This is a genomic window from Leisingera sp. MMG026 (assembly GCF_021654205.1).
Taxonomy (GTDB): domain Bacteria; phylum Pseudomonadota; class Alphaproteobacteria; order Rhodobacterales; family Rhodobacteraceae; genus Leisingera.
This window is the reverse complement of sequence record NZ_JAKFZM010000005.1, coordinates 1-113251: the sequence shown is the minus strand read 5'-3', so window position 1 is coordinate 113251 and position 113251 is coordinate 1. Positions and strand designations below refer to the sequence as shown.

110 protein-coding genes, 5 tRNA genes and 1 pseudogene (1 of these 116 cut by a window edge) are annotated in these 113251 nt (G+C 61.9%); 57 read left to right on the top strand and 59 right to left on the bottom strand.

Annotated features, from left to right (window positions below; genetic code table 11):
- The 14 genes from nuoG to L1069_RS04170 all read left to right on the top strand — a co-directional run.
- Window positions 1–1892: the 3' portion of an NADH-quinone oxidoreductase subunit NuoG gene (gene nuoG, locus L1069_RS04235; protein ID WP_237454883.1), read on the top strand. 139 nt of this gene lie to the left of the window's left edge; the window shows 1892 of its 2031 coding nt (coding positions 140–2031); its start codon lies off the left edge, out of view; its stop codon occupies window positions 1890–1892.
- Window positions 1889–2275 (top strand): hypothetical protein, encoded by a 387-nt coding sequence (locus tag L1069_RS04230; protein ID WP_129371393.1) that lies wholly within the window; start codon window positions 1889–1891, stop codon window positions 2273–2275. Before nuoG ends, L1069_RS04230 begins: the two co-directional genes overlap by 4 nt.
- Window positions 2276–2281: 6 nt before the next feature.
- Entirely contained in the window at window positions 2282–3319 is a 1038-nt protein-coding gene (nuoH, locus tag L1069_RS04225) for an NADH-quinone oxidoreductase subunit NuoH (protein ID WP_129371392.1), read from the top strand.
- A 6-nt stretch (window positions 3320–3325) separates the two neighbouring features.
- On the top strand, window positions 3326–4099 hold the full coding sequence (locus L1069_RS04220; protein WP_129371391.1) for a methyltransferase domain-containing protein: 774 nt from the start codon (window positions 3326–3328) through the stop codon (window positions 4097–4099).
- Entirely contained in the window at window positions 4096–4590 is a 495-nt protein-coding gene (gene nuoI / locus L1069_RS04215) for an NADH-quinone oxidoreductase subunit NuoI (RefSeq protein WP_129371390.1), read from the top strand. The genes L1069_RS04220 and nuoI overlap by 4 nt, the downstream gene beginning before the upstream one ends.
- A gap of 70 nt (window positions 4591–4660) precedes the next feature.
- The gene (locus L1069_RS04210) at window positions 4661–5095 is read left to right on the top strand and encodes a carboxymuconolactone decarboxylase family protein (RefSeq protein ID WP_237454882.1); all 435 of its coding nucleotides are present in this window, start codon (window positions 4661–4663) and stop codon (window positions 5093–5095) included.
- Window positions 5092–5694, top strand: coding sequence for an NADH-quinone oxidoreductase subunit J (locus tag L1069_RS04205; protein WP_237454881.1), 603 nt, complete (start codon window positions 5092–5094; stop codon window positions 5692–5694). Before L1069_RS04210 ends, L1069_RS04205 begins: the two co-directional genes overlap by 4 nt.
- Window positions 5695–5698: 4 nt before the next feature.
- A complete protein-coding gene (gene nuoK, locus L1069_RS04200) occupies window positions 5699–6004 on the top strand; it encodes an NADH-quinone oxidoreductase subunit NuoK (protein WP_008553673.1) in 306 nt (101 codons plus the stop codon).
- 6 nt (window positions 6005–6010) lie between these two features.
- Window positions 6011–8140, top strand: a complete 2130-nt coding sequence (gene nuoL, locus L1069_RS04195) for an NADH-quinone oxidoreductase subunit L (RefSeq protein ID WP_237454880.1) — start codon at window positions 6011–6013, stop codon at window positions 8138–8140.
- Window positions 8140–9687: an NADH-quinone oxidoreductase subunit M gene (locus tag L1069_RS04190; protein WP_134829543.1), complete on the top strand. Its 1548-nt coding sequence runs from the start codon at window positions 8140–8142 to the stop codon at window positions 9685–9687. The genes nuoL and L1069_RS04190 overlap by 1 nt, the downstream gene beginning before the upstream one ends.
- Before the next feature lie 15 nt (window positions 9688–9702).
- The gene (gene nuoN / locus L1069_RS04185; protein WP_129371385.1) at window positions 9703–11142 is read left to right on the top strand and encodes an NADH-quinone oxidoreductase subunit NuoN; all 1440 of its coding nucleotides are present in this window, start codon (window positions 9703–9705) and stop codon (window positions 11140–11142) included.
- A 68-nt stretch (window positions 11143–11210) separates the two neighbouring features.
- Window positions 11211–11957 carry a biotin--[acetyl-CoA-carboxylase] ligase gene (locus tag L1069_RS04180; RefSeq protein WP_134829544.1) on the top strand — a complete coding sequence of 249 codons (747 nt, stop codon included), beginning with the start codon at window positions 11211–11213 and terminating at the stop codon, window positions 11955–11957.
- Between the two features lie 12 nt (window positions 11958–11969).
- On the top strand, window positions 11970–12752 hold the full coding sequence (locus tag L1069_RS04175) for a type III pantothenate kinase (RefSeq protein ID WP_129371383.1): 783 nt from the start codon (window positions 11970–11972) through the stop codon (window positions 12750–12752).
- Window positions 12749–14416 carry a ribonuclease J gene (locus L1069_RS04170; protein ID WP_237454879.1) on the top strand — a complete coding sequence of 556 codons (1668 nt, stop codon included), beginning with the start codon at window positions 12749–12751 and terminating at the stop codon, window positions 14414–14416. The genes L1069_RS04175 and L1069_RS04170 overlap by 4 nt, the downstream gene beginning before the upstream one ends.
- 201 nt (window positions 14417–14617) lie before the next feature.
- On the opposite strand, the gene L1069_RS04165 is transcribed toward L1069_RS04170, so the two are convergent.
- From L1069_RS04165 to L1069_RS04145, 5 genes are all read right to left on the bottom strand, one after another.
- Window positions 14618–14797, bottom strand: a complete 180-nt coding sequence (locus tag L1069_RS04165; protein ID WP_129371381.1) for a hypothetical protein — start codon at window positions 14795–14797, stop codon at window positions 14618–14620.
- Window positions 14798–15009: 212 nt separating this feature from the next.
- A complete protein-coding gene (locus L1069_RS04160; protein ID WP_237454878.1) occupies window positions 15010–16422 on the bottom strand; it encodes a DEAD/DEAH box helicase in 1413 nt (470 codons plus the stop codon).
- A 182-nt stretch (window positions 16423–16604) separates the two neighbouring features.
- A complete protein-coding gene (locus L1069_RS04155) occupies window positions 16605–17549 on the bottom strand; it encodes a glycosyltransferase family 2 protein (protein WP_237454877.1) in 945 nt (314 codons plus the stop codon).
- Window positions 17539–18294: a hypothetical protein gene (locus L1069_RS04150; protein WP_237454876.1), complete on the bottom strand. Its 756-nt coding sequence runs from the start codon at window positions 18292–18294 to the stop codon at window positions 17539–17541. Before L1069_RS04150 ends, L1069_RS04155 begins: the two co-directional genes overlap by 11 nt.
- Window positions 18295–18336: 42 nt before the next feature.
- On the bottom strand, window positions 18337–19944 hold the full coding sequence (locus L1069_RS04145) for a peptide chain release factor 3 (protein WP_237454875.1): 1608 nt from the start codon (window positions 19942–19944) through the stop codon (window positions 18337–18339).
- Between the two features lie 197 nt (window positions 19945–20141).
- Between L1069_RS04145 and L1069_RS04140 the strand changes: the two genes are divergently transcribed.
- Window positions 20142–21749 (top strand): ATP-binding protein, encoded by a 1608-nt coding sequence (locus L1069_RS04140; RefSeq protein WP_237454874.1) that lies wholly within the window; start codon window positions 20142–20144, stop codon window positions 21747–21749.
- 267 nt (window positions 21750–22016) lie between these two features.
- On the opposite strand, the gene L1069_RS04135 is transcribed toward L1069_RS04140, so the two are convergent.
- The 3 genes from L1069_RS04135 to L1069_RS04125 all read right to left on the bottom strand — a co-directional run bounded on the left by L1069_RS04135 (window position 22017) and on the right by L1069_RS04125 (window position 25418).
- A complete protein-coding gene (locus tag L1069_RS04135; protein ID WP_237454873.1) occupies window positions 22017–22427 on the bottom strand; it encodes a response regulator in 411 nt (136 codons plus the stop codon).
- A gap of 27 nt (window positions 22428–22454) precedes the next feature.
- Window positions 22455–24257, bottom strand: coding sequence for a CHASE domain-containing protein (locus L1069_RS04130; RefSeq protein WP_237454872.1), 1803 nt, complete (start codon window positions 24255–24257; stop codon window positions 22455–22457).
- A 147-nt stretch (window positions 24258–24404) separates the two neighbouring features.
- Complete coding sequence (locus tag L1069_RS04125) at window positions 24405–25418, bottom strand: Hint domain-containing protein (protein WP_129371374.1); 1014 nt, start codon at window positions 25416–25418, stop codon at window positions 24405–24407.
- A gap of 216 nt (window positions 25419–25634) precedes the next feature.
- On the opposite strand from L1069_RS04125, the gene L1069_RS04120 reads away from it, so the two are divergent.
- The 5 genes from L1069_RS04120 (at window position 25635) to L1069_RS04100 (ending at window position 30830) form a co-directional block, all read left to right on the top strand.
- Window positions 25635–26414 (top strand): SDR family oxidoreductase, encoded by a 780-nt coding sequence (locus tag L1069_RS04120; RefSeq protein WP_237454871.1) that lies wholly within the window; start codon window positions 25635–25637, stop codon window positions 26412–26414.
- 11 nt (window positions 26415–26425) lie between these two features.
- Window positions 26426–27547: a hypothetical protein gene (locus L1069_RS04115; RefSeq protein ID WP_237454870.1), complete on the top strand. Its 1122-nt coding sequence runs from the start codon at window positions 26426–26428 to the stop codon at window positions 27545–27547.
- A gap of 152 nt (window positions 27548–27699) precedes the next feature.
- Window positions 27700–28749, top strand: a complete 1050-nt coding sequence (locus tag L1069_RS04110) for a methyltransferase domain-containing protein (protein WP_237454869.1) — start codon at window positions 27700–27702, stop codon at window positions 28747–28749.
- A gap of 79 nt (window positions 28750–28828) precedes the next feature.
- Window positions 28829–29935, top strand: a complete 1107-nt coding sequence (locus L1069_RS04105) for an ABC transporter ATP-binding protein (protein ID WP_211037671.1) — start codon at window positions 28829–28831, stop codon at window positions 29933–29935.
- A gap of 43 nt (window positions 29936–29978) precedes the next feature.
- Window positions 29979–30830 (top strand): GNAT family N-acetyltransferase, encoded by an 852-nt coding sequence (locus L1069_RS04100; RefSeq protein WP_237454868.1) that lies wholly within the window; start codon window positions 29979–29981, stop codon window positions 30828–30830.
- Between the two features lie 64 nt (window positions 30831–30894).
- Here L1069_RS04100 and L1069_RS04095 read toward each other — a convergent pair whose 3' ends face one another.
- Both L1069_RS04095 and L1069_RS04090 read right to left on the bottom strand, forming a co-directional pair.
- Window positions 30895–31569, bottom strand: coding sequence for a YafY family protein (locus L1069_RS04095; RefSeq protein WP_237454867.1), 675 nt, complete (start codon window positions 31567–31569; stop codon window positions 30895–30897).
- A gap of 80 nt (window positions 31570–31649) precedes the next feature.
- Entirely contained in the window at window positions 31650–31958 is a 309-nt protein-coding gene (locus L1069_RS04090; RefSeq protein ID WP_129371367.1) for a hypothetical protein, read from the bottom strand.
- Between the two features lie 226 nt (window positions 31959–32184).
- Here L1069_RS04090 and L1069_RS04085 point away from each other — a divergent pair, with 226 nt between their 5' ends.
- From L1069_RS04085 to tatC, 3 genes are read left to right on the top strand one after another with little or no spacing between them, the layout of a single operon-like run.
- Window positions 32185–32400: a twin-arginine translocase TatA/TatE family subunit gene (locus L1069_RS04085; protein ID WP_129371366.1), complete on the top strand. Its 216-nt coding sequence runs from the start codon at window positions 32185–32187 to the stop codon at window positions 32398–32400.
- A gap of 6 nt (window positions 32401–32406) precedes the next feature.
- A complete protein-coding gene (gene tatB / locus L1069_RS04080; RefSeq protein WP_134829554.1) occupies window positions 32407–32886 on the top strand; it encodes a Sec-independent protein translocase protein TatB in 480 nt (159 codons plus the stop codon).
- Entirely contained in the window at window positions 32883–33797 is a 915-nt protein-coding gene (gene tatC / locus L1069_RS04075; protein WP_237454866.1) for a twin-arginine translocase subunit TatC, read from the top strand. The genes tatB and tatC overlap by 4 nt, the downstream gene beginning before the upstream one ends.
- A 111-nt stretch (window positions 33798–33908) precedes the next feature.
- Here the strand turns inward: tatC and L1069_RS04070 are convergent, their stop codons facing one another.
- A complete protein-coding gene (locus L1069_RS04070) occupies window positions 33909–34340 on the bottom strand; it encodes a MarR family winged helix-turn-helix transcriptional regulator (protein WP_134829555.1) in 432 nt (143 codons plus the stop codon).
- 74 nt (window positions 34341–34414) lie between these two features.
- Here L1069_RS04070 and L1069_RS04065 point away from each other — a divergent pair, with 74 nt between their 5' ends.
- The 3 genes from L1069_RS04065 (at window position 34415) to L1069_RS04055 (ending at window position 36180) form a co-directional block, all read left to right on the top strand.
- Complete coding sequence (locus L1069_RS04065) at window positions 34415–34783, top strand: antibiotic biosynthesis monooxygenase family protein (RefSeq protein ID WP_129371362.1); 369 nt, start codon at window positions 34415–34417, stop codon at window positions 34781–34783.
- Window positions 34784–34804: 21 nt separating this feature from the next.
- Window positions 34805–35248 (top strand): hypothetical protein, encoded by a 444-nt coding sequence (locus L1069_RS04060; RefSeq protein ID WP_129371361.1) that lies wholly within the window; start codon window positions 34805–34807, stop codon window positions 35246–35248.
- A gap of 89 nt (window positions 35249–35337) precedes the next feature.
- The gene (locus L1069_RS04055) at window positions 35338–36180 is read left to right on the top strand and encodes an ATP-binding protein (protein WP_237454865.1); all 843 of its coding nucleotides are present in this window, start codon (window positions 35338–35340) and stop codon (window positions 36178–36180) included.
- Between the two features lie 85 nt (window positions 36181–36265).
- Here the strand turns inward: L1069_RS04055 and L1069_RS04050 are convergent, their stop codons facing one another.
- The 26 genes from L1069_RS04050 to L1069_RS03920 form a co-directional block, all read right to left on the bottom strand.
- The gene (locus tag L1069_RS04050) at window positions 36266–37507 is read right to left on the bottom strand and encodes a peptidoglycan DD-metalloendopeptidase family protein (protein ID WP_211037669.1); all 1242 of its coding nucleotides are present in this window, start codon (window positions 37505–37507) and stop codon (window positions 36266–36268) included.
- 102 nt (window positions 37508–37609) lie between these two features.
- Window positions 37610–38257 carry a protein-L-isoaspartate(D-aspartate) O-methyltransferase gene (locus tag L1069_RS04045; protein WP_129371358.1) on the bottom strand — a complete coding sequence of 216 codons (648 nt, stop codon included), beginning with the start codon at window positions 38255–38257 and terminating at the stop codon, window positions 37610–37612.
- Window positions 38254–39036 (bottom strand): 5'/3'-nucleotidase SurE, encoded by a 783-nt coding sequence (surE, locus tag L1069_RS04040; RefSeq protein WP_237454864.1) that lies wholly within the window; start codon window positions 39034–39036, stop codon window positions 38254–38256. The genes L1069_RS04045 and surE overlap by 4 nt, the downstream gene beginning before the upstream one ends.
- A gap of 222 nt (window positions 39037–39258) precedes the next feature.
- Complete coding sequence (locus tag L1069_RS04035; RefSeq protein WP_129371356.1) at window positions 39259–39906, bottom strand: SDR family NAD(P)-dependent oxidoreductase; 648 nt, start codon at window positions 39904–39906, stop codon at window positions 39259–39261.
- Between the two features lie 118 nt (window positions 39907–40024).
- A complete protein-coding gene (locus L1069_RS04030) occupies window positions 40025–40297 on the bottom strand; it encodes a hypothetical protein (protein WP_129371355.1) in 273 nt (90 codons plus the stop codon).
- 143 nt (window positions 40298–40440) lie between these two features.
- Complete coding sequence (locus tag L1069_RS04025; RefSeq protein WP_129372927.1) at window positions 40441–40983, bottom strand: DUF2199 domain-containing protein; 543 nt, start codon at window positions 40981–40983, stop codon at window positions 40441–40443.
- A gap of 157 nt (window positions 40984–41140) precedes the next feature.
- Window positions 41141–42661, bottom strand: coding sequence for an amidophosphoribosyltransferase (purF, locus tag L1069_RS04020; RefSeq protein WP_129371354.1), 1521 nt, complete (start codon window positions 42659–42661; stop codon window positions 41141–41143).
- Between the two features lie 370 nt (window positions 42662–43031).
- Window positions 43032–43688, bottom strand: coding sequence for a hypothetical protein (locus L1069_RS04015; RefSeq protein ID WP_237454863.1), 657 nt, complete (start codon window positions 43686–43688; stop codon window positions 43032–43034).
- Between the two features lie 3 nt (window positions 43689–43691).
- The gene (locus tag L1069_RS04010; RefSeq protein WP_237454862.1) at window positions 43692–45092 is read right to left on the bottom strand and encodes a selenium-binding family protein; all 1401 of its coding nucleotides are present in this window, start codon (window positions 45090–45092) and stop codon (window positions 43692–43694) included.
- A gap of 285 nt (window positions 45093–45377) precedes the next feature.
- Window positions 45378–46064, bottom strand: a complete 687-nt coding sequence (locus L1069_RS04005) for a Hint domain-containing protein (RefSeq protein WP_237454861.1) — start codon at window positions 46062–46064, stop codon at window positions 45378–45380.
- Between the two features lie 386 nt (window positions 46065–46450).
- Complete coding sequence (locus L1069_RS04000) at window positions 46451–47005, bottom strand: CvpA family protein (protein WP_237454860.1); 555 nt, start codon at window positions 47003–47005, stop codon at window positions 46451–46453.
- Between the two features lie 39 nt (window positions 47006–47044).
- Window positions 47045–48406: a DNA repair protein RadA gene (gene radA, locus L1069_RS03995; protein ID WP_237454859.1), complete on the bottom strand. Its 1362-nt coding sequence runs from the start codon at window positions 48404–48406 to the stop codon at window positions 47045–47047.
- 223 nt (window positions 48407–48629) lie between these two features.
- Entirely contained in the window at window positions 48630–49412 is a 783-nt protein-coding gene (locus L1069_RS03990; RefSeq protein ID WP_134829562.1) for a DNA repair protein, read from the bottom strand.
- A gap of 143 nt (window positions 49413–49555) precedes the next feature.
- Window positions 49556–50008 (bottom strand): paraquat-inducible protein A, encoded by a 453-nt coding sequence (locus L1069_RS03985; protein WP_237454858.1) that lies wholly within the window; start codon window positions 50006–50008, stop codon window positions 49556–49558.
- 210 nt (window positions 50009–50218) lie between these two features.
- Window positions 50219–50842, bottom strand: a complete 624-nt coding sequence (locus L1069_RS03980; RefSeq protein WP_237454857.1) for a hypothetical protein — start codon at window positions 50840–50842, stop codon at window positions 50219–50221.
- Window positions 50843–50860: 18 nt separating this feature from the next.
- A complete protein-coding gene (locus L1069_RS03975; RefSeq protein WP_237454856.1) occupies window positions 50861–51607 on the bottom strand; it encodes an ATP-binding cassette domain-containing protein in 747 nt (248 codons plus the stop codon).
- Window positions 51600–51947: a hypothetical protein gene (locus tag L1069_RS03970; protein WP_237454855.1), complete on the bottom strand. Its 348-nt coding sequence runs from the start codon at window positions 51945–51947 to the stop codon at window positions 51600–51602. Before L1069_RS03970 ends, L1069_RS03975 begins: the two co-directional genes overlap by 8 nt.
- Before the next feature lie 107 nt (window positions 51948–52054).
- Window positions 52055–52837, bottom strand: coding sequence for an ABC transporter permease (locus L1069_RS03965; protein ID WP_134829566.1), 783 nt, complete (start codon window positions 52835–52837; stop codon window positions 52055–52057).
- Entirely contained in the window at window positions 52834–53871 is a 1038-nt protein-coding gene (gene alr / locus L1069_RS03960; RefSeq protein ID WP_129371343.1) for an alanine racemase, read from the bottom strand. The genes L1069_RS03965 and alr overlap by 4 nt, the downstream gene beginning before the upstream one ends.
- Window positions 53872–54064: 193 nt before the next feature.
- Complete coding sequence (locus L1069_RS03955; protein ID WP_237454854.1) at window positions 54065–55585, bottom strand: replicative DNA helicase; 1521 nt, start codon at window positions 55583–55585, stop codon at window positions 54065–54067.
- A gap of 254 nt (window positions 55586–55839) precedes the next feature.
- Window positions 55840–56520, bottom strand: a complete 681-nt coding sequence (locus L1069_RS03950) for an orotate phosphoribosyltransferase (protein ID WP_129371342.1) — start codon at window positions 56518–56520, stop codon at window positions 55840–55842.
- A 222-nt stretch (window positions 56521–56742) separates the two neighbouring features.
- Window positions 56743–57834, bottom strand: a complete 1092-nt coding sequence (locus L1069_RS24125; protein ID WP_275423048.1) for a calcium-binding protein — start codon at window positions 57832–57834, stop codon at window positions 56743–56745.
- A gap of 178 nt (window positions 57835–58012) precedes the next feature.
- Window positions 58013–59371, bottom strand: a complete 1359-nt coding sequence (locus tag L1069_RS03935; protein ID WP_237454853.1) for a calcium-binding protein — start codon at window positions 59369–59371, stop codon at window positions 58013–58015.
- A 132-nt stretch (window positions 59372–59503) separates the two neighbouring features.
- Window positions 59504–60544, bottom strand: coding sequence for a dihydroorotase (pyrC, locus tag L1069_RS03930; protein WP_237454852.1), 1041 nt, complete (start codon window positions 60542–60544; stop codon window positions 59504–59506).
- Window positions 60545–60609: 65 nt separating this feature from the next.
- A complete protein-coding gene (locus L1069_RS03925; protein ID WP_134829572.1) occupies window positions 60610–61566 on the bottom strand; it encodes a phosphoadenosine phosphosulfate reductase in 957 nt (318 codons plus the stop codon).
- Between the two features lie 151 nt (window positions 61567–61717).
- Entirely contained in the window at window positions 61718–62782 is a 1065-nt protein-coding gene (locus tag L1069_RS03920; RefSeq protein WP_237454851.1) for a glycosyltransferase family 2 protein, read from the bottom strand.
- Between the two features lie 228 nt (window positions 62783–63010).
- On the opposite strand from L1069_RS03920, the gene L1069_RS03915 reads away from it, so the two are divergent.
- The 9 genes from L1069_RS03915 to L1069_RS03875 all read left to right on the top strand — a co-directional run bounded on the left by L1069_RS03915 (window position 63011) and on the right by L1069_RS03875 (window position 72601).
- Window positions 63011–63919, top strand: a complete 909-nt coding sequence (locus L1069_RS03915) for a MoxR family ATPase (RefSeq protein WP_237454850.1) — start codon at window positions 63011–63013, stop codon at window positions 63917–63919.
- Between the two features lie 61 nt (window positions 63920–63980).
- A complete protein-coding gene (locus L1069_RS03910) occupies window positions 63981–65234 on the top strand; it encodes a VWA domain-containing protein (RefSeq protein WP_237454849.1) in 1254 nt (417 codons plus the stop codon).
- 99 nt (window positions 65235–65333) lie between these two features.
- Window positions 65334–65885 carry a YeeE/YedE thiosulfate transporter family protein gene (locus tag L1069_RS03905; protein ID WP_237454848.1) on the top strand — a complete coding sequence of 184 codons (552 nt, stop codon included), beginning with the start codon at window positions 65334–65336 and terminating at the stop codon, window positions 65883–65885.
- Window positions 65886–65888: 3 nt separating this feature from the next.
- Window positions 65889–66479 (top strand): YeeE/YedE thiosulfate transporter family protein, encoded by a 591-nt coding sequence (locus tag L1069_RS03900; RefSeq protein ID WP_134829577.1) that lies wholly within the window; start codon window positions 65889–65891, stop codon window positions 66477–66479.
- 145 nt (window positions 66480–66624) lie between these two features.
- The gene (locus L1069_RS03895; protein ID WP_237454847.1) at window positions 66625–67605 is read left to right on the top strand and encodes an XdhC family protein; all 981 of its coding nucleotides are present in this window, start codon (window positions 66625–66627) and stop codon (window positions 67603–67605) included.
- Window positions 67602–68603, top strand: coding sequence for a molybdopterin-binding protein (locus tag L1069_RS03890; RefSeq protein WP_134829579.1), 1002 nt, complete (start codon window positions 67602–67604; stop codon window positions 68601–68603). Before L1069_RS03895 ends, L1069_RS03890 begins: the two co-directional genes overlap by 4 nt.
- Window positions 68604–68767: 164 nt before the next feature.
- Window positions 68768–69253: a (2Fe-2S)-binding protein gene (locus L1069_RS03885; RefSeq protein WP_129371331.1), complete on the top strand. Its 486-nt coding sequence runs from the start codon at window positions 68768–68770 to the stop codon at window positions 69251–69253.
- 102 nt (window positions 69254–69355) lie between these two features.
- Window positions 69356–71725 (top strand): xanthine dehydrogenase family protein molybdopterin-binding subunit, encoded by a 2370-nt coding sequence (locus L1069_RS03880; RefSeq protein ID WP_237454846.1) that lies wholly within the window; start codon window positions 69356–69358, stop codon window positions 71723–71725.
- An 87-nt stretch (window positions 71726–71812) separates the two neighbouring features.
- Complete coding sequence (locus L1069_RS03875) at window positions 71813–72601, top strand: FAD binding domain-containing protein (RefSeq protein WP_237454845.1); 789 nt, start codon at window positions 71813–71815, stop codon at window positions 72599–72601.
- 51 nt (window positions 72602–72652) lie between these two features.
- Here L1069_RS03875 and L1069_RS24120 read toward each other — a convergent pair whose 3' ends face one another.
- Entirely contained in the window at window positions 72653–73291 is a 639-nt protein-coding gene (locus tag L1069_RS24120) for a methyl-accepting chemotaxis protein (protein WP_129371328.1), read from the bottom strand.
- A gap of 134 nt (window positions 73292–73425) precedes the next feature.
- Window positions 73426–73974, bottom strand: a complete 549-nt coding sequence (gene infC / locus L1069_RS03865) for a translation initiation factor IF-3 (RefSeq protein WP_027258497.1) — start codon at window positions 73972–73974, stop codon at window positions 73426–73428.
- Window positions 73975–74341: 367 nt separating this feature from the next.
- Here infC and L1069_RS03860 point away from each other — a divergent pair, with 367 nt between their 5' ends.
- Window positions 74342–74944 (top strand): translation initiation factor 3, encoded by a 603-nt coding sequence (locus L1069_RS03860; RefSeq protein WP_237454844.1) that lies wholly within the window; start codon window positions 74342–74344, stop codon window positions 74942–74944.
- A 119-nt stretch (window positions 74945–75063) separates the two neighbouring features.
- Here L1069_RS03860 and L1069_RS03855 read toward each other — a convergent pair whose 3' ends face one another.
- From L1069_RS03855 to cobA, 7 genes are all read right to left on the bottom strand, one after another.
- A complete protein-coding gene (locus L1069_RS03855; RefSeq protein WP_237454843.1) occupies window positions 75064–75567 on the bottom strand; it encodes a hypothetical protein in 504 nt (167 codons plus the stop codon).
- A 134-nt stretch (window positions 75568–75701) separates the two neighbouring features.
- The gene (locus L1069_RS03850; RefSeq protein WP_129371325.1) at window positions 75702–76568 is read right to left on the bottom strand and encodes a ferredoxin--NADP reductase; all 867 of its coding nucleotides are present in this window, start codon (window positions 76566–76568) and stop codon (window positions 75702–75704) included.
- A 145-nt stretch (window positions 76569–76713) separates the two neighbouring features.
- Window positions 76714–77109 (bottom strand): DUF934 domain-containing protein, encoded by a 396-nt coding sequence (locus L1069_RS03845; RefSeq protein WP_134829584.1) that lies wholly within the window; start codon window positions 77107–77109, stop codon window positions 76714–76716.
- 5 nt (window positions 77110–77114) lie between these two features.
- Window positions 77115–77876, bottom strand: a complete 762-nt coding sequence (locus L1069_RS03840) for a phosphoadenylyl-sulfate reductase (protein ID WP_129371324.1) — start codon at window positions 77874–77876, stop codon at window positions 77115–77117.
- A 3-nt stretch (window positions 77877–77879) separates the two neighbouring features.
- Window positions 77880–79544, bottom strand: a complete 1665-nt coding sequence (locus L1069_RS03835) for a nitrite/sulfite reductase (RefSeq protein ID WP_237454842.1) — start codon at window positions 79542–79544, stop codon at window positions 77880–77882.
- On the bottom strand, window positions 79537–79845 hold the full coding sequence (locus L1069_RS03830; protein ID WP_129371322.1) for a DUF2849 domain-containing protein: 309 nt from the start codon (window positions 79843–79845) through the stop codon (window positions 79537–79539). The genes L1069_RS03835 and L1069_RS03830 overlap by 8 nt, the downstream gene beginning before the upstream one ends.
- Complete coding sequence (cobA, locus tag L1069_RS03825; RefSeq protein WP_129372924.1) at window positions 79845–80600, bottom strand: uroporphyrinogen-III C-methyltransferase; 756 nt, start codon at window positions 80598–80600, stop codon at window positions 79845–79847. The genes L1069_RS03830 and cobA overlap by 1 nt, the downstream gene beginning before the upstream one ends.
- A 210-nt stretch (window positions 80601–80810) precedes the next feature.
- On the opposite strand from cobA, the gene L1069_RS03820 reads away from it, so the two are divergent.
- Window positions 80811–81278: an Lrp/AsnC family transcriptional regulator gene (locus L1069_RS03820; RefSeq protein ID WP_129371321.1), complete on the top strand. Its 468-nt coding sequence runs from the start codon at window positions 80811–80813 to the stop codon at window positions 81276–81278.
- A 153-nt stretch (window positions 81279–81431) separates the two neighbouring features.
- Here the strand turns inward: L1069_RS03820 and L1069_RS03815 are convergent, their stop codons facing one another.
- Window positions 81432–82613 (bottom strand): cytochrome P450, encoded by a 1182-nt coding sequence (locus tag L1069_RS03815; protein WP_237454841.1) that lies wholly within the window; start codon window positions 82611–82613, stop codon window positions 81432–81434.
- A gap of 59 nt (window positions 82614–82672) precedes the next feature.
- Between L1069_RS03815 and L1069_RS03810 the strand changes: the two genes are divergently transcribed.
- The 5 genes from L1069_RS03810 to L1069_RS03790 all read left to right on the top strand — a co-directional run bounded on the left by L1069_RS03810 (window position 82673) and on the right by L1069_RS03790 (window position 89456).
- Window positions 82673–84415, top strand: coding sequence for an ATP-binding protein (locus tag L1069_RS03810; RefSeq protein ID WP_237454840.1), 1743 nt, complete (start codon window positions 82673–82675; stop codon window positions 84413–84415).
- Entirely contained in the window at window positions 84412–85641 is a 1230-nt protein-coding gene (locus tag L1069_RS03805) for a sigma-54 dependent transcriptional regulator (protein ID WP_237454839.1), read from the top strand. The genes L1069_RS03810 and L1069_RS03805 overlap by 4 nt, the downstream gene beginning before the upstream one ends.
- 658 nt (window positions 85642–86299) lie before the next feature.
- Window positions 86300–87301: a DctP family TRAP transporter solute-binding subunit gene (locus L1069_RS03800; protein WP_134829588.1), complete on the top strand. Its 1002-nt coding sequence runs from the start codon at window positions 86300–86302 to the stop codon at window positions 87299–87301.
- Between the two features lie 101 nt (window positions 87302–87402).
- Window positions 87403–88080: a TRAP transporter small permease gene (locus L1069_RS03795; RefSeq protein ID WP_134829589.1), complete on the top strand. Its 678-nt coding sequence runs from the start codon at window positions 87403–87405 to the stop codon at window positions 88078–88080.
- Window positions 88080–89456, top strand: coding sequence for a TRAP transporter large permease (locus L1069_RS03790; RefSeq protein ID WP_129371315.1), 1377 nt, complete (start codon window positions 88080–88082; stop codon window positions 89454–89456). Before L1069_RS03795 ends, L1069_RS03790 begins: the two co-directional genes overlap by 1 nt.
- A 105-nt stretch (window positions 89457–89561) precedes the next feature.
- Here the strand turns inward: L1069_RS03790 and tpiA are convergent, their stop codons facing one another.
- The 4 genes from tpiA to L1069_RS03770 all read right to left on the bottom strand — a co-directional run bounded on the left by tpiA (window position 89562) and on the right by L1069_RS03770 (window position 92658).
- Window positions 89562–90311 (bottom strand): triose-phosphate isomerase, encoded by a 750-nt coding sequence (gene tpiA / locus L1069_RS03785; RefSeq protein WP_237454838.1) that lies wholly within the window; start codon window positions 90309–90311, stop codon window positions 89562–89564.
- Window positions 90312–90450: 139 nt separating this feature from the next.
- A complete protein-coding gene (locus L1069_RS03780) occupies window positions 90451–90810 on the bottom strand; it encodes an iron-sulfur cluster assembly accessory protein (protein WP_129371313.1) in 360 nt (119 codons plus the stop codon).
- 156 nt (window positions 90811–90966) lie between these two features.
- Complete coding sequence (locus L1069_RS03775; RefSeq protein WP_237454837.1) at window positions 90967–92190, bottom strand: glycerophosphodiester phosphodiesterase family protein; 1224 nt, start codon at window positions 92188–92190, stop codon at window positions 90967–90969.
- Between the two features lie 105 nt (window positions 92191–92295).
- Window positions 92296–92658, bottom strand: a complete 363-nt coding sequence (locus L1069_RS03770; RefSeq protein ID WP_129371311.1) for an SUF system Fe-S cluster assembly protein — start codon at window positions 92656–92658, stop codon at window positions 92296–92298.
- Between the two features lie 246 nt (window positions 92659–92904).
- On the opposite strand from L1069_RS03770, the gene L1069_RS03765 reads away from it, so the two are divergent.
- Window positions 92905–93675, top strand: coding sequence for a hypothetical protein (locus L1069_RS03765; RefSeq protein WP_237454836.1), 771 nt, complete (start codon window positions 92905–92907; stop codon window positions 93673–93675).
- Window positions 93676–93794: 119 nt separating this feature from the next.
- On the opposite strand, the gene L1069_RS03760 is transcribed toward L1069_RS03765, so the two are convergent.
- The 3 genes from L1069_RS03760 to rimK form a co-directional block, all read right to left on the bottom strand.
- Window positions 93795–94070 carry a hypothetical protein gene (locus tag L1069_RS03760; protein WP_129371309.1) on the bottom strand — a complete coding sequence of 92 codons (276 nt, stop codon included), beginning with the start codon at window positions 94068–94070 and terminating at the stop codon, window positions 93795–93797.
- Window positions 94070–94960, bottom strand: coding sequence for an SPFH domain-containing protein (locus L1069_RS03755; RefSeq protein ID WP_129371308.1), 891 nt, complete (start codon window positions 94958–94960; stop codon window positions 94070–94072). The genes L1069_RS03760 and L1069_RS03755 overlap by 1 nt, the downstream gene beginning before the upstream one ends.
- Window positions 94961–95034: 74 nt before the next feature.
- The gene (gene rimK / locus L1069_RS03750; RefSeq protein WP_129371307.1) at window positions 95035–96441 is read right to left on the bottom strand and encodes a 30S ribosomal protein S6--L-glutamate ligase; all 1407 of its coding nucleotides are present in this window, start codon (window positions 96439–96441) and stop codon (window positions 95035–95037) included.
- A gap of 70 nt (window positions 96442–96511) precedes the next feature.
- On the opposite strand from rimK, the gene tgt reads away from it, so the two are divergent.
- Entirely contained in the window at window positions 96512–97642 is a 1131-nt protein-coding gene (gene tgt, locus L1069_RS03745) for a tRNA guanosine(34) transglycosylase Tgt (protein ID WP_237454835.1), read from the top strand.
- A gap of 57 nt (window positions 97643–97699) precedes the next feature.
- On the opposite strand, the gene rsgA is transcribed toward tgt, so the two are convergent.
- Window positions 97700–98767 (bottom strand): ribosome small subunit-dependent GTPase A, encoded by a 1068-nt coding sequence (rsgA, locus tag L1069_RS03740; RefSeq protein ID WP_237454834.1) that lies wholly within the window; start codon window positions 98765–98767, stop codon window positions 97700–97702.
- 521 nt (window positions 98768–99288) lie between these two features.
- Between rsgA and lon the strand changes: the two genes are divergently transcribed.
- On the top strand, window positions 99289–101700 hold the full coding sequence (gene lon / locus L1069_RS03735) for an endopeptidase La (protein ID WP_237454833.1): 2412 nt from the start codon (window positions 99289–99291) through the stop codon (window positions 101698–101700).
- A gap of 336 nt (window positions 101701–102036) precedes the next feature.
- Here the strand turns inward: lon and L1069_RS03730 are convergent, their stop codons facing one another.
- Window positions 102037–103092 (bottom strand): Glu/Leu/Phe/Val dehydrogenase dimerization domain-containing protein, encoded by a 1056-nt coding sequence (locus L1069_RS03730; RefSeq protein WP_237454832.1) that lies wholly within the window; start codon window positions 103090–103092, stop codon window positions 102037–102039.
- Between the two features lie 132 nt (window positions 103093–103224).
- On the opposite strand from L1069_RS03730, the gene L1069_RS03725 reads away from it, so the two are divergent.
- From L1069_RS03725 to L1069_RS03690, 8 genes are all read left to right on the top strand, one after another.
- On the top strand, window positions 103225–103680 hold the full coding sequence (locus tag L1069_RS03725) for an Lrp/AsnC family transcriptional regulator (RefSeq protein ID WP_129371302.1): 456 nt from the start codon (window positions 103225–103227) through the stop codon (window positions 103678–103680).
- A gap of 132 nt (window positions 103681–103812) precedes the next feature.
- Complete coding sequence (locus L1069_RS03720; protein WP_237454831.1) at window positions 103813–104370, top strand: HU family DNA-binding protein; 558 nt, start codon at window positions 103813–103815, stop codon at window positions 104368–104370.
- Between the two features lie 13 nt (window positions 104371–104383).
- Window positions 104384–104458, top strand: a tRNA-Val gene (locus L1069_RS03715).
- Window positions 104459–104573: 115 nt separating this feature from the next.
- Window positions 104574–105143 carry a histidine phosphatase family protein gene (locus L1069_RS03710; RefSeq protein WP_237454830.1) on the top strand — a complete coding sequence of 190 codons (570 nt, stop codon included), beginning with the start codon at window positions 104574–104576 and terminating at the stop codon, window positions 105141–105143.
- A 75-nt stretch (window positions 105144–105218) separates the two neighbouring features.
- A tRNA-Val gene (locus tag L1069_RS03705) sits at window positions 105219–105294 on the top strand.
- Window positions 105295–105494: 200 nt separating this feature from the next.
- Window positions 105495–105571: transfer RNA gene (locus L1069_RS03700), tRNA-Asp, on the top strand.
- A gap of 82 nt (window positions 105572–105653) precedes the next feature.
- Window positions 105654–105730 (top strand) — tRNA-Asp (locus L1069_RS03695).
- 82 nt (window positions 105731–105812) lie between these two features.
- A tRNA-Asp gene (locus L1069_RS03690) sits at window positions 105813–105889 on the top strand.
- A gap of 41 nt (window positions 105890–105930) precedes the next feature.
- Here the strand turns inward: L1069_RS03690 and L1069_RS03685 are convergent.
- The 3 genes from L1069_RS03685 to L1069_RS03675 all read right to left on the bottom strand — a co-directional run bounded on the left by L1069_RS03685 (window position 105931) and on the right by L1069_RS03675 (window position 108455).
- Window positions 105931–106320 (bottom strand): nuclear transport factor 2 family protein, encoded by a 390-nt coding sequence (locus L1069_RS03685; protein WP_237454829.1) that lies wholly within the window; start codon window positions 106318–106320, stop codon window positions 105931–105933.
- A 54-nt stretch (window positions 106321–106374) separates the two neighbouring features.
- On the bottom strand, window positions 106375–106596 hold the full coding sequence (locus L1069_RS03680; protein WP_129371299.1) for a hypothetical protein: 222 nt from the start codon (window positions 106594–106596) through the stop codon (window positions 106375–106377).
- Window positions 106597–107063: 467 nt separating this feature from the next.
- Window positions 107064–108455: a M20/M25/M40 family metallo-hydrolase gene (locus L1069_RS03675; protein WP_237454828.1), complete on the bottom strand. Its 1392-nt coding sequence runs from the start codon at window positions 108453–108455 to the stop codon at window positions 107064–107066.
- A 374-nt stretch (window positions 108456–108829) separates the two neighbouring features.
- Here L1069_RS03675 and hemA point away from each other — a divergent pair, with 374 nt between their 5' ends.
- From hemA to L1069_RS03655, 4 genes and pseudogenes are all read left to right on the top strand, one after another.
- Window positions 108830–110065, top strand: a complete 1236-nt coding sequence (gene hemA, locus L1069_RS03670; protein ID WP_237454908.1) for a 5-aminolevulinate synthase — start codon at window positions 108830–108832, stop codon at window positions 110063–110065.
- Between the two features lie 129 nt (window positions 110066–110194).
- Window positions 110195–111400, top strand: coding sequence for a helix-turn-helix domain-containing protein (locus L1069_RS03665; RefSeq protein WP_237454827.1), 1206 nt, complete (start codon window positions 110195–110197; stop codon window positions 111398–111400).
- Window positions 111401–111514: 114 nt separating this feature from the next.
- Window positions 111515–112642 carry a flavodoxin-dependent (E)-4-hydroxy-3-methylbut-2-enyl-diphosphate synthase gene (ispG, locus tag L1069_RS03660; protein WP_237454826.1) on the top strand — a complete coding sequence of 376 codons (1128 nt, stop codon included), beginning with the start codon at window positions 111515–111517 and terminating at the stop codon, window positions 112640–112642.
- A gap of 351 nt (window positions 112643–112993) precedes the next feature.
- Window positions 112994–113128: pseudogene (locus L1069_RS03655) on the top strand (transposase); the annotation flags it as partial.
- Window positions 113129–113251 lie beyond the last annotated feature (123 nt).

Below are 113251 nucleotides of genomic sequence, written 5' to 3'. Positions count from 1 at the left end.
ACTGCCGCATGTGCCTTGTTGAAGTTGTCGGCGGCCCGCCGAAGCCGGCCGCGTCCTGCGCGATGCAGGTGCGCGATCTGCGCCCTGGGCCGGAAGGACAGGCGCCGCAGGTGAAAACCAACTCGCCGATGGTCAAGAAGGCCCGCGAAGGCGTGATGGAATTCATGCTGATCAACCACCCCCTGGACTGCCCGATCTGCGACCAGGGCGGCGAATGCGACCTGCAGGACCAGGCGATGGCCTATGGCATCTCTGCCAGCCGCTTCAAGGAAGCCAAGCGCGCGGTGGATGATCTGGACCTTGGCCCGCTGGTCGGCACCGCTATGACCCGCTGCATCAGCTGCACCCGCTGCGTGCGCTTCACCTCTGAGGTGGCCGGCATCACCCAGATGGGGCAGACCGGGCGCGGCGAGGATGCAGAGATCACCTCCTACCTGAACCAGACGCTGCAATCGAACCTGCAGGGCAATATCATTGACCTTTGCCCGGTCGGCGCGCTGACGTCGAAACCTTATGCCTTCACCGCCCGTCCGTGGGAGCTGACCAAGACCGAAACCGTCGACGTGATGGACGCATTGGGATCGAACATCCGCGTGGACACCAAGGGCCGTGAAGTGATGCGTATCCTGCCGCGCAACCACGACGGCGTGAACGAGGAATGGATCAGCGACAAGACGCGTTTTGTCTGGGACGGATTGCGCCGCCAGCGCCTTGACCGTCCTTATGTGCGTGTGGACGGCAAGCTTAAGCCTGCCTCCTGGCCGGAAGCGCTTACTGCCGCAGCCAATGCCATGAAGGGCAAGAAAGTTGCCGGTCTGATCGGCGATCTGGCACCGGTTGAGGCCGCCTTTGCCCTGAAACAGCTGGTCGAAGGCCTGGGCGGCAAAGTGGAATGCCGCACGGACAACGCCCGCCTGCCCATAGGCAACCGGGCGGGTTATGCCGGCACCGCGGCCATCGAAGACATCGATAGCGCCGAATACATTCTGTTGGTCGGCACCAACCCGCGTGATGAGGCCCCGGTGCTGAATGCGCGCATCCGCAAGGCCTGGCTGAACGGCGCGAAGATCGGCAATATCGGCCAGCCGGCGGATCTGACCTATGACGTGTTCCAGATGGGGGCAGGGCGCGACGCGCTTGCCGGTCTGGAAAAGCATGAATTTACTGACATCCTGGAGAAGCCTTCGGTAATTGTCGTGGGCGCCGGCGCTTTGCGTGAAGCGGACGGGCTTGCTGTTCTGGCTCATGCCATGCATGCGGCCGAACGCACCAACGGCAAGCTGCTGATCCTGCACACCGCTGCGTCCCGTGTGGGGGCAATGGATGTGGGGGCCGTCACCGACGGCGGCATGGAAGCAGCCATCGACGGCGCCGAGGTGATCTATAACCTTGGTGCGGATGAGGTCGAAATCGACAGGTCTGAAAGCGGGGGCGCTTTTGTGATCTACCAGGGCTCCCATGGCGACCGCGGCGCACATCGCGCTGACGTGATCCTGCCGGGCGCTGCCTATACCGAAGAAAACGGCTTGTTCGTAAACACCGAAGGCCGTCCGCAGCTTGCGATGCGTGCAGCATTCGCACCGGGTGAAGCCAAGGAAAACTGGGCCATCCTGCGCGCCCTCAGCGCCGAAGTTGATGCCAAGCTGGGCTATGACTCTCTGGCGCAGCTGCGCCAAGCGCTGGTGGCTGAGGTGCCGCATCTGGCCAGGATTGACGAAGTGGCAGAGAAAACAGGCGACGCGCTGGAGCTGGACAAGCTTGGCAAGGCTGACTTCCTGCCTGCAGTTAAGGACTTCTACCTGACCAACCCGATTGCCCGCGCCTCGCAGCTGATGGCGGAACTGTCGGCGGGTGTGAAAGCCCGCGAAACCGGGAAACTGGCTGCCGAATGATCCGCTTTGCCCTCATAACGCCCTTTCTGCTGGCCGCCTGTGCAATGGCGCCCGGCAGCGAAGGCGGGCGGCCCGCCCCGATCTATGAAGGGGTGGAAACCAGCCTGCTGGAGGGCGATCTGGTGCAATTTCACGTCTCCATGCGCGGCGCAACCGTGCAGGAAGACCTCGACAACTATGCGGAATGTGCCGCCGCGCAATATGCGCTGATCCGGGACTACGGGTTTGCACGCCATGTGCGCACAACAATGAAACAGGCAGGGGGCAGCCGGACCGCTGATGCGGTCTATCTGATTTCGCCCTCTCTGCCGCGCGGGCTGCGCACCATAGACGCTGAAGTCGTGGTTGCGGATTGCGCGGCAAACGGAATACCGACGGTGTGAGGACCTATGGCTGATTTCTTTAACACTCCAGGCGGCATCGCTGTTCTGATCCTGGCGCAAGTGCTTGCAGTTGTTGCCTTTGTGATGATCTCGCTGCTGTTCCTTGTCTACGGGGACCGCAAGATCTGGGCCGCGGTCCAGATGCGCCGGGGACCGAACGTGGTGGGCGTCTTCGGCCTGCTGCAATCGGTGGCCGACGCGCTGAAATATGTGGTCAAGGAAGTGGTGATCCCGGCCGGCGCCGACCGCCCGGTCTTTATCCTGGCGCCGCTGACGTCTTTTGTGCTGGCGATGATCGCCTGGGCGGTGATCCCGTTCAACGACGGCTGGGTGCTGTCGGACATCAACGTCGCCATTCTTTATGTCTTTGCGGTCTCCAGCCTTGAGGTCTACGGCGTGATCATGGGCGGCTGGGCCTCGAACTCGAAATACCCGTTCCTGGGCAGCCTGCGCTCTGCCGCACAGATGATTTCTTACGAAGTATCGCTGGGGCTGATCATCATCGGTATCATCATCTCCACCGGTTCGATGAACTTCGGCGACATCGTGCGGGCGCAGGACGGCGATCTGGGCCTCTTGAACTGGTACTGGATCCCGCATTTCCCGATGGTCTTCCTGTTCTTCATCTCGGCGCTGGCAGAAACCAACCGCCCGCCGTTTGACCTGCCGGAAGCGGAATCGGAGCTGGTGGCGGGTTATCAGGTGGAATATTCGGCAACGCCTTTCCTGCTGTTCATGGCCGGTGAATACATCGCCATCTTCCTGATGTGCGCACTGACGTCGCTCTTGTTCTTCGGCGGCTGGCTGTCGCCGATCCCGGGCTTGCCCGACGGCGTGCTGTGGATGGTTGCCAAGATGGCATTCTTCTTCTTCCTCTTCGCGATGGTCAAGGCGATCACCCCGCGCTACCGCTACGACCAGCTGATGCGGCTGGGCTGGAAAGTGTTCCTGCCGTTCTCGCTGGCCTGGGTGGTCTTCGTGTCCTTTGCCGCAAAATTCGACTGGTTCTGGGGCATCTTCGCCCGCTGGACCGTGGGGGGCTAAACAGCGATGGGCGTCGATATCGAGCTCTTCGAACGGCTGGCCGACTTGTCGGCCCGCTTCCAGCCGGAAGGCCGGACACTCATGCTTGGGCGCCATTCCTTCCAGGTGGAGGATCATATCAAACACAAGTTTGACCGGATCCTGCGCAAGAAGGGGCTCGATCTGACCCATACGGAACTGCTGCAGGAGGACGGTTATTGCGAAACCCTGATGCGGAAACTGGGGTTTGGCGACATGGAGACGATGGACTTTTCGGATTATGAGGGTGCGACGATCCTCCATGACCTGAACCGCCCGGTGGCTGCCGAGCTGGAAGGGCAGTTCGATCTGATCTTTGACGGCGGTACGATTGAGCATGTCTTTAATGTGCCGATGGCGCTGGAAACTGTATTCCGGATGCTGAAACCGGGCGGGCGGTTTATTTCCGCCAACGGGTTCAATGGCTGGCCCGCGCATGGCATCTACCAGTTCAATCCGGAACTGGTCTGGACGTTTTGGGGACGCAACTGCGGCTGCACGGTGCATGATTGCCGCGGCATCCACAAACGGCCGCGCGGCGGCGACTACCATATCGAATTCCAGGACCCCGCAGAGACCGGCAAACGGATGCGGCTTAAGGGCAAGATACCGGAGGGGCGCATGTACCTCTACTACGAGATCGAAAAGACCAAGGATTCAGTGATGAAAGACCTGGTTCTGCAAAGCGACTATGAAACCAAGTGGCACAGCCACGGAAACGCCGGCGCAACCCGGCTTGATGACGAAATGGCTCCGCAATGACCCAAATCGACTACACCCGCGCCGCCAAATACTTCCTGCTGCAGGATTTCTGGGTCGGCTTCAAACTGGGGATGAAGTATTTCTTCGCCCCCAAGGCCACCCTGAACTACCCGCATGAGAAGGGCCCGCTGTCACCCCGCTTCCGCGGCGAGCACGCGCTGCGCCGCTATCCGAACGGCGAAGAGCGCTGCATTGCCTGTAAGCTCTGCGAAGCGGTCTGCCCGGCGCAGGCGATCACCATCGACGCGGAACCGCGCGAGGATGGCAGCCGCCGCACCACGCGGTACGACATCGACATGACCAAATGCATCTACTGCGGCTTCTGCCAGGAAGCCTGCCCGGTGGATGCCATTGTCGAAGGCCCGAACTTTGAGTTCGCCACCGAAACCCGCGAGGAGCTGTTCTACGATAAGGACAAGCTGCTGGCCAACGGTGAACGCTGGGAAGCAGAGATTGCCCGCAACCTGGAAATCGACGCGCCGTACCGATGAGAGAGCAGCGCAAAAGTTTTCAAAAACTTTTGCCAAGAATTTTTGAAAATTCTTGGACGGAGGACAGGACATGACCAAACAGCCGCCCAATCCGTTTGAGGCCATGATGGCCCAGATGCAGACCCAGGCGCAGGAGATGGCCAAGGCCTTCAACCCGGCGCTGGAGAACTTCTCGCCCTCGGAGGCTTTCAAGGAGTTCGAAAGCTTATGGCCCACCATGCCCAAAGAGGTCATGGAAATGATGTTCGGCAACACCGTCAATAAGGACGGGCTGGATGCCAAAACCCGGCTGCTGCTGACACTGGCCGGACTGACAATGCAGGGCGCGCAGGCTGATTCAGCGGTGCGCCAGACCGTGCGCCACGCCCTGGCGGCAGGCGCAAAGAAACAAGAGATCGTGGAAACGATCGGACAGATGTCGGTGTTCGCCGGCATTCCGGCCATGAACCGGGCGCTGGATCTGGCGCAGGGTGTCATGGACGACAACAAGGACGATGAGACATGAGCGTTTTTGCCTTCTACCTCTTCGCCGTCAGCGCCATCACCGGCGGGCTGTTCACTGTGATCAGCCGCCAGCCGGTCCATTCGGTGCTGTGGCTGATCCTGGCCTTTATTTCTTCGGCCGGGCTGTTTGTGCTCTTGGGGGCGGAGTTTGTCGCCATGCTGCTGATCATCGTCTATGTAGGCGCGGTCGCGGTGCTGTTCCTGTTTGTGGTGATGATGCTCGACGTGGATTTTGCCGCGCTGAAGGCCGAGATGGCGCGGTACTTGCCGCTGGCGCTGCTGATTGGCCTGGTCATTCTGATGCAGTTCGTGATGGCCTTCGGCGATTGGGAAACTGCGGATAAGGCGCCTGAGCTGCTGGCCAATCCGGTGCCTGCCGACCTCCACAACACCGAAGCGCTCGGCCACATTATCTATGATGAATATATCCTTCTGTTCCAGCTGTCGGGCTTGATCCTGCTGGTCGCTATGATTGGCGCGATTGTGCTGACCCTGCGCCACCGCCAGGACGTCAAGCGCCAGGACGTGGTTGCCCAGATGATGCGCGACCCGGCCGTAGCGATGGAACTCAAGGACGTGAAACCGGGGCAGGGGCTGTGAGCACATGATCGGACTTGAACATTATCTGACCGTCGCGGCGACGCTGTTCGTCATCGGCATCTTCGGGCTCTTCCTGAACCGCAAGAACGTGATCATCCTGCTTATGAGCATCGAACTGATGCTGCTGGCGGTGAACATCAATCTGGTCGCTTTCTCCAGCTTCCTGGGCGATCTGGTGGGGCAGGTCTTTACCCTGTTTGTGCTGACCGTGGCCGCCGCCGAGGCCGCCATCGGCCTGGCGATCCTGGTCTGCTTCTTCCGTAACCGCGGCACCATTGCCGTCGAAGACGTCAACGTGATGAAGGGCTGAAGAAACATGGAAACCATCCTTCTCTTTGCCCCGCTGGCCGGCGCCCTTATCTGCGGCTTCGGCTGGAAATTCATCGGCGAGAAAGCCGCCACAGTCACGGCCACATCGCTGCTTTTCCTGGCGGCGCTGCTCAGCTGGATCACCTTCCTGTCGTTTGACGGGGTGACCGAAAACATCGAAATCTTCCGCTGGATCGAAAGCGGCTCGCTGTCGACCTCCTGGGCTATCCGGCTGGACCGGCTGACCGCGATCATGCTGATCGTAATCACCACGGTGTCGTCGCTCGTGCATCTGTACAGCTTCGGCTACATGTCGCATGACCCGCAGTGGAAAGACGGTGAAAGCTACAAGCCGCGCTTCTTTGCCTATCTGTCGTTTTTCACCTTTGCGATGCTGATGCTGGTGACCTCTGACAATCTGGTGCAGATGTTCTTTGGCTGGGAAGGCGTCGGCGTCGCCTCTTACCTGCTGATCGGCTTTTACTACCGCAAGCCCACCGCCAACGCGGCAGCGATGAAAGCGTTTATCGTCAACCGGGTCGGCGACTTCGGCTTTGCGCTAGGGATCTTCGGGCTGTTCTTCCTGACCGACAGCATCAACCTTGCGGACATCTTTGCCGCCGCCCCGGCGCTGGCGGAAACCCAAGTGTCGTTCCTGTGGAGCGAGTGGAATGCTGCCAACCTGATTGCTTTCCTGCTGTTTGTCGGCGCGATGGGCAAGTCGGCGCAGCTGATCCTGCACACTTGGCTGCCGGACGCGATGGAAGGCCCGACCCCGGTGTCGGCACTGATCCACGCGGCAACCATGGTGACCGCGGGCGTGTTCCTGGTCTGCCGGATGTCGCCGCTGATGGAGTTTGCGCCTGAAGCCACTGCATTCATCACCGTGATGGGCGCAGCCACGGCCTTCTTTGCGGCCACCGTCGGGCTGGTGCAGAACGACATCAAGCGGGTGATCGCCTATTCGACCTGCTCGCAGCTGGGCTATATGTTCGTGGCCGCTGGCGTCGGCATGTACTCCGCTGCCATGTTCCACCTGTTCACCCACGCCTTCTTCAAGGCGATGCTGTTCCTGGGCGCCGGTTCGGTGATCCACGCGATGCATCACGAGCAGGACATGCGCCACTATGGCAACCTGCGCAAAAAGATCCCGTGGACCTTCCGGGCGATGATGATCGGCACTCTGGCCATCACCGGTGTCGGCATCCCGCTTAGCGGCTGGATCGGCTTTGCCGGCTTTGTCTCAAAGGATGCGATTATCGAAAGCGCTTATGCGGGCGGCTCGATGTTCGGTTTCTGGGCGCTGGTGATTGCGGCCTTCATGACCTCTTTCTATTCCTGGCGCCTGATGTTCATGACCTTCTACGGCGAGGCACGCGGCGACAAACACACTCATGATCACGCCCATGAAAGCCCCTGGACCATGCTGGTGCCGCTGGGCGTGCTGGCGGTGGGTTCGGTTACCGCAGGCATGATCTGGTACAGCAGCTTCTTCGGCCACGCTGATCAGGTTGGCAAATTCTACGGCATTCCGGTTGCGGAAGCCGCAGCCGCGGCACATGGCGAAGACGCCAGCCACGGCGAGGACGCTGGACATGGGGACTCTGACGGCCACGGCGAAGAGGCTGCGCACGAAGAAGCCGCGGCTGAAGGCGCGCACCACTATGTGTTTGCCGGCAAGCCGGGTGAGGGCGGTATCTACATCGGCAAGGACAACCACATCCTGGAGGACGCCCACGCGGCCCCGAAATGGGTGAAGCTGTCCCCGTTCATGGCAATGGTTGCAGGTCTGGTCCTGGCGCTGTGGTTCTACATCTGGAACCCGTCGCTGCCGGCACGTCTGGCCGCACAGCAACGCCCGCTCTACCTGTTTCTGTTGAACAAGTGGTACTTTGACGAGATCTACAACGTGATCTTCGTCAAACCGGCCCTGGCCATTGGCCGCTTCCTGTGGAAACGCGGCGATGGGGGCACCATCGACGGCTTCCTCAATGGTCTGGCCATGGGCGTTGTGCCCTTCTTCACCCGCCTCGCCGGACGCGCACAGTCCGGGTACATCTTCACTTATGCCTTCTGGATGGTGCTGGGCATCGCAGCCCTGGTCACCTGGATGTCGATCGGCGGAGGAACGCACTGATGGACAATCTCCTTTCTATTGTCACCTTTATCCCGGCGCTGGCTGCAGGCATTCTGGCCTTGTTCCTGCGCGGCGAGGATAAGGCGGCGCAGCGCAACGCCAAGTATGTCGCGCTCTTTGCCACCACGATCACCTTCCTGGTGAGCCTTGGCATCTATTTCGAGTTCGACCCTGCCAACACCGGCTTTCAGTTTGTGGAAGACCGGGCCTGGATCCTGGGGCTGAAGTACAAGATGGGCGTCGACGGCATCTCGGTGTTGTTTGTGATGCTGACCACCTTCATCATGCCGCTGACCATTCTGGCCAGCTGGTCGGTCACGACCCGTGTGAAGGAATACATGATCGCCTTCCTGCTGCTGGAAACCCTGATGCTGGGTGTCTTCATGGCGCTGGACCTGGTGCTGTTCTACCTGTTCTTTGAGGCCGGCCTCATCCCGATGTTCCTGATCATAGGCATCTGGGGCGGCAAGGAGCGGATCTACGCCTCCTTCAAGTTCTTCCTCTACACCTTCTTCGGCTCGGTGCTGATGCTGGTGGCGATGGTGTTCATGTATGTGGATGCCGGCACCACCGATATCGAAACCCTGCTGACCCACAGCTTCTCGGCTGCGTCCTTTGATGTGCTGGGCATTCACGTCGTGGGCGGCGCCCAGACGCTGATGTTCCTGGCCTTCTTTGCCTCCTTTGCGGTGAAAATGCCGATGTGGCCGGTGCACACTTGGCTGCCGGACGCGCACGTGCAGGCACCGACTGCGGGCTCCGTGGTGCTGGCTGCGATCCTGCTGAAAATGGGTGGCTACGGCTTCCTCCGGTTCTCGCTGCCGATGTTCCCGGTGGGTGCGGATGTGATGACCGATATGGTCCTGTGGATGTCGGCCATCGCGGTGGTCTACACTTCACTGGTGGCACTGGTGCAGGAGGACATGAAAAAGCTGATCGCCTATTCGTCAGTCGCGCACATGGGCTTTGTCACAATGGGCATCTTTGCCGCCAACCAGCAGGGCATCGACGGCGCCATCTTCCAGATGCTGTCGCACGGCTTCATCTCTGCTGCGCTGTTCCTGTGCGTCGGCGTGATCTATGACCGGATGCACACCCGCGACATCGACGCCTATGGCGGCCTGGTGATCCGGATGCCGGCATACGCTTTGGTGTTTATGTTCTTCACCATGGGCAACGTCGGCCTGCCGGGCACCTCCGGCTTTGTCGGTGAATTCCTGACCCTGATGGGCGCCTTCCAAAAGAACACCTGGGTGACGGCCGTGGCCGCAACCGGGGTGATCTTCTCGGCCGGCTATGCGCTGTGGCTCTACCGCAGGGTGGTGTTCGGCGACATGATCAAGGGCAGCCTGGCCGGCATCCGTGACATGACCGCACGCGAGCGCTTTGTCTTTGCGCCGCTGGTGGTCATGACCCTGCTGCTGGGCGTCTATCCATCCCTGGTCACCGACATCATCGCGCCCTCGACCGAGGCGCTGATTGCAAACTTCAACCAGTCTCTGGCGGCTGCCGACATCTCGGCAGCCACCCGGATTGCTTCGCATTAAGGGAGCATCAGGCAGATGATCCAAGCTGATCTTACTGTAATCCTGCCAGAGATCGTTCTGGCGCTTTACGCGATGGGCGCGCTGCTTGGCGCGGTCTACACCACCAAGGACAAGCTGGCAGTGCCGCTGGTCTGGGCAACCGCCGCGCTGTTGGCGGCGGTAGCCTTCTGGATCGCGGCCAGCCCGGCCACCACCCAGACGGCCTTCAACGGCATGTTCATCAACGACGGCTTTGCCCGCTTTGCCAAGGTGGCGCTGCTGCTGGGCGCAGCGGCAGTGCTGCTGATCGGCCAGGACTATATGGCGCGCCGCGGCATGCTGCGGTTTGAATACCCGATCCTGGTGGCGCTCAGCGCTGTGGGGATGATGATGATGGTCTCCGCAGGCGACCTGATGTCCCTTTACATGGGGCTGGAGCTGCAGTCGCTGTCGCTTTATGTCGTCGCTGCAATGCGCCGCGACAGTGTGAAGTCGACCGAGGCGGGCCTCAAGTACTTCGTGCTGGGCGCGCTTTCTTCCGGCCTGCTGCTGTACGGTGCCTCGCTTGTCTACGGCTTTGCCGGCACCACCCAGTTTGCGGGCATCATCCAGGTTGCCGAACAGGGCCATATGTCCATCGGAATGCTGTTCGGGCTTGTCTTCATGATCTCGGGTCTGGCGTTCAAGGTCTCAGCCGTGCCTTTCCACATGTGGACCCCCGACGTCTACGAGGGCGCGCCGACCCCGGTCACCGCTTTCTTTGCCACCGCGCCCAAGGTTGCGGCGATGGGCCTGTTTGCCCGCGTCCTGCATGATGCCTTTGGCGGTGCAATCTCCGACTGGCAGCAGATCATCGTGGTGCTGTCGGTGCTGTCGATGTTCCTCGGCGCCATTGCCGCCATCGGCCAGCGCGACATCAAACGCCTGATGGCCTTCTCGTCGATTGCCCATATGGGCTATGCGATGATCGGTCTGGCAGCAGGCACCGAACAGGGCGTCACTGCGATGCTGGTGTATCTGGCGATCTACGTCACCATGAACATCGGTACATTCTCCTTTATCATGATGCTGGAGAAAGACGGCAAGCCCGTGACCGATATCATGGCGCTGAACCAGTTCGCCGCGCGCGAGCCGGGCAAGGCGCTGGCGGTGCTGATCCTGATGTTCTCGCTGGCCGGCGTGCCGCCGATGCTGGGCTTCTTTGCCAAGCTGGGCGTCTGGCAGGCGGGTGTTGATGCTGGGCTGATCGGGCTGGTCATTGCCTCTGCCGTGGCTTCGGTGATCGGTGCGTTTTACTACATCCGCATCGTCTTCTACATGTACTTCGGCACGGGCGATGACGATGTAGAAGCAAAGGGCTCGCCGATCCTGGGCGTGGCACTGATGGCCTCTGCAGCGCTGATGCTGGTGGGCGTGGTCTACCAGTTTGGCATCGACGGCGCCGCAGCTGCTGCCGCAGCAACGCTTGTAAATTGATCTGCTTTTCAGGCAGGCTGACAAGGCCCGGTCTTGTGACCGGGCCTTTCCGCATTTAAGGAGCGCGTATGAGCTGGCCAGCAGGATATGGAAAACGGGTGCTTGCCGAGGTCGACAGCACCCTGAACGAGGCCGCCCGCATCGCAGGCGAGCTGGCAGGCCCGGAGTGGATCCTGGCGCTGCGGCAGACCATGGGGCGGGGCCGCCGCGGGCGCGACTGGAAGGACCCCAAGGGCAATTTCGCCGCCACGCTGGTGATGCGGCCCCAAGGCGCGCCGGATCAGGCAGCGCTGCGCAGCTTTGTCGCGGCACTTGCGGTCTATGACGCCTGTGTTGCGGTTACCGGGCGCACCGAAGGCCTTTCGCTGAAATGGCCCAACGACGTGCTGCTGAAGGGCGGCAAGCTGGCGGGGATCCTGCTGGAAAGTGCCGGTAACGGGCAGGGGGTCACCCATCTGTTTGTCGGCATCGGTGTCAATCTGGTGGAAACTCCGATGAAGGAATGGCTGGAACCCGGTGCGGTCTGGCCGGTTTCGCTGTTGTCGGAAACCGGCGTTCAGGTCTCGCCTGAGGAGTTTCTGGATGCCGTGGCAGAGGCCTTTGCGCGCTATGAGCAGCAATTCAGCACCTATGGTTTTGAACCGATTCGCACCGCATGGCTGGCGCGCGCCGCCAAGCTGGGCGAAGTGATCACCGCCCGCACCGCCAGTTCCGAGACCGAAGGCACTTTTGAAACAGTGGACGCCGGCGGCAACCTTGTCCTAAACACTGCCAAGGGCCGCGTCAGCATTCCCGCGGCCGACATCTATTTCTAGGAAGGGGCAGCAATGCTTCTGGCAGTTGACTGCGGCAATACCAATACCGTCTTCTCGATCTACGACGGCGAAAAATTCGTTGGCATGTGGCGCACCGCCACCGACTGGCAGCGCACTGCCGACCAGTATTATGTCTGGCTGAACACGCTGATGCGGCTGCAGGGGATCGAGGCGGATATCACCGACATGATCATCTCCTCCACTGTGCCGCGGGTGGTGTTCAATCTGCGGGTTTTGGCGGACCGCTATTTCAGCACGCGCCCCTTGGTGGTGGGTAAGCCCGGCTGCCTGCTGCCCGTCGCGGTGCGGGTGGACGAAGGCACCGCCGTTGGCCCCGACCGGCTGGTCAACACGGTATCCGGCTTTGACCTTTATGGCGGCAATCTGATTGTGGTGGATTTTGGAACTGCAACAACCTTTGATGTAGTGGCCGAGGATGGCGCCTATGTCGGCGGGGTGATTGCGCCCGGCGTGAACCTGAGCCTGGAGGCCCTGCACCAAGCTGCCGCCGCCCTGCCGCATGTGGACATCACCAAACCCGAAAATGTCATCGGCACCAACACCGTCGCCTGTATGCAGTCCGGCGTGTTCTGGGGCTATGTCGGCCTCGTCCGCGAGATTTGCACCCAAATCAAGGCGGAACGCGGCGTGGCGATGAAAGTAATCTCGACAGGCGGGCTGGCGCCTTTGTTCCAGCAATCCGCTGATCTGTTCGACGCATTTGAGGATGACCTCACCATGCATGGCCTGCAGATCATTCATAAATACAACAAGGATAATGGTACTGACGCATGAGCAGTGAAAGATTGATCTATCTGCCCCTCGGCGGGGCGGGTGAAATTGGCATGAATGCCTATGTCTACGGCTACGGGCCGAAGAACAAGGAACGCCTGATCCTGGTCGACCTGGGCGTGACCTTCCCCGATATGGACACCACCCCCGGCGTTGATCTGATCATGCCGGACATGACCTGGCTGAAAGAGCGGGTAGACCGGCTGGAGGGGATTTTCGTCACCCACGGGCACGAGGACCACATCGGCGCCATCGCGCATATGTATTCCAGCCTGAATGTGCCGGTCTACGCCCGTGCTTTCACCGCCAATCTGGCGCGGCGCAAGATGGAGGAGGCGGGTCACGATCCGGCCAATGTGCACACGGTCGAAGCCTGGCCGGAAGTGACCAAGCTGGGTCCCTTCACCATTGGCGTCGCCCCGATGAGCCACTCAATCCCCGAAAGCGGCGCGCTGGTGATTGACAGCCCGGCAGGGCGGGTGGTGCATACTGGCGACTTCAAGCTGGATTCCAATCCGCTGGTCGGCGAACCGTTTGATCCGGAGATGTGGGCAGAGATCGCCAAGGACGGCATCCAGGCGCTGGTCTGTGATTCCACCAATGTGTTCTCCACCCATCCGGGCCGCTCGGAATCAGAGCTGCCGGATGAGATCACCCGGCTGATTTCCGAGGCCAAGGGCCTGGTTGCCGCCACCACATTTGCCTCCAACGTGGCCCGTGTGAAAACCCTGGCCGAAGCCGGGGTGCGGGCCGGGCGGTCCATTGTGCTGCTGGGCCGGGCGATGCGCCGGATGATCGAGGCGGCAACGGAAACCGGCGTTCTGACGGACTTCCCCAAGGTGATCAGCCCCGAAGACGCAAACAATGTGCCGCGCGACAATCTGATGCTGATCACAACCGGCAGCCAGGGCGAGCGCCGTGCGGCCTCCGCGCAGCTGGCGCGCGGCAAATACCGCGGGCTGGAGCTGAAGGAGGGCGACACCTTCCTGTTCTCCTCCAAGACCATCCCGGGCAATGAAAAGGGCGTGATCCGCATTATCAACCAGTTCTCTGAAATGGGTGTGGATGTGGTTGATGACAGCTCCGGCCTTTACCATGTGTCGGGGCACGCCAATGGGCCGGATCTGGAAACCATGCATACCCTGCTGAAGCCCAGAATGCTGGTGCCGATGCACGGCGAGCACCGCCATTTGCGCCAGCACGCCCGCCTGGGCGAGGCAAGGGGCATTGCCAGCGCGGTTGTGGTCAACGGTATGATGATGGACCTCAGCGGCGACGCGCCCAAGTCCGCCGGCTATGTCGATACCGGCCGCACCTATCTGGACGGTTCGGTCAAATACGGCGCAATGGACGGTGTTGTCCGCGACCGTATCCGCATGGCGCTGAACGGCCATGTTGTTGTGACAGTGCTGCTGGACGAGCAGGACGAACCGCTGGGCGAGCCCTGGTGCGACGTCAAGGGCCTGCCTGAGACCGGCAGTTCTAACGCCGCCCTGGTCGAGATAATGGAAGCGGATCTGAACCAGTTCCTGATGCGCGCCGGTGCCAAGACGCTGCGCGATGAGGAGAAGCTGGAACAGGAGCTGCGCCGTATTGCCCGCCAAAGCGCCCATAGCGAGATCGGCAAAAAACCCGAGGTGACGGTGGTCGTCAGCCGCATGCGCTGAGCCTGCGTGGGCAGGGCGGTTCTCCCGCCCGGCCCTAGCCGCATTAAAATGCAGCAGGCCCCGTTGGGCCGGGCGCCGCGCACCCTGACGGGTCCGCGGCGCTGCCGCAGAACAACAGTGCAAGAAACAACAACGCCGCGGCCTTCTTAGGCACGCGGCGTTGTCAATTCGGGTACTTGTCCGGCAGAGCCGCGAGACGTCTCAGCCGTGCAGCGGACGGGCGCAGCTGGGGCAGGAAACTACCTTGCGCGGGGCGCTGAACATAGCGCGGAACAGGCGGCGCATCACGTTGGCAAACGCCTCGGCGCGCAGCTCATGGGCGCGTGCTTCAATGGCCTGGAATTGTGCAATGGTCAGGGTGTTGGTGTCGGTGGTGTTCATGGCGAAGCCCATCTTCAATCGCGTTACAGTGTTGCCGAAGCAATACGCCTGTCTGCACGGATTGACGCCACCCAAGATCGAAGACCCGTTATGCTGCAAATGCAAAGGTCGTTATGCTGCAGTTGCGTGGTGGGTCGCCCTTCTGCAGCCGTAATCAAAAAAAAGGCCGCCCCGAGGAGGAGCGGCCTGCAAAAAATGTCTGGCGGTGCCGGTCAGCCGGCCCGGCGCTCTGCAAAGCTGAGGGCGATGAAGCTGGGCAGATGGTCGCCCATGCCGACCACGGATTTGTCGTCGCGTTTACCGTATTTACCGCGGCCCGAAGAGCGTTCGGGCTTCTGCTGCGCAGGCGTTTCGTCCTTGCGGGGGCTGCGGGGTGCCTCCTTGCGGGGCTCGCGGGCTTCCGCCTCCGGCTTGGCCGTGCGGGTGTCCGCTGCCGGCTTGGCGGCGCGCGCGGGTTTTTCCGCCTTGGGTTCCGGCTTCACCGGGTTGTCCAGACGCGGGATCTCTTTCTGAAGCAGCTTTTCCACCGCATCCAACGCCTTGTCATCGCGCGGAATACAGATGGTGATGGCCTTGCCCTCGCGGCCGGCGCGCCCTGTGCGGCCGATCCGGTGGACGTAGTCCTCGGCATGGCCGGGCACATCGAAATTGAACACATGGCTGACGCTGGGCACATCAAGGCCGCGCGCGGCCACATCGGACGCCACCAGGATGCGCAAGGCCCCTTCGCGGAAACCGTCCAAAGTTTTGGTCCGCTGGCTTTGATCCAGATCGCCATGGATCGGCGCTGCGTCATAACCATATTTCTTGAGCGATTTGGCGACGATATCCACATCCGTTTTACGGTTGCAGAAGATGATGCCATTGGTGAGCTTGTCACCCTCGCCATCAATCAGCGCGCGCAGTACCCGGCGTTTTTCCGTTGCTTCGCGGTCGCGGCGGGACGCTTTGAACTGCACGACGGTCTGTTCGATGGTTTCCGACGCAGTGGCCTGGCGGGCCACTTCAATTCGGGCCGGGCCTGACAGGAATGTGTTGGTGATCCGCTCGATCTCCGGCGCCATGGTGGCCGAAAAGAACAGCGTCTGGCGGGTGAACGGAGTCAGCGAGAAGATCCGCTCGATATCCGGGATAAAGCCCATGTCGAGCATCCGGTCGGCCTCGTCCACCACCATGATCTGCACGCCGGTGAGCAGCAGCTTGCCGCGCTCAAAATGGTCCAGCAGGCGGCCGGGGGTAGCGATCAGGACATCGACGCCTTTGTCAATCAACGCGTCCTGTTCCTTGAACGAAACCCCGCCGATCAGCAGTGCCTTGGTGAGCTTTACATGCTTGGCATAGGTGTCGAAGTTTTCCGCTACCTGGGCCGCCAGCTCGCGGGTGGGGCACAGGACCAGGCTGCGCGGCATCCGGGCGCGGGCGCGGCCGCGCGCCAGAAGGGTGATCATCGGCAGCGTGAAAGACGCAGTCTTGCCGGTGCCGGTCTGGGCGATTCCCAGAACGTCGCGTCCCTCCAGTGCGGATGGAATCGCCCCGGCCTGGATTGGAGTGGGGGTTTCATATCCAGCTTCCTCAACAGCTTTGAGGACCTTGGGATTAAGGTTCAGATCGGAGAATTTTGTCATATGTATCCGTCATTGCGGACACTGACCTGGCCCGCGCGTGTGTGTTGCAACCGGCTCCGCAAAGGTCATGCGGGATGGCAGCTGCCGGCTCGTGTGGCGGCATAGCAAAATCCCGCGTGATCGTCAATTATTGCCGGGTTTTGCTGTTCTTTTGTCCCGCCCATTTGCATCAGAGAGACAATTCAGCCGAATTCGGGAAAGTGTTTCCGCCGTTTTGTGTCCAAATCCAGTTTTCGGATCTTTAGCAGCCCCTCTGCCTGCAGGCGGTTCCGCAGGTCAGGGCTATCGGCGCAAACTTCGTCAAAAAAGACGCGCAGGCCGGCCTCTCCGTGATCCGTTTCAATCGTGCTGAGCAGCTCGTGCGCAGTGATTCCCCCGGTGTCCCGTGACCTGGAGGGGGCAAGCCCGGCCCGGTAAGAGCCTTTTTGCAGCCGGTACCGGTAATGACTGATCCAGCTTTGCCAGTCCGCGGCATGGAAATGGCACAGATCCATGCCGTCCAGTTCGGCTTGGCCGGGATTCATGCCGCCGTCCAGCAAAACATTGTGAATCCGAATCTCCAGGCCGTCGATGCCGGTGCGGGTAAACAGTTTGCCTTGGACATGGCTCAGAAAACCGCCTTTGAGATGCTTGCCGAACTGCGGGTACAGCCGCGCGGCACGGGCGTCCTGGTCAGCGACCGGGAGATATCCTTTGAAAGCCGTGCCGCCGCCGCCCGCCAGGGCTTCAACCGGGCGCACCCGGGCACAGCGGATGACAGGTGGCAGCGCCGCCAGCCGGGCGGCAACAGACCCTGCAGACCACAGGAACTCGTCCACGTCGCAGTGCAGCAGCCAGTCCACATCCCCGGCCTGGCGCTGGTAGGCGCGGCTGGCATTTGCGGATTGCCGCACCTGGTGCTTGACCGGCCGTCGGCCCATCCGCCGCCAGTAGGTCTCGTTGCACTCGGTGACCCGGATCTTCGGATGTGCTTTCAGATGCGGAAATGCGTCCGGGCAGGGGGCGTCCAGATACAGAAACAGTCTGTGCGCCCCGGCCTCAAGATAATGGGCCGCAAAGGTCAGGATATCGCCTGCGTGTGCCTTGATGGTGCTGACGACACCCCATTTGATCTGCTCACCGCTCATCAGAGGCGGGCCTGTTCTTATAGCGTTGGATCCGGGCGAAGATGCTGCGCGGATCATTCATGACCATCTGCAGCATGCGTGTTCCCAAAGGCCGAAGAACCGCGTCATTCTCGGCATAGCGCCACAGCCGGGCCAGCATGTTCTTGTCCAAATCCCCGTTTGGCAGCGAATAGGGCTCCAAGCCAAAGCCCAGATCATCCGGCTTTGAGCCGCCGCGGGTCCGGGGAAAGCCAACGCTGTTTTTCTGTCCGCTCTGACGGCGCTCACTGTCGTGAAGCTTGATCAGGTCGAACAGCAGCATCAACCCCTGTCCGCCCAAGCGCTGGTCCATGGTTTCTCCATGATCGGCAAATGTAGCCGCTGCCGATATCATCCAGCGCACTGGCAGTTCGCGGGCCAGCGCGCCGCCCTGTTCCGACCAGATCCGCAGAAACAACTGCTGCGCTTGCGGCGGGGCGGCGCGCCTGCGCAGTATGGCAATGCAAACTGCATGAAGCGCCCAAAGTTCAGACTGGCCAACAAACTCAGCGCGTATAATTGCCTGCTTGCGCAACGCATGCCTGCGGTTTTCCGGCATGCTGGTCATTTCAGGTGCGCAGGAGACCAACGCTGCCTTAAGTGCATTCAGATCAACGTCCGGGGGCGGCAGCACCGACAGCGGATCGTCGAAAGGCGCCTCGCGTGTCTCCAGCCGCCGCATCAGCGCAAAAAAACCGCCAGGGTAGTTCTGTTGCTCCAGGTCCATGACGGGTTTCAATGCGCTGTTTTTCTAAATGCGGCGTTTCTGTCAGACCATCATTTCCTTGGTCGCGGTCAGTTTCAAGTCCGGATAGTCGCGCACCACCCGGTCGATGTCCCATTGCAGCCGCGTCAGATACACAACATCGCCGTCGTGATCATGGGCGATGTGCTGCTTGTTGGCGTTGGTGAACTTGTCCACGGCTGCCCGCTCCCCGCTGACCCAGCGGGCCGAGGTGAACTGGCTGGCCTCAAACCGCACCGGCAGGCCGTATTCCATCTCGATTCTCGAGGCCAGAACCTCGAACTGCAACTGGCCGACAACGCCGACGATGAAGCCGGAGCCGATCGAGGGCTTGAACACTTTGGCAGCCCCTTCTTCGGCAAACTGCATCAGCGCCTTTTCCAGATGCTTGGCCTTCATCGGATCGCCCGCCCGCACACCTTGCAGCAGTTCCGGTGCAAACGACGGGATGCCGGTCACCCTGATCGCCTCGCCCTCGGTCAGCGTATCGCCAATACGCAGCTGGCCGTGGTTCGGTATGCCGATGATATCGCCGGCCCAGGCCTCTTCCGCCAGTTCGCGGTCCGAGGCCAGGAACAGCACCGGGTTGGAAATCGCCATCGGCTTTTTGGTGCGCACATGGGTCAGTTTCATGCCGCGTTTGAAATGCCCCGACGCCATGCGGACAAAAGCCACCCGGTCGCGGTGCTTGGGGTCCATATTGGCCTGCACCTTGAACACGAAACCCGCGACCTTTTTTTCTTCCGGCGCCACCTGGCGGGGTTGGGCGGATTGCGGCTGCGGTTCGGGGCCATAGGCGCCGATACCGTCCATCAGCTCCTTCACACCGAACGAGTTGATCGCCGAGCCGAACCAGATCGGGGTCATATGCCCCTCCAGCACCGATTGAGGGTCTAGCGCGGGCAGCAGTTCGCGGGCCATCTCGACCTCTTCCAACAGCTGTTCCAGCAGGTGTTCCGGTACATGTTCAGCCAGCCTTGGGTCATCCAAGCCGTTGATTTCAATGCTTTCTGCAACCTTGTTGCGGTCGGCGCGGTCCATCAGCTCCAGCCGGTCGCGCAGCATGTCATAACAGCCGATGAATTCGCGGCCGACGCCGATCGGCCAGCTGGCAGGTGTCACGTCAATTGCCAGATTCTGCTGGATCTCATCGATGATCTCAAAGGTGTCCCGGCTTTCCCGGTCCATTTTGTTACAGAAGGTCAGGATCGGCAGGTCGCGCAGGCGGCAGACTTCAAACAGTTTCTGGGTCTGACTTTCCACGCCCTTGGCGCCGTCGATCACCATCACTGCCGCATCCACCGCCGTCAGCGTGCGGTAAGTATCCTCGGAGAAGTCCGAGTGGCCGGGCGTATCCACCAGGTTAAAGCGGAAGCCGCTGAAATCAAAGGACATCGCCGAGGCAGAGACCGAGATTCCGCGGTCTTTTTCCATCTGCATGAAGTCCGAACGCGTGCGCCGCGCCTCACCCTTGGCGCGCACCTGGCCGGCCATCTGAATCGCACCGCCGTACAGCAGGAACTTTTCAGTCAGCGTGGTCTTGCCGGCGTCCGGGTGCGAAATGATCGCAAAGGTCCGGCGCCGAGCAATTTCGGGCGGCAGTTCGGGGTGGTTCGAAGCGGTGTCCAACATGGGGGTGGCTGTATCCAGAATCCGCAAGCGTGGCAAGGAAAACAGGGGCCGCCGCAGGGCAAGCTGCCGGCCATCAGGGGGCAACGAACAGATCCAAATTCCGGTTTGCCTATGTTTCGCTAACGAATATCTTGTAAGTCTATTTGAATGAATGCGGGCAACCGGATTTGAAAACTATGCCACTGCAGGAATAACTCGTGCAACAAGATGAATTTTCCGATCATTTTGAAGTTTTGGACTCAGTCGAAATTGCAGTGATCGTCCTGAAAGTGGGGGGCGACGGCCTGCCGCGCTATGTGGCAATGAATACAAAGGCGCGGGAATTCACCAAGCTCGGATTTGACGATTTCGCCGGCAAAACCGCGCTTGAGCTTTATGGCGGGGCGACTGGCCGCCGCGCCTTGAACCACCACCTTGACGTCATAGCTGCAGGCAGGGAAGCCACCTACGACATCGTCCTTCCGGCTGTTCAGAAAACAAAATACCTCAGCACGACGCTGCGGCCTGTCTTCAATGATAACGGCAGGCTGGTTTACCTCGTCGGCTCCTCCACCGATATCACGTCTGAGCGTGAGCGGGACGAGGCGTTGGAACTCACCCGGCTGGCCCTGGACAAGGCGGAGGAGGCAAGCCAGGCAAAAGAGCGGTTTCTGGCCAACATGAGCCACGAAATCAGAACCCCGATGAACGGCATACTCGGGATGTGTGAATTGCTGAAAGAAACAGAACTTGATGACCAGCAGGCTTTGTTTGCGGACACAATTTTCAATTCGGCCACCGCCTTGCTGAGCGTGATCAACGATGTTCTGGATTTTTCCAAAATTCAGGCTGACAAAATCTCATTGCGGGATGCTCCCTTTTCCCTGTTGGACCTTGTCCAGGATGTGGGGACCCTGCTGTGGGCAAAGGCGGCGTACAAGGGGCTCGATCTTCGCACCGATTATCCCGCTGACGCCCCGCGGGCTTTTATCGGGGACGCCAGCAAGATCCGGCAAATCCTGATGAACCTGCTGGGTAATGCGATCAAATTCACCGGCACCGGCCATGTCACTGCCAGTGTTTCCTATGACCCCGGCGCTGCGAAACTGCCGCTGCGCATCTCTGTAAGCGACACCGGCCCGGGGATCGACCAATCGCAGATTGAACAGATTTTTTCTGCGTTCGAACAGGTCAACCGCCAGACCACAAGGGTGGTGGAGGGCACCGGCCTGGGACTGGCGATCACCCGGGCGCTGGTTGAGCGGATGGGCGGCAGGATCGACGTGGCATCGGTACCGGGGCAGGGGGCGGTCTTTACGGTCCATCTGGACTTAGGGCAAGCAGATGCAGAGGATGGTGCCGCCAGCCCGGAAGGCGGCGTTTCCTGCGTTCAGGATCAAAGGCTGGCGTTAAATACTCAGGCGGCAAACACCCCGTCAGAGCTGCCGGCAGAGGCGTTGAAGGGGATGAAGATCCTTGTCGCCGAAGACAACAGGACCAACCAGCTGGTGGTCAGGAAGATGTTGAAACCTACTGGCGCAGACCTGCAGTTTGCGGCCAACGGGCAGCTTGCCTTTGAGGCATATATCTCTGCCGGCTGCGACCTGATCCTGATGGATCTGTCGATGCCGGTTCTGGGCGGGCTCGAGGCCACTCGGAAAATCCGGCAGTATGAGCAGGACGCCGCGCTGCCGGAATGCCCGATCATTGCGCTGACAGCCAATGCGCAGCCTAGCGACGTGGAGGCTTGCATGGCCGTGGGGATGAACGATTTTCTGTCCAAACCCTTCCGCAAGGCTGAGCTTTTGGCGCGTATCCTGCGGTAGACGGGGGCAATTGCGCAAAGTACCTGCAGCAGGTTTCCCGGACCGGGGCTTGCCGGCCCGGTCTACTACACCAACGCAATCCCGCGCATCTCAAGCGCGGCACACCTGTGTGTCCGCATCCAGGATCATTAAGGATATGCCGCGCGCCCGCAGCTCGCTGTGGCCGTATCAACAGCCGCTGCAGGCAGTGACGGGAAGGATAGGCCCAGAGACCGGGCGCCCGCTTCAGATGTTCAGCTGTTTTGCCCTGCGGCCGGTGTGTGCGGATTATGCGCTGCAGTAGATAGGAGGTGTGCAGATATCCCACAAATCCTGCAACGCGCCCAATACCTTCCGCGTGCCGGCTGAAGAGATCGGCTTCACAATGTAGCCACTCACATTCCGGGCGTAGGCCCGGGATATGTCTTTCGGATTTTCGGACGTCGTAAACATGAAAACGATGTTGCTGGAAATATCTTCCTTTGCCCTCAGGGCGTCCAGGAATTCATGCCCGTTCATGCGCGGCATGTTGATGTCCAGCAGAATGAAAAAGGGGTGCGGAACGTCCTGCAGCTTGTCGGTGGTCAGGATTTCCAGCGCTTCCAGCCCATCGCATGCCCGGACAATTTGTGCAGCAGGGGAGAGTTTCTTCAGAGTGCGCTCCAGAATAAGCGCATCCAGGTCATTGTCCTCGACCAAAAGGATATTCATTTCGTGCTCTCCACGTCAGGCGGCTTTCTCTTGGTTTGCAGAGGAGTGTGCAGCCCCTTTGTTCGGCCAGCTAAACCTGAAATCAGCGCCGTGTCCAACCTCGGATTTCAACTCAACCCCAAACCCATGCTGTTCGACCGTTTTTTTCACAATAGCCAAGCCAATGCCAGTGCTTTCGGGTTGGTTCGGGCGCCGCAGAGTTTGAAAGACTTCGAAAATTTTAGTATGGAATTCCGGCGCAATACCGTCGCCATCGTCCCTCACAGATATGTCATACCGGTCGCCTGCGTCCACAATGCTGACGGATATCTTGGCGGTGTCCGGCGCAGGATGGTACTTGACCGCATTGCCAACAAGGTTTTCCAGGACACGGCGGAAGTTGAAGGTATCCGTGGCAATGGTTTCCACGTTTCCCAGCCGCTCAAGCTGGCCATCGGAAAGGCTGAAATCCGATTTCAGTGTTTCAATCACCTCGCCAAGGTTGAGTATCTGTTCAGCTTCCTCATGTTTTCCAATACGCGAAAATTCCATCACACCTTGGGTCAGATCGTTCATCCGGCCCACCCGTTCAGTGATCCGCGCCAGGTTGGCAGCAACCTCGGGGTCTGCATCTGCGGATTGAAAATAGTCTTCCAGATCTTCCAGGATCATCTCGGTAAGCGTGCTTATGCCGCGAACGGGCGTCTTTAAGTCATGTGAGGTGATGTAGACAAACTGTTCCAGTTCCGCGTTGGCCTTGGCCAGCTTCGCGGTCTCCTGCTGCAGATCGGCCGTAACCCTTTCCGCATAAGCCTGGGCGCGCTGGTTTGACCGGCTCATGAAAAACAACAGCGAAATGACCAAGGCTTCGATCACCAGGCCGGCAATCAGTATTAAAGTCGGCTGAGAATAGGAGTTTGCCTGGCGGAACCCAAGATTGGTGCGGATATCAATGGTCCATTTTCTGCCGTATATTTCCAGCAGCACCTTCTCTGCAAACTTGGGAGTGGGATCAAACTGGGGATCTGCCGGGTCATGTTCATTATAGATCCGCTCTCCTTGGTCGCTGATACTGAACCGCACATTCCTCAGCTCCTTGGACAGCAGGCCGGCCATCAGTTTCCGGACCACGAACGGCGCGTAGACCATGCCGTCAAAGCGCTGCTCGCGCTCTGATTGGCTGTCAGCGTCTCCTCCGGAATAAAAGGGGGCGTAAAACAGGAAACCAGGCGTGCTGCTTTCGTCCTGAACAAGTACAATGGGGCCGGTAATCCTGGCTTCGCCACTTGAGCGGCTGTCCAATGCGGCATTCCGCCGGTTGAGTTCGTGGGCAACGTCCAGTCCCACGGCCGCTGCATTCAGATCCTCTGGCTCAATGAACGAGATCGGCAAGTGAATGCTGTTGCCATGCGCGGGATAGACTGAAAAATCCGGCCGTTCCGTCCGCCGGGTCCGCAGGTAGCTGTCAAATTGGGACGGGTCTACATGGTGAATGACGCCGATCCCGTTGATCCCCGGGTACCTTTCGTCAACCCGCAGGGAATGCGCGAAGATTTTCCACTGCTCATAGCTCATGTCGCCATCATTGGATTGGATGGCTGATACACCGGCCCATAGGGCTTCTTCGTATTTCTCCATGCGGGCTGCAATCAAGCCGACGGCCTGATCGCGGGCTGCATTAAAGGCATTTTCGACACGGTTTTGCGTCTGCGTTTCGGCGTAAAGCCAGGCGCCGATGGTCATCATCAGCGACAGGCCAATGACCAGTGCATGGATCAGCGAGAGGTGACTGTTCCTGAAGAATAAGCGCCATTTCTGAATAGGGGAAAACGTCTTCATCGGTGTGCTCACAGCCCGCTATGCGTCCAGCGCATTCTATCTTTGCAGTCCTTAATGAACAATAAATTCTCATCTGGGTTGTGGTTCGTTTGTCCGTGCAGCCCAATCCGGGATTATGTTGCCCGGAGAACACGCGGAAGCAGAAAATTAGCGCAGCGAGGCCCGCTTCAGCAGACCCACTGCATCGGGGCGGTCCAGCAGTGACCGGCTCACGTCCAGGCCATGGGCGCCGCGCTTGTGCTGCGCTGGCAGGGTGCCGGGGCGCAAAGTCCAGAAATCGTCCGGCAAAGCCGGGCTGGTCACCGGGTCAAGGAAGGTGCTCTCAGCCGCAATCCCCTCGGCATAGATGATGTGGTGACGGTCGAACAGAATCTGGAAGTAGTCGGCAAAGCCGCCGTCCAGCACCACCACGGTGCCGCCATTCACCAAGTCACGGGCGCGGACCAGGACCTCCGGCGCGCCGGCGCCGATTTCGTCGCTGCGCTGATAGACCATCAGCCGGTGGGCGGGGCTGACTATCAGGTCGTTTGCGTTGTTCAAGGCGCCCTGGCGGATCAGGATCGGGGCCAGATCCCCAACCGCGCGCAGGGTGGACTGGCCAACCCAGCGCACCTCCTGAATACCGTCATCCCGGGTCAGGACACGGTCGCCTGCGCGCATGTCTTCGATCAGGCGCTGCGCGCCGGTGGCCAGCGTGATACGGGTGCCGCGGGTAAAGGAGACGCAGGCGGATTGCGCCAGCTTGCGCCGGGCCGATTTGCGCCCGGCCTTGACCAGCGTATAGGGCATATGCGCCTGCAAAGGGGCCAGCGGCACCAGAAAAATACCGGCAATCAGCCCGTCACCGTCCACTTCGACCATTACCAGGATCTCGGTATTGGGGCCGCTATCGGGCATCAGCGTCAGCAGGCAGTCCAGATGCAGCGCCGCACCCGGGGTGCCCAGGGCGGTGTCGCCGGCGATGCGGAAACTGCCATCGTGATGGGTGGCGATGCTCAGCCGCTGCGGCGGCACCGGGTTGTTCAGCAGGTAGATGTCGTCCAGCACCAGGTCCTCGAGCACGCCTAGGGGATCGCCCATGTTGGCGCCGTATTCGACGCGGAAACGCTCGGCCGGGTAGGCCTGGACGGAGGAGAGGCTGGCGGTCAAAATCTGTCCCATGTGCGGCCGGTATTCGATTCCATATGCGGGCCCGCAGGCCGGGCCGTCAATTAGATTTGCTGTGAGAATGTGGCGGAAAGGGGGTGGGAAGGGGCAAATTTTCCGGCAGTTTCACGCTGCCGGCTGATTGCGGTCCGGCCGGCCTCGGGGCTGGCCATCCGGGTGCAGGCGGTGCAAGCTCCGCGAAACGGACAAGATTCCCGAGGGAGAACGACGATGGATCTGGGTATTTCGGGCAAGCGCGCGCTGGTCTGTGCCAGCAGCAAAGGGCTGGGTCTGGGCTGCGCCGAGGCGCTGGCAGAGGCTGGTGTGAACCTGGTGATGAACGCCCGCGGTGCGGAGGCGCTGGAGGTGTCAGCGCAGGCGGTCCGCGATAAGTACGGCGTGGATGTGGTCACCGTCGCGGCGGATGTGACCACCGAAGACGGTCGGAAACAGGTGCTGGATGCGGCTGGCGGCGTGGACATTCTGGTTACTAACGCGGGCGGCCCGCCGCCGGGCATGTGGACCGACTGGGACCGCGAGGATTTTATCAGCGCGCTGGATGCCAACATGCTGACCCCGATTGCGCTGATCAAGGCGCTGGTGCCCGGCATGATCGACCGCGGCTGGGGCCGGGTGGTCAACATCACCTCGGTTTCAGTCAAATCGCCGATCCCGGTGCTGGGGCTGTCGAATGCGGCGCGCGCGGGCCTCACCGGTTATGTTGCGGGCACCGCGCGGCAGGTGGCCGGCCAGGGCGTCATCATCAACAACCTGCAGCCCGGCATCCACGCCACTGACCGTGCCGTTTCGTTGGATGGCGGTGCGGCCAAGGCGCAGGGGATCACGGCTGAAGAAGCCAAGACACAGCGCTGCGCCACCATACCGGCGGGCCGCTATGGCACCCGGGCCGAGTTCGGCGCCACCTGCGCCTTCATGTGTTCGCAGCACGCCGGTTTCATGGTTGGTCAGAACATCCTTCTGGATGGCGGCGCCACCAACACCACGATGTAAGGAACCCAGAAATGGCCAGCGGTTTTTCCCTGAAAGACCAGCTGTTCAACCGCGACAAGGTCCGCTATCTGGCGGGCCTTTTTTCAGCGGCTGAGGCTGGATTTGATGCTGAGGCGTTTGAAGCCCAGGTGATGGCAAAACTGCCGGAGCTGGAGCTGAAGCAGCGGATCGTTTTGATTGCGCAAGTGCTGGCGGATCATCTGCCACAGGCTTTGCCCGAGGCTGCACCGATCCTGTTGAAAGCACTGCCGCCGCCATTGGATCCCGGCAAGAGCGACGATGATTTCGGCGATTTCATCTTTGCGCCCCTGGGGGAGTATGTGGCAGCCAAAGGCGCCGGGGCGCATCCCGGCCTGTCGCTTGACCTGCTGGAGCAGATCACCCAGCGGTTCTCCATGGAGTGGGCGATCCGCCCCTTTCTGAACCGCTGGCCGGATGTGGTTCTGGCGCGCTTGGGGGAATGGTCCACCCATTCCAGCTATCATGTACGGCGCCTTGTCAGCGAGGGCACCCGGCCGCGCCTGCCCTGGGGCGAGGCAGTGGGGCTGACCCTGTCGGATCCGCTGCCGCTGCTGGACCAGCTGCACGGCGACGGCACCCGCTATGTCACGCGGTCGGTCGCCAACCATCTGAACGACATTGCCAAAAAGGACCCGGACCTGGTGATGGACCGGCTGCAGGGCTGGCACGGTGCAGGGGTTCAGGACCGCAAGGAATTGGACTGGATGACCTCCCATGCCTTGCGCGGGCTGGTCAAGGCGGGCCATCCGCGGGCGATGGCGATGCTGGGCTATGACCCGGAACTGGAATTGGAAGCGCTGATTGAGGTGCCGGATAAGGTGCGTATCGGCGCGGCCTTGGATTTCACCTGCCGGCTGGAAGGCGCGGCTGGCGCGCCGGTTCTGGTGGATTATATCCTGCATTTCCAGCGCCCTGGCGGCAAGGCCTCGGCCAAGGTGTTCAAGCTGAAACAGGCAAAGATCACCAATGGCAGGCTGGAGCTGGCCAAGAAACACAGGCTGAAAGGCGATGCCACAACGTTCAAGCTGGTGCCCGGGCCGCACCGGATTGAGCTGATGGTGAACGGCAAAATACGGGCCGGAGCCGCGTTTGAGCTGCTGCCGGAAAGCTGAATCTTCTCCTTCCGCCCGGTCGATAGGCCGGGCAGCGCCGATCCCACCGCCCACGCTCCATCACAGTTGCGTCAGGCCGCCCGCTGCCAGGATTGCCGCCTATCTTGCACGCCGCTATCCCAGTGGTCCGGAACCACAGGAAAGGCGTCCCCATGAAACATGAAAACGTGCAGACCTATTACGGCGAGGTGCTGCAGGGCAGCGATGATCTCCAGACCAACGCTTGCTGCACTCCGGATGACATGCCGGACCATGTGAAGGCGGTTCTGTCGAAAATCCATGACGAGGTGCTGACCCGCTATTACGGCTGCGGGCTGATCGCGCCGGAAGCGCTGGCGGGTGCGCGGATCCTCGATCTGGGCTGCGGCGCGGGCCGCGATGTTTATGCGCTGTCTGCACTGGTGGGGGAGGCTGGCAAGGTTGTCGGTGTCGATATGACTCCGGCGCAGCTGGACGTCGCGCGCCGCCATCAGGACTACCACGCCGAGGCCTTTGGCTATGCTAAGTCGAACGTCGAATTTCATCGCGGGTTTATCGAGCAGCTGGAGGATCTGGACCTGGAGCCGGGCTCGTTTGACATCATCGTCTCCAACTGTGTGATCAACCTGGCCACCGACAAGGGCGCGGTGCTGCGCGGCGCGCATTACCTGCTGAAAGAGGGCGGCGAGATGTATTTTTCGGACGTCTATGCCGACCGCCGGGTGCCGCAGGCGATGGCGGAGGATGAGGTGCTCTATGGTGAATGCCTGTCCGGCGCGCTCTATTGGAACGACTTCCTGAGCATTGCAAAGGATTCCGGATTCAAAGACCCGCGCATGGTGGCCTCGCGGCTGCTGACGATCGAGAACCCGGCGCTGGAGGCACGTGTTCAACCGCTGAAGTTTCTCTCGGCCACCTACCGGTTGTTCAAACTGTCAGCACTTGAACCGGCCTGTGAGGATTACGGCCAGGCGGTGATCTACAAAGGCACCATCGAACACGCGCCGCATATCTTTGCGCTGGATGATCATCATGTGATCGAGGCGGGCAAGGTGTTTCCTGTCTGCGGCAATACCTGGATGATGCTGCAGGGCGGCCGTCTGGCGGCGCATTTCGACTTCATCGGCTCGTTTGACACTCACTACGGGATCTTTGCGGGCTGCGGTGGCAATTCGCCTTTCAACGGGCTGGAACAGGACGGTGCCGCACAGGGCTGCTGCTAGAGCGGCTTGCGGCCTTGCGGCAGGGTTGCTATCCCGGCGTGACCCCAGCGTTTCGCGCGGAAAACAGCCCCGAGGCCCCATGAACACTGCCCCCGCCGACCTGATCAGCACGCAAACGCCGCCGCGTCTGGAGATCCGCAGCATCAAGCGCTTCTTTGAGGGGCGCGCGGTGGTGGATGACGTTTCGCTGCAGATCCAGGCGGGGCAGGTGACCTGCCTGCTGGGGCCTTCGGGCTGCGGCAAATCCACCACGCTGCGGATGATCGCCGGGGTGGAGATGCAGGACAGCGGCGAGATTTACGTGGATGGCAGGCTGATCTGCGACACCGTGTTCCGGGTGCCGCCGGAGCGGCGAGAAATCGGGCTGATGTTCCAGGATTTCGCCCTGTTTCCGCACCTGAGCGTCGCGGACAACGTCGGTTTCGGCCTGAAGGGCAGCAAGGACGAAAAACGCGCCCGGGTTGAGGAACTCTTGAACCGGGTGGCGTTGAAACGTTTCATTGACGGCTACCCGCACCAGCTGTCGGGCGGCGAGCAGCAGCGGGTGGCGCTGGCCCGCGCGATTGCGCCGCGCCCTAGGATCATGCTGATGGATGAACCGTTCTCGGGGCTTGATAACCGTCTGCGCGACGGCATCCGGGATGAGACGCTGAGCCTGCTGAAGGAAGAAGACACCGCCGTTCTGCTGGTCACCCATGAGCCGGAAGAGGCGATGCGCATGGCCGACGAGATCGCGCTGATGCGCGGCGGGAAAATCGTGCAGCAAGGCGCGCCCTACAACGTCTATACCCATCCGGTGGACAAGGCCGCGGTTGCGTTCTTCAGCGATGTGAATGTTCTGAAGGCCGAAGTGCGCGGGGCATTGGCCGAGACCGCATTCGGCCAGTTTCTGGCCCCCGGCGTGCCGGATGGAACCGCGGTCGAGATCGTGTTCCGCCCGCAGCATCTGCGCATTGATTTCGACCGGGCTGGCAAGGGGCCGCTGCCGACCCCCAGCGACGGGGTGCCTGCGCGCGCGGTGGTGGAACGGGCGCGGTTCCTGGGCAGCGAGAGCCTGGTTGAATTCCGGATGGAGTTCGACGGCTCGATCCTGAGGGCCACGGTGCCCAATGTGTTCTTGCCGGAAAAGGGCCGGGTGATGTGGCTGACGGTGCGGCGCAACCGCTGTTTTGTCTTTCCTGCGTGATAGTTGAAGGGCATTTTTGTCTCCAAATAGACAGGAGGTGCAGTTGCAGGATAGCTATCGGATCAGGGCATTGAGCGGCGCGGAAATCCAGATTGCCGTTGACTGGGCCGCGCGTGAAGGCTGGAACCCCGGCCATCGGGACGCGGCCTGTTTCGGCTCCGCCGATCCAAAGGGGTTCTGGGGCGGTTTTCTGGACGGGCAGATGATTGCTTGCATCTCGGTGGTGAATTACGGGCAGGCGTTTGCCTTCCTCGGGTTCTACATCGTTGCATCACAGCATCGCGGGCAGGGGTATGGCTATGCCTTGTGGCAAAAGGCGCTGGAACACGCCGGGAGCAGGGTTGTTGGCCTGGACGGTGTGGTGGATCAGCAGGGGAACTACCGCCGCTCCGGCTTTGAACTGGCCTATCGCAACATCCGCTTTGGCGGGGTGCTGTCCGGCGGCGTGGCGGTTTCGCAGGATTATGAGGTGACACCGCTGACAGAACCAGGGGCAGAGCTGGAGGCGCTGGATGCCCGCGTCTTCCCAGCGCCGCGCCGGGGGTTCTGGCAGCATTGGCTGGGGGCTGAGGGGCATGTGTCCTGCGCCGCGCATCAGCATGGCGGCCTTGCTGCTTTTGGCACCCTGCGGCGCTGTGCCAGCGGCTGCAAGATCGGGCCGCTTGTTGCCACGTCGCGTCCGGCGGCAGAAGCGGTGCTGGCGCGGCTGCTGCAAGAACTTCCGGAAGGGCAGGCGGTGTTTCTGGATGTGCCGGAACCTCATGCTGCTGCGGTGGATCTGGCGCGCTCCCTGGGATTGGCGCCGGTTTTTGAAACCGCCCGGATGTATCGCGGTGCGGCGCCGCAGCTGGAAACGGATCTGATCTACGGTGTCACCAGTTTTGAGCTGGGATAGGGGGCGCTGCCCCCGGCCCTGCGGGCCTCCCCCGGAGTATTTTTGCAAAGGTGAATACCGGAACTCAGGAGCCGTATGGGTCGTAGTCCTGCAGCCGCTTGCCGGGTTCGTCGACGAAGAGTTCCGGCAGGGCGGAGGCGTCCTCGATCAGGTCGACGCGGAACACCCGGAAGGCATTACGGGTCTCGCACCAGGCGGTCAGGGTCCAGACCCGGCCCCAGTATTCCATGTGCAGAGGGCGGATCCTGCGGTCTGTCAGGGTGCCGTCGATGCGGCGGTAGCTGAGCTGCAGTTTCTGGCGGGCTTTGATGGCGGCGCGCAGGGCCGGCATATGGGCAAGGGCGCGCGCTGCGTCCGAGAAGGGGTAGACCGCGAATTTCCAGGCGTCGGCTTCGGCGATGGTCTGTTCCGGCAGCACTGCGTCCACCTTGGCCGCCAATGACTGGGCTGCGGATTTGAGGTCCGGGTCGGCGGCCTCGGCCACGATTGCCATGCCGAGATTCAGCGCTTCCAGTTCTTCCGGCGTCAGCGTCAGCGGTGGCAGGCTGATCTGCTCGCGCACCATATAGCCGACACCGCGCTCTCCTTCGACCGGCACGCCGGAAGCCGCCAGCGTATCCATGTCGCGGTAGATGGTGCGGGTCGAGACCTCCAGCCGTTCGGCAATGTCCAGGGCGCGGTGCAGCTTCCCGTCGCGCAGGATCTGGATGATTTCAAAAAGGCGGTCGGTGCGGCGCATGGGAACAACCCTTGGCGCGGGACAGGGTGCAAGGTCAAGAGCAGCGCCCGGCAGGACTGCCGGACGCCGCCGGGTTCAGATCAGGACGCCATGTCCCACAGCACGGTTTCATGGCGCATATTGGCGGTATCCGGCGCAATTGCTGCCATCAGATCGCCGCAAAAATCCTGATTGTGGAATTCCGCCGCGACCTTGCGGGCCGTTTCCATATCCCTCCAGATCACATAGTCGGTCCAGCTGCCGTCCTCTCCCTGGCTCAGCTGCCGGTGGACAAACCCTGCCTGGGCACGGACAAAAGCCTCGGTTGCCTGACTGAGAGAGACAAATTTCTCGGGACTCACGCCTGCGGCCAGTTTGAAAGTCACGATTTCGGCGACATGTTTGCTCATCACGTTTCTCCTTTGGTGTTTGTGATGGGGTGGATTTACCGGACTGCAACTGACATAAACCTGTCAGTTGACTGCTGGTTGCCTGCAAAAAACGCGGAATCCGAGGTTTGCGGGTGCATTGCGCGCGCAGAGTTGCTTTCGCTCAACGCGCAGCCCGCGCTAAACCCGTAGCGAATAATTCCACCGGCGCCGCTGATCCGCGCTGGAACAAGAAGGAGAGACTCTCATGCTCAACAACATCGGCCTGCCTGGCATTCTGCTTATCGCTGTCGTGGTTCTGGTCCTGTTCGGCCGCGGCAAGATTTCCTCGCTGATGGGCGAAGTCGGCAAAGGCATCACCTCGTTCAAGAAGGGCATCAGCGAAGGCAGCAAGGAGCTGGAAGAAGATACCGCCGCCGAAGCGAAAGACGTCACGCCCGAGACCGAAAAAGACAAGGCATAACCGTCTATGTTTGATCTTGGGTGGACCGAACTGCTGGTCATTGGCGTGGTCGCGCTGATCGTCGTCGGCCCCAAGGACCTGCCGGTGCTGTTCCGAAATGTGGGGCGGTTCGTGGGCAAGGCCAAGGGGATGGCGCGCGAATTCAGCCGGGCGATGCATGACGCGGCGGATGAGGCCGGGGTCAACGATATGGCCAAGGGCCTCAAGGCTGCATCGAACCCCATGGGCTCTGCCATGGACGGGGTGAAACAGGCAGCGCAGGAAATGGCTAAATCGATCGACCCGACCAAATTCGACCCCGAAAGCGAAACCGGCAAGCTGGCTGCTGAGCGGGCTGAGGACGCCAAGAAGATTCAGGCGTCTACTGCGCGTGCCGCAGCTGAACGCAAGGCGCGCGAGGCCGAAGCGGCGCTGGCCAAGGCCGAGGAAGCCGAGGCGGCGCTGAAGCCTGCGGCGCCGAAAACGGAAGAAGAGGCCAAATCATGAGCAACACGGATGAGATCGACGACTCAACCGCGCCGCTGATCGAGCATCTGGCTGAACTGCGCAACCGGCTGATTCATTCGGTTGCGGCCTTTATCGTCGGTATGGTGATCTGTTTTACCGTTGCGACGCCGGTGTTCAACTTTCTCACTGCGCCCCTGTGCCAGGTGCTGGCCGAGGGCGGACAGGACTGTGCGCTGATCTTCATCAGCCCGCAGGAGGGTTTCTTTGTCGCGATCAAGATCTCCTTCCTGGGCGGCTTTATCCTGGCATTTCCCTATATCGGCTTCCAGATGTGGCGCTTTGTGGCGCCGGGGCTTTACAAGAATGAAAAGGGCGCGTTCCTGCCCTTCATGATTGCCTCGCCCTTTATGTTCATCCTGGGCGCCAGCTTTGCCTTCTACGTGGTGACACCGCTGGCCTATGACTTCTTCCTTGGGTTCCAGCAGTTCGGCACCAGCGGCGAAGCTGTCACCGGCGAGGAAGTGAACCAGGGCCTTAGCGTGGTCTTCCAGGGCTCGGCGCAGGAATATCTGAACCTGACCATCAAGTTCATCGTGGCCTTTGGCCTGTGCTTCCAGCTGCCGGTGCTGCTGACGCTGATGGGCAAGGCCGGGCTGGTCAGCGCCGACGGCCTGGGCGCCGTCCGCAAATATGCGGTGGTGGCGATTCTGGTGCTGGCAGCATTGGTGACGCCGCCGGATGTGATCACGCAAGTGATCCTGTTTGTGGTGGTCTACGGCCTCTACGAGATCTCGATCTTCCTGGTCCGCCGGGTTGAGGTCAAGCGTGAAGCCAAGCTGCGCGCTGAGGGGTACTATGACGATGAGGATGATGGCGCGGACGAGATGGACGCCCATCCCGACGATCCGATGATGGCTGAATTCGAAGCTGAAGACGGCAAAGACAAGTAGGCCGGCGATGGCATGAAACAGAAAGGCGCGCTGGCAACGGTGCGCCTTTTTCCTTTCTGCGAGAATTGATCTATGGCAGTGAAATCAGGTCTCCGGCCTTGACGTCCGCAGTCAGCCCTTGTTCGCAGCGCTGATTATCTTGCGCATCAGCCCCTTGAACTGTTCTCTCTCCTCCTTTGACAAAGGGGCAAGGGATTGCTCGTTCTGTGCGTTGGCGGCCTGATATGCGCTGTCCCGCGGAGCCTGTCCTGCTGCAGTCAGCCAGATTTGCTGTGACCGCGCGTCCGACGGGTGTTTCTTCCTGACGATCAGCCCGTCTCTTTCCATGCGGTTCAGCGTGTTTGCAAGGGTCGCCTGTTCCAACGCCAGTTTTTCAAGCAGCTCGCGCTGGGTCACCCCGTCTTTGACCCAGAGTTCCAGCAGAATCGGGAATTGCCCAATGGTAATCCCAAGCGGGGTAATACGTTCCTGCAAACCGGCGGCAAACAGGCGGGCGGTGTGATTCACCAGATAACCCGCAGAGGTTTGTTTTTCGAATTTCATGTGTCAGATCTGCACTTGAATAGCATGCTATGCAATGATACATAGCATGCTATGTTAATGTGAAAGGAGCCAGCATGCCTGGAATTGCAGAACTTGACGCCGCCGTCACACTTGCCGAACAGATGGATGCCGAAGAAGGCCCGGTTGTTCTGATGAACCTGTTCACCATCGACCCGGCTGACGAGCAAGCCCTGTTGGATGCCTGGGCGCATGACGCTGATTTCATGAAGGCGCAGCCCGGGTACATTTCGACACAGATGCACAAGGGTATCGCTGGCAGCGCGACCTATGTGAACTATGCTGTCTGGCAGGACGTGCAAAGCTTTCGCGCGGCATTCATGCACCCCGAATTCCAACGCCGCATTGCACAGTACCCGGAAAGCGCAACCGCCAAGCCGCATCTCTTCAAAAAATTGGCTGTCGCCAATCATTGTGTCGCTTGATTTATTCCGGATCAGATTGAAATGAAACAGAAAATCCATGCAGCCGCTGGTGTTGCCGCCTTCCTGATTATCCTGACGTTCTGGACGTCCACAGTGCTCAGCGAGATTTTGGGAACACCGGAAACCATTGCTCTGGTCAAATCCAGAATCCTAATGGGAATGTTTGCGCTGATCCCGGCGATGGTCCTTGCCGGGGGCTCTGGCATGGCGATCGGACGCCGGCGCAAGGATGCCCCGGCCCGTGCAAAAATGAAGCGCATGCCCCTTATTGCCGCAAATGGAGTGCTGGTTCTCCTGCCGGCAGCATTCTTTCTTGAGGCACGGGCAAGCGCCGGAAATTTTGACGTTGCCTTCATCGTCGTGCAGGGCATTGAGTTGTTAGCCGGTGCGCTGAACCTTGCAATGATGGGCTTGAACATCCGGGATGGCCGCAGAATGGCCGCACGCAGAAAAAGCATGGCCTAGGCTTGCGGCCATGCTCCCTGTCTCTCCGCTCTTGCCGCCCCGCCTGGAACATGCTTTGAAATCCGGCAACTGACGGACGGAGGCACCCCATGGACCAGATCGCATTGACCCGTATCGCCGAGGCGCTGGAGCGGATGGCGCCGGCACCTTTGGATACACCTGATTTCGACGCGGCCCGCGCCTTTGTCTGGCATGTTGGGCCGGAGCGTCTGGAAGCGGTGGAACAGGTCAACCGGGTTGATCTGGATCTGCTGGTCGGCATCAACCGCTCCCGCGATACGCTGCTGGAAAACACCCGCCGGTTTGCCCAAGGGTCCGCCGCTAACAACGCGTTGTTGTGGGGCGCGCGGGGGATGGGGAAATCCAGCCTTGTCAAAGCCGTGCATGGCGCGCTGGCGGCCGATCACCCGAAGCTGAAACTGGTGGAGCTCCAGCGCGAGGATCTGCCCTCGGTGGCGCGTCTGTTGAACCACCTGCGCGGTTCGGAGAACCGGTTTATCCTGTTTTGCGACGACCTGTCGTTCAGCCATGACGACCAGCATTACAAAAGCCTCAAGGCGGTGCTGGACGGCGGTATCGAGGGTCGGCCGGAAAATGTGGTGTTCTACGCCACCTCGAACCGGCGCCACCTGATGCCGCGGGACATGATTGAGAACGAACGCTCCAGCGCCATCAACCCGTCGGAAGCGGTGGAGGAGAAGGTGTCGCTGTCGGACCGGTTCGGCCTGTGGCTGGGTTTCCATCCGTGTGATCAGGACGAATATCTGGCGATGATTGCGGGCTATTGCGCAGCTTACGGCGTCCAGGCGGATGCAGAGGAGCTGCGGGCGGCGGCGATTGAATGGCAGGCGACCCGCGGCGCGCGGTCGGGCCGGGTGGCCTGGCAGTTCTTTACCGACTTGGCCGGGCGGCACGGGGTGGCGCTGCGATAGGCCGCAACGAGCCCCGCAAAACCCGAAACAAGAAAAGCCCGGCGATTTTGCCGGGCTTTCGTTTGTTCGCAGGTCCTTACCGCCGTCAGTTCAAGTAGCTCAGCGGGTCGATACTCTCAAATCCGTCGCGCACTTCGAAATGCACATAGGCATCGTCGCCGCCGCGCAGCGACGCGATGCGCTGGCCGCGGACCACGCTTTCGCCCTTCTTCACGGTGATATTGCCAACGTTCTGATAGACCGTCAGCAGTTTCTGGCTGTGGCGGATCACCACAATCGGCACATTATTGGAATCCTTAGTGATCGCAGCCACAGTTCCGGCCTCGGCGGCATTCACCGGCGCACCGGCAGCGGCAGCGATGTCGATACCGTCATTACGCCCCTTGGAGTAGGTTTTGACGATCTTGCCCTGCACCGGATAGGCCATGGCAGCACTGCTGGCGCGGGTGGGTTTGGGCAGCTCCGGCTTGGGCAGGGTTTCCGCCGCAGGTTTGACAGCGGCGGGCTCGACCTTTTCCTCCGGCAACGGCTGGCTGGCGCTTGGCGGCACCGGCGTTTCGGAACCGGCCCCCGGTTCGGTGACTGCCACGGCAGCAGCGGCTGGGGCCGGCCGGGGTGCGGGCTCTTCTTTCAAGGGGATCAGCAGGAACTGGCCTTCGCGCACCGCAAAATCGCTGCCCAGGCCGTTCCATTCCGCCAGCGATTTCACCGGCACCTGGTAAAGCCTTGAGATGGTATAGGCGGTCTCGCCGCGTTTCACCTTGTGGCGCACCGGCTCGGGGCCGGCCTGCACCTTGGGCGGCTGCGGCTTGGGCACCGGCTGGATTGCAGTAGGGGTGACGGAACCGGGGTTGGGCGAGGTCAGCGGCGCGGTGTCAATGGCCTGGCCCGCCAGCGTTGCAATATCGACGGATCCCGCAGTGGCGCTGCCAGGCAGGCTGTCCGGCGCGCGGCGCGGCAGCGCCAGCACTTCGCCCTGGCGCATCTTGTCACCGGTTTCCATGCCGTTGAACCGGGCCACTTCCGCAGGCGGCAGGCCGATGCGGGCCGCGACGTCCGAAACCGTATCGCCGCGCTGCGCCACCGCCACCTGATAAGAGGGGTAGGAGATCAGGCCGCGGGCATCCGGCGAAGGCCGGTTCGCGGTTGCAGACTGCGCCGCGCCTGCCGTGTTAAAGGCGCCCAACTGGCCGCGCAGATCGTAGTCCAGCGGGCCCTGGCAGGCGGCCAGCACCCCGGTTAGCATCCCGGCCAGCGGCAATGCGGCCAGCAGCCTTGCACGGGGCAGGCCGCGGAATGCGGTCCGGTTGGGGGGGGTCCGGGTCATTTTGCTCTCCTCAAAACACGCTTCCCCTTTTTCGCGGGGGTTCGCTCGCGTCAATCACTATAGCCCATGCCGTCCGGGGGGCGGCTGAAATCCGCCGGTAGTTTACGTGTCCTTGCCCAATCCCTCAAGCAGCGGCACAAAGCGCACCGGGCGCAACTCGTCATAGTCCAGCCCGTCTTCGGTTTTGCGCACCCGGATCAGGGTCTGCACATGGTCGGATTGCCCCACCGGCAGCACCATGATGCCGCCGGTCTTGAGCTGCGCCAGCAGGGGGCTTGGCGGATCTTCGGCGGCGGCGGTCACGATGATACGGTCAAACGGCGCCTGTTCGCTCAGGCCGTGGCTGCCGTCGCCGACCAGCGAGGTCACATTGGCAAGCTGCAGCTGCTCGAACACGGCCCGCGCCTCGCGCACCAGCCTTGCGTGGCGGTCGATGGTATAGACCCGGCGTGCCAGCTTTGACAGGATCGCCGCCTGATAGCCGGAACCGGTGCCGACCTCCAGCACCGTGTCGCGCGGAGAGATCTGCAGCGCCTGGGTCATCATGCCCACGATAGAAGGCTGCGAGATGGTCTGGCCGCAGGCAATCGGCAGCGGCACGTCCTCATAGGCGCGTTCAGCAAAGATGCCGCGCACAAACATGCCGCGGTCGATCGCTTCGATGGCTTCCAGCACCCGCTGCTCCGTCACCCCGCGCGAACGCACAGAGAACAGGAATTGCATCTTGGTTTCGGGATCGGGGCCGCTCATTCAATTGCCTTCAGCGCGTTCAATGCATCGCGCGCGGTCAGGTCGGCACGCATCGGAGTGACAGAGATATAACCGTCGAGGTTGACCGCGGCGTCCGAACCGGCGGCGGTCTCGACCTGCTGGTTGCCGCCGCGGATCCACAGGCAGCGGCGCCCGGTGGGCGACAGCTGTTCTTCCGCGGAAAAATGGCTGCCGCGGCGGAACCCTTGGGTGGCCACGCGGGCCCCCTTCACCTCTGCGGCCGGGACCGGCGGGAAGTTGATATTGTAAAACAGCATATAGTCCTGCCCGTCCTGCGGCTGGGCGGCCAGGATCTTTTTCACCAGCGCAGCCCCATGCGCGGCGGCGGCCTCAAACGGATTGTCCGTCTCGCGGTTGGCAGGGCCGTAATACTGCGACAGCGCCATCGCCGGGATGCCCTGCAGTGCGGCTTCCATGGCGCCCCCAAGGGTGCCGGAATAGAGCGCGTTTTCAGCCGAGTTGTTGCCGCGGTTCACACCGGACAGCACCAGGTCGGGTTTTTCGCCCTGCATCACCACATGAACGCCCGCCAGCACACAATCGGCAGGCGAGCCTTCGGCGGCAAAGCGGTGCTCGCCCAGCTGGCTGAGCATGGTGGGGCGGGTGTAGCTGATGCAATGGCCGACGCCGGATTGTTCAAACGCCGGGGCCACGGTCCAGACCTCGCCGTCCGGGCCTGCGACCTCATGGGCGATGGCGTCCAGGACCTTCAGCCCTTCGGCGCTGATGCCGTCGTCATTGGTGATCAGTATGCGCATGGGGTGTCTGCCTGCCGTGTTCAACCGGGTTTTCGATTGAATAGGACCTGTGCCGGAACGGGGCAAGGGTTTCGCAGAGTGAAGCCGGATCAGCCGCAAAGCGGGGCAGGGAGGCAACAGACCGGACAGGGCGCTCCCGCCCCCTGGGCCTGCATCAAAGATGCCGTCCCGGGCGTTGGGCCGGGCGCCGCGCTGGCGCGCGGCGCGGGCTGACAGTCAGCGTCAGTCTGCCAGGATCTGCGGCAGCAGGCGCGCGGCCTCGACCTGGATCGGGGTCAGTGCATCGCGGTTCTCGCCCGGGTGGAAACGGGCGCGCAGGGCTGTGGCCATCGGCTGCGGCTCCAGGATCCGCACCTGCGGGCCGGTGCGGCCGGTTTCCGCCTGCCAGCTGCGGGCCAGCGCCATCTGCGCCGCCTTGGTGGCGCCATAGGTGCCATAAAACTTCTCGCCCGCGCGTGCGTCATCAAAGAACACTGCGCGGCCCGATTGGCCCAAAAGCGGCGCGACATAGGGGATCAGCACCGAGGTCGCAGTGGCGTTGACAGCCACGGCCTTGGTCCAGTCCTTGGCAGCCACAGAAGGCGCCGGGCAAAGCGCGGTTGCGTGGATCGCGGTGTGCAGCCACAGGTCCAGCTTGCCCCAGCGGTCGTGGATGCCACGGCAGAGCGTTGCCATCGCCTCGGGCACGGTGATGTCCATCGGCGCCAGGGTGGCAGAGCCACCTGCGGCCTTGATGCGGTCATCCAGCTCTTCCAGCGCGCCGGTGGTGCGGGCCACGGCAACAATGTGATGGGTGGGCGCAAGCGCCTCGGCCAGGGCGTTGCCAAGGCCGCGCGACGCGCCGGTGATGAGAGCGATTTTATCTGTCATGGCACGTCTTGTGGGCTGCGCGCTCGGGCAGGTCAAGGGGCGGCGGACCAGGCCAGGAATTTTGGAAAAATCCCGGCAAATTTCTTCGAAGAAATTTGTGTTGCGGAACCGGGCTGCTTCAGCCGCCAGGCATGGAAAGGCGTTGGCTTTCGCCCTTGGAATTCAGGATCAGCCCCTTGGCGTCTATTGCCACCACCTGGCCCGATGACAGGCGGCTGCCGCGCGACACCTTGCGGGTGCGGCCCGACGGCAGCCGGATCAGTGCAGTCATACTGTCCTCTGGACCGAACAGCCCCAGCAGGCTCAGGTTGCCGCGGTTCATTGCATTGGTCTGAGTCGCAAGCCCTGCCACTTTGGCAGAGGTGCCGGCCTCGGTCTCTGTGTTCGACATACCGTCCGTTCCTCATTAATCCGGACGTATCTGGGCTGCCGCAGGCTGCGTATCAAGCCGCAACCGGCGCGGCGGCATCTGTATCGGCGGGAAGCCGCGGACGGCTGCAACGGGACCGCGAGACCCGGTGCCGCAGTGCCCGTTCAGGCGTCATAAACCAGCGACGGCAGGTCGTGCCCATAGGCATAGAGCAGCTCCAGAAGCTCCTCCAGGTCGGCGCCGTCCTTTTGGAGCGGATAGAGCGGATGGTTCTGCTCGGTGACCCTTAGTTCAGGATATTCACCGCCGGGACGCATCTCCAGCATGCAGCCCGCAGGCACCGGCATGTCGGGCGGGATCGCATTGGCCAGCCAGGCCGGGCGGTCGCCCAGCTTTTCCGTCTCGCGCATCTCAAACAAGTCGAGATAGGCATCGAAATCATCGCGGCTGAGACTGGCCCAGGTGCCCAGGATGAACTCCTCGCCGCGGCTGTTTGCCAATGGCACTGCCAGCACCGCGCGGATAAAACGCAATTCGCCAAGGCGGCAGAAATCATCCGTCAGAATATCGCCGCGGGTGGCCAGCACAGCAGAGTTGTCCTCCACCTCCATATCCTCGGAACAGATGTCGGGCCGGTCGCAGCTGAGGCTCAGCAGTTGCGCAAAGGTAGCGCCGCAGCAGCGGCACTGGCGCGGAGAGGTCAGCATGCGGGCAAGATGCGCGTCCAAAAGGCGGCCTTTCATCTGGAAGCATAGGAAAAGGCGCGGGCCGTCACGGCCAGCGCCTCCCCATGCACTGTTGGCGGCCCTCATACGCGGATGAGGCCGGAAGTTCAAACCCCCATGAAACGCGGGGACGCCAGCCTCAGCCGGTCGCCAGTTTCGAGGCGTTCCAGGAGGCGCCGGGGGCCGGCATGTCCTGGATCTTGGCGCTGACCCGGCTGCTGCCTTCCAGCGCATCCAGGTATTCAGCCGTCACCCCGGTGATGTAGTTGCCGTCAAAGCAGGAGCAGTCAAAGCCCTGGATGTCCGGGTTGCCTTCCTGCGCCGCCCAGATCAGGTCGTCGAGCTTTTGGTAGAACAGCGCATCGGCGCCCAGCTCTTCGCGGATTTCGTCGATGCTGAGGCCGTTTGCGATCAGCTCGTGCTTGGTCGGCATGTCGATGCCATAGACGTTCGGGTATTTCACCGGCGGTGAGGCAGAGGCGATGTAGACCTTCTTGGCGCCCGCATCGCGGCACATTTGCACGATCTTTTTAATCGTGTTGCCGCGCACAATGGAATCGTCGATCAGCAGCACGTTGCGGCCCTTGAACTCCAGCGGGATGGCATTCAGTTTGCGGCGCACCGACTTCTGGCGTTCTGCCTGGCCCGGCATGATAAAGGTCCGGCCCACATAGCGGTTCTTCACCAGCCCTTCGCGGTAGCGGATACCGGTGGAGTTGGCGACTTCCAGCGCCACGGGGCGCGCCGAATCAGGTACCGGGATGATGCTGTCGATTTCCAGTCCCGCGTCCTGGATCTGCTTGGCCAGCGCTTGGCCCATGCGCAGCTGGGTTTTGTAGACCGACACACCGTCCATCATCGAATCAGGCCGCGCCAGATAGACATATTCGAAAATACAGGGGGTCAGCTTGCCCTCGACCGCCTGGAAGCTGTGCATGTTGCCGTCCAGATCAACCAGAATGGCCTCGCCCGGCTTTACGTCGCGGATCTTTTCAAACCCGTTGATGCCGAACGCCACGTCTTCGGAGGCAAAGCAGAAATCCTCGCCGCCGCTTTGTGCCGGGCGTCTGCCCACGGACAGCGGGCGGATGCCATTGGGGTCGCGGAACGCCAGCATGCCGACACCGGCGATCATGCACAGCACCGAATAGGCGCCCTGGATCCGCTCCATGGTCATCTTCACACCGGCAAAGATGTTGCGGACGGGTTCCGCATTGCCGTTGACCTTGATCGCGTCAGCCACCTTGTCGGCCAGCACGTTCAGCATGATTTCGGAATCGGACGTGGTGCGCAGATGGCGGCTGTACTTACCGGTCACCTTTTCGCGCTGCTCGGCGGTATTGGTGATATTGCCGTTGTGAACCAGATAGATGCCATAAGGCGCGTTCACAAAGAACGGCTGCGCTTCGGCCGCACTCAGCGAGCCCGCGGTGGGATAGCGGACATGGCCGATGCCGGTCTTGCCGGTCAGGGTGTCGGCATCCTGCGGGCCGAACACATCCTTGACCAGGCCGTTTTCCTTGCGCTCGCGAAAGAACTCGCCGGTGTAGGTCACAATCCCCGAGGCGTCCTGGCCGCGGTGCTGCAGCATCAACAGCCCGTCATATATCTCCGCAAAGACATCTGTGTCCCGGCTTGCGATCCCCAAAATCCCGCACATTGGCTGGCTCCAATCCCACTTAGGCTTTGCTGTTCGGTTGCTGAAGGAAGCGGCTCGGATGGCAGTCTAGCGCATTTTGCGTCGCTTGCGCCAATCCGGCTGACCAAGCCGCGCCAAGCGGCCATGCCGGCAGACCGGCCGGAGCCAAGGCGCCGAATGCGTCTCCAAAGCCCGGCGCCATGCGCGTCAGGTCAGATCCACAAGGGCAGGCGGGCAGCGTCTGCAGCAGCGGCAAGGCGGTGTGGCTCCGAATCCGTTTCCTGTTCCGGCCCTCACATAGTGCCTTTCGCCGCGGCTGTCATCAAAGGATCACAAATCCGATGCCGCACCGCGGCAACGGGGACGGGGAGGGATGTTCCCGGCGGCGGCATCAATGCAGCGTCAGCAATGAAACAGCCCCCACCAGAATAAGGCTCAGCGCCCAGACCAGATCCAGGTTGAACCAGCCCTTGGACAGGAACTTCAGCCCCAGCCAGTGGTAAACGCCAAGCGCCAGCCCGCCGCCGGCTGCGGTCATGGCAAGGGTATGGGCCAGGGCCACGGTGACGGCGATACCGGCATTGCGGCCCATCAGCGTAAAGGCGGCGGCGTGGCCTGCACTTTCGTCCGGGCCGCAAAGACCCAGATAGACCGGCACCAGCATCAGCCCGGCGCCATGCGCCATCGCTGCCAGAAACGACCACAGCGCCAGCCGCGACGGCGGCACCCGCGCCAGAAAGCGGGGATGTCGTCGGTTGATCAGCAGATACCCCCCCAGCGCAATCACCAGACAGGCCGCACCGATGCGGATTTCCACATGCCATTCCGTCAGCCACAGCAGCGCCGAAAACGGCAGCAGGATCGCAGTCATTGCCAGAAGATGGCCAAAGGCCAGCGCCAGCAGCGCCTTGAACAGGCTGGTTTTGCGGCGCTCCATCAACGCAGAAGAGACCGCCAGCGGCCATCCCATCCCCGGGTTCACCCCGTGATAAAGCCCCGAGGCAACGACGGCCCACCACAGGGCCGCCGCCGTTGAGGGTTCCGTCACCCGTCAGACGGAGGGATAGCAGAAACTGTCGGTAGAGCAGTCGCCCCCCTCCAGCCGGATCTGATGACTGCGGTAGCCTTTGGGGAAGTCGATGTAGAAATCCTTATCCAGCTCCAGCCCGCCGCCGTCACCCACGTTGGCCATCACCATCTGGCCGCCTTCGTCATCAGGATAGAACTGGTCGTCCCAGGTGGAATAAAGCGAATTGGTCCAATAGACCCGCTTGCCGTCGCGGCTGATCTCAACCATCTGCGGGCCATAGGCAAAGCTCTTGCCGTTCGGATGCTTGGCGCCGCGGGCAATACCGCCCAATTCAACCTTGCCGGCCAGCTTGGGGTTCATCGGGTCAGAAACATCATACTGATGCATTTCCCCCAACCCCCAGCACGCCACATACAGGTATTTGTCGTCCAGGCTCAGGTCGATATCGGTGACCAATGGCGGCACCGCCTCAAACCCCTGCAGCAGCGGCGGCAGGTTTTCGGGTTTTTCGGGCCGCGGGTCGATGGTGATGGTCTTCTTGGCCTCGAATGTGCCGTCATCCTTCTGCCACCAGGTGAAAATCGCGCCCTGCAGGTTGGTGGTATCCACCACCACGCCGCAAAAGCCATAATCTTTGGACGGATCATGCGCGGGCCGGATTTCCAGCGCCATTTGGTGGTTTTCACCCAGGTCGATGGTCTGCACGTTCTTGCGCTCACGCAGATTCCAGAAATGGATCGAATGGCCGTATTTGTTGCTCAGCAGATCTTCGGCCACGATGCCGTTTTCAAACTGCGGCGGTAGGCCCCATTCGGAGCTCACCATGTAATCGCGCGGCAGGTTCCACCAGAAATCATAATGCTTGTCCTGCGCGCCCCGGTCCATCTCATAACGGCCCAGAATGTCGAAAGTCTCGCAATCCATGATAAAGATGCCCGGCGGCCCGTCAGTGCCGTCTTCGCCGCCGCCGCCCAGGGTCGAGACATAGATGCCCTCAGGCCCGCAATGAATGGTGTGCGGGCGGGAATAGCCGGTTTTGGCAAACAGTTCTTCGGGTTCGATGATCTTGTGGATCTTCGCCTCTCGCGGCTCCTTAACATCGATTACATAGATACGGCTGGAGCGGATGCCGGGAATGATCAGATAGCGCCGCTCCAGAAACGCGTGTCCGGTCAGCGGCGACAGCGCCGAAGAACAGGCGTTCCAGCCGAAATGATGAAATTCGTCACCCTTGTTGGGCATGATCAGCTGATGCACGATGTCGCCGTAGCTGTCCGATTTGGGATCCACATCGACAACCGCCAGCCCGTCAGGCTGCGAACCATCGGGGCTGAGCATAAGGGTAAAAGCCAGCGTCTCGGCCGGGGCTTCCATGGCTAGCCTGGGGGTGGCATGGAATGTGGGGTCGGGCCGCAAATTCATCGTCAAATCCTCCCTGAAACGGGCGCCATTTGTTCTGTCATGCGTCTCGGCGCCTGCGCTGATGCTGGCACACATTCAAATTCCGGGCAATTTTTTTTGAAATGACGCTGCTGCGCGAAACATTTTCCCGGTTTTGTGCGGTATGCGGCCGGTTGTCAGCCAGTTGCGTTCTGCGGTCAGGATGCTGTTCTTCCCGCCCGGTGGCCGCGTCCTGCAAAGAAAAGGCCCGCACAAAGACGGGCCCGAGGGGGGGAGGAAAAGTCTTGGGGGGCTTGGCCCCGGTGATCAGGCTGCCAGAATACGGTCCAGCAGGTTGTCCAGCGGGGACGGCAGGCGGGCGTCAGTTTCACCCATACCGGTTGCTGAAAGGGCGCGGCCTTCGTCGCTGGCCAGCACCTGGCGGGTCTCGGAAAGCGACAGCTGGTGAAAGGCGGAGTCTTCAGCAACATCGCCTGCGGGCAGCAGCATGCCGCTTTCGGCCCAGACCAGCTCTTCTTCTTCAAACTCGAAATGGATGCGGCCCAGACGCTCGGGCGCAACTGCGGTGATGCCTTTGTAACCGGTCAGAGCAATCAGCTTGGTGACCACCACCGGCAGGCCGAACAGGCGCTCGGCAGTGTCCATTTCCAGCGCCACTTTCTGGTCCGAGGGCAGCATCAGGTCGGTATCGTTGCCCAGGGCGCCGGCCGGGACATGCATGCATGTGGTCAGGCGCGGCACTGCGTGGCGGACCGCCTTCACTTCCTGGGCGCCGCCGTCAAAGGTGAACACCTTCTCGCCGGGCTTCACGTCGCGGGCCTGCTTAAAGCCTTCTTCGGTCTCCACCAGCGTTGCGGCCAGAAAGCCGCCGCTGCGGATACGGTTGCGTTTCGGGGCAGGGGCCGCAGACTGCGTGTGCGGCAGCGGATTGGTCAGCAGCAGCACATCAACCGGCTGGTAGTCAGCAAAATCTGTGGTGTGGTCCAGCTGCATTGTGTCGTCCCTTCTGAGCGTCTTAGCCCGGCGTTTTGCCGTTGAAGCCATCAGGCCCCGGAATTGGGACCAAATTGGGGCGGGCGTGCGTCCCATTTCGGGATGGCGCGATTTTTCCGGGACAAAAGCGGCCATTTCAGGGGGATTGTTAACTGTTTGACGGGGCAGGCTGAGGATTTGTTAAGATTTACCGCAAGTTTGATGATCCGGATTTTGCTCGCTCTGCACGTGATTCCTTTTGGTTAACAAGACGTTAATCATCGATTATCTCGTTAACCATCTAGTCCGGCTGCTTGTGGATAACTGTGTGAACGCTTTGAAATCAAAGCAAAACGGGCGCCCAAGGGGCGCCCGCGTGTCTGTCTTAAGGTGGTAATCCTTAGGTATTACTGACCGCAGGACCCGATCAGCGCTTCATACTGCTCGGTGACCCAGCCCAATGCCTGCTCCGGGTTGCGCTCCTCAATCTTGCCGATCAAACGCTCAAACACTTCGGCCGAGCGGCTTTCGTCAACGATTGTGAAGCTCTGTCCGGTCATCACCACATTGTAGAGGAAGAAGGCTATCGCCACCAAAAGAATGCCGCGCAAGACGCCAAAGAAGAAACCCGCGCCCTGGTCCAGCCCGCCGAGCGCCGAGCGCTGCACCAGGGTGGAAAACAGCGGCGTAAAGAAGGAGACCACGATCAGCGCCAGGGCAAACACCGCGGCAAAGGCCGCGATGATCGACAATTCGCAGCTGTCGGCAATGAATTCGCCGATCACCGGGATCTCGGCCATCAGGGGTTCCACCTGCGGCGCAAAGATAAAGGCGAGCACGCCCGCGGCGATCCAGCCTGCAATGGCCATCGCTTCGCGCACGAAGCCGCGTGAATAGGCCAGCAGCGCCGATACGACGATGACCAGGGCCACGACCCCGTCGATGATTGTGAAACCTTCCATGTCCCTCGCCCGTTTGCCTGCGATAAATTTTTTGCGACCTTAGCCGGCCCCGAAGAATTCGCCAACAAAACCGGCCAGATCGCTGGACTTTCGCAAGTTCAGACCGTTCACGGACACAGTTTTACTGCCGCCAGGGGCAATCGCCGCCGTGAAACCAAGTTTTTGCGCCTCTTTCAACCGGTTTTCGGTCTGCGGGGCCGGGCGCAGGGCTCCGGATAGCGAAATTTCTCCGAAAACCACCGTATCGGCGGGCAAAGCCATGTCTTCCCGCGCGCTCAGCAGCGCTGCGGCCACCGCAAGGTCTGCCGCAGGCTCCGAGATCTTCATGCCGCCCGCCACGTTCAGATAGACATCCAGACCTGCAAACGGGATGCCGCAGCGCGCTTCCAGGACAGCCAATATCATCGCCAGCCGCGATGAATCCCAGCCGACAACAGCGCGGCGCGGCTGGGAATGGGGCGAGGGCGCAATCAGTGCCTGCATCTCGACCAGAACGGGCCTGGTGCCCTCGATCCCTGCAAACACCACTGAACCGGGCGACGGTTCGCCGCGTTCGGACAGAAACAGGGCCGAGGGGTTGATGACCTCAGCCAGCCCGCCGCCGGTCATTTCAAACACGCCGATCTCATCCGCCGGGCCAAAGCGGTTTTTGACCGCCCGCAGGATGCGGAACTGATGGCCGCGCTCACCCTCGAAATAGAGCACCGTGTCGACCATATGCTCAACAACGCGGGGGCCGGCGATCTGGCCGTCCTTGGTGACATGGCCGACCATGATGATCGACACCCCGTTGCGTTTGGCAAAGGTGGTCAGCTCATGCGCAGCAGCCCGCACCTGGCTGACCGACCCCGGCGCGCTGTCCACGTGGTCGGACCACATGGTCTGGATGGAGTCGATAATAGCCAGTTGCGGTTTCTCAGCTTCCAGCGTCGTCAGAATATCACGCAGGTTGGTCTCGGCAGCCAGCTGCACCGGCGCATCCGTCAGCCCCAGCCGCTGCGCCCGCATCCGTACCTGGGCGCTGGCTTCCTCGCCGCTGACATAGATGGTCTTGACACCGGCCTTGGCAAACCGGGCTGCCGCTTGCAGCAAAAGGGTGGATTTGCCGATCCCCGGATCGCCGCCGACCAGAATGGCCGAGGCCGCCACCAGGCCGCCGCCCAGCACCCGGTCCAGTTCCCCCACGCCGCAGCAGGCGCGCGGCGGCGGGGTTTCGCGGGTTGCAAGATCACTCAGCGGGATGGTGCGCCCGCGTTTGACGCCCAGCGACTTCTTCGAGGGGCCGGAGCTGAGCCCCTTGTCCTCGGAAATCGTGTTCCATTCGCCGCAGCCTTCGCAGCGGCCCGACCATTTGGAGAAGCTCGCACCGCAGGCCGAGCAGGAGAAAGATGTTTTTGCCATGCCGGATCAGTGGCAGATGTTTCTGTTTTGTTCAAGGGCCGTGAACCTTGACGCGCGGTTGGTGCGGGCTGTCACGGCAAAAGCGAGGCTCTGCCTCGCGCTCCGGGATATTTGGGGCCAGAAGAAGCGGGCTTCTTTTTGGTTGAAAATACCCCGGGGGAGGCCCCCAAGGGCCCGGGGCAGCGCCCCTTTGACGCGTCCTCCGCAAGGAGCGCAGAGCGCGTCAGTCCGCGCGGCGGGGCGGCTGGATCGGCACAACGCTGCCGGGATGCGGATCAGACCCGTCCGGCGGGCTTTGCAGTTGCGCCGACAGTTCCGGCAGCAATTCGAACAGCTCGCCGCGCAGCCGCCCCAGATGCGATTTGGCGATGCTTTCCTCGATCTCCACATCGCGGGACCACTGGCGCAGTTCATGCATGACGATCTGGGCATCCTCCAGCCGTGCCTTGAAGGTCTCCAACTCCTCCTGGCGCTGCTGCAGAAACAGCCGGGCGCGGGACACTTTGGCGTCGGAATAGGTTTCTGCCAGCTCGTGGCTGACCTGGCTCATCTGCGACGCCACCTCCAGCACCTGCGGTTCCAGCCCGGCCAGATCGGGGTGCGACCGCAGAAAGGCGAGCCGCTCCTTCACCGCGTCGAACTCTGATGCCAGGGTAAAGATCCCGGCGCGGTCGGCGGCATGGGCCAGCTGATAGGCCTGCAGCACGTCCTCCATCTGCAGCGAAAACCGCCGGTGCGAGGTTTCCAGCGCCAGGATACGCCCGTTGGCAGGCAGGAAAAAAGCCAGCATCACCGCCAGCGCCGTCAGGGTGATCTGTGCGGCAATCCCGGCCTGCGGGTAAATTTCAGCGCCAACCCCGGCCTGCAGGCTGAGCCAGGGCCAGATGCCCGTGGCCGACAGTCCGGTGGCCGCAAGTGCCGCCAGCGCGCCAAAGCAGATCAGCAGGAACGTCAGCCGCATGAATACGGTCTGGGCAGTGAACAGAATTGATTGAACGCCGGACATAGGTCCCCCTCCAGCAGCAATGCAACAGATGCAGGGCCGGCGGGCTGCGGGGGACGCCCGTCAACCGGGCGCAGCGTGCCGGACCCCTGCGATACAGGTGTTCGGCCCTACGAAATGGAGCGGTTCAGCGCCGGATCAAGCTTTCAGCCCGGTGTTTTGCCAATCTTTGCAGTGCGTTCAGTCAGCATCCCCAGCCCCAGCGAAGACAGGATGCACGCCGTGAACAGGTGCAGGCCCCAGGCCGTTTCAATGGTCGCAAGGCCGATCCCCTTGGCCAGCGTGATGTAAAGCGCAATCAGAAAAACATCGGCCATCGCCAGCTTGCCCAGCACATGCAGCACAGGCTGCACCCGTGTATCCAGCAGGTCCCACTGCACCAGCGCCAGGCCGATGGTTTTGAGGTAGGGGGCAAAGATCGCAAAAAATGTCACGATCAGCGCTAGTGCCGCGTCGCTGCCCCATAAGGATTGCAGCCCCGTAAGCACCGAGATTTCGCTGAGGCCGAAGATCGGCAGCAGCCCGGCCCGCATTAAGGGCGCAAACCAGGCGACGGGGTAGAGGATGAGGAGGGAGAGGGTGAGGAGGCGGAGGGGCATGGCGGCTCGTTTTCTGCGGGTTGGTCAAGAATTGTGCCTTCTGCGCCGTGATTGAAAGGGGGAAAACGGCGGCAGCTTACACCGGCCGGGTTACGCAGTGGCCCGGCCAGCGCCCGTCCGCCCCCATGGGCGGGCGCTTCGCTTCCGCCCGCGGACAAGCGATGGCCTGATGCCGGATGCCTCCGGCGGGAGTATTTAGCAAAGGTGAAGTTAGCTTTCTTCTTCATTCTGTGGCTTTGGAAGCTTTTTGATCTCGTCAGGAGCGGGCAAGGCGTCTGGATCGTTGCTTCCTGATCGTGCCAATTGAGCGACTTCGCGCATCCGGTCCACCAGAGGCTTAACGTCGTTACCAAATTTGCCTGCGGCCTCGCCTACTTCTGCCACGCCGCTTAGAACAACGTCCAAAATCCCGAGGCCCGATCTTACCTGAGCTTCAATTGCAGTGATCCGCTTCGCAATGCGGTTTTTGGTTTTATCGTCCAACTCAGTTGTTGAATTATTGAGGTCTCTCATTTCACTGCACAGGGCCAACAGTCTTGCACTATCGTCCTGTGCCAGTTCGAAAGACTGTAACACGTCGTTGGCTAAATTTTCTCTCTTGTTCCTTATCCGCTGTGCGTCGCCAACTCCCAAGAGTTTTTCGATGTAGAACGAACGAGAAGTTGTTACCCTTGAGGAAGATAACTTGGTTGTGCATTCATCAAATATGTCGTTGAGATCGTCATCAAACAAAAAACTGTATGCTTGCAGTGCAGTTAGTCTGCGAACAGAAATATCGCCTTTCATCAGTTTTTGCAGGCTAGCTTCAAATTCATTAAGTAAGTCTTCGTTCAAAATAACACTCCTAAACCTTCACCGCACCGCCTCGATCGGCCCCTCCGCGCGGCCGTGGATGAATTGCTCCATGTATGGATCGCCCGACTGGTCCATATCCCCAACCGGGCCGGTCCACTGGATCACCCCGCCGTGCAGCATCGCCACATTGTCGGCAATGGCGCGGACCGAGGTCATGTCGTGGGTGATGGTCATCGCTGTGGCGCCCATCTCCACCACAATCTCGCGGATCAGGTCGTTGATGACGCCGGACATGATCGGGTCCAGCCCGGTGGTCGGCTCGTCGAAAAAGATGATCTCGGGTTCGGCTGCAATGGCGCGGGCCAGGCCGACGCGTTTCTGCATGCCCCCTGACAGCTCGGCGGGCAGGCGGTCGGCGACGTCTGATTTCAGCCCCACCCGGCGCAGTTTTTCAATTGCGATCCCGCGGGCTTCCTCAGCCGGGCGTTTCAGCGCGCCGCGCAGCAGGCGGAAGGCCACATTCTGCCAGACCGGCAGCGAGTCAAACAGCGCACCGCCCTGAAACAGCATCCCGAACCGCGCCAGGAACTTGTCGCGGTCGCCGGATCCGGACGGCCTGCCATCGACATAGATCTCGCCTGAGTCCGGGGTGATCAGCCCCAGCACGCTTTTCAGCGCCACCGATTTTCCGGTGCCGGAGCCGCCGATGATCACCATCGAGGTGCCCTTGGGGATCTCCAGGTTCATGCCGTTCAGCACAGCATTGTCGCCAAAGGATTTGCGAACGTTTTCCATTCTAATCATTGATCACCTCAAAATCCGTGGGGCGGGGGCTGCGATGCCATGGCACTTTTCCTCGTTCCAAGCGAAAATCCGCGCTGACATCTTCAAGGCTTTGAACGGCATCGTTGAGAACTTGGACCTGATATGTGATTTTGGAGGCATACCGGTCATCAAGCACTTTCTCTCCGGGCGGGATGAGGCCAAACCAGATTTCCGCAGTGCTGCGCTTGTAGTTAGCGACGTACGTGCAAGTTGCGTTTGAGCAATGAAAGCCATCTTCCACTAGGAAGGAAATGGCCTGAGAACGAGTGGAACCGTGCAGCTTTTCAAAGGCGACTGAACGGAGGCGGGCGTCGTTCACACCTGCAGGGGCTTTTGAGCTGAAAGTGCTATCTCGCACAATTCTATATTCCGGCTGAGCACAGCCAGCCAGAACGACTGCTAACGCGAGTGTCCCGCATGTCCGGATCATAGCGAGAAGAACACCCCTGTCAGAACAAAGTTGGCGGCCAGTATCAGCACTGCAGCGGATTCAACAGACCCTTTGGTGGCGCGGCCCACGCCCTGGGCGCCGCGGCCCGACTGCATGCCGTAATAGCAGCCCATCATCGCCGCGATGGTGCCAAAGGCGGCGCCCTTGACCAGAGAGGAGATAATGTCGAGCGGCTCCAGGAAATCTACGGTGTTTTTCAGGTAGGCCGCCGAATTGAAACCGAGGTTCTGCACCGCCACCGTATAGCCGCCCATGATGCCGATAATGTCGCCGACTCCCACCAGCACCGGCACGGTGATCAGCGCCGCCAGCACGCGGGGTGCGACCAGGTATTTCATCGGATGGGTCGAAAGTGTGACCAGCGCGTCGATCTGCTCGGTCACCTTCATGGTGGCGATCTCCGCCGCGATGGATGAGGTCACGCGCGCCGCAATCATCAGCCCGACCAGCACCGGGCCAAGCTCGCGCACCATGCCAATGGCGACGATCTGCGGCACCACCGCCTCGGCATTAAAGCGCGCGCCGCCGGCATAGATCTGCAGTGCCAGCGCGCCGCCGGTGAAGATCGCGGTCAGACCGACAACCGGCAGCGACAGCCAGCCGATGTTCAAAAGCGCCTGCAGCAGCTCGCGCGGGTAATAGGGCGGGCGGACCATATGGCTGAAGGCGCGCAGTGCAAACAGTGCGGCGCGGCCAACAGCAGACAGCCCGGCCAATGCGGTGCGGCCCAGCCGGGCCAGAAGGGCAATAGGGTTCATCCCTGATAAGTCCGTGCATAGCGGTGACCGGTAGAGGTCAGGATTTCATAGCCGATGGTGCCGGCCGCATCGGCCAGCGTGTCCACGGTCTGCTGCTCATTGAGGATCGACAGCGCCTCAGGCACCTCAGCCAGATCGGTCACGTCCACGGTTATCAGATCCATCGAGACCCGGCCTACGACCGGGCAGGGGGTGCGGCCCGCAAAAACCTGGATGCCGCCATTGCCCATCGCCCGGTGCAGCCCGTCGGCATAGCCCGCGGCGACGGTGGCGATGCGGCTGGGGCGCTTGGCTGTCCAGCTGTTGCCGTAACCGGCAGTCTCACCCGGTTCCAGATCGCGCAGCTGAATGACCGGCAGGTCCAGCTGCACCACCGGCAGTGCGTCCTTGAACGGCAGCCCGCCATAAAGCCCGATACCGGGGCGGCAAAGGTCGAAATGGTATTCCGCGCCCAGCAGCATGCCGCCGGTGGCGGCCAGCGAACGGGGGATCTCCAGCCCGTCGGTCATATCGCGGAAGGTTTGCAATTGCTGCGCGTTCATCGCGTGGCCGGGCTCATCGGCGCAGGCCAGATGCGACATCAGCAGAACCGGATTCTGGCCCAGGGCGATCTCGGCCACCGCTGCCCATTCGCTATACTCCATCCCCAGCCGGTTCATGCCGCTGTCCAGCTGCACCCCGAAGGCATGGCCCGGCAGGGCCTCGAAATGGCGCAGCATCTGGTCCAATGAGTTCAGCATCGGCGTCAGCTGGAAATCCTTCAACAGCTTGGCGTCACCCGCCATATGGCCGGAAAACACCGAAATACCGGGGCCGGGGCCAAGCGCACGGCGCAACGCGCCGCCTTCTTCCGCCGCCGCCACAAAGAAATTGCGCGCGCCCGCCTTTGCCAGCGCCTTGCCGACGCGGCCCGCATCCAGGCCATAGCCGTTCGCCTTGACCACGGCTGCGGTTTCGCAGGTGGTCAGCGCATCCAGATTCCGCCAGTTGGTGGCCAGCGCATCCAGGTTGATTGTCAATCTTGCCGTGCTCATGCGGTGTTCATGACATGGGGAGACCGCAGGTCAAGTGGGAAAAACCGGAATGGCGGCAGAGCTCCGCCGCCATCAAACAAATAAGCCCGGTCCAGCGGGGGGGCGGACCGGGCTGGTGCCGGGGCACTGACAATCCTGTGATCTGCCAGGCCCTGGCACAGGTAGACCGGACCCAGGTCCAAACCGGCCGGGATCAGTAGTCTTCCTGCCCCTGCTGCCAGGCTTTGGCCAGGTTGCCAAAGCGGGTGAATTGCGCCTCGAATGTCAGGGTCACGGTGCCGATGGGGCCGTGGCGCTGTTTGCCGACAATGACATCCGCCTTGCCGTGCAGGCTCTCCATCGCCTGCTTCCACTCTTCCATCCTGTCCAGCTCGTGGTCGCCCGGCTTTTCCCGTTCCTTGTAATATTCCTCTCGGAACACAAACATCACCACGTCGGCGTCCTGCTCGATCGAGCCGGATTCCCGCAGGTCCGACAGCTGCGGGCGCTTGTCTTCGCGGTTTTCTACCTGACGCGACAGCTGCGACAGCGCGATCACCGGGATGTTCAATTCCTTGGCAATCGCCTTCATCCCCATTGAGATTTCGGCAATCTCGTTCACCCTGTTTTCGGCCATGCCGCGGCACAGCTGCAGATAGTCGATCACCAGAAGGTCCAGCCCATGCGTCCGCTTCAGGCGGCGCGCCCGTGCGGCCAGCTGCGAAATCGGAATTGCAGGCGTGTCGTCAATGAACAGCGGGCAGCTTTCCAGATCCTTGGCCGCCTGCACAAAGCGGCGGAATTCGCCTTCGGTCATGTCACCCTGGCGGATCTTGTGCGATGAAATCTCAGACGCTTCCGCCAGAATACGCCCGGCCAGCTGCTCGGCGCTCATCTCGAGGCTGAAGAAGCCAACCACGCCGCCGTCCAGTGCGCCCTCCGAACCGTCGGGTTTTATCCCGCGTTTATAGGCCTTGGCGACATTAAAGGCGATGTTGGTCGCCAGCGATGTCTTGCCCATAGAGGGGCGGCCCGCGAGGATCAGAAGGTCCGAGGGATGCAGGCCGCCAAGTTGTTTGTCGAGGTCCATCAGGCCCGTCGAGATGCCGGCCATGCCGCCACCCCGCTGATACGCCTCGTTGGTCACATTAACCGCTTCTGTGACGGCTTTCAGGAACGACTTGAAACCGCTTTCGGTCTGGCCCTGTTCGGCCAGCTGATACAGCGATTGTTCTGCCTCAACGATCTGCTCTTTAGGTTCTGATGCCACGTCAACGCGGCGCGCCTTTTCCGCAATGCTGTGGCCCAGGGCGATCAGCTCGCGCCGGATCGCCAGATCGTAGATCATCTGTGCGTAATCCCGCACCGCAAAGGCCGAGATCGACGCGCCGGCCAGTTTGGCCAGATAGGCCGGACCGCCCAGCTCCTTCAGCCCCTCGTGGTCTTCCAGGAACGCCTTCAGCGTCACTGGCGAGGCCAGCGCGTTCTTGGAAATCCGCGCCGCGGCCACTTCATAGATCCGGGCATGCACCGGATCATAGAAATGCGACGAGTCGATGATCAGCGCGATCTTGTCATAGACCTCGTTGTTGGTCAGGATCGCACCCAAGAGCTGCTGTTCCGCCTCCACCGAATGCGGCAGTTCATTGTCCGGCATCGCAGATTGCGGTGCGGCAGGTTCCGGCATCGGGGCCAGAGGCGGCATATCGCCGTCGAAAGGGGTAATTTCGTTCATCACTGCTCTCGTCACTAAGCCCGCCTTATAGGGCGCCAAGGGCGTTTCTCCTATCTGGGAATCTCTGTGGATCCCTTGTGGATATCCGCACGGGGCCTGTGGGCTGTTTACCGGAAAGGCCAGTATGCCTGCCCTATGCAGACTATATGATGTGGCGCGATCTGGGAAGAAGTCTATATCTGCATCTCAATTGGCGCAGAATATGATTCGAGGCGGCTTTGTCCACAGGCCGCCCCGTAACGCTTTCCCTGGCGTTAAGCGGATTTATGCGCGTCCTGCCAGGCGCGCGGATCCTTCAGGAAGGTTTCCACCTCATCCAGCGTCTCGGTGCTGAACGCGCCTTGCGCGCGGGCTTCGGCCAGCACATCCCACCAGGTGCAAAGATAGTGCAGTTCCACCCCGTGATCGCCGAGGGTCTTGGTGGTTTCCGGGAAGATGTCGTAATAGAAAATCACTGCGGTGTGGCCGCAGCTGGCGCCGGTCTCGCGGATCGCATCGACAAACGACAGCTTCGATCCGCCATCGGTGGTCAGATCCTCGACCAGCAGCACCCGTTCGCCTTCGCTCATCGCACCTTCGATGCGGGCGTTCTTGCCATAGCCCTTGGGCTTCTTGCGCACATAGGTCATCGGCAGTGCCATGCGTTCGGCGACCAGGGCAGCAAAGGGAATGCCCGCAGTCTCACCGCCGGCGATATTGTCGAACGCTTCAAAGCCTGCGTTGCGCATCACGGTGACGGTCATGAAATCCATCAGCGTCGAGCGGATCCGCGGAAAGGAAATCAGCTTGCGGCAGTCGATATAGCTGGGCGAGGGCAGGCCGGAGGCCAGCGTATAAGGTGTCTCGGTGTTAAAGTTCACCGCACCGATTTCCAGCAGCATCCGGGCCGACAGGCGGGCGATTTCTTCTTGAGACGGATAGGACGATGGGATCATGGCGGCAGGCATCCTTTGCGGCAGCGGTTTTGCTGTCCTTAAACCGGAACGCCGCCGGTTTGAACCCCCGGAAGGGCAGCAGGCCAATGCTGCCCTCTGATGTTCAGATCAGACCAAGTTCCATTCCTGGGGGGCTGGGTAGTCTTCGCAGGCCCAGAGTGTTTCAACAACGGGGGCAGGGGTGTCGATGCCGGCAGGCTGCTTGGCTGAAACGAGTACAGGCTACCATTCGGGCAATTCGAAATTGAAATCCGTTTCGTCCAGATCCGCCAGCTGCACATTTTCCAGCGTGATGGTGCTGCCGTGTACGTCCTCGATCACGACGTTTTCGCCGTCTTCCCGGATGTGGTTGTCCAGCAGATCGGTCATATCCGTGATGCTGGACACCGTGCTCAGGTCAATCTTTTCACCGCTGCTGGAGGCATCAAAGTCGGTAATGGTGTCGTCGCCAAACACGTCAAAAAACACAAAAGTGTCGTCGCCTGATCCGCCGGTCAAAAGATCATCGCCATAGCCGCCATCGAGCGTGTCCCGCCCGGAGCCGCCATGCAGGGTATCGTGCCCTGCACCGCCATCCAGCGTATCCCGGCCTTTGCCGCCTTTCAGCGCGTCGTCCCCCCTGCCACCATCCAGGCTGTCCCTGCCTCTGCCGCCGTTCAGCCTGTCTTCGCCCCTTTGGCCGGACAACGTGTCATCGCCTGAAATTCCGGCCAGCTTGTCGCTGCCGGACCCGCCTTTCACAACGTCGTCGCCCGCGCCGCCTTTGATGGTGTCAGCCCCGGCACCGCCCTTCAGCGTATCATCCCGGTCGGTTCCGATGAGCCTGTCGCGTTGCGAAACGTCCACCGTGCCCAGGGCCCACTCCAGGACTTGACCGGGTTGCAGGGAGGTGGTGACAGGGGATCGCTGGGTGATCGAGCCTTCAAAGGCCGCGTAGTCGCTGTAACTGCCAATCTCCGGCAGCGGATCGCCGCTCAGCGCGTAGACAGCCTGGTGAACACTCATGCTGTGCATTGTCAGAACCACGGTCTTGCCGCCGTCCCACGAAATTTCCGACAGCGAGTATCCAGCGTCCAGCGTGCCATACTGCGTTCCGTCAGCGGCCTCGCCTTGGGTCCGCGTCAGGCCGGAAACGTGATCACCGGGTTCGATATCAACCTTGTCTTCGTGAACCCGGGTTGGCGAAAACGTAAACCCTTCGCCATCCGGAACCGTCAGTCTGAGTTTCAGACCGGTCTGCACCCATCCCCCCCCGGCAGGATCGAACAAAGAAAATTTACCGACGCCGAAGCCTGAAAGCGTATAGGTCGTCATAGGTGTTCACCCCAAAAAGAACTTATTTAAATCAAAGTTGAAACTACACTTGCAGGCTCGTCTTTCAAGTGTAAAGCGCCAGCTGTTTGAAATAGCAAACAAAAGGCCCGTGCCGGAGCACAGGCCTTTTTACTGTCTTTCGTCGCCGGCTTTTCAGGCCGGCACCTGCGGTTCGGGATCAGAACAGAAAGTCGTTGCCGGACAGGTCTGCCACCGCGATGTCTTCCAGGGTGATTGTATTGCCCCGGTTGTCGCGGATCACCGCATCGCCGTCATCGTTTTCGGACAGATGGTTGTTCTTCAGATCGCGGAAGTGCTTGATGGTTGCGACATCAGACAGGTCGATCTTTTCTTTGCGCCCCGCCGTCGAGAAGTCGGATACCGTGTCGTCACCAAACGTGCCTTTGAAAATGAACCGGTCTGCACCGCCTTCGCCGGACAACAGATCGTTGCCGCCGTCACCATTGATCCTGTCCTTGCCGCCGCCGCCAAAAATCGTGTCACTTCCGCCCTTGCCGGACAGGGTGTCGTTGCCGGCCAGCCCCATAATGCGGTTGCCGGTGCTGCTGCCGGTAATCTTGTCGCCGCTGTCAGTACCGCGCGCGTTTTCGATGCTTTTCAGCGTGTCGCGGTCGCCAAAGCCGTCAATGGCAAAGCCTTTGGACAGGTTGACAGTTGCGCCGTCCTCGCCGCCATAGCGTTCGTCGCGGTCATAGCGGACCTCATCGCGGCCTTTGCCGCCTTTGATGGTGTCGTTGCCTTCGACCCCGCGGAAGGTGTTGTTTTTGCCGCTGCCGCTAAGACTGTCGTCAAAAGCCGATCCCCGCAGCACTTCGATGCTTTTCAGGGTGTCGGTTCTGCCCCAGCCGTCAGTTGCTTTGCCGGTGCCAAGATGCGCAGTCACGCCATTGGGGTCCCCGGTAAAGGAGACCTGGTCAAAACTGCCAGCGCCGCCGTTATAAGTATCGCGTCCGTCGGAGCTGGAGAAATAGTCGTCTCCCTTGCCGCCGTTAAAGATGTTGCGGCCGGGAGTGCCCCAGAATTCATCGTCCTGGCTTGTGGTTGCGCCGTCGATTGACGACCAAGCGATGCTCTGGCCCGGGCCATAGGCGCCGGTGGGGTCCGACAGGCCGGTGATCGAGTCGTCGAAATCATTCCAGTCAGACAGAGTGCTGATATCCGGTATCTGCGGCCCGTCGATGACAAAGTAAAACTCGGTGTCGCTGTTTCCACCGGTTTCAAAGGCGAGGATCAGCACCGTGCTGGTGCCGCCGGGCCAAGTCACACGGGTGATCTGGGTTTCTTCCGATACCACCGGAAAATTCGGTGCGTCCAGGTTCGTTCCGTCCGCGATGACCTGTTGAATATCGTCCGACACATTGATGATCGCAACACCGTCGGCATCATGGCCGGTGATCGAATAGGAAAATGCCGACGACGCAGAGGAAACGATAATCGATGCGTCGGTCTCTTTTGCCGCTACAGCATCGCCGTTTTCGTAATCAACCCGAAGCCCGCTGAACGTAAATGTTGTCATACCCTTGCCCTTTACCGGAAAATTGCCAGCGCCAATTGCTGGCGGGAACTATTGGCCCAGTAATTGAGTGGGCGCGCTGATTCCGGGCAAGGGCAAGGGGTAAGATCGTAAAGGATTAGTGAACAGGTGTTGCTATTCCGCACGCCAGTGAACATCAAATCCCGGATCGAACACGGTGACAGGCCCATCGCCGGTCTCAATCTTCTCCGGGAAGACCACCGGTGCATCGCTCTTGGCTAAGCTCAGTATCTCGCTGCTCACCGGCAGGCCGTAAAACGCCGGACCGTTTTCCGAGGCAAAGCCCGCAAGCTTGTCCAGCGCGCCTTCCTCTTCGAACACATGCGCCAGCAGGGACATGGTGTTGGTGGCGGTGAAACAGCCGGCACAGCCGCAGCCGCTTTCCTTGTTCGGATCGGTATGGGGCGCGGAATCGGTACCCAGAAAAAACCGCGCATCGCCCGAGGTGGCGGCAACGCGCAACGCCAGACGGTGCTCTTCGCGCTTGGCGACCGGCAGGCAATAGTAATGCGGCTTGATGCCGCCCACCAGGATGTGGTTGCGATTGATGATCAGATGGTGCGTGGTGATTGTCGCCCCCAGATCCGCGGCATTGGATTTCACATAATCGACGCCGTTTTTGGTGGTGATATGCTCCATCACCACGCGCAGGCCGGGGGTGGATTTGCGGATCGGGTCCAGGACCCGGTCGATGAACACCGCCTCGCGGTCGAAAATATCTATATCGGGGTCAGTCACTTCGCCATGCACGCACAGCGGCAGGCCGATCTCAGCCATCTTCTCCAGCACGCCGCGCACCTTGCTGAAATCGCTGACGCCCGAGGCCGAATTGGTGGTGGCCCCCGCCGGGTACAGTTTCACGGCCTTGACCAGCCCGCTGGCGTGCGCCGCGGCGACGTCCGCGGGGTCGGTGTCCTCGGTCAGGTACAGTGTCATCAGCGGTTCAAACGCCATGTCCGCGGGCAGCGCCGCCAGAATGCGGTCGCGGTAGGCCGCGGCCTGCGCCCCGGTCACCACTGGCGGCACCAGGTTCGGCATGATGATTGCGCGGCCGAAATGGCGGGCGGTTTCGGGCAGCACGGCCTCCAGCATCGCGCCATCGCGCAGATGCAGGTGCCAATCGTCGGGGCGGGGGATGGTCAGCGTCTGGGTCATGCTGCCCGCCTAGCACAGAGGCGGGCAGAAAAGAAGCGGATGAATGCGCCCGGGACAGGCGCCGCTCAGGGCTTTGCAGGAAAGGTGAACTCGCCTTCTTCGGCGCGGGTTTCCAGTTCCTGCAGGCGGCGGCGGAACCGCGGGGCCCGCATCCGCTCGGTCACATTGCGGCACAACAGCGCCATCAGGAACGGGCGGTCCTGCCGTTCCAGGTTTTTCAGCAGATTGCGCAGGAAGAAAGAATTGTTGCGGCGGCTGCGCAGCAGCTTGTGAAAGGCGCCGCCGGTCAGCTTGCGGCTGCCTGCCAGCGACAGAATGTGATACAGCATCTCCATTTCGATCAGCCGGGTCTGCACCGCATCGCCCAGATGCGGCACCCGCAGCCGCGTCACGTTCTTGCGTGCAAACAGCGAGGCATGCATGGCGTCCAGCTGTTCCTGCGGGTCATAGATCACATAGGCCTGATCAGCGGCGTCCAGCATGTCGGGTGCATAGCCGTACCGGTCGGTGAAGGACAGGCGCCGCATATCGGCAAACCGGTCATCCCATTCGGTCATCCGCGGGTCCAGGGTCGCCTGCGGCTGCACCGCAACCACCACCGCACCCGGCGAGGCCACCGAATAGGCTGCCGCCGCATAACCGCAGGGGCCCGCACCGTAAAAGATCACTTTGTCGAATTCGTCGAAAAACCCGTCGTCGATCAGCTGGTCGAAAAAACCATAGATACGGCCTTCGCGGAACCAGGTGTCGCCGTCCGAGACCACGCACATATGCGACCAGCCCAGGTTCTTCACCAGGTCAAACCCCAGCGGCTGCGCCTGATCCGACAGGTTATGAATGCCCTGCATGGTTTCAAACGTTACCAAAAGCGTATTGCCCTGGTCGATAAAAGTGGCGAAATGCTTGTCGCCAAGCGGCTGGTACATGCCATGCTCTTCGGCCAGGGCCGCCATCCGGGCCTTCCACTGGGCAGGCTTCAGCCCGGAAAGGTCTTCATCCAGATTTTCAAGTCCGTCCTGCATGCCTGCTGTCCTCTTTGCCCCAAAGGGTTCCTGCCTGCTGTTTGGATTTACATTTAGGTGACAATTAAGGCCAAAATTGGAAAAACCCATGCCTGAATGAGGCAGCGCGCGGTTCTTTCGGCGGCCTTTTGCCAGTGTCGGCAGCGAAGCCTCAGCTGCTGTCCTCCGGAGGCTGCGGAGCGGCTTGGTCCGGAATGGCAAAGCTGCGCAGCAGATCGGCGGCTGCCGGGCTTATCGGGCGGGCAGGGGGCGTCATCAGCAGGCGCGCGAACAGCGCCCGATAGGGTTCCTGTGTCATCAGCCCGGCAAACCGGGCATGGCGCCAGGCCACTGCTCCGCGGTGCAGCCGGGCCAGGTCCGGATCCTCCATCAGCCCGGCCTGAAGACCCGCGCAGTCTGTGCCGTAACGGGCAATAGAGGTATCCTCGGCGCTGCAGTAATTGCGCTCAACCCAGTAATCCATGCCCAGCTCCGCCTGCCGGTTGACCCTTCCGCGGTCGGCCTTCAGCACATAGCTTTCCATCGCCCCCAGCGGGTAATGATTCAGCTGCGCCAGCCGCCCGTTGGGCTGGCCGTAATTGGAAAACAGCCGCTTGGTCTTAAACGCCTTGCCCAGTTCGCGGCCTTCGCAGTCATACCAGCGGAAGCTGTCCAGCTGCGCCGCGCTGCGGATATCACGGGGCCGGTGAACCCCGCATTTCCTGTAGGTGCCGTCATTGCGGTACAGCGTCTTGAACATCACCGCCCGCCATGGCCAGTGAATGACCTCCGGCGCGCAGCGGGTGAATTGCGCGGTCACCGGCGCATCCTTATACCGCACGGCGCCTGCGTTGCCGAACAGCCGCCAGGTCAGCGTCACCGCATCGGCCTCAGGCAGCGCCGCCAGCAGATCCGCCACTTTGCCATCGCCGGTCTTGATGCAGGCGAATTCGTCGATATCCAGCACCAGCACCCAATCGGCCTGCTTCATCAGCGGATGCCGGTCGGCCTGCTTCAATGCGGTGAACTGAATGCCGCCTTTGTCATACGGGCCTTCATTGCGGACATGGACCAGCTGACCCATGTCCTGCAACCGGTCCAGCATGTGATCGGTGCCGTCCTGGCAATCGTTTGAGAACACCAGGAAATCGGTAAACCCTGCAGCCCGGTGATGGGCCAGCCATTCCAGCAGGAACGCGCCCTCATTGCGCACGCACAGAATTGCCAGAACCCGCATCGGCTTCAGTCCTGCCCGCTGACCAAGACGCCGCGCTGCGCTGCCGGGTGATACCGCTTCAGGGGTTGGTTTTTCATGGCTCGGCTTTCTTTCCGCTTCGCCGCCAGTCTTATCCAAAGGCCGCTGCAATACAAACCCTTCCCGCGGCCGCAGCAGCGTCTTCGCAGCGCACGGCTTGACCGATGGCGCGCTGCATGGCCTTTTGACCTTGGCAAAGGGAGGCACAACATGCAGCAGGCGCAATCCATCGGTCAGGTTCAGCAGATGCTGGCAGAGCAGGGCTATGTCTGCGGCAGGTCTCTGGCCACCGTGGTGTTCCTATCGTTGAAACTGGGCCGCCCGCTGTTTCTGGAGGGCGAGGCCGGCACCGGCAAAACCGAGATCGCCAAGGCCATTGCCGCCGCACTGGGCCGCCGCCTGATCCGGCTGCAATGCTACGAGGGGCTGGATGCCGCCAGCGCCGTCTATGAATGGAATTTCGCCGCCCAGATGGTCGCCATCCGCACCGCCGAGGCCGCAGGCAGCGCCGAACGCGCCGCCCTGCAGGCGGAACTCTTCTCCGCCGATTACCTGATCGAACGCCCGCTGTTGCAGGCGATGCGCCCGGATGAGCACGGCGCCCCCGTCCTGCTGATCGACGAAATCGACCGCACCGATGAACCGTTCGAGGCTTTCCTCCTGGAGGCGCTCAGCGATTTCCAGGTGACGATCCCCGAGCTTGGCACCATCCAGGCGCCGGAGCCGCCGATCGTCATCCTCACCTCCAACCGGACGCGGGAAGTGCATGACGCGCTGAAACGCCGCTGTCTCTATCATTGGGTCGACTACCCGGATTTCCCCCGCGAGGTCGAAATCCTTAACGCCCGCGCGCCCAAGGCCAGCCAGCAGCTCAGCCGCGAAATCGTCGCCTTCGTGCAATCCTTGCGCACCGAAGACCTGTTCAAGAAACCGGGGGTCGCCGAAACAATCGACTGGGCCAATTGCCTGCTGGCCCTCGACGTGATCGCCCTCAGCCCCGAGGTCATCGCAGACACCCTGGGCGCCATCCTCAAATACCAGGACGACATCGCCCGCCTGCACGGCTCCGAGGCCAAACGCATCCTGGATCAGGCCCGGGCAAGCCTGGATGCGGCCTGATGGTTCATCTTTCCAGAAATACTCCGGGGGTTTGGGGGCAGCGCCCCCATGAGCTGCCCTAGTGCCTGACACTCCGCCGTTCACCCTGCCGGACCACCCCAAGCTGGTCCAGAACCTCACCCATTTCGCCCGCGCCCTGCGCAAGGCGGGTCTGCCGATCGGTCCGGGCCGGGTGCTGGATGCGGTACAGGCGGTGGCCGCCGCAGGATTCACCAGCCGGACGGATTTCTACTGGGCCTTGCACGCCTGTTTCGTGACCAAGCCCGAGCAACGGGCGGTCTTCGCCCAGGTCTTCCGCCTGTTCTGGCGCGACCCGCGCTATCTGGAACACATGATGGCCGCCATGCTGCCCGCTATCCGCGGCGTACAGGAGGACCGCGCCGCCAAACCGGCGGAAAAACGCGCGGCCGAGGCGCTGCTGGACGGTATGCAGGACCAGCCGGAGACACCGGACAATGATGAGGACGGCACCGAGGTTGAGGTGGACACCACCCTCACCATGTCAGCCGAAGAACGCCTCAGAACCCTCGATTTCGAACAGATGAGCACGTCAGAGATTGCCGCCGCCAAACGCATCCTTGCGCAGCTCACCCTGCCGGTAACACCGATCCAGTCGCGCCGCCTGATGGCCTCAGTGCAGGGGACACGTCCCGACTGGCGCCGCACTTTGCGCAATACAGCCCGCCAGGGCGGCGAATTGCAGCAGATCGCCCGCGCCAAGCGCCGCATCCGCTGGCCAAATCTGGTGGTGCTTTGCGATATCTCCGGCTCGATGAGCCAGTACAGCCGCATCATCCTGCATTTCCTGCACGCCGCCGCCAATGCAAATGGACAAGGCTGGGCCAGGGTGCATGGCTTCACTTTCGGCACCCGGCTGACAAATATCACCCGCCATCTGCATCAGCGCGACGTGGACGCGGCCCTGGCCGCAGCAGGATCAGAGGCGCAGGACTGGGAGGGCGGTACCCGGATCGGCGACTGCCTGCACGCCTTCAACCGCGACTGGTCGCGCCGGGTGATGGGGCAGGGCGCGGTGGTGCTTTTGATCACCGACGGGCTGGACCGCGGCGACCCGGAGGCTTTGGCCCGCGAGATGCAGCGGTTGCAGCTGTCGTCGCGCCGCCTGATCTGGTTGAACCCGCTGTTGCGCTGGGACGGCTTTGCCCCAAGGGCGCAGGGCATCCGCGCCATGCTGCCCTATACCGACAGTTTCCGCGCGGGCCATTCCATCGCCTCGCTGCAGGATCTGGCACAGGTGATCTCCAGCCCCTCCGATGCGGGCGAGAAAGCCAGGCTGGTGGCAATGCTCGATTAACGAATTCCAGAAACGGAATGTTAATTGATCTGGATCAATCCGCTCCCCGCTTCCGCGTTATATTCTGAAATCAGAATGTAACGTGCGAAAGGAGCTGACATGACTCTCAACTGGAAAGCCGGAGGCCTCATGCTGGGGCTGGTGTTCTTTCTGGCGGTGCTGCTGGTCAAACCCATCGGGGTTTCAACGCAATTTGTGATCCTGGACGGCATTATCGCGGATGCGGTGTTCCCCGGACTGGTGACAGAAACCGCCGAAGGCACCACCTCCACCAACGCCTATCTGGCAAAATCCGGCGGCAAATATGCCAGGGCCGTCTCCAGCCCGCTGAACTACAGCTTTGTTTTTGTGCTGGCGATGGCGCTGGGCGGGTTGCTGTCGGCCAGGCTGCGCGGCGGCATCCCGCAGGCTGAGCGGACAATCCCCGCGCTCTGGCGTGCCAACTTCGGCGGCTGCCGGATGAAACGATACGCCGCGGCTTTCCTGGGCGGATTCATCGTGCTGTACGGCGCGCGCCTCGCTGGCGGCTGCACCTCGGGGCACATGATGTCCGGCATGATGCAAACCGCGCTCTCCGGCTATATCTTCGCCACCGGTGCCTTTGCCGCTGCCATCCCCGTCTCGCTGCTGCTGTTCAAAAAGGAGGCCTGAGCCATGACAACCATCTTATTGGCAATTGTAACCGGCGCTGCCTTTGGTGCGGTGCTGGACCGGATCGGGGCGTCAAACCCCGGCTTTATCGGCAAGATGCTGAACCTTACCAACCTGAACCTCGCCAAAGCCATCCTGCTGGCAATCGGCACCGGATCGGTGCTGATGTTCGGCGGCCAGATGGCGGGGCTTGTCGATGTCGGCCATATGTCTGTGAAGACCGCCTATGCCGGTGTTTTCATCGGCGGGTTGATGCTGGGTGCCGGTTGGGCGCTGTCGGGCTATTGCCCGGGCACCGGCGTTGTCGCCGCCGCTTCGGGCCGCAAGGACGCGCTGTTCTTCATCGCAGGCGGGCTCTTGGGCGCGGCTGCCTATATGGCGACCTACCCGTCGTGGAAGGCCAGCGGCCTGCTGGACAGCATTGCGGGCGGCAAGGTCACCCTCGGCACCGTTCCAGGCGCCAAATACGAGGGGCTGACTGCGCTGCCCGGCGATCTGCTGGGCATCATTCTGGGCCTTGGTTTCATCGCACTGGCCTTTGCCCTGCCGCAGCGGCTGGTGCCGCAAAAGGCTGAACTGCAGCCGGCGGAGTAACCACCGCACCCAAGCAAACCCCAAGCGCCCGCCTGGTCCGGCGGGTGTTTTCTGTTTGGACGCCGCAACTTCCCGCTTGAATCCAAGCCACCAAACCCCGACCTTTGAGGTTCAAAGCCGGGCAAACCGGCGGGGAGGACGCCGCATGCATACCGCAAACCCGTTTGAGAACGCGCCTGAGACAGCCCTGGAATGGCACCGTTCCGGTTCAGGAGCGGCGCTGGCCACCGTGGTGCAGACCTGGGGATCCGCCCCGCGCCGCACCGGTTCGCAGCTGGCGGTCTCAGGAGATGGCAAGATCGAAGGCTCCGTCTCCGGCGGCTGCGTCGAGGGCGCCGTGGTGGCCGAAGCACTTGATGCACTGCAGGACGGCCGCCACCGCTTGCTGGAATTCGGCGTCAGCGACGCGGACGCCTTTGCCGTCGGCCTGGCCTGCGGCGGCACCATCAAGGTGCTGGTGGAGCCGGTCGGCTCGGCGCTGCCCACGGACCTGCTGCAGGAACTGGCAGAGGCCCGCGCCAACCGCACGCCCGTGGCCTATGAGGTGAACCTTGCCACCGGCGCCCGCCGCCTGGTCCGAGATGGATACCCCGACCGGATGCGCCTGGACCGCTCAGGCCTGGAAGACGACGGCGAAACCTTTGTGGCCGTTCACAACCCGCCGCTGCGTCTGGTCTGCGTCGGCGCGGTCCACATCACCCAGGCGCTGGTGCCGATGGCGCGGATCGCGGGGTATGACGTGGTGATCATCGACCCGCGCGCCGCCTTTGCCTCGCCGGAACGCTTCCCCGGCGAGATGCTGATGGACGACTGGCCGGACGAGGCGGTGGCAAAGCTCGGTCTCGACAGCCGCACCGCGCTGGTGTTGCTGACCCATGATCCGAAACTGGACGATCCGGCACTGCAAGCGGCCCTGAAGGCAGATGTGTTCTACATCGGCGCCCTGGGATCGAAGAAAACCCAAGCCGCCCGGGTGGCGCGGATGCAGGGCGCCGGCTTCAGCGAAATCCAAATCAACCGCATCCACGGCCCTATCGGCCTTGATATCGGCGCCGCCGGCCCTGCGGAAATCGCCGTGTCCATTCTGGCCGAAATGACCGCCGTGCTGCGCGGCAAGCAGCCATGAGATTCGGACCCGTCCCGCTGCAACAGGCCAAGGGCGCCATCCTCGCGCATTCCTTGCAGGGCGCCAGCCGCAAGGTCGCCAAGGGCACGGTGCTGAGGGCTGATGACCTCCAGGACCTCGCCGCAGCGGGTCATGAAACCCTGACCGTCGCCCGGCTCGACCCGGCCGATCTGCACGAAGACGCCGCCGCAGCTGCGCTTGGACATGCGCTGGTACCGGACCCGTCGGCGCAGGGCGTTCGCATTTCCGGTGCAGGTACGGGCCGGGTGAACCTCTATGCCGACCGCTCTGGTCTGGTGCGGCTGGACCGGGCCAAGCTGGAGGCCGTCAACGCGGCGGACCCGATGATCACCGTTGCCACAGTGCCGGATTATCACCGCGCCGATGCGGACGGGATGCTGGCCACAATCAAGATCATCTCCTATGGCGTCGCCGCGGACGCCATCCGCCGCGCCAGCGAAGGCGCAGGGGATGCGATCCGGGTGCTGCCGCCGGTGTTCTCCTCCGCCACGCTGATTGAAACGCAGGTGAGTGACGAAACGCCGCCGGACAAAGGCCGCGCTGCGATGGCCGGGCGCCTGCACCGGATGGGCATTCCCCTGTCGCCGCGCATTGTGGTGCCGCACCGAGAGGACGCGCTGGCAGAGGCCATCACCCGGGCACCGGGGCAGCTGGTGCTGGTGCTGACCGGCTCGGCGACCTCTGACACCCACGATGTCGCACCTGAGGCTTTGCGCAAAGCAGGCGGCAGCGTCACCCGGTTCGGGATGCCGGTCGATCCCGGCAACCTGTTGTTTCTGGGCATCTTTCAGGACAGGCCTGTCATTGGCCTGCCGGGCTGCGCGCGCTCTCCGGCGCTCAACGGCGCCGATTGGGTGCTGGAGCGGGTGATTTGCGGCCTTCCGGTCACCTCTGCCGATATTGCCGCGATGGGCGTCGGCGGCCTGCTGAAGGAAATCCCCACCCGCCCGATGCCGCGCCGCGATGCAGAAGGTTGAATGCGGCGCTGCGGCACGTGATTTGTGACGCAAGGTCACAACCCTAGGCAGGCCCCTCTGACGCGAATTTTACCGCCGGCACCGCCCTGAAAACACTTCGCGGATCGCTGCCGCCGTGGTTAACTCCCCCCAGCCAGACAAAAACAAGCTAAAGGGAGGGTACTATGGCCAAGGTCTCAATGACCGTGAACGGCAAGGCTGCCAGCGGCGACGTGGAAGGGCGCACGCTGCTGTCCGCATTCCTGCGCGAGGAGCTGGGCCTGACCGGCACCCATGTGGGCTGCGACACCAGCCAGTGCGGCGCCTGCGTTGTGCATGTGGACGGCCAGGCGGTGAAAGCCTGCACCATGCTGGCGCTGGAGGCCGAGGGCGCGCAGGTCGCCACCATCGAAGGGCAGGCTAATGCCGACGGCTCGCTGAATACAATCCAGCAGGCGTTCCAGGACCACCACGGGCTGCAATGCGGCTTTTGCACGCCGGGCATGGTGATGTCGGCAGCAGCGCTGCTGAAGGACAACCCCAAACCCACCGAGGCGGAAATCCGCGACTACCTTGAGGGCAACCTGTGCCGCTGCACTGGCTACCACAATATCGTCAAGGCGATCCTGGCGGCCTCGGGCCAGGATGTATCGGCCATCGCGGCAGAGTGACAGATGACGACCCCAGGCCGACAGGGAGCGGCCTGAGTTGAACAAGGAGTGATTACCAAGAGGTGCGCCACGGCAGCACCCTCCAGGGAGGAAGATCCAGACATGCCCAAGGACAATGACAGCGGCATCGGCGCCAGCCCCAAGCGGCGCGAGGACGTGCGGTTCCTGACAGGAGCCGGAAACTATACTGATGACATCAACGTGCACGGTCAGGCCCATGTGCATTTCCTGCGCGCCGATGTGGCCCATGCGACCATCAATTCGATCGACACCAGCGCCGCCGAGGCGATGCCCGGCGTGGTGAAAATCTTCACCGGCGCCGATTTCACCGAGGTCGGCGGCATCCCCTGCGGCTGGGGCGTGACCGACCGCCACGGCAACCCGCAGCAGGAGCCGCGCCACCCGATCATCGCCGACGGCACCATTCGCCACGTGGGCGAGATTGTCGCCGCGGTGGTCGCTGATACAGTCGAGCAGGCCCGCGACGCGGCGGAAGCCATCGAGCTGGACCTCAGCGACAAGCCCGCGGTTGTGAATATGGCCGGTGCTTTGGCGGACGGCAGCACCAAGGTGCATGAGGATCTGACCTCAAACCTCTGTTATGACTGGGTGTTTGGTAATCCGGATGACGACGCTGTGCAGGCAGCCTTTGACAGCGCCGCGCATGTGACCACGCTGGAGCTGATCAACAACCGTCTGGTCGCCAACCCGATGGAGCCGCGTGTGGCAATCGGAGAATACGCCCGCGGCACCGATGAATACACGCTGCACACCACCAGTCAGAACCCGCATGTGATCCGGCTTTTGATGTGCGCCTTTGTGCTGGGCCTGCCGGAGCACAAGGTCCGCGTGGTGGCCCCGGATGTCGGCGGCGGCTTCGGCTCCAAGATTTTTCACTATGCCGAAGAGGCCTTTTGCACCCATGCGGCCAAGGCCTGCGGGCGGGCGGTGAAATGGACCTCGACCCGGTCTGAAGCGTTCATCTCGGACGCCCATGGCCGCGACCATGTGACCAAGATCGAATTGGCGCTGGATGCGGATAATAATTTTACCGCGCTGCGCACCAATACGATGGCCAATATGGGCGCCTACCTGTCGACCTTCTCAACCTCGGTGCCCAGCTACCTGCACGGCACCCTGATGGCGGGTAATTACAAGACGCCGGTGGTGCAGGTGAACGTGAAATCCGTCTTCACCAACACAGTGCCGGTGGATGCCTACCGCGGTGCCGGCCGGCCCGAGGCGACTTATCAGCTGGAGCGCATCATCGACAAGGCCGCACGCGAGCTGGGCGCCGATCCGATTGCCCTGCGGCGTCAGAACTTCATCACCGAGTTCCCCTATGAAACCCCGGTGGCGCTGACCTATGACACCGGCGACTACGTTGCGACTATGGATAAGCTGGAACAGGTCGCCGATGTGGCAGGCTTTGCTGCCCGCCGTGCCGAGAGCGAGAAAAACGGCAAGCTGCGCGGCTTTGGTGTGAACTGCTACATCGAGGCCTGCGGTATCGCACCCTCCAACATCGTCGGCATGCTGGGCGCGCGGGCGGGTCTGTATGACGCCGCCACCGTGCGGGTGAATGCGACCGGGACCATCAGCGTCTTTGTCGGCGCGCATTCGCACGGGCAGGGGCATGAGACGTCCTTTCCGCAGGTGGTGGCCGAGATGATCGGCATTGATGAAAGCATGGTCGATATCGTGCATGGCGATACCGGCCGGGTGCCGTTTGGCATGGGCACTTACGGGTCGCGCTCGATTGCGGTCTGCGGTTCGGCGATGGTGCGGGCGACCGAGAAGATCATCGCCAAGGCCAAGAAGATCGCGGCCCATCTGATGGAGGCGTCCGACGCCGATATCGAGCTGAAGGACGGCCAGTTCACCGTTGCGGGCACTGACAAATCGGTGGCCTGGGGCGATGTGACCCTGACCGCCTATGTGCCCCACAATTACCCGCTGGAGGAGCTGGAGCCGGGACTGGAGGAGACCGCGTTTTACGACCCGGCCAACTTTACCTATCCGGCCGGCGCCTATGCCTGCGAGGTGGAAGTGGATCCCGACACCGGCAAGGTGACGATCCAAAGCTTTGCGGCGGCGGATGATTTCGGCAATATCATCAACCCGATGATCGTTGACGGCCAAGTCCACGGCGGGCTGGGGCAGGGTATTGGCCAGGCCTTGCTGGAAAACGCTGCCTATGACGAAGACGGGCAGTTGCTGTCGGCGTCCTTTATGGATTACGCGATGCCCAGGGCTGATGACGTGCCGTTCTACCAGGTGGACCATTCCTGCCAGACGCCCTGCACCCACAATCCATTGGGCGTGAAGGGCTGCGGTGAGGCAGGGGCCATCGGCTCGCCGCCTGCGGTTGTCAACGCGGTGGTCGATGCACTGCAGTCGGCAGGCAAGAATGTCACCCATATCGACATGCCGCTGTCGCCCTCGCGGGTCTGGGCGGCGATGAACGGGTAAGGGTTCATGGGGGCGCTGCCCCCATACCCCCGGAGTATTTTTCGGAAAGATGAAAGCCGGCGGGCCGGTTTTCAGAAAGGATACGAAATGTATGAATTCGAGTTCGAGAAACCTGCGACAGTGGCCGAGGCGGTTGCCGCGCTGGCGGATGAGGACGCGCAGGCGCTGGGCGGCGGGCAGACGCTGATCCCGACGCTGAAACAGCGGCTGGCGATGCCGTCGAAACTGGTGAGCCTGGCGGGCATTGAGGGAATGAAGGGCGTCAGCGGCGGTGACGGGATGCTGAGCATCGGTGGCGCCACCACCCATGCGGAGGTGTCCGAAGCTGCGGCAGATGCCTATCCGGCATTGGCGGCATTGGCGGGCCAAATCGGCGATCCGGCAGTCCGGAACCGCGGCACCATCGGCGGCTCATTGGCTAACAACGACCCCGCAGCCTGTTATCCGGCGGCGGCGCTGGGCAGCGGTGCAACGATTATGACCAACCGGCGCGAGATCACCGCGGATGACTATTTTCGCGGGCTGTTTGAGACCGCTTTGGAAGACGGTGAGATCATCACCGCGGTACGCTTTCCGGTGCCGCAGAAGGCCAGTTATCAGAAGTTCCTGCAGCCGGCCTCGCGCTTTGCCTTGGTCGGGGTGTTTGCGGCGAAATATGCGGCGGGCGTACGGGTGGCGGTGACCGGCGCCTCAGAGGAGGGCGTGTTCCGCTGGAGTGAGGCCGAAGCCGCGCTGGATGCGGATTTTGCGCCGGAGGCGCTTGATGGCCTCAGCGTGGATGCCGGCGGAATGATGGCGGATCTGCATGGCTCCAAAGCCTATCGCGCCCATCTGGTCGGGGTGATGGCCAAACGCGCCGTGGCGGCGGCTGCTTGATGGTTTGAACAAAACAGGCACCGGGATGCCGGTGCCTGCTGAATGCGGCGGCTAGTGCCGCAGGTAGCCGGAGATTTCCTCCAGCAATGTCTGGGTCTTGCCTGACAATTCGCGGATTTCGGTTGCGATCACCGCAAACCCCTTGCCCATATCGCCGATCCGCGCCGCCTCGATCGAGGCGTTGAAGGAGATGAACTTGATGTTGCGGCCAACCCCTTCGGCATTGGCGATGGTTGTGCGCATGTTCTGCTCGCGCTCTTCCTCGCGCATCTTCTGGGCGTCGCATAAGGTCTGGACCATCTGGCTGAGAAAGCCGGAGACAGCTGGTTCCAGCCGGTAAAGGCAGAGGCCCGCAAGGTCCGGGATCCGGCGCACATTTTCCAGCGGGCCGCCCTCGGGCCGGGAGGTGGCGCTGTGCAGGGGGCCGAGCACGTCCAGACAGGCTTGGCGTTTGGCTTCCAGATCCTTGGGCAGGCTGTAGCTGCACTCCTGCAACAGGCTGTCCAGGCCGCTGCTGAGCATCGCATGGGCCGCCGCAATGCGCTGTACCGACAAGGTCAGAACGTCCGTGGCGCTGCCGGCATCCGTGCCTTTCGGATCCTGGGCCAGGGCCAGCAGCGACAGCGCGGCGATCCGGCTGGGGCCGACGGCCATGAAAGCGGTGTTCTGTACGTCGGATAAACTTTTCATGCCTGCACCTTAGTGACCATGCAGACCCTTCTACCGGGCAGGCGTTAAGGCAGCGCTAACTGCGATGGCTTTGGCAAAAGAAAAGCCCCGCAGCGGCACTGCGGGGCTGGATACCTGTCTTGAAGGCGGCCGGATTACTTGTTCGGCAGCGGGCCGATCATCATGATCATCTGACGGCCTTCCATCTTGGGCATGTTCTCGACCTTGCCCAATTCCTTGATGTCTTCCGCAACCCGTTCCAAAAGCTCGCGGCCCAGGTTCTGGTGCGCCATCTCGCGGCCCCGGAAACGCAGGGTGACTTTCACTTTGTCGCCGTTTTCCAGGAACTTGTAGACGTTGCGCATTTTCACATCATAGTCGTGAGTGTCCGTGTTGGGACGGAACTTGACCTCTTTGACCTCGATGATCTTTTGCTTCTTGCGGGCTTCGCTCTCGCGTTTCTGCTGTTCATACTTGAACTTGCCAAAGTCCATGATCTTGCACACGGGCGGGTTGGCATTGGGCGAGATTTCCACCAGATCCAATCCGGCCTCGGCGGCCATTTCCATGGCTCTGGCGGGGGTCACAACCCCTGCGTTATCGCCATCGGCGCCAATCAGGCGGATTTCGGAGGCACGGATTTTTTCGTTGACGCGCGGGCCGGTGTCGCGTTGCGGCGGCGCGTTATGAGGTCTGCGGGCTATGACTGCGATCCTTCTGTCATTGCAAAAAGTGCGGGAACGCTACTGCCCCCGCGCATGTGATTCAAGGCTTATAGGCGGTATGGCGGCAGGAAAGCCGCATTTCAAGGCCGCATATTGCAAATGGCCCCGAAAACAGGCGCGAACCCTGGCCGGACGGCAGCGTGGCGCTGCGGGACAGCATCCGGAAAAGACCGGAATGCGGCGGGGTTCCGCCAGTTGCGGGACCGGCCGGCGGCAGCTGGCCGCCCGTGATGCAGGCTTGGCAAACTTCCCCCTTGAGTGCTGCGCTGCCGCGCGCCATCTGGCAGGCAGATGCTGCGGATGGCGCGGCCAGGCCGGCCAAGCCGGTAAACGGAAGGAGTGTATTATGAAACAGTTATTGATCCTGATTGCGCTGGGAGCTGCTGCCGTGGGCGGATATGTGTTGCTGAACGGCCAGGACGCGCAGGACCCGGCACCTGCTGAGGTGCCGGCCGTGCAAGAAGAACAGAGCAGCACAGCGCCGGAAGCGGCAGACGAGGACAGCACGGCGCCGGCCGAGCAGGCGGTGGAAGATGCGGCGGACGCCGTTGAGGGCGCCATCGAATCCGGTACCGAAGCTGCCGGCGCAGCTGTTGATGCGGTGCAGGACACCGTAAGCGAGGCCGCAGAAGCGGCGGCAGAAACGGCAGGGGATGCGGTTGATGCGGCCCAGGGCACGGCGGGTGCTGCATCGGATGCCGTCCAGGACACCACAGACGCTGCCACCGATACCGCCGCCGGCGTTGCGGATGACGCCGCGGATGCCGCAGGCTCTGCTGTGGATCAGGCGGGCGATGCTGCCACCGGCGCGGCAGAGACCGCTGCCGGCGCGGCTGAGGCTGCCCAGGACGCCGCATCCGAGGCGCTGGACAATGCAGCCGGCACCGCACAGGAACTGCTGAACCAACCCGGTTCGGCGGAAACCGAAAGCACTGCAGGCAGCGAGTGAGCCAGGCCGTAAGCTAAGCCAGGCCGTAAGCCAAGTGTGGCCGCAAGGCACAAAACGCATCCGGCGGCAGGCATCATGCCTGCCGCCGGACGTCTGCGGCCTGAATTGACTGCTGCGGATCAGTGGGGGCGGGCCTGCGCTTGCTGCGCAACACGGGCCATATGGTCCAGCGGCGCCTGGCCGCCGGGCTGCGGCTGCGGCGCCAGGAAGGCCAGGAAGGTCTCCCAGCCGGCACTGTTGCCGCCTTGTTTGCGGGCGCGCTGGATTTGCAGCTGGGCCACCCCGACCAGATCCAGCGGCTTGACGCCGTCATAGGCGCTGCCGGTGATGCTTGCCAGATGGCTGCGGAACCGCTTGCCCATCGAATTCAGCAGCAGCATCGGCGAGGTCACCGGATGGCCGGCCTGCACCAGCGCGTCAAACATTTCGTCAATGTCGCCGGGGGCAATGGCGCGCGCATCATAGCGGGCCTTGACGCTGGCAATCCGCTCCGCGGCTGTCGGCTGCACCTGGCCGGGACGGGCCTGGAACCCTGCAACAGCTGCCTTGACGCGGGCTTTGCCAGCCTCTGTTCTGACGGACTGGAAAACAGGCGGCTGCCCCGAGGTCAATTCGTTCTGCATTTCTTGCTGCTCCGTTCTGGATCTCAGCAACCGGAATACAGAATCATCCCCAACAAAAGATAAACGGGAGGCGGCAGCCTCCCGTCAAAACAGTGTCAAAATCGGGGCAGCCGCAGCCGCTCCCCGGCGCAGGATCAGTCGAGAAAGGCTTTTTCGACCACGAAATGCGCCGGTTTCGAGTTGGCGCCTTCTTCCAGCCCGTAAGTATTCTCGAACAGGTCCTTGAGTTCCAGATTGAAGGCCAGGTTGCCGCAGATCATTGCGCGGTCGCTTTCCGGGTTCAGCGGCGGCACGCCAAGCTCGGCAAACGCCTCGCCCGAGCGCATCAGGTCGGTGATCCGGCCCATCTTGGGGCTCTCTTCGCGGGTGGTGGTCGGGTAGTATTTGATCTTCTTCCAGAAGCCTTCGCCGATCACCTCGTTCAGCAGCTCGTCTTGCTTCAGGCTTTCGATCAGTTCGCGGCCATAGGTCAGCTCACCCGCCGTGCGGCAGGTGTGGGTGATGATCACCTCGTCGTAATCTTCATAGGTCTGCGGCTCGCGCAGAAGGCTCGCAAAGGGCGCAAAACCGGTGCCGGTGGCAAAGAACCAGATCCGCTTGCCGGGCAGCAGCGCGTCATGCACCAGGGTGCCGACGGGTTTGGGGCGCAGGATGATCTCATCGCCCGGCTGGATGTGCTGCAAGCGCGAGGTCAGCGGGCCGTCCTCGACCTTGATCGAATAGAACTCCATTTCCTCGTCCCAGCTGGGCGAGGCGATGGAATAGGCGCGCAGCAATGGTTTTACCTTGCCGGTCTTGGGATCGGGATCGTTCATCAGGCCGATCATCACAAATTCGCCCGAGCGGAACCGCAGCGAGGCCGGGCGGGTCACCTTGAAGGAGAACAGCTTGTCGGTCCAGTGCTTCACCTCAGTGACGGTCTGGGCATCGGGCAGGGCGGGCTTTGCCTTTTCGGGCGCGGCGTTGGTTGCAATGTCGGTCACGGGTGTCATCTCATTCATCGGGTCCACTGCCGGAGGAGTAGCCGGCACCTCTGATTAGTCTTTGATACAGGTCAGGAAAACCCCCTGTTTTGCGAAACCGGCCCCGCGCTGGACGCAACGAAACCGGTCTGGCAAGGGTTTTCCCAGGCTCGGGAGGGCTGGCTTAGCGGGCAGCAGTGCTGCCGCGCAGGCGGGCCTGATAGCTGTGGTCTTTCCAGTTGGCACGGGCGAGCCACTGGTCTTCGGGCTGACGGGCGGCCAGATCGTCGGACAGCTCAACCTCGTCAAAACCCGAGCGGCGGGCCATGGCATACTGGTCGGCAATCACATGACCAAAGGCGCGCAGGCGGCCCTGATAGCCCCGCAGCCGCAGCTGGCGGGCCAGGGTAAAGCCGCGCCCGTCGGCAAAGCTGGGGAAGGCAACCCGCACCAGCTCGACGCCGTCCAGCGACACGTCGTTCAGATTGGCGTCGGAGGCCAGTTCAAGCACATCAGCGCCTTCAAAGCCGGTGGTCCAGTCGTCGGGGGCAAAACCCGTGTCGGTCACGATAACAGTCATCTCACTCACGCTCCTGTGCGTACCATTTGGCCGTCCACAACATGGATGCCGCATTCTTCTTTGTTTTCCCCGCGCCACCGGCCGGCGCGCGGGTCTTCGCCTTCTTTGACCGGGCTGGTGCAGGGCGCGCAGCCGATCGACGGATAGCCCTTGGCCACCAGCGGATGGCGGGGCAGGCGGTTTTCATCCATATAAGCGCGCACGTCCTCGGGCGCCCAATGGGCCAGCGGGTTGATCTTGAGCCGTCCGGTGCCCTCTTCGACCTCGAAGAACTCCAGCGCTGCGCGGGTGCCGGCCTGGAACCGTTTGCGGCCCGTAATCCAGCCGTCATAGCCCGCCAGCGCCTTTTGCAGCGGGATCGTCTTGCGCAGGGCGCAGCAGGCGTCCTTGTCGCTGAACTTGAGGGCCCCATAGGGGTCCTTTTCGGCGATATCATCGGCGCGGATGATGCGCAGATTGCGCAAGCCCAGCCGCTCGCTCACTTCCTGCTGATAGATCAGCGTCTCGGTGAACAGCAGTTCGGTGTCGACAAACACGACAGGGGTCATCGGGTCGATGACCGCAGCCATATGCAGCAGCACCACAGATTCCGCACCGAAAGAGGAGACCAGGGCGATATGCCCCGCGTCCTGCAATGCGCCCTGCATCACCGAGGTGGCCGAATGGTGGCGGAAGCGCGCATTCAGCGCCTCCGCCTTGGCGGCCAGTTCCCGGTCCCGGGGGCTGACAGGCTCCCCGGCGGGTTTGTTTCCGGCTGTGTGAAACATGGGTCAGGCGACCTTTTTCTGGGCCTCGGGATAAAGCGCTGCCTTGAACGGCTCCATGCCGATCCGGCGGTAGGTTTCGAGGAAGGTTTCCTCTGCGCTGTCACGCTGGGCCATGTAAACCTCGACGATGCGCTCCACGGCGGGAACAATCTCGTCATAAGCAAAGCCGGGGCCGGTGCGGGTGCCGATGGCAGCCGTCTCGGTGGCGTCGCCGCCCAGGGTGATCTGGTAGTTTTCAACACCGGCGCGGTCCAGGCCCAGGATGCCGATATGGGCAACATGGTGGTGGCCGCAGGCGTTGATGCAGCCCGAGATCTTGATCTGCAGATGGCCGATGTCGTGCTCCATCTTCAGTTCGTCAAAGCGGGTTGCGATCTCCTGCGCGACCGGGATCGAGCGGGCGGTCGCCAGCGCGCAGTAATCCATGCCCGGGCAGGCGATGATGTCCGAGATCAGGCCGATGTTGGCAGTGGCCAGGCCGTTTGCCTTCAGCGTGGCGTGGATTGCGGGCAGGTCGTTCTTGTGGACATGCGGCAGGATCACGTTCTGCTGATGGCTGATGCGCAGCTCGTTATAGGCGTATTGCTCACCCAGATCAGCCATCACACGCATCTGCTCGGCAGTCGCGTCGCCGGGGGTTTGCCCATGCGCCTTGATCGAGATGGTCACGATGGCGTGGTCGCCCTTGCGGTGTTCGGCCAGATTGGTGTCGGCCCAGGCGCGGAACACCGGGTCGTTTGCGTAAGCCGCATCAAAGGCTTCGGTGGAACCGGAGCGGAACTCCGGTGCCTGGAAATGCGTCTTGATCTCGGCCAGCTGCTGCTGGTCGGTGCCGTCGTACTGGCCGCGGATCGCCATAAAGGCTTCTTCGGTCATCGCGCGGTAGGTGTCGATGCCGTTCTCGGAAACGGTGATCTTGATGCGTGCCTTGTACTTGTTGTCGCGCCGTCCAAGCACGTTGTAGACGGTCAGAACCGACTCCAGATAGGGCAGCAGATCCGCCTGCGGCAGAAATTCGCGCAGCACCTGGCCGATCATCGGGGTGCGGCCCAGGCCGCCGCCGACGACAACCTTGAAGCCCACCTTGCCGCCCTGTTCCACCACCTGCAGACCCACGTCATGCGCCTTGATCACGGCGCGGTCGTTGCCGCTGCCGGTGATGGCGATCTTGAACTTGCGGCCCAGGAACTGGAATTCCGGGTGGTCGGTGGACCACTGGCGGATCAGCTCGGCATAGGGGCGGGGGTCGGTCAGCTCATCCGCGGCGGCACCGGCGAAATGGTCGGCGGTGGTGTTGCGGATGGTGTTGCCCGAGGTCTGGATGGCGTGCAGGCCAGCCTCACCCAGCGCGTCCAGCATATCCGGAATGTCGCGCAGTTTCGGCCAGTTGTACTGGATGTTCTGACGGGTGGTGAAATGGCCATAGCCCTTGTCCCACTTTTCCGCCAGCAGCGCCAGGGTGCGCATCTGGGCGGAATTCAGGGTGCCGTAAGGCACCGCAACCCGCAGCATATAGGCGTGCAGCTGCAGGTAAACGCCGTTCATCAGGCGCAGCGGCTTGAACTCATCCTCGGTGAGGGAGCCGTCGATGCGGCGCTCGACCTGGGCCCGGAACTGGGCGTTGCGTTCCGCCAGGAAGGCTTCATCGAACTCGTTGTACTTATACATTGGCTTCAGCCTCCTGCTTGCCGTGGAAGTAGTTCGAGGGGCCGGTGCGGCGGAAATCCTCGCGGAAGTGGGTCGGCTCGGGGCCGTTCGGGCCTGCCTTGGCGTCGGCCAGATAGGCACCGACGATGCGGATGTTCTGCTTCTCCGCTTCGAGCAGGCGCAGCTGGGCGTCTGCCTCATCGGTGATCAGCTCGGCTTGCGCCAGGTCTCGGGTCCAGCTGTCGTCAGCGGTGAAATAGATCACGTCGCCCTCGAGCAGGTCGTTGGCGGTGATGACTTTGGGGGTAAAGGCGCGGGCCATTATGCAAGCTCCGTTTTCAGGTCGTTCAGGGCGGCGGCCGCTTTGCGCGGCGCAAGACCCAGGAAGGTGAGGGCAGGGCCGTCAAAGCCAGCCGCATCAAGGTCGGCAGGCAGACGGTCCAGATTGGTTTCCAGCACCCGCTGTTCGGGGCGCGAGGCGTTCTCGATAATGGTCACCGGCGTGGCGCGGTCAGCACCATGCATGATCAGGCGGCCCTGCACGAAACGGGCGGATTTCTTGCCCATGTAGATCGCGGCAACCTCGCCGGGGCGCGCAAGGGCAGCCCAGTCGTGATCGGCAAAACCGCTCATAGCGTGGCCGGTCAGAAACCGGACCGAGGTGTTGCGCCCGCGCTGCGTCAGGCTCTGGCCGATGCCGGCCGCGGCAGCCGAAGCGGCAGTGATGCCGGGAATGATCTGGGTTGCAATGCCGGCCGCTTCGCAGGCGGTCAGCTCTTCATCCAGCCGGGCAAAGACAGTGGGATCTCCGGCCTTCAGCCGCAGCACCTTGCGGCCGGCCTTGGCGTGGGCGACCAGCCGCGTGTTGATCTCGTCCTGGCTGACCTGCGCACCAAAGCCTTCCTTGCCGACATTTTCCAGCAGCGCTTGCGGACCGGCCAGCGCCATGATTTCACCGCTGACCAGACGGTCATAGAGGATGACGTCGGCCTCCTGCAGCGCACGCAGGGTTTTGACGGTCAACAGATCCGCGTCGCCGGGGCCGGAGCCTGCAAAAACAACCTGGCCTGCAACCATACAAGCCATGCTGCCGCGGGTGTAAGCGGTGGCGTTGGCAGCGTATATATTATGTGCAGGCATCTTGGCGGCCTCTCCAGTGTGTTTGACTTGAGGTTAGATATAGGAAATATTCCCGGTATTACGCTATATACCTGCGGAAATAAGAACACTGGTTTTACCGCAGCTGAACACGGGGCCGATTGGTCCTCACAATAGGAGAAAACAGGAATGACGGTGCGGATCGACGCCACTGACCGGAAAATTCTGGCTGAACTGCAGCGCGACGCGGGCCAGTCGCTGGACGAAATCGCCCGTCAGGTGGGCTCCTCCAAGACCCCGGTGTGGAATCGCATCCGCAAGCTGAAAGAGGGCGGGGTGATCGGCCAGCAGACGGTGCTGCTGGATGCCGAGGCGCTGGGGTTTGAGGCCTGTTTCTTTGTCCTTATCCGGACCTCGGAGCATGAGGCGGAATGGCAGGCCAAATTCCTGCAGGCGCTGCGCGACCGCCCCGAAGTGCAGGAAGCGCACAGGCTGGCAGGCGACATCGACTATATCCTGAAAGTCCGGGTGCAGAATGCGCGCGCCTATGACGTCTTTTATCAGGCGCTGATTGCCGAAGTGCGGGTGCATAATGTGACGGCGCTGTTGTCGATGGAGGAGATCAAGTCCACAACGATGCTGCCGCTGCAACCCTAAGGGTTCGGGTATTTAAGACCAGAAAGAAGCAGCAGAGGATGGTCTGCTTCTTTCTGGTCCGGAAGTACCCCGGGGTTTGGGGCAGAGCCCCATGTCAAATATGCGTTTGTGGCAGAACCGCATATTAAGCATGCGTTTGGGCAGAGCTCCAAGTCAGGCAGTCACCAACAGCCGGGTCAACCCGTGGAAGTGGTAGGTATTTGAGTACTCCGGCGCTGCCGCCAGTTTCAAATCCGGGCAGCGGCCGAACAGGATCGGCAGGGCAATCTGCATCTCCAGCCGCGCCAGCGGGGCGCCGACGCAGAAATGCAAGCCGCCGCCAAAGCTTTTGTTCACTTTGGGCGGGCGGGCCGGGTCGAAGCGGTCCGCGCCGCCCAGTGCCGCCGGGTCGCGGTTGGCGGCGGCCAGCAGCAAGGCCACCTGATCGCCGCGCTGGAAGGTGTGGCCGAAGACCTCGGCCTCCTCATAGGCGTAGCGGGTGAACATATGCAGCGGCGGGTCATAGCGCAGAACCTCCTCCACCAGCCCGTCGATCCCCTCTGGCGCCAGCCATTCGGGCTGCCAGCCCTGCTGCAGCATGGTATTAATACCATTGCCAAGGGAGTGCACGGTGGCCTCGTGGCCTGCATTCAGCAACAGGATGCAGGTGCCGATCAGCTCATCCGTTGACAGCTTGTCGCCTTCCTCCTCGGCGGCGATCAGCCGGGTGATGAGGTCGTCGCGGGGATCATTGCGGCGCTCATTGATGTAGCTGCGCAGGAACTCTGTGAACTGATGCGCGGCTTTGGCGGCGGCGTGTCCGGTCTCTTCGGTGCGCGACGCCTGATACATCGCCACCATCCTGTGCGACCAATCCAGCAACTGCGGCGCCATGTCCTCGGGCACCCCTAGCAGGCGGCAGATGGTGATCACCGGCACCTGGGTGCAATAGGCCTCCAGCAGGTCAAACGGCTGGTCCGGGAAAGCGTCGATCAGCTGGTGGCACAGATCCTTGATGCCTGGCTCCAGCGCCGCGATCTCGCGCGAGGTGAAGGCGCGCAGCACCAAGCGGCGCAGGCGGGTGTGGCGGGGCGGCTCGGCATCCAGCAATGAGTGCGCCTCCACTGCCAGGAAGGGGGCAAGATGGGCTGGGCCGTCCTTGCGCAGCTCTTCCGGCACCTCGCGGCCAAAGCGGCGGTCGCGCAGCAGCATATGCACCGCGGAATGGCCGAAGGCGGCGACCATGCCGTAATCCTGCCAGTGGTGCATCTGGCCCTCTGCCTGGGCCGCCGCATAGAAGGGATAGGGGTCCTGCACAAAGGCCGGATCGGTGGGGGATTGGATTAAAGTCTTCATACACCGGTTTTTGCCGCTGCGTCTGGTCAATGCAAGGGGCGCTTTGATAACGTGCCGCAATGAAAACACAGCAAATACTTCGCTGGAGCCTGCCTGCCGGGTTCCTGTTGGCCGTTGCGGCATTGGCGCTGATGGTCTGGTCTTATGGCTACCGTCAAGCGCTGGACAGCCTGGCAGAGCGCAGCGCGGCGGATCTGGCCTTGGCGTCGGACCGGGTCAGCACCCAGCTGCAGGTCTATCAGGAGCTGGCGGTTTTGACCGCCGGACACCCGGCGCTGGCGGATTTGTCCACGCCTGGCGCGCGCGAGGCGGCGGCGGAGCTGCTGCGCGCGGTTGCCGATAAAACCGCGGCGCTGGACGTGTTCTTTGCCGCCGCAGACGGCCGGGTGCTGGCGGCAGCCGAAGGGGTGTCCGGGCCGGATGTTGCGGATCAGGCCTATTTTATACGTGCCATGCAGGGGGCCATGGGAACCGGTCACGCGGTTTTGCAGCCGGGCGGGCGGCGGTCGTATTTCTATGCCGCGCCAGTGTTTCAGCCCGGCGGTGTACGCGGGGCGCTGGTGGTTGCAGCGGATGTGAATGACGTGGAGCAGACCTGGCGCGGCTCGCTGCCGGCGGTGTTCTTTACCGGCATGAGCGGCGAGGTGTTCATTTCCAACCGGTCCGAATTGCTGTTCTGGCAGCGCGGCGCGGCGGGGGAAACCCCGAGTGTTACCGGCAGGGACCGTTATGCTGACCATGAAATCTGGAGTCTTGAGGGCAGCCCGTATCTGCCCGGCCGCGCATTGCATCTTTCAGTGGATTTGCCGTTGATTGGGATGACAGGCGAAATTCTGGTGGATGTGGCACCGGCCCAGCGGATCGCAGCCTTGCAGGCGGCGGCGCTGGCGGCGGTGTGCCTGGCTCTGGGCGCCGTGCTGTTCATCGTGATGGAGCGCCGCCGCACCCTGGCCGAGGCCAATGCTGTGCTGGAAAGCCGGGTGGAAAAACGGACCAAGGCCTTGTCTCTGGCCAATGATCAGCTGCGCCGCGAGGTGGGCGAGCGCGAGGAAGCCGAAGCCGCTTTGAAACGCGCCCAGGAGGATCTGGTGCAGGCGGGCAAGCTGTCCGCTTTGGGGCAGATGTCGGCGGGCATCAGCCATGAATTGAACCAGCCCCTGATGGCGATCCAGCAATTTGCCGAAAACGGCGCCGCCTTTCTGGAGCGGGGCAAGGCAGGGCGCACGGCTGAGAACCTGGACCGGATTGCAGACATGGCGGTGCGGATGGCGCGGATCATCAAGAACCTGCGCGCCTTTGCCCGCAATGAAAGCGAGCCGATGGGGCAGGTCGATCTGGTGCAGGTGATCAAAGCGGCAGTGGAGCTGACCGCGCCGCGGCTGAAGGCGGATCAAATAGATCTGCGCTGGGACGAGGCGGCCTATGCAGCGCCGGTGCCTGCCTGGGGCGGCGAGGTGCGGTTGACGCAGGTGTTTGTGAACCTGATCAATAACGCGGCGGATGCGATGCAAGGGCAATTGGAGAAGGTGATCTCAATCTCTGTCGAAAGCGGCCCGCGGCTGCAGGTGCGGGTGCAGGACAGCGGCCCTGGCATCAAGGAGCCGGAAAAGATGTTCGACCCGTTTTACTCCACCAAGGCGGTGGGCAGTTCCGAAGGCATGGGGCTGGGGCTGTCGATCTCTTACGGATTGGTGCAAAGCTTTGGCGGCAACATCCGCGGTGCCAATACCGGCGGCGGCGCGGTGTTCACAGTGGAACTGGAACCATGGCGCGAAGGTGCCAGGAAGGGGAATGCCGCATGATCCGCAAAGTGCTGCTGGTGGATGACGACGCGGCGGTGCGCGAGGCGCTGGCGCAGACGCTGGAGCTGAATGATCTGGAGGTGGTCGCCTGCGGCTCGTTTGTGGCGGCAAAGGATCATATCACGCCGGCGTTCGGCGGCATTATCGTGTCGGACATCCGGATGCCGGGGCGGGACGGGTTTCACCTGCTGGACTATGCCCGCGGCGCCGACGAGGAGCTGCCGGTGGTGCTGCTGACCGGCGAGGGCGACATCCCGATGGCGGTCAAAGCGATGTCGCAGGGGGCGTTTGATTTTCTGGAAAAACCCTGCGCCGCAGCCGATTTCCTGCCGGTGCTCGAGCGCGCCTTGAAGACTCGGGCGCTGGTGCTGGAGAACCGGCGGCTGAAGCATCAGCTGGAGACCGGCGATCCGGCGGCGCGGCTGTTGTTTGGCACCTCGCCCCAGGCCATGGAAATGCGCCAGCGGGTGCGCGCAGTGGCGCCGACGGGGGCGGAGGTGCTGGTTACCGGCGCGCCGGGCAGCGGTATTTCCAAAGTGGCGGAGGTCATTCACCTCATGTCGCCTGCGGGGCAGGGGCCGTTTGTGAAACGCCCCGCCGCAGGGCTGGCCGCAGAGACGGTGGCGGAGCTGTGCCAGGAGGCGGTGGGCGGCTCGCTGTTTCTGGACGAGCTGCAGGCGCTGCCGGAAGCGGCGCAATTTGCGCTGCTGGCCCAATTGGAGCAGGGCAGCGGGGTGCGGATCATTGCGGGCTCCAGTGCGGGTCTGGCGGATAAGGTGCAGGCGGGCGGGTTCAGTCCGGACCTGTTTTACCGGCTGGATGTGATGCGGGTGCGGATCCCCTCGCTGGCCGAACGCCCCGGCGATATTCCGGTATTGTTCCGTCATTACGTGGCGCAGGCGGCAGAGCAGGCGGGGATCGAGGTGCCGGAGATTTCGCAGGACCATCTGGCAGCCCTGATGGCGCAGGACTGGCCGGGCAATGCGCGATCCTTGATGTCGGCGGCAATGCGGTTTGTGCTGGGCATGCCGGAAGAGGCCGCCGCAGCGGCAGGGCTGGGTCTGGCGGAGCAGATGGCGCAGGTCGAACGCTCGCTGCTGATTGCGGCGCTGGGCCGGGCCAACGGGCGCGCGGCTGCGGCCGCGGAAGCGTTGAGGCTGCCGCGCAAGACGTTTTATGACAAGCTGGCCCGCTATGGCATCCGGCCCGAAGACTACCGCCGCTGAGGGCGCTGGCAGCCGGGGTCTTGCGATTGGTCTGGTCCGGCACTGCTGCCGGAATATTAGGGAGGCGGCGCCGCCGGAAACCCCGGAATGGGGCATGGGGTCGGAGGGAGGACGGGGGGTGAGCCCATGTCCGCATGAAGCCTTCGTTCGGGACGCCCCTGCACCCGTTGAAGAGGTGGTCTTGGGGGCCCTGTGATCTCCTGATGGTGCGGGGTGTCAGACCGCTCCGGTGTCGCGGCAGGTCAGAGTATCGCAGGGCCGGGTTAAGGCCGGGCAAGCGGGGCGTACGCAGGGGGTGCAACATCCCGGCGGGCGGCGCGCGCGGATAGTGAGGATGCCTCCGGCGGGAGTATTTTTGAAAAGATGAAGGAGCGGCGATTCTCCCGGCAGAATTGTCTTGCGCTAACATTTGTGCGAAATTCCGCACAAAGCCGGAAGAACCCTGTGCGGGATTCCGCACAGCTTTTGACGGTCTCCACCTGGATGCGCTTGGAATTGCCGGTAAGTCATTGCCGGAATGCGGAAAAAACTGACGGCTGATGAGTCCCGAATCAATTCTTGAGCGGATTCTTGCAACTTGGGATGCTCTGGGCGGGCTTCAGCCATGCGCTGAATGCAACATCGGATTTAGAGATGATTTTTCTGGGAGGAAAAGACCATGAAATTCCTGACCACTGCCGCCACCGCACTGGCACTGACCGTCACCGCAGGCGCTGCAAGCGCTGCTTGCGACGACGGCGAGATCGTGGTGAAGTTCAGCCATGTCACCAACACCGACAAGCACCCCAAGGGGATTGCCGCGTCGCTGCTGGAGAGCCGCGTGAACGAAGAGATGAACGGCACCATGTGCATCGAGGTCTATCCGAACTCGACACTGTACAATGACAACAAGGTGCTGGAAGCGATGCTGCAGGGCGACGTGCAGCTGGCCGCGCCAAGCCTGTCGAAGTTTGAAAAGTTCACCAAGCAGTTCCGCCTGTTCGACCTGCCGTTCATGTTCAAGAACATCGACGCGGTGGATGCGTTCCAGGGGTCCGAAACCGGCCAGGAGATGCTGGATTCGATGCAGCGCCGCGGCCTGCAGGGGCTGGCCTACTGGCACAACGGCATGAAGCAGATGTCGGCTAACAAGCCGCTGGTGGAGCCCACGGATGCCAATGGGCTGAAGTTCCGGGTGCAGTCCTCGGACGTGCTGGTGGCGCAGATGGAAGCGATCGGCGGCTCGCCACAGAAGATGGCATTCTCGGAAGTATACGGCGCGCTGCAACAAGGTGTTGTGGACGGGCAGGAGAACACCTGGTCGAACATCTATGGCAAGAAGTTCTTTGAGGTGCAGGACGGTGTGACCGAGACCAACCACGGCGCGCTGGACTATCTGGTGGTGACCTCGGTGGACTGGCTGGACAGCCTGGACCCGGCGGTGCGCGACCAGTTCCTGACCATCCTGAATGAGGTGACCGCCACGCGGAACGCCGAGTCGACCAAGGTGAACGGCGAAGCCCGCCAGGCGATCATCGATGCCGGCGGCGTTGTGCGTGAGCTGAGCCCTGAGCAGCGCGCGGCCTGGGTCGAAGCAATGAAGCCCGTGTGGGAGAAATTTGCAGGCGACGTCGGCCAGGAGAAGATCGACGCCGCGCAAGCCATTAACGCAGGCCTGTAACTCAGGCCGTATCCGGGAGGCCCGCATCGGGGCCTCCTGACCGCAGGCGGCGCGGAAACTCGTTGCCTGCACCCCTTTTCCGCAAAATTTGGGAGGCAGCCATGGCGGGGTCCAGAACCGGCCCGAGCGGGCTCATCAACTCACTCGAAGAAACCCTGATCGCGCTCCTGCTGGGGCTGATGACGGCAATAACATTTGCCAATGTTATTGCGCGGTTTGTGTTCAATTCCAACATTTTATGGGCGCTGGAGCTGACCGTGTTCCTGTTTGCCTGGCTGGTGCTTTTGGGCGCTTCTTATGCGGTGAAGGCCCATGCGCATCTGGGCGTCGATGCTATTTTGAACATGCTGGCACCGGGTGCGCGCCGCGCGGTGGGGCTGTTTGCCGCCGCCTGCTGCATCGTGTTCTCGTTGCTGCTGCTGAAAGGCGCCTATGACTACTGGGCGGTGTTTGCCGACCTGCCGCCGACCTCGGGGCGCTGGTTCCCGACCGGGTTTGACATGAAGGCACGCAGCCAGAGCTTTTACGAGGTGCAGGATGTGCCGATGGTGGCGGTCTTCAAGTTTCTTGAGGACCTGATCAACTACGGCGATCCTTATGAGAAACTGCCGAAAGTGGTGCCCTATGTGGTGCTGCCGGTGTCGATGCTGCTTTTGGTGTTCCGCTTTATCCAGGCGGCGTTCCAGATCGCGCGCGGTGATGTGGACCGGCTGGTGGCCAGCCATGAAGTGGAAGATGAGCTGGACGCCGTGCGGGCGCAGCGCGGGGAGCATGACTGATGGAAGTGGTAATTCTCTTTGCGATGGTGATCGGCCTGTTGCTGATCGGGGTGCCGATTGCGGTGTCGCTGGGTCTCAGCTCGACGATTTTCCTGCTGATTTACTCTGACAGTTCGCTGGCGAGCGTCGCGGGCACGCTGTTTGAGGCCTTTGAGGGGCATTTCACCCTGCTGGCGATCCCGTTTTTCATTCTGGCGTCGTCGTTCATGACCACGGGCGGCGTGGCGCGGCGGATCATCCGGTTTTCGATTGCCTGTGTCGGCCATCTGCCGGGCGGACTGGCGATTGCGGGCGTCTTTGCCTGTATGCTGTTTGCAGCGCTTTCGGGGTCGTCGCCTGCAACTGTGGTGGCCATTGGTTCCATTGTGATCGCCGGCATGCGCGAGGTGGGCTACTCCAAGGAGTTCGCGGCAGGCGTGATCTGTAACGCAGGGACGCTTGGCATCCTGATCCCGCCGTCGATTGTGATGGTGGTCTATGCAGCAGCGGTTGAGGTTTCCGTCGGCCGGATGTTCCTGGCCGGCGTCATTCCGGGGCTGATGGCCGGGCTGATGCTGATGGTGACCATCTATGTGATGGCCAAGGTCAAGAACCTGCCCAAAGGCGAGTGGAAAGGCTGGGGCGAGATCTTTGAGTCGGCGCGGGACGCGGGCTGGGGGTTGTTCCTGATCGTGATCATTCTGGGCGGCATCTATGGCGGCATCTTTACTCCGACCGAGGCGGCGGCGGTGGCGGCGGTCTATGCTTTCTTCATCGCCAGCTTTGTCTACAAGGACATGGGACCGCTGTCGAATGGTGAGGGCGAGGCAAAGACGCCGCTGTTGCGGAAGCCTTATGCACTGCTGACGGCGTTCCTGCACAGCGATACCAAGCACACGCTGTTCGAGGCGGGCAAATTGACCGTGACGCTGCTGTTCGTGATTGCCAATGCGCTGATCCTGAAACACGTGCTGACCGATGAGCAGGTACCGCAGCAGATTGCCACGGCAATGCTGTCGGCAGGCTTTGGCCCGGTGATGTTCCTGATCGTGGTCAATGTGATCCTTCTGATCGGCGGTCAGTTCATGGAACCGTCGGGGCTGCTGGTCATCGTTGCACCGCTGGTGTTCCCGATTGCGATTGAGCTGGGCATTGATCCCATCCATCTGGGCATCATCATGGTGGTGAACATGGAGATCGGCATGATTACTCCGCCGGTTGGCCTGAACCTGTTTGTGACGTCAGGCGTGGCGGGGATGCCGATGATGGGGGTGGTGCGGGCAGCCTTGCCGTTCCTGGCGGTGCTCTTTGTTTTCCTGATCATGATCACCTATATCCCCTGGCTTTCCACTGTATTGCCAAACGCGGTGATGGGGCCGGAGATCATAACCAAGTAAGGCTTTGCAGTAACGAAAACGGCGCCCGGATGTTCGGGCGCCGTTTTGCGTTCTGCGGCAAAATTCTTGGAAGAATTTTGCCAAGAAAATTCAAATTTTCTTGGCTCAGGCGGTTTCCAGCGCGGTGATGATCGGGGAGAAATCCGCGGCCTTCAGACTGGCACCGCCCACAAGCGCGCCATCGACATTGGAGACGGCAAAGATCTCACCTGCGTTCGACGGTTTGACCGAGCCGCCGTAGAGCAGGCGGATGGACTCTGCGGTCCCGGCCCCGAAGCGGGCGGTGAGTTCGGCGCGCAGGAAGTTATGCACTTCGGCAATTTGCTCCAGCGTCGGCACTTTGCCGGTGCCGATGGCCCAGACCGGTTCGTATGCCACAACAGTGTTTTCGCCTGTGGCAGAGTCCGGGACGGAACCTGCAAGCTGAGTGCCAGCCACCTTCAGCGTGTCGCCGCCTTCACGCTCGGACAGGGTTTCACCGATGCAGATCACCGCAATGAGGCCTTCTGCTAGGGCGGCTTCGGCTTTGGCGCAGATCTGGGCGTCAGTTTCGCCGTGAACGGCGCGGCGCTCGGAATGGCCGAGGATCACCGCGGAAGCGCCGGCGTCTTTCAGCATGCCAGCTGAAAGATCGCCGGTGTGGGCGCCGGAGGCGTTTGCGTGGCAGTCCTGGCCGCCGATAGCGACGGCGCTGCCTTTGGCAATGTCGGCTGCGCGCGACAGCAGGGTTGCCGGCGGGCAGATCAGGATGTCCGCAGCCGGGCCGGCATGGCTTTCGGCCAGGGCTGCCAATTCACCCAGGCTGTCGCCGGTGCCGTTCATTTTCCAGTTGCCTGCTGCCAGTTTCCGCCGCATGGGGGATGCCTCCGATCCTCGTTATGTGGGCGTGACAGGTAACACCAGCGGCGGAGTGGCGCAATTCGCTTGACCGGGGACCGGCCACAAAAAGGGCGGGGAAAACCCCGCCCGCTGATTGCGTCCCGTCTGGACCGGATCAGGCGCCGGGCAGTTCTTTGAAGCTGATCGATTCGCCGCAGCCGCAGGCATCCGCGACATTGGGGTTGTTGAACTTGAAGCCGCTTTCCAACAGCGTCACCTCATAGTCGATTTCGGTGCCGAACAGGAACATCTGCGCCATCGGCGCGATCAGGATGCGGGCGCCGTCCTGTTCCACCACTTCATCGTTGGCAGAGGGCTCGTTGACGTATTCCATGGTGTATTCCATGCCCGCACAGCCGCCTTTCTTGACGCCGATGCGCAGGCCGGCATGGCCGTCCTTGGCCATCAGCCTGGCGATCTGCGCTGCTGCCTTGGGCGTCATGGTCACAGCTTGTTTGCCGGGAATGCCGAACATGGGTTTCTCCTTACACTTAATCCCTATCTAGGGCTGGTGCTGCCGCGGCTCAACCCCGCAAACGTCCAGGCAGGCAGGTAACATGTATTCTGTATGCGGATTTACAAGGGGGAGCGGCCTGAAACCTGCGCTGCCTCCGATCACAGGCCAATGGTGTCAAAGCCCCATGCAGTTTGCATAGTAGGTGACGGTGGCAGGCCAGTCGGAAAATACGCCTTCGACACCTGCGTCCTGTGCCAGAACGTCCAGCAGCTGGTAATACATGCCGTCACCGCCGCCGCGGCTGAGGCCTGCGAGCGACTGGAAGTACCAATCGCCGCCCTGCAGCGGGCCGGAGCGTTCCAGCGTCCAGGTGATCAGCCGCAGCCCGGCGGATTTTGCGGCAATGGCATAGGCGGAGGGGACAATGCGGCCGTCCTGCACGGTCACCAGCATCCAAAGGGGCGGTGCCAGATAATTGACGCCCTGGGCCTTCAGCGCGGCGAAGTCATAGGGGAATGTTGCCGGATCGGTGTGATCAAACCCCTCGTGCCGGTAGCTGCCGTCGAGCAGCACCGCCTGGCGGCCGAACGCCGGTTCGTGTTCGATCCAATAGAGGATATCGTCCAGGCTGAAGCTTTGCACCCAGACGTCGGCGGGGGCGATGCCGGCGGATTTATAGTCATCGATTAGTTTCTGCGCGAAATCCTGTTGCGTGAAGCCGTTAAAGGGCATCGGGACTGCGGGAGCCTTCAGCTCTGGCATGAATTTGGTGCCGAGGCTGTGCAGCAGGGCGATCGACTCGGCATGGGTCAGGGTTTGGGCTTTGCCGCCGTAAAGCGTGGTGCGCCACGAGGGAAGGCCGCCCTGATAGTCCCGCGGCGTGGCGGCAAAGGGGTTGGCGCTGTCCATTTTCGGACGCAGGCGGCGGAATTCGTCCAGGGTCAGATCGGAGCTGCGGCATTCGGCGCTGGCGGAGGAAGAGAATGCATGCGGAGAGAAGGGCTGGATGCAGCGGTCCGCCAGGGGGGAGGTCAGGATGTCCGTGGTCCGGTGCAGGTCGTTTTGCGCGTGGCGGCAGACCAGTTCCAGGTCGCGGGTGAAGGTGACGTCGCATTCCAGAATGCCCGCGCCCATGGCGGCGGCGGCCCGGTGACCTTCGGCGGTGTGTTCGGGGAACATCAGCGGCGCGCCGCGGTGGCCGATTGAGAAATCCGTGCGCGCCGGGGTCTGGCCTGCGCAGGCCTGCAGCCTGTCCTTAAGCGCACCTTCGGGCAGCTGGCTGATCAGATAGGCGGGGCGCGGGCCGTAGCTGAGGGCCGGAGGGTCCGCAGTGCCGGGAGCAGGAAGCAGCACGAGGGCCGCGGACAGCAAAGCAACGGACAGCAGGGCTTGGCGCATGGGGCGGCTCCGGGTCTAGGGCTGCCGCACATTAGACACTTGGGCCGAATAATGAAAAGGCCCCCGCAGATGCAGGGGCCGGATCCGGGCGCAGGCTGTGCGGGCTTACATGAAGCCCAGTTCCAGGCGGGCCTCGTCGGACATCATCTCCATGCCCCAGGGCGGCTCCCAGGTGAGTTCGACGTCAACCGTTTTCACACCGGGCACCGGTGAGATGGCATCGACGAGCCAGCCCGGCATCTCGCCCGCAACCGGGCAGCCCGGCGCGGTCAGGGTCATGATGATCCTGACGTCGTTCTCGTCATTGATGTCGATCGTGTAGATCAGGCCCAGCTCGTAGATGTTCACCGGGATTTCCGGGTCATAGACAGAGCGGCAGGCGTCGGTCACGGCCTCGTACAGCGGATGGCTGACGGAGGAGGGCGCGATCAGCGGTGCGCCTTCAAGCGGTTCGGAAGGGTTGGTCATGGGGATCCCGGTCTGATATTCCGACGATTTATATAGGGAATGTACAGCCCGGCGTCCAGAGGCGGCGCACACCGCAGCGGGAATGTTCTGTTAATCACCTGTTCGTGAAAATTTGATTTGATGGGGTGAACGCGCTAAATTGTGGTTCCCCCACGATGATTTAGTAAACGCTGCCCGAAGGATGCGGGCCGTGCGCCGCTGTCCGGCCACGGAGCTGCTGCGTGCGGGCAGGAGCGGAGAGAGGCCATGCCAGGGAAAACTGCGACCCGCAGATGCGCGAATTCCGTTGCCCTTGTGCTGGCGGGCAGCTGCCTGGCCTTGGGCGGGACTGCAGGCGATGCCCGGGCACAGGGGGCATGGCGCTGGCAGCTGACGCCCTTTGTGCTGGCACCATCGGTGGAGGGGACAACAGAGCTGGGGCAGGCAGGCGGAGGTGTATCAATTGATGCGGGCGATGTTTTTGATCAGCTGCAGGCCGACGGGATGCTGGCATTTGAGGGGCAGCACAGCAGCCGTTTCGGTTTCCGGCTGCGCTATGCGGTGATGGATTCGGACCGGACAGCGGATAGCTTTGCCGGTGCGGTGGCTGCTGCCTATGACCAGAACATGGCTGAGGCAGTGGTGACCTATCGTTTCGGGCAGGGGCGGGACCGGTTTGAGGTCTTTGGCGGACTGCGCCACTGGGATGTGGATGTGACGGCCTATCTGCCGGGCGGCGCGGTGCGGCGGGGCGGCACATGGACCGATCCGATTGCCGGGCTGCGCTGGGAGCGGCGGCTGTCGCCGCGGTTCAGTGTTTCCCTGGAGGGCGATATCGGCGGCTTTGGCGCCGGGTCGGATCAAAGCTGGTCGGCCATGGGCGGGCTGATTTACGACCGCTGGGAGCGGGCCTCGATCTATGTGATGTACCGCGGGCTGGGGGTGGAGTATCAGGACGGCATCCGCGGCACGGACAGCTTTTTCCGCCATGATGCGGTGACTCACGGGCTGCTGGCGGGGGTGGGTTTCAGGTTCTGACGCCGGCCGTACCGCATGGGACATGCCGTATGGCCCGTATCATAAGGCCTGACCGAATGGCCGAGCTGCGGTGATGTGCAGCCCGGCCTGCTGTCAGTTAGTGGGGCCAGTTAGTGTTGTCAGTCGTTGATGTCGTGGTTGAAGGTCTTCACCTGGCCCTTGGGCAGGGCAAAAAAGCGGCGCATCACCAGCCAGGCCGCCAGCGACAGCACCGCAAAGATCAGCAACAGCGGCGGCAGGCTGAGACCGGCGCCCGCCAGCAGCAGCAGGCTGACCGCAGCGGCGCCGATGGCAAAGCCGAGAAAGACAAAGCCGGGCACCAGAACCTCCAGTATGGCCAGCACCAGCGCCGCGGCGCCCCACACCCACCACAAGGCCCAGAACGGCATGTCCATCACTTGCCCCCTTTCAGCAGATTGAAGGCGTTGCCAAAGGCCTCCAGCGCGTGGGCGGGGACCAGGATGGTCTGATTGCCCTCGCCCTTGCCGAGCGCGTTCAGCGATTCCACCTGTTTCAGCGCGACCTGGTATTGCGCGGCCTCGATACCGTTTTCGCGGATCGCCTTGGCGACGACTTCGGTGGCATAGGCCTCGGCCTCGGCCTGGATGCGGCGGGCCTTGGCGGTCTGTTCGGCGGCATAAAGCTCGGCGTCGGCGTTCAGCTCAACCGCGCGTTTTGCGCCCTCGGCCTCGGTCACCTGGGCGCGGCGGGCGCGCTCGGCATTCAGCTGCTGCAGCATCGCGTCGCGGGTGGCCTGATCAAGGTTCACGTCCAGGATTTCGGCGCGGGTTACTTCGATGCCCCAGTCGTCCACCGCGCTTTCGACCGAATGCTGGATCTGCCCGATCAGCTGCGAGCGGTTGGATTGCACCTCGTCCAGGTCCATTTTGCCGATCTCGGCCCGCACGATGCCGGCCACGGTGGTGGCAATGGCGCCGTCAACGTCGCGGATCCGGTAGACGGTCTTTTCCGGCTCCAGGATGCGGTAGAAAACCGAAGTGTCGATCTGCACCAGCACGTTGTCCTTGGTGATCGCGTCCTGGGTGGCGTTGGGCAGCTGGCGCTCCAGGATTGACACCTTGTGGCGGGCCACATCCAGGAACGGCACGATGAAGTTAATGCCCGGCCCCAGCACCGAATGCAGGCGGCCGAACCGTTCAATCACGTATTTTTCGGATTGCGGCACGATGCGCACGCCCTTCAGTACCACGATGATCAGCAGGACCGCGCCCAGCAAGTACAGCAGGTTGCTGGAGAGAAGGTCCAGAATCAGGTCTTCGTTCATGAATATGCTTTCTGTTTCAAACGCCTGCGGGCAGGATCCTGCGCCCGTTCCGGCAGGTCAAGATAAACTGCGCCTCAAGAGGCAGAGGGTTTGAGCCGCCGCATCGGGGCCGGTCGGACCCGGTCTTCGATCTCGGCATAGATCAGCGCGGCGATGTTTTTGGAGGAGGTCTTCTCGATCCCTTCCAATCCGGGGGAGGAATTCACCTCCAGCACCTTTGGGCCGGTTTCCGACCGCAACAGATCGACGCCGGCCACGTTGAGGCCAAAGGCACGGGCGGCGCGGACCGCAGTAGAGCGTTCCTCCTTGCTGATACGCACGATTTCGGCGCTGCCGCCCAGATGCAGGTTGGAGCGGAAGTCACCCTCCGCCCCGGAGCGTTTCATCGATGCGACCACCTTGGAGCCGACCACCAGACAGCGGATATCCACACCTGCAGCTTCCTTGACAAACTGCTGCACCAGGAAGTTGGCCTTGAGCCCGCGAAAGGCGGTGATCACGCTTTCGGCGGCCTTTGTGGTTTCCGCCAGCACCACGCCCTTGCCTTGGGTGCTTTCGAGCAGTTTCACGATCAGCGGCGCGCCGCCCACGATCTGGATCAGGCTGCCGGTGTCCTTGGGGGAGGCTGCAAAGGCGGTGGCGGGCATGCCGATCTTGTGGCGGGCCAGGATCTGATGCGCGTGCAGCTTGTCGCGGCTGGCGGTGATGCCTTCGGCGCCGTTGACGCAATAGGTGCCCACGGTTTCGAACTGGCGCAGCAGGGCGGTGCCGTATTGGGTGACCGAGGCGCCGATGCGCGGGATCACCGCATCATAGCGGGGCAGCCGCTTGCCGTCATAATGGACCTCGGGCGCCAGCGCGTTCAGCGCCATGTAGCAGCGGGTGGTATTGATCACCTCGACTGTGTGGCCGCGGTTCTCACCCTCTTCCACCAGGCGGCGGGTGGAGTAATTGTCCTCCCGGCTGAGCACAGCAATGCGCAGCGAGCGTTTCGGGGCGGATTTGCGGATGCTGGAAGAGGAATAGACCGAATAATCCAGTTCCGGCTGGCAAAGGCGTTCGCCCGGCACCACTGTCACGTTCTCGGTCAGCGCCTGGCGGCCCAGCAGCATGTGTTTCGCCATGCCGCGCCGGTCGGTCAGCGTCAGCTCCACCGGCCAGGACTGGCCTGCGATTTCCATCGGGGTTTCGATCACAAAGCGCATTTCGCTTTCGCCGTTTGACGACGTCACCTCGCGCCGGTCCTTGATCAGGGCAGAGCAGGGGATTTCCAGATCGTACTGACCGGGGATGGGATGCACCATGAAGCGCACCTTGGGGGCGCTTGCCGGGCCAAATGTTTCAATGCCGGTGGCGTGCAGCGAGGAGGTGCGGGCGCCGGTGTCGACCTTGACGCGCAATGCAGGCAGACCAAGGTTGGGCAGGCTGACCCATTCTTCCCAGCCGAGTTTCAATTGCGGTGCGGCGTCGGCTGTGGACATGGAGTTGGCTCCTTGGCATTAGGGGGGAATCACCGGTGTGCCGGTTTGAGTTTAACGGCAGGAATGGAAGATGGCAGAGCTTTTCAACTTTGAACTGAAGGCAACCGACGGCACGGCGCGCACTGGTGTCATCAATACGCCGCGCGGTGAAATCCGCACGCCTGCTTTCATGCCGGTCGGCACCGCTGCGACCGTCAAGGCGATGATGCCGGAAAGCGTGCGCGCGACCGGGGCCGACATCCTGCTGGGCAACACATACCACCTGATGCTGCGCCCGACGGCCGAACGCATCGACCGGCTGGGGGGCTTGCACAAGTTCATGAACTGGGAGCGGCCCATTCTGACGGACTCGGGCGGGTTTCAGGTGATGTCGCTGGCGGGTCTGCGCAAGCTGACCGAAAAGGGCGTGACATTCAAAAGCCATATCGACGGCTCCAAGCATGAGCTGACACCGGAACGATCGATGGAGATCCAGCGGCTGCTGGGGTCCGATATCGTGATGTGCTTTGACGAATGCCCGGCGCTGCCTGCCGACCGTGACCGGATTGCGGAATCAATGCGCCTGTCGATGCGCTGGGCCGAGCGGTCGCGCGAGGCATTCGGCGACCGGCCCGGCCATGCGCTGTTCGGGATCATGCAGGGCGGGCTGGAACAGGACCTGCGCGAAGAAAGCGCCGAGGCGCTGAAGAAAATCGGGTTCGAGGGCTATGCCGTTGGCGGCCTTGCGGTGGGCGAGGGGCAGGAGGCGATGTTTGATTGCCTTGATTACGCTCCCGGTTTCCTGCCCGAAGACAAGCCGCGCTATCTGATGGGCGTGGGTAAGCCCGATGACATCGTCGGCGCTGTGGCGCGAGGCATTGACATGATGGACTGCGTGCTGCCGTCGCGGTCGGGCCGCACCGGGCAGGCCTTTACCCGCTATGGCGTGGTGAACATCAAGAACGCCCGCCATCAGGACGACCCGCGGCCCTTGGATGAGAAATGCAGCTGCCCGGCCTGTTCAAGTTACTCGCGGGCTTACCTGCACCATGTGTTCCGCTCGAACGAGATGATTTCGGGGATGCTGCTGACCTGGCACAACCTGCATTATTTCCAGGAGATCATGCAAGGTATGCGGGAGGCGATTGCCGTCGGCAGTTTTGAGGCCTGGCAGAAGGATTTTCACGATACCCGCGCGCAGGGCGATATCGAGCCGCTGTAAGCGGCGCCCCGATACCCCCGGCGCTGCTGCGCCAGGGGCGGGTTCGGATCTTGGGGCTCACTTTTTGCGCTTGATGCGCTTGGCCTGTTTGATCACCTTGCCAAGCGCTTTGCCGGCGGCGCGGCGTTCAGACGGAGACTGCGCGTTAAAGGCGTCCTCGGATCTTAGCTTTTGCCAGCGCGCAATGCGGGCGGTGTCAAGCTGACCGGCTTTGGCGGCTGCTTGGATGGCGCAGCCCGGTTCACTTTCATGCTGGCAGTCCCTGAAACGGCAGTGCGCCGCGATATCGGTGAGATCCTGAAACACCATATCAATACCGTCCTGCGCGTCTGATATCTGCAGCTCGCGCATGCCGGGGGTGTCGATCAGCCAGCCGGCGCCGGGCAGCCGCAGCATTTGCCGGTGCGAGGTCGTATGCCGGCCTTTGCTGTCGTCTTCGCGGATGGCGCCGGTTTGCATCAACCCGCCGCCGACCAGGGTGTTGGCAAGCGTGGACTTGCCGACACCAGAGGAGCCGGCCAATGCCACCGTTTCCCCCAGCCCGCACCAGGCGCGCAGACGGTTCACCTCTGCAGGATTGGTGGCGTCGATGGTTTCGGCAACAAGGCCGGGCTGCAAGGATTGGGCCTGCGTTCGGTAGCTGTCGGGATCATCTGTGAGGTCGGCCTTGGTCAGAATGATCACCGGGGTGGTATTTGCTTCGTTTGCAAGCGCCAGAAAGCGTTCCAGCCGGGCGATGTTGAAGTCGTGATTGCAGGAGGTGACGATAAACAGCGTGTCGATGTTGGCGGCAATCAACTGTGTTTCGCGGCCGGTGCCGGGTGCGCGCCGTCTAAACAGCGAGGTACGATCCAGCAGGACGGTTCCGTGCCCGGTTTCTGGGTCGAGCAGCAGCCAGTCCCCGACAGCGGCGCCGTCAATGGCCGGGCAGGTGAGGGGGCCGTCAGCGCTGATGAGGTCGAACTGGCTGCGGTGAATGGCGGTGATGCGGGCCGGGGCGGCGCCTTCGGCGGCATCTGCCATCTGCTGTTGAAAAAAGGGTTTGAAACCCAGTTCGCTCAGGCCGGAAGCGACCTGGGGACGCACGGGGGTGTTCAGAAAGCCGGGAAGTTTTCTGCGGTTCATGTCTTAAAACTCTCGGAGAGCCCGTTTGGCGGGCGTGGTATATTCAAATGCGGCCAAACAAAACCGGCCCGCTGGCTGCAGGTCTGAAGGTTTTTGTGTTTGGTGTGGGCCGGCATGCCGCGGGCCCGGATGACTCAGGTCATACAATCTCCGGTATTCGCCGGGCAGTTTAGGCGCCGGCGCGCAGTTGTTCAAGGTGCTGGATGCGAACCCTGTGCCCAGCAGTTGGAACCCGCCCGTATGGCTGCTGGATGACGGCTGGCCGGGCGCAACTATGTGCTGTTAAACGGCCAGTGACCTGCGGCTCTTACAGCTGCGGCGGGCCCGTTAGGCCTTTGGTCACCCTTTCACCATTTGCGCCCTTGTGGTCCGGCTGCGGTGCGGGCAAGGTGGCTGCAAACCTTGGGGCAGGGCGGTTGAAAAGTGTTAACCATCCCCCCAGATAAAGACATCAATTGAGGAGACGGGCCAAAGCTGCCGGGATCGGGGCCGGACCGTCTTGCCAAATCAAAGGACCGAGTATGCAAGAGCCACTCAATTCCTCCTACCCAGTCCTGCCGCTGCGCGACATCGTGGTTTTTCCCCACATGATCGTGCCGCTGTTTGTGGGCCGGGAAAAATCGGTGCGCGCCCTGGAAGAGGTGATGGCGGATGACAAGCAGATCCTGCTGTCCAGCCAGATCGACCCCTCCGAGGACGATCCCGAAACCGATAGCATCTATTCTGTGGGCGTGCTGGCCAATGTGCTGCAGCTGCTGAAACTGCCCGATGGCACCGTCAAGGTGCTGGTCGAGGGGCAGGCGCGTGTAAAGATCACCGAATTCCTGGAAAACGACAATTTCTTTGAGGCCAAGGCCGAAGAACTGCCGGAAATGCCCGGCGACGTCACCACCACCGAGGCGCTGGTGCGCACTGTTGGGGACGAGTTCGAGCGCTACGCCAAGGTCCGCAAGAACATCCCCGAGGAGGCCCTGTCCGCCGTGGGTGAAACCACCGAGCCGGCCAAGCTGGCCGATCTGGTTGCGGGTCATCTGGGCATCGAGGTGGACCGCAAGCAGGAACTGCTGGAAACACTGTCCATCAGCGAGCGGCTGGAGAAGGTCTATGGCCTGATGCAGGGCGAAATGTCGGTTCTGCAGGTCGAGAAGAAGATCAAGACCCGCGTCAAATCCCAGATGGAGAAGACCCAGCGCGAATATTATCTGAATGAGCAGATGAAGGCCATTCAGAAGGAGCTGGGCGACGGCGAGGAGGGCGCTGGCGAAATCGCCGAGCTGGAAGAGAAAATCGCCGCCACCAAACTGTCGAAAGAGGCGCGCGAAAAGGCAGATGCCGAGCTGAAGAAGCTCAAGAACATGTCGCCGATGTCGGCCGAAGCCACGGTGGTGCGCAACTATCTGGACTGGATGCTGTCGATCCCGTGGGGCACCAAGTCCCGCGTCAAGAAAGACCTGAACAAGGCGCAGGAGATCCTCGATGAGGATCACTATGGCCTGGAGAAGGTCAAGGAGCGGATCGTTGAATATCTGGCGGTGCAGCAGCGTTCAGTCAAGCTGAAGGGGCCGATCCTGTGCCTCGTCGGCCCGCCGGGCGTGGGTAAAACCTCGTTGGGTAAATCGGTTGCCAAGGCGACCGGGCGCGAATTCATCCGCATTTCGCTGGGCGGCGTGCGCGACGAGTCCGAGATCCGCGGCCACCGCCGGACCTATATCGGCTCGATGCCGGGTAAGATCATCCAGGCGCTGAAGAAGGCGAAAACCACCAACCCGCTGATCCTGCTCGATGAGATCGACAAGATGGGCCAGGATTTCCGCGGCGACCCTGCGAGCGCCATGCTGGAGGTGCTGGATCCGGAACAGAACAACACCTTCATGGATCACTATCTGGAGGTCGAATACGACCTTTCGAACGTGATGTTCCTGACCACCTCGAACAGCTACAACATGCCCGGGCCGCTGCTGGACCGGATGGAGATCATTCCGCTGTCGGGCTACACCGAGGACGAAAAGCGCGAGATCGCCAAGCAGCACCTGATTTCCAAGCAGGTGAAGAACCACGGGTTGAAAGCCAAGGAGTTCGAGCTGACCGAGGACGCGGTGACGGAGATGATCCGCACCTACACCCGCGAGGCGGGCGTGCGGAACCTGGAGCGTGAGATTGCCAAAGTGGCGCGCAAATCACTGACCAAGATCATCAAGAAAGAGGCCGGCAGCGTGACTGTCACGGCGGACAATCTGGATGATTTCCTGGGCGTCAAGAAATTCCGCTACGGGTTGGCCGAGATGGAAGATCAGGTCGGTGTCGTTACCGGCCTCGCCTATACATCGGTTGGCGGTGAGCTGCTGTCGATCGAGGCGCTGCGGCTGCCGGGCAAGGGCCGGATGAAGACCACCGGCAAGCTGGGCGATGTGATGAAGGAGTCAATCGAAGCGGCGTCCAGTTATGTGCGCTCGATCAGCCCGCAGATCGGGGTCAAGCCGCCGCAGTTCGACAAGCTGGACATCCATGTGCATGTGCCCGACGGCGCGACGCCCAAGGACGGCCCAAGCGCAGGCCTGGCGATGGTCACCGCGATTGTGTCGGTGCTGACCGGCATCCCGGTGCGCAAGGACATTGCGATGACGGGCGAGGTCACGCTGCGCGGCAATGCAAGTGCCATTGGCGGGCTCAAGGAAAAGCTGCTGGCGGCCCTGCGCGGCGGCATCAAGACCGTGCTGATCCCGCAGGAAAATGAAAAGGATCTGCCGGAAATTCCGGACAATGTGAAAGAAGGGTTGAAAATCATCCCAGTGTCCCATGTGTCCGAGGTTCTGAAGCACGCGCTGGTGTCCCAGCCGGACCCCATCGAATGGGACCAGGAGGCCGAGGAAGCCGCAGCAGCCAAGGCGGCCTTGAAAGGCTCAGAGGACGGGGCAGGCGCCACAGCCCACTGATCTAGGCCTGCAGTGAATGGAAAATAGAAGGGGCGGTCCCGCAGGGCCGCCCTTTTTCAGTTTTATCTTCCGTTCCGGCCCTTCTTGCCGGGGCATGGCTCCAGGTTTCTGTGTGTCTTTCCTGACTGGCCTCAGGCGTGGGAGGAGGGCTCCCGCCCGCTGCGCGATGCGCTGATGCGCCTCAGCAGCAGTTGGGCGGGGCGCCGCACTCCAGGTGCGGCGCGCGGCCTGCCCCGACGGGGCAGGCCGCTGTGCCCAAAACCCGTATGGAGACCTGCCGCAGGCCGGGGTCCGTGCGGGTGCGGGAACGCCCCGCGGTATCGCTTGGGAAGTCGGTCAGGCCGCCTTGCTGGAACCGGCCATTCTGGTCTGTTCCGTGGCAATGGCCATTTCGGCCGGGCTGACATCTGCTGCCTCAGCCTGGATCAGGATCGACGCCATCGTTTCGTCCAGCGCTTTGAGTTTCTCGGCAACAAATCCCTTACGGTCCTTGATCCGCTGGATTTCGGTGGCGACGTTGATGATGCCGCCGCCATTGGCCACAAAGTCGGGCGCATAAAGGATGCCGCGCGCGTGCAGGGCTGCGGCGTCAGCAGCGGTCGCCAGCTGGTTGTTGGCGCCGCCTGCGACGATATCCGCCTTCAGTTGCGGGATCGTCCCGGCATTCAAGATGCCGCCGATGGCACAGGGAGCAAAGACGTCTGCGTCAACACCGTAGATTCCGTCCAGCGGCACTGCTTTGGCGCCGAATTCGGCAATTGCCTGTTCTACACGGGCCTCGTCGATGTCTGTCACAATCAGCTTGGCGCCGGCCTCGGTCAGAAACTGGCAAAGATACCAGCCGACATGGCCGAGGCCCTGCACCGCAACGGTGACGCCGCCCAGATCCCGGCTGCCGTGTTTGTGGGCACGCGTGGTGCAAATCGCGTTGAAAATACCGCGGGCGGTGATGGGTGAGGGATCGCCGCTGGCATATTCGCCATCGGCAAGACCTGCCACAAACCGGGTTTCCTCTGCCAGAACCCCCATGTCGGAAGGACTCATCCCCATGTCTTCGGCAGTGATGTAACGGCCGTCCAGGCTTTCGATGGCACGGGCAAAGGCACGCAGCAGCTCCGGCGATTTGTCCCGGGCAGGGTCGCCGATGATCACCGCCTTGCCGCCGCCCAGCGTCAGTCCCGCTGCGGCGTTCTTGTAGGTCATGCCTTCGCTGAGCCGCTGAACGTCGGTCAGTGCTTCCTCTTCGCTGGCATAGGGGCGCATCCGCAAACCGCCGGCGGCGGGACCCAGCCGGGTGGAGTGGATGGCGATGAAGCCAAGCAGCCCTGCGGAGGCCTCCTCGACGCGGTAGATCTCTTCATGGGTGGTCGATGCGACGGCAGTCACTGTCATCTGGATTGCTCCTCCAAAACTTTTCCCGATAATACTAGAGCGCGGGCGCCGGTTTTCACTAAACAGACCTGCCAGGGCCGTAGTGTTTGGTGGTATGCTCTGAAAAAGAAGCTTTTCTTAGAGGAAAACTCCATGGACTCAATTGATCGCAAGATTGTGGCTGCGCTTCAGCGCAATGGGCGGCTGAAGATTTCCGAATTGTCTGAGAAGGTCGGGCTATCGCCAACACCCTGTGCGCGCCGGGTGGCCAATCTGGAGGAAAGCGGCGTGATCAGCGGCTATTCCGCGCGGGTGGATCAGGCCAAGATGGGGCTGCCGGTCACGATCTTTGTGGCGGTGGAGCTGGAGCGCCAATCGACCGGCGCCCTGCAGGCTTTTGAAAAAGCGGTGCGCCAGTTCGATCAGGTGATGGAGTGCTACCTAATGACCGGCACGCGCGATATCCTGCTGCGGGTGGTGGCCGAGGATCTGCCGGATTTCGACCGGTTTCTGGAGGACCGTCTGATGCGGGTGCCGGGCATTCGCAACACCCGATCCAGTTTTACCTTGCGCACTATGATTCAGCGCGATGCCCTGCCGGCCTGCTAACCGGTTCACGCCGGAGGGGGCCTGTGTTAGGCTGGCTGCACAGAGCAGGACCGCACGCCTGGCTGCCAATCGCAACAGCGCGGCGCAGCTGAGAAACCGATGCAGGGCAAATAACAGGATCACGGGGCACAAATGGCAAGAGCAACCAGTAAAAGCAGTACATCCGGGCGCAAGTCCGGCGATGGCAAGCCACCTGTCCGCAAGGCAGGCACGCTGAAGGCGTCCACCGCCAGGACGGCTGCTGTGAAACCTGCGACAGACAAGCCGGAAGATGTGAACGCACCGATGCAGCGGGACGTGCCAGAGGCCAACCCGTCATCCGAAGCGTCTGCCGCACCGGAACCCGTGGTTGTAACAGCCGCTTCACCGGTTGTTGCCGCACCGGAACTGAACAAGAAGGAACTGGTGGAGCTGGCGGTCGAACGCTCTGGTGTCAAAAAGAGAGACGCAAAGCCGGTGGTGGAGGCGGTTCTGGCGCTGCTGGGCGAGGCTGTGGCCGAAGGCCGTGAACTGAACCTCAAGCCGTTCGGGAAACTGCGCATCAACCGCAGCCAGGAGCGCAGCAATGGCAAAGTGTTCGTATGCAAACTGCGCCAGCCGGCCCTCGCAAAAAGCGCGGCGGCAGAAAATTCCGGGGAAGCCGGAAATTCTTCCAATGACCCTCTTGCAGAGGCCGCGTCGGACGGGTAGAAGCCTGCCTCACGGGTGATTAGCTCAGTGGTAGAGCGCTTCGTTCACATCGAAGATGTCAGGAGTTCAAATCTCTTATCACCCACCATTCTTTTCAAAAGGCGCTCCCTGAATAGGTTGAGCGCCTTTTCTTGTTTGCGGGGTTCCGTTGCCCCCGGCTTGCCGCTACCAATTTGGCGATAGAACCGGGCAGGGGGCATGTGATGCAATTTCCGAAAATCTGGCTGCTGAGACACGGGCAGACCGAGTGGAATGCTGAGCACCGCATTCAGGGCCAGCTGGAATCGCCGCTGACACCGCTGGGCATTGAACATGCCCGTCGGCAGGCCGGTCTGATGGCGCCGGTGTTGGAGCAGAATCCGACCTGCTATGCGTCTCCGCTGGGCCGTGCCCAGCAGACGGCGGATATCGCGTTGGGAGGGGCGCCGTTTGTGACCGACCCGCGCCTGGCAGAGGCCTTTGCCGGAGTGTTTCAGGGGATGACGCTGCAGGATGTCGCGCAGCGTTACCCGCAGATCCATGGCGCCAATCCGCGGAATCTGGATCTGTTCTGCGAGGCCCCGGGCGGCGAAGGCTATGCCAGCTTTCATGGCCGCATTCTGGACTTCATGCTGTCGCTGACCGGGCCGTCTGTGGTGGTGGCGCATGGGCTTTTGGGGCAAGTGATGCGCGGTATCATCTGCGGCCTGCCCCGCGACAGCATGGCGGCGCTGCCGAACGGACAGGGGTGCGTTTATGTGCTGGAGAACGGGGTGGAAACCGTTTTGGAGTGAACCGGCGGGCAGGGTGGAAAAATCTTCGTTTTCCTCTTGCGCTGCCCGGCGGCATTGTCTAAATCCCCGCTTACCGGGTCGTTAGCTCAGTTGGTAGAGCGCTTCGTTTACACCGAAGATGTCGGGAGTTCGAGCCTCTCACGACCCACCATCCCCACCTTGCAGATTGACCGTTCTGAGATGCCGATTGGCACGTAGTCTTTGAGCTTTTTTCATCTGTTTCAAGGGATTACCGGGAGGGAGAATTTTTTTTGAGGGAAAGTCCCGAAAAAGGCAAAACACTTCTTGACGGTTCTAAGAGGTGGGAATATTACAGCCCAACATTCAGCAGCGATGCTGAACGTGCAGCGGGCGGTTGTAGCTCAGTTGGTTAGAGTACCGGCCTGTCACGCCGGGGGTCGCGGGTTCGAGCCCCGTCAACCGCGCCACTGCTGCACCTCATCCTGGGGCAAAACAGGATCCGCCCCGGAGGGGAATTGGATTGGAAACAATCCGCCGAAAGGCGAAAATGCGGTTGTAGCTCAGTTGGTTAGAGTACCGGCCTGTCACGCCGGGGGTCGCGGGTTCGAGCCCCGTCAACCGCGCCACTGCTGCGCCTCATCCTGGGGCAAAACAGGATCCGCCCCGGAGGGGAATACTGGATGGAAACAACCGCCGAAAGGCAAATGCGCGGTTGTAGCTCAGCTGGTTAGAGTACCGGCCTGTCACGCCGGGGGTCGCGGGTTCGAGCCCCGTCAACCGCGCCACTTTCTCCCTACTTTTAGGTATGAGCGCAGCTGCAGTATGGTTATTCGGCTGTTTCCGGAGTGTCCTGGCTGAAAGTGTTGAGCCAGCCTGGCGCGCTCTTTTCCCAAAGCGAAGAGATCAGCATGACCTGCCAGCACGAGCTGCCTGAGGGACGGTACCGCGCCCGGTAGGACAGCAGTACAGCTTTTTCTGTTATGATGCGCAGCTGCGCATCACTCAGCCGGAATTGCGCCATTACCGGCCCGTCCTTCAGTTGATCGCAATGGCCTGCCTTGCCCGAAAAGCCGCTGGGATAGACACCTAGGAAGTCCTCCGACAGCATCCGGCCATCTGCCTCGGGGTCGCCGGAAACAAGTGCCTCCCAGACCTTGGATTCCAGGGTAAGGATTTCGGCCAGCTGCGGGCCTTTGGTCGTATTCTTTTCCGTCATGGCGCCACATTGGCGAACAGGCGCATCAGGTGCAAGCAGTCGGGGCCGGGGGGGTCAAAGGGCTGGAGGGTTCGGGTCCGCGCCGGTGTCGTGGCGCCAGCCAGTGAGTTCGAAATCGACCCATTTCTTGAGGCGTTCCAGGTCTGCCTTGGGGATGGTTTCCAGATACCGCAGCATCACGCGGGTGCCGTGCTGATAGCCGGCGCGGTAGCTTTCTTCCGGGTCGGTCTGGTTGCCTTCGAAACCGGGCGGGCGGTTGAATCTGCTTTGTGCCATCTGCTGTCTCCATCGTAGTCCGCTGTCGCGGCAGAAATCACATACAGTATCGGATGGTTCGGATAACCAACTCTTAATCCGGGAGGGGGACCGGGATAAACGTTGGAAAAAATGCGCTGCAAGATCCTGGAGAATCCCGTGTGCGGCGGGTTTACAGGCGATGCCACCTGTTCTGCGGGCAGCGGGCGGAGCCGGAACGCTCCCGCGCCAAAGGCGCCAGGCCCAACGGGAAGAAGGCCTCGCAAGAGGCTTGATGACGGGCGGGAGTGCGCTGCTGCTGGCTAATGCATCCGGTGGCCTTGGGCGGTACCGGGCGGAGCGGGGAGAAGCGGTGCCATCACTGCCGTAAGTCTTGCGCACGTCTTGAGGAGAGAGTTCATGCCTGCTTCCCGTTGACCGGCTTGCTTCTCGGTGACCGGATTGGAGTATCCGGGCGGGGCTTCGAAGTGCGCCGCCCGAAACTGGGGTTACTTGCGCGACAGGGCGTCCAGGACACGGGCCCAGGACCGGATGCCCTTGTGGAAGCTCTTCAGGTCATACTTCTCATTCGGCGAGTGGATGGCGTCGTCGTCATTGGCAAAGCCGATCAGCATCGCGTCCATGCCCAGGATCGACTTGAAGAAGCCGGCAATCGGGATCGAGCCGCCCATGCCGCAGAACACCGCTTCGCGCTCCCATTCATCCGACAGGGCGCCGCGGGCGGCCTCGAACTCAGGGCGCGACGTGTTCATTACCGCGGCAGGGGAGCCTTCGAGATCGTTGTTCCAGGCTACCGAGGCATCAATGGGCAGGCGGTCCTCGACGTGCTTGCGGATCTTGGCACGCAGCGCATCCGGGTCCATGTCGCCGACCAGGCGGCAGGTGATCTTGCAGTGCGCCTCGGACGGGATCACGGTTTTGGAGCCGGCCCCGTTGTAGCCGCCCCAAAGCCCGTTCACCTCCAGTGTCGGGCGGGCCCATTGCTGTTCCAGGGTGGAATAGGCTTTTTCGCCGTGCGGCTGCGAGTAGCCGACCGAACTCAGGTATTCGGATTCGTCAAAACCGCAGGTCTGCCATTGGCGCAGCTGGTCCTCGGGCACCTCATGCACGCCGTCATAGAAACCCTCGACGGCCACGCGCCCGGTGTCACTGTCATAAAAGGAGGCAACAATTTCCGAGAGCGTGCGCAGCGGGTTCAGGCCGGGGCCGCCGTAGTGGCCCGAATGCAAGTCGATGCGCGGGCCGGTGATGGTGAATTCGTCCTTTAGCATGCCGCGCAGCTGCGAGGAGATCGACGGCACCCCGCGCGACACCATCGACGTGTCGCAGATCAGCGCGAGGTCGGCCTTCAGCTCCCCGGCATTGGCTTCCATGAAGGGGATCAGCGAGGGGGAGCCGCTTTCCTCTTCACCCTCAAAGAAAAAGGTGATGCGGCAGGGCAGGGAGCCGTTCACGGCCTTCCAGGCACGGCAGGCCTCGACAAAGGTCATCAGCTGGCCCTTGTCGTCCGAGGATCCGCGGCCGCGGATCACGGTGCCGTTCGGGGTTTCCTCCAGTTGCGGCTCAAACGGCGGCGTGTTCCACAGGGCAAGCGGGTCGACCGGTTGCACATCATAGTGGCCGTAGAACAGCACATGCGGGGCGTCTGTGTTCTCTTCGCCCACATGGCCCACCACCATCGGATGGCCCGGCGTTTCGCGCTTCTCCGCCTTGATACCGATGGCGTTGAGGTCAGCCACCAGCCAGTCGGCGGCTTTGTCACAGTCGGCCTTAAAGGCGGGATCAGTGGAAATCGACTGGATCCGCAGCAGGTCCATCAGCCGTTCGGTGGCGGCATCCAGCTCTGTGTCGATCCGGTCCAGAACATCATTCAGTGCCATCTTTCATTCTCCTGCGTGTCCGGTTGCGGGCAATTTGCCGCGGACCCTAGCAGCGGTCCTGAACAGGGGCCAGTGGGGGAAGGGCGGGGTTTCGCTTGTTTTTCCAGGGCGGCAGGTTTCCGATCCTGCGCATAGTGACGCGTGAACACGCGGCATATACGACGCAAACGGCCACAGGTTGGCCGCAGCTGTCCTTGCCCAGCCCCTGTTTAAGTTTTATTTGACCTGCATCAATGTTGCGCACCTAGGCCCGCGCGTATGCAGTTGATCAAAGGGGGTGCCTGCGGTAATCATTCCGGACCGTGAATGTGGCCGCATCGCCGACAGGCCGTGCCCCTTACACAGCCCGCGTGCCCCTGGGGCCGCATGAAGCCATGGAGATGCCGGTGGACTATACCGCGAAACTGGATGCAGCGATTGCCAGCCTTCACGACGAGGGCCGCTACCGGACCTTTATCGACATCGAGCGCAAAAAGGGCCATTTCCCGCATGCGGTCTGGACCCGTCCGGACGGCGGCGAACAGGACATCACCGTCTGGTGCGGCAATGACTATCTGGGCATGGGCCAGCATCCGGTTGTGCTGGAGGCGATGCATGATGCCATCGATTCGACCGGTGCAGGCTCCGGCGGCACCCGCAACATCTCGGGCACTACGGTATATCACAAGCAGCTGGAGACCGAACTGGCTGATCTGCATGGCAAGGAAGCCTCGCTGCTGTTCACCTCGGCTTACATCGCCAATGACGCCACGCTAAGCACGCTGCCCAAGCTGTTTCCGGGGCTGATTATCTATTCGGATGCGCTGAACCATGCCTCGATGATCGAGGGCGTGCGCCGCAATGGCGGTGCCAAGCGCATCTTCCGCCACAACGATGTGGCCCACCTGCGTGAGCTGCTGGCAGCCGACGATCCCGCAGCACCCAAGCTGATTGCCTTCGAATCGGTCTATTCGATGGACGGCGACTTCGGCCCGATCGCGGAAATCTGCGACCTGGCGGATGAATTCGGCGCGCTGACCTATATCGACGAAGTTCACGCAGTTGGCATGTACGGCCCCCGCGGCGGCGGCGTGACTGAGCGTGACCGCCTGTCGCATCGTATCGACATCATCAACGGCACGCTGGCCAAGGCCTATGGCGTCATGGGCGGCTATATTGCAGCCTCGGCCAAGATGTGCGACGCGATCCGTTCTTACGCGCCGGGCTTCATCTTCACCACCTCGCTGGCCCCCTCTGTGGCAGCAGGGGCGGCGGCTTCGGTTGCCTATCTGAAGGGCGCGCAGGATCTGCGCGACAAGCATCAGGACCAGGCCAAGGTGCTGAAATTGCGGCTTAAGGGTCTTGGCCTGCCGATCATTGATCATGGCAGCCACATCGTGCCGGTGATTGTCGGCAACCCGGTCCACACAAAAGTGCTGTCCGACCATCTGCTGGAGGACTATGGCATCTACGTGCAGCCGATCAACTATCCGACTGTGCCGCGCGGCACCGAGCGTTTGCGCTTTACCCCGTCGCCGGTGCACGGCCCCAAGGAAATCGACGCGCTGGTCCAGGCGATGGACGCATTGTGGTCGCATTGTGCGCTGAATCGTGCCGAACTTGCCGGGTAACATACTGATCAGTGTAAATTTACCTTCAGTGTGTTACGCTGTTGCTAATCAATGAGCGGATCTGAGTCGCAATTGTGATTCTTTCACCGCCCTGAACAGATTGCGGCAGGCAAAAATGGGACAGCAGGCATGATCGGGCGCTTCACCCAGCGCAAGCAAGAAGAGCATGGCGGAACGGCAGAGCCGAAAGGTTTTGACGATTTCGAATTGAAGCTCGGCGACATTATGCGCGGTGAGCGAGCAACGATGGGTAAGTCGTTGCTTGATGTGCAGCGTGAGCTGCGGATCAAGGCGTCCTACATCGCCGCAATCGAGAATTCCGACCCTTCCGCCTTTGACACGCCCGGCTTCATTGCCGGGTATGTGCGTTCTTATGCTCGCTATCTGAACATGGATGCAGAAGAAGCTTTTCAGGATTTCTGCACCGAAAGCGGATTTACTGTTGCCCATGGCATGTCTGCCGAGGCTTCCAGCCGGACCAAAGACGGCGCCGGCCCGGCAGTCACATCCACCGGGCTGGGCGGCGATGCTTTTGCCTCGCCCAACACACCGTTTATTCCCGCCCCCAGCAGTTTCCTCAGCCAGATCGAACCGCGGGCTGTCGGCTCGCTGATGGTGCTGGCAGCGCTGATCGGCGGCATCGGCTATGGCGGCTGGGCTGTCTTGAAAGAGGTGCAGCAGGTGCAGTTCGCACCAGTGGATCAAACTCCTGCGGTGCTGGCTGACCTTGATCCGCTGAACAGCGCGGTTCTGAATGCAGCCGGGGACGCGCAGGATCCGGCAGCTGAGGCGCTGGACCGGCTTTACCGCCCGCAGGCTCTGGATGTGCCTGTGCTGGTGGCGCGCGATGCACCGATTTCGACCCTGGATCCGTCCGCTCTGGGCAATTTTGCTGCGCCCGAAGTGCCCTCGCTGGCCTTGGCCGAAGCCAGCCTGCCCTATGAAGGCGGGGGGCCGCTGCAATTGGTGCCGCAGGTTGTGGCTGAGGTTGAACCCGGTGTTGAAATGGTTGCGGTGCGCCCGTCCTGGGTGCAGGTCACCGCGGCAGATGGCAGCGTGATCCTGGAAACCATCATGGACGCAGGCCAGCGGTTTGAGGTGCCTTTGACCGAAGACGCCCCGCGTTTGCGCACCGGCGAAAGCAGCGCAATTTATTTCGCGGTGAACGGCGAACATTTCGGCCCGGTCGGCGAACGCGGCCAGGTATCCAAGAATATCGACCTGTCGATGGATGCGATCACCAACCGGTTTGCACTGGCTGATCTGGCCGATGGCAGCAATGAAGCATTGGCAACACTGGTCGCCGAGCTGCAGGCGGACCAGCCGGCCGAGTAACTGTTACCGCGATTGTGCCCGGCGAATCCCGCCGCAACAGGCGGGCTGCCATTGCAGCGCCGCCTCTCAGCACGTATCTAGCTGCTAACAGGATCCAGCCGGGACGCATTCCTCATGTCGATCAACCACATCCGCCCCTGGCGCCATATCGAGCGCCGCAAAAGCCGCCAGATCCATGTCGGCAATGTGCCCGTCGGCGGCGACGCCCCGATTGCGGTGCAAACGATGACCAACACGCTGACCACCGATGTGGCCGGCACCGTGGCCCAGATCCAGGCCGCGGCTGAGGCAGGCGCGGATCTGGTCCGGGTCTCGGTCCCGGATGAGGCGTCCTCCAAGGCGCTGAAGGAGATTGTGCGCGAAAGCCCGGTTCCGATCGTGGCCGATATCCATTTCCACTACAAACGCGGCATTGAGGCCGCCGAGGCGGGTGCCGCCTGCCTGCGCATCAACCCGGGTAACATCGGCGACGAAAAACGCGTGGCCGAAGTGATCAAAGCCGCAAAAGATCACAATTGCTCAATCCGCATCGGGGTGAATGCCGGGTCGCTGGAAAAGCACCTCCTGGATAAATACGGCGAGCCCTGCCCGGAAGCGATGGTAGAGTCCGGCCTCGACCATATCCGCATCCTGCAAGACCATGATTTCCACGAATTCAAAATCTCGGTGAAAGCATCGGATGTTTTCATGTCCGCCGCCGCATACCAGCAGCTGGCAGAGGCGACCGACGCGCCGATCCACCTCGGCATAACCGAGGCGGGCGGCTTTGTTACCGGCACCATCAAGTCGGCAATCGGCCTGGGTCAATTGCTGTGGATGGGCATCGGCGACACCCTGCGCGTCAGCCTTTCTGCCGATCCGGTGGAGGAGGTGAAAGTCGGCTTTGAGATCCTCAAATCCCTCGGCCTGCGCCACCGCGGCGTCAATATCATCTCCTGCCCCAGTTGCGCGCGCCAAGGGTTCAACGTGATCAAGACGGTGGAAACGCTGGAAGAACGGCTTGCCCATATCCACACTCCGATGAGCCTCAGCATCATCGGCTGCGTGGTGAACGGGCCGGGTGAGGCGCTGATGACCGACGTCGGCTTCACTGGCGGCGGCGCGGGTGCGGGCATGGTTTATCTGGCGGGCAAGGCCAGCCACAAGATGTCCAACGAACAGATGGTCGACCACATCGTTGAAGAGGTCGTGAAAAAGGCCTCGGAAATTGAAGCGGAAATGGCCGCTCAAGCTGCGGAATAACCCCGCAGGCCTGCTTCAGCCTGCCCGCTTTTTCATCTTTGCAAAAATACTCCAGGGTCCAGGGCAGTGTCCTGGATCCCGGGTTTTTTTTGCCTTAGGCGCATTGTAAATTTGAACATCCCCAAGCCAGTTCATCCCTCACTCATTGGCAGTTCACCCCGGATCTGGGTGGTTTAGCTGCCACCGCCCAGCCGGTGGGTAACCCCGGTGATTGAGGTGCTCCTCGATATTCGGACGCTGACGTGAGCTAGGATTTGCTGTCTGCTGATCTTCGAGGGAGAGGAGATATGGACGTGTCGCGGTTTGATGCCGCTCCTTTGATAGCATTTATTGCACCAAAGGAGACGAGCTATGGGAACGAAACGGACGGACGAATTTCGCACTGATGCGGTGCGGATCGCGTTGACCAGCGGACTGACACGCAAACAGGTGGCGTCTGACTTGGGCGTTGGCGTATCGACGCTGAACAAATGGATCTCGACGCATCCACTGCCCGGCAGTGCATGTTGACATGCACGAGAGGGGCGATAGGGAAGCGGTGCCGGACAAAGATCTGGACCTTGCGCCCAGCAATGCGCGACAGTGACCGGCGCGCCGCCGTTCCGAGAC

Bases quoted from the DNA above. Each gene is read 5' to 3' on its own strand.
- L1069_RS04230 (WP_129371393.1), top strand. From the start codon at position 1,889: ATGATCCGCTTTGCCCTCATAACGCCCTTTCTGCTGGCCGCCTGTGCA.
- nuoH (WP_129371392.1), top strand. From the start codon at position 2,282: ATGGCTGATTTCTTTAACACTCCAGGCGGCATCGCTGTTCTGATCCTG.
- L1069_RS04220 (WP_129371391.1), top strand. From the start codon at position 3,326: ATGGGCGTCGATATCGAGCTCTTCGAACGGCTGGCCGACTTGTCGGCC.
- nuoI (WP_129371390.1), top strand. From the start codon at position 4,096: ATGACCCAAATCGACTACACCCGCGCCGCCAAATACTTCCTGCTGCAG.
- L1069_RS04210 (WP_237454882.1), top strand. From the start codon at position 4,661: ATGACCAAACAGCCGCCCAATCCGTTTGAGGCCATGATGGCCCAGATG.
- L1069_RS04205 (WP_237454881.1), top strand. From the start codon at position 5,092: ATGAGCGTTTTTGCCTTCTACCTCTTCGCCGTCAGCGCCATCACCGGC.
- nuoK (WP_008553673.1), top strand. From the start codon at position 5,699: ATGATCGGACTTGAACATTATCTGACCGTCGCGGCGACGCTGTTCGTC.
- nuoL (WP_237454880.1), top strand. From the start codon at position 6,011: ATGGAAACCATCCTTCTCTTTGCCCCGCTGGCCGGCGCCCTTATCTGC.
- L1069_RS04190 (WP_134829543.1), top strand. From the start codon at position 8,140: ATGGACAATCTCCTTTCTATTGTCACCTTTATCCCGGCGCTGGCTGCA.
- nuoN (WP_129371385.1), top strand. From the start codon at position 9,703: ATGATCCAAGCTGATCTTACTGTAATCCTGCCAGAGATCGTTCTGGCG.
- L1069_RS04180 (WP_134829544.1), top strand. From the start codon at position 11,211: ATGAGCTGGCCAGCAGGATATGGAAAACGGGTGCTTGCCGAGGTCGAC.
- L1069_RS04175 (WP_129371383.1), top strand. From the start codon at position 11,970: ATGCTTCTGGCAGTTGACTGCGGCAATACCAATACCGTCTTCTCGATC.
- L1069_RS04170 (WP_237454879.1), top strand. From the start codon at position 12,749: ATGAGCAGTGAAAGATTGATCTATCTGCCCCTCGGCGGGGCGGGTGAA.
- L1069_RS04165 (WP_129371381.1), bottom strand. From the start codon at position 14,797: ATGAACACCACCGACACCAACACCCTGACCATTGCACAATTCCAGGCC.
- L1069_RS04160 (WP_237454878.1), bottom strand. From the start codon at position 16,422: ATGACAAAATTCTCCGATCTGAACCTTAATCCCAAGGTCCTCAAAGCT.
- L1069_RS04155 (WP_237454877.1), bottom strand. From the start codon at position 17,549: ATGAGCGGTGAGCAGATCAAATGGGGTGTCGTCAGCACCATCAAGGCA.
- L1069_RS04150 (WP_237454876.1), bottom strand. From the start codon at position 18,294: ATGGACCTGGAGCAACAGAACTACCCTGGCGGTTTTTTTGCGCTGATG.
- L1069_RS04145 (WP_237454875.1), bottom strand. From the start codon at position 19,944: ATGTTGGACACCGCTTCGAACCACCCCGAACTGCCGCCCGAAATTGCT.
- L1069_RS04130 (WP_237454872.1), bottom strand. From the start codon at position 24,257: ATGAAGACGTTTTCCCCTATTCAGAAATGGCGCTTATTCTTCAGGAAC.
- L1069_RS04125 (WP_129371374.1), bottom strand. From the start codon at position 25,418: ATGGGACAGATTTTGACCGCCAGCCTCTCCTCCGTCCAGGCCTACCCG.
- L1069_RS04120 (WP_237454871.1), top strand. From the start codon at position 25,635: ATGGATCTGGGTATTTCGGGCAAGCGCGCGCTGGTCTGTGCCAGCAGC.
- L1069_RS04115 (WP_237454870.1), top strand. From the start codon at position 26,426: ATGGCCAGCGGTTTTTCCCTGAAAGACCAGCTGTTCAACCGCGACAAG.
- L1069_RS04110 (WP_237454869.1), top strand. From the start codon at position 27,700: ATGAAACATGAAAACGTGCAGACCTATTACGGCGAGGTGCTGCAGGGC.
- L1069_RS04105 (WP_211037671.1), top strand. From the start codon at position 28,829: ATGAACACTGCCCCCGCCGACCTGATCAGCACGCAAACGCCGCCGCGT.
- L1069_RS04095 (WP_237454867.1), bottom strand. From the start codon at position 31,569: ATGCGCCGCACCGACCGCCTTTTTGAAATCATCCAGATCCTGCGCGAC.
- L1069_RS04090 (WP_129371367.1), bottom strand. From the start codon at position 31,958: ATGAGCAAACATGTCGCCGAAATCGTGACTTTCAAACTGGCCGCAGGC.
- L1069_RS04085 (WP_129371366.1), top strand. From the start codon at position 32,185: ATGCTCAACAACATCGGCCTGCCTGGCATTCTGCTTATCGCTGTCGTG.
- tatB (WP_134829554.1), top strand. From the start codon at position 32,407: ATGTTTGATCTTGGGTGGACCGAACTGCTGGTCATTGGCGTGGTCGCG.
- tatC (WP_237454866.1), top strand. From the start codon at position 32,883: ATGAGCAACACGGATGAGATCGACGACTCAACCGCGCCGCTGATCGAG.
- L1069_RS04070 (WP_134829555.1), bottom strand. From the start codon at position 34,340: ATGAAATTCGAAAAACAAACCTCTGCGGGTTATCTGGTGAATCACACC.
- L1069_RS04065 (WP_129371362.1), top strand. From the start codon at position 34,415: ATGCCTGGAATTGCAGAACTTGACGCCGCCGTCACACTTGCCGAACAG.
- L1069_RS04060 (WP_129371361.1), top strand. From the start codon at position 34,805: ATGAAACAGAAAATCCATGCAGCCGCTGGTGTTGCCGCCTTCCTGATT.
- L1069_RS04055 (WP_237454865.1), top strand. From the start codon at position 35,338: ATGGACCAGATCGCATTGACCCGTATCGCCGAGGCGCTGGAGCGGATG.
- L1069_RS04050 (WP_211037669.1), bottom strand. From the start codon at position 37,507: ATGACCCGGACCCCCCCCAACCGGACCGCATTCCGCGGCCTGCCCCGT.
- L1069_RS04045 (WP_129371358.1), bottom strand. From the start codon at position 38,257: ATGAGCGGCCCCGATCCCGAAACCAAGATGCAATTCCTGTTCTCTGTG.
- surE (WP_237454864.1), bottom strand. From the start codon at position 39,036: ATGCGCATACTGATCACCAATGACGACGGCATCAGCGCCGAAGGGCTG.
- L1069_RS04035 (WP_129371356.1), bottom strand. From the start codon at position 39,906: ATGACAGATAAAATCGCTCTCATCACCGGCGCGTCGCGCGGCCTTGGC.
- L1069_RS04030 (WP_129371355.1), bottom strand. From the start codon at position 40,297: ATGTCGAACACAGAGACCGAGGCCGGCACCTCTGCCAAAGTGGCAGGG.
- L1069_RS04025 (WP_129372927.1), bottom strand. From the start codon at position 40,983: ATGCTGACCTCTCCGCGCCAGTGCCGCTGCTGCGGCGCTACCTTTGCG.
- purF (WP_129371354.1), bottom strand. From the start codon at position 42,661: ATGTGCGGGATTTTGGGGATCGCAAGCCGGGACACAGATGTCTTTGCG.
- L1069_RS04010 (WP_237454862.1), bottom strand. From the start codon at position 45,092: ATGAATTTGCGGCCCGACCCCACATTCCATGCCACCCCCAGGCTAGCC.
- L1069_RS04005 (WP_237454861.1), bottom strand. From the start codon at position 46,064: ATGCAGCTGGACCACACCACAGATTTTGCTGACTACCAGCCGGTTGAT.
- L1069_RS04000 (WP_237454860.1), bottom strand. From the start codon at position 47,005: ATGGAAGGTTTCACAATCATCGACGGGGTCGTGGCCCTGGTCATCGTC.
- radA (WP_237454859.1), bottom strand. From the start codon at position 48,406: ATGGCAAAAACATCTTTCTCCTGCTCGGCCTGCGGTGCGAGCTTCTCC.
- L1069_RS03990 (WP_134829562.1), bottom strand. From the start codon at position 49,412: ATGTCCGGCGTTCAATCAATTCTGTTCACTGCCCAGACCGTATTCATG.
- L1069_RS03985 (WP_237454858.1), bottom strand. From the start codon at position 50,008: ATGCCCCTCCGCCTCCTCACCCTCTCCCTCCTCATCCTCTACCCCGTC.
- L1069_RS03975 (WP_237454856.1), bottom strand. From the start codon at position 51,607: ATGATTAGAATGGAAAACGTTCGCAAATCCTTTGGCGACAATGCTGTG.
- L1069_RS03965 (WP_134829566.1), bottom strand. From the start codon at position 52,837: ATGAACCCTATTGCCCTTCTGGCCCGGCTGGGCCGCACCGCATTGGCC.
- alr (WP_129371343.1), bottom strand. From the start codon at position 53,871: ATGAGCACGGCAAGATTGACAATCAACCTGGATGCGCTGGCCACCAAC.
- L1069_RS03955 (WP_237454854.1), bottom strand. From the start codon at position 55,585: ATGAACGAAATTACCCCTTTCGACGGCGATATGCCGCCTCTGGCCCCG.
- L1069_RS03950 (WP_129371342.1), bottom strand. From the start codon at position 56,520: ATGATCCCATCGTCCTATCCGTCTCAAGAAGAAATCGCCCGCCTGTCG.
- L1069_RS24125 (WP_275423048.1), bottom strand. From the start codon at position 57,834: ATGACGACCTATACGCTTTCAGGCTTCGGCGTCGGTAAATTTTCTTTG.
- L1069_RS03935 (WP_237454853.1), bottom strand. From the start codon at position 59,371: ATGACAACATTTACGTTCAGCGGGCTTCGGGTTGATTACGAAAACGGC.
- pyrC (WP_237454852.1), bottom strand. From the start codon at position 60,544: ATGACCCAGACGCTGACCATCCCCCGCCCCGACGATTGGCACCTGCAT.
- L1069_RS03925 (WP_134829572.1), bottom strand. From the start codon at position 61,566: ATGCAGGACGGACTTGAAAATCTGGATGAAGACCTTTCCGGGCTGAAG.
- L1069_RS03920 (WP_237454851.1), bottom strand. From the start codon at position 62,782: ATGCGGGTTCTGGCAATTCTGTGCGTGCGCAATGAGGGCGCGTTCCTG.
- L1069_RS03915 (WP_237454850.1), top strand. From the start codon at position 63,011: ATGCAGCAGGCGCAATCCATCGGTCAGGTTCAGCAGATGCTGGCAGAG.
- L1069_RS03905 (WP_237454848.1), top strand. From the start codon at position 65,334: ATGACTCTCAACTGGAAAGCCGGAGGCCTCATGCTGGGGCTGGTGTTC.
- L1069_RS03900 (WP_134829577.1), top strand. From the start codon at position 65,889: ATGACAACCATCTTATTGGCAATTGTAACCGGCGCTGCCTTTGGTGCG.
- L1069_RS03895 (WP_237454847.1), top strand. From the start codon at position 66,625: ATGCATACCGCAAACCCGTTTGAGAACGCGCCTGAGACAGCCCTGGAA.
- L1069_RS03890 (WP_134829579.1), top strand. From the start codon at position 67,602: ATGAGATTCGGACCCGTCCCGCTGCAACAGGCCAAGGGCGCCATCCTC.
- L1069_RS03885 (WP_129371331.1), top strand. From the start codon at position 68,768: ATGGCCAAGGTCTCAATGACCGTGAACGGCAAGGCTGCCAGCGGCGAC.
- L1069_RS03880 (WP_237454846.1), top strand. From the start codon at position 69,356: ATGCCCAAGGACAATGACAGCGGCATCGGCGCCAGCCCCAAGCGGCGC.
- L1069_RS03875 (WP_237454845.1), top strand. From the start codon at position 71,813: ATGTATGAATTCGAGTTCGAGAAACCTGCGACAGTGGCCGAGGCGGTT.
- L1069_RS24120 (WP_129371328.1), bottom strand. From the start codon at position 73,291: ATGAAAAGTTTATCCGACGTACAGAACACCGCTTTCATGGCCGTCGGC.
- L1069_RS03860 (WP_237454844.1), top strand. From the start codon at position 74,342: ATGAAACAGTTATTGATCCTGATTGCGCTGGGAGCTGCTGCCGTGGGC.
- L1069_RS03855 (WP_237454843.1), bottom strand. From the start codon at position 75,567: ATGCAGAACGAATTGACCTCGGGGCAGCCGCCTGTTTTCCAGTCCGTC.
- L1069_RS03850 (WP_129371325.1), bottom strand. From the start codon at position 76,568: ATGAATGAGATGACACCCGTGACCGACATTGCAACCAACGCCGCGCCC.
- L1069_RS03845 (WP_134829584.1), bottom strand. From the start codon at position 77,109: ATGACTGTTATCGTGACCGACACGGGTTTTGCCCCCGACGACTGGACC.
- L1069_RS03840 (WP_129371324.1), bottom strand. From the start codon at position 77,876: ATGTTTCACACAGCCGGAAACAAACCCGCCGGGGAGCCTGTCAGCCCC.
- L1069_RS03835 (WP_237454842.1), bottom strand. From the start codon at position 79,544: ATGTATAAGTACAACGAGTTCGATGAAGCCTTCCTGGCGGAACGCAAC.
- L1069_RS03830 (WP_129371322.1), bottom strand. From the start codon at position 79,845: ATGGCCCGCGCCTTTACCCCCAAAGTCATCACCGCCAACGACCTGCTC.
- cobA (WP_129372924.1), bottom strand. From the start codon at position 80,600: ATGGTTGCAGGCCAGGTTGTTTTTGCAGGCTCCGGCCCCGGCGACGCG.
- L1069_RS03820 (WP_129371321.1), top strand. From the start codon at position 80,811: ATGACGGTGCGGATCGACGCCACTGACCGGAAAATTCTGGCTGAACTG.
- L1069_RS03815 (WP_237454841.1), bottom strand. From the start codon at position 82,613: ATGAAGACTTTAATCCAATCCCCCACCGATCCGGCCTTTGTGCAGGAC.
- L1069_RS03810 (WP_237454840.1), top strand. From the start codon at position 82,673: ATGAAAACACAGCAAATACTTCGCTGGAGCCTGCCTGCCGGGTTCCTG.
- L1069_RS03805 (WP_237454839.1), top strand. From the start codon at position 84,412: ATGATCCGCAAAGTGCTGCTGGTGGATGACGACGCGGCGGTGCGCGAG.
- L1069_RS03800 (WP_134829588.1), top strand. From the start codon at position 86,300: ATGAAATTCCTGACCACTGCCGCCACCGCACTGGCACTGACCGTCACC.
- L1069_RS03795 (WP_134829589.1), top strand. From the start codon at position 87,403: ATGGCGGGGTCCAGAACCGGCCCGAGCGGGCTCATCAACTCACTCGAA.
- L1069_RS03790 (WP_129371315.1), top strand. From the start codon at position 88,080: ATGGAAGTGGTAATTCTCTTTGCGATGGTGATCGGCCTGTTGCTGATC.
- tpiA (WP_237454838.1), bottom strand. From the start codon at position 90,311: ATGCGGCGGAAACTGGCAGCAGGCAACTGGAAAATGAACGGCACCGGC.
- L1069_RS03780 (WP_129371313.1), bottom strand. From the start codon at position 90,810: ATGTTCGGCATTCCCGGCAAACAAGCTGTGACCATGACGCCCAAGGCA.
- L1069_RS03775 (WP_237454837.1), bottom strand. From the start codon at position 92,190: ATGCGCCAAGCCCTGCTGTCCGTTGCTTTGCTGTCCGCGGCCCTCGTG.
- L1069_RS03770 (WP_129371311.1), bottom strand. From the start codon at position 92,658: ATGACCAACCCTTCCGAACCGCTTGAAGGCGCACCGCTGATCGCGCCC.
- L1069_RS03765 (WP_237454836.1), top strand. From the start codon at position 92,905: ATGCCAGGGAAAACTGCGACCCGCAGATGCGCGAATTCCGTTGCCCTT.
- L1069_RS03760 (WP_129371309.1), bottom strand. From the start codon at position 94,070: ATGGACATGCCGTTCTGGGCCTTGTGGTGGGTGTGGGGCGCCGCGGCG.
- L1069_RS03755 (WP_129371308.1), bottom strand. From the start codon at position 94,960: ATGAACGAAGACCTGATTCTGGACCTTCTCTCCAGCAACCTGCTGTAC.
- rimK (WP_129371307.1), bottom strand. From the start codon at position 96,441: ATGTCCACAGCCGACGCCGCACCGCAATTGAAACTCGGCTGGGAAGAA.
- tgt (WP_237454835.1), top strand. From the start codon at position 96,512: ATGGCAGAGCTTTTCAACTTTGAACTGAAGGCAACCGACGGCACGGCG.
- rsgA (WP_237454834.1), bottom strand. From the start codon at position 98,767: ATGAACCGCAGAAAACTTCCCGGCTTTCTGAACACCCCCGTGCGTCCC.
- lon (WP_237454833.1), top strand. From the start codon at position 99,289: ATGCAAGAGCCACTCAATTCCTCCTACCCAGTCCTGCCGCTGCGCGAC.
- L1069_RS03730 (WP_237454832.1), bottom strand. From the start codon at position 103,092: ATGACAGTGACTGCCGTCGCATCGACCACCCATGAAGAGATCTACCGC.
- L1069_RS03725 (WP_129371302.1), top strand. From the start codon at position 103,225: ATGGACTCAATTGATCGCAAGATTGTGGCTGCGCTTCAGCGCAATGGG.
- L1069_RS03720 (WP_237454831.1), top strand. From the start codon at position 103,813: ATGGCAAGAGCAACCAGTAAAAGCAGTACATCCGGGCGCAAGTCCGGC.
- L1069_RS03710 (WP_237454830.1), top strand. From the start codon at position 104,574: ATGCAATTTCCGAAAATCTGGCTGCTGAGACACGGGCAGACCGAGTGG.
- L1069_RS03685 (WP_237454829.1), bottom strand. From the start codon at position 106,320: ATGACGGAAAAGAATACGACCAAAGGCCCGCAGCTGGCCGAAATCCTT.
- L1069_RS03680 (WP_129371299.1), bottom strand. From the start codon at position 106,596: ATGGCACAAAGCAGATTCAACCGCCCGCCCGGTTTCGAAGGCAACCAG.
- L1069_RS03675 (WP_237454828.1), bottom strand. From the start codon at position 108,455: ATGGCACTGAATGATGTTCTGGACCGGATCGACACAGAGCTGGATGCC.
- hemA (WP_237454908.1), top strand. From the start codon at position 108,830: ATGGAGATGCCGGTGGACTATACCGCGAAACTGGATGCAGCGATTGCC.
- L1069_RS03665 (WP_237454827.1), top strand. From the start codon at position 110,195: ATGATCGGGCGCTTCACCCAGCGCAAGCAAGAAGAGCATGGCGGAACG.
- ispG (WP_237454826.1), top strand. From the start codon at position 111,515: ATGTCGATCAACCACATCCGCCCCTGGCGCCATATCGAGCGCCGCAAA.